The following is a 115,343-nucleotide window of genomic DNA, read 5'->3' on the forward strand; positions in this document are numbered from 1 at the left end:
AATAAGATACTAAATGGAAGAGGGATTTTCATAGTTCAAAATTACTCGGAGGAGTTGCTTGTGTCAGAGATAAATAATATACTCCAAGATTGTATTCGTCCTACATGGGATGAAGCGGCAATAGCTATTAACCGATATCTGAACTGGGAATACGACAATATTCATTACTTTACGGAGAGAGAGATATTATCGAGCCTTGGGATTTAATGCAATACAAGGAGTGACTTAATATATGGATACCGATAAGTTGAAAGAATTTGAGATGAAATATGATTGTTTCCCAAAAGCTATTGATTGTTTTTGGAAGTATGTTAACTCATGGAAAGTTGATGAACCCGATGAGTTCTATGAAGCTTTTACAACTTTCAATATTTCAAAAATAATATTAGAGAAAGAGAAAATTTCCCTTGTTATAAACTATAGGTTTGATAACCCAATTGAATATGTGAATACTACTTTAAACGTAATTTTTATGGAGAGATTTTTCGCTGAATATTATCTTCTTCAAAATTTGAATGGAGAAATTATAGACGATGGATTAAGTTTTAAATAAAAGGAAAAGAGTATCCGATATTGAGCGAGGTGACACCCATAGCCGCTAACTTCAACATAGTCCTATATTCCCGAGACATTATTGACTACGATAAGTTGCTCAGAATTCTCCAAGACCAAGGTTTCAAGCCTACAATCAATCATATCGAATCGATAAGAAACTGGGAATATGAAGATGCGAGAACCCACACGATTCAGGGAGCGCTGGCAGACCCTTTTGCCGCTCTTCTTGAGAAAGGAAGAATTATTTGGATACAAGGAGAGGCCAAGCTGAACAGGTTTGTAGTGTTTTTGAGCAAGTCGGAAGAAGTCTATGAAACAAGCATTTCAATCAATACCCAACATATAGATTACCTGGATGATAAGCTGAACGAACGTAACCAGCCCTTCTATGATGAACTATCTGCTATTTTGTTATCTTCCGAACTGGTGAATGATTTCCTTGTTGCTGCATTAGGTGTCGAAGTGATGGTAGACTACGACACCGACACAAACAAGATGATGCGCAATAGCCACAATGTGCTGAAGTGGGTATTTAGACCATAAACAAAGGAGGCTCCCAAAATGTCCCTATCCCGACAACAACTAATCGCACTCGTAACCAAGATCGTGAACGCCGAAGGAACAGAGGCGGAGCTGGATGAGTGGCTCGAGAGCGTAGCGGAGAATGTAGTTCACCCCGGCGTGAGTGACCTGATCTTCTGGCATGAGCCGGAGCTGACGCCTGAGGAGATTGTAGATGCTGCGCTAGGTTATCAGCCGATTGTGCTGCCGCCCCCAATGGAGAACTAGCGCTAGAACTGCCTTGCGATTGCTGATCGCGAGGTTTTTTTGTGTACTTCTCTATCCCCAATTTCGTCAAGTGTGAAAATGGTGCGCTAATTGCTGACAAAATTCCCGCATAATCAACCATTTTCTCTCACTGCATCGGCGAAACCTGCTCTATAATGGAAGCGTTACCAAAGTATGCTTGGGGAGGTAAGGATCATGAGTCGAAAACGTATCCGAAGACTAGGAATACTCGTCCTGCTGACAGCGATGTCAGGCTCTTTGTTTAACGTTGCTCCCGCTGTAACCCATGCCGCAGCCAGTGAAGACTACAGCTGGAACAGTGTGGCTACCGGTGCGGGCGGCGGTTTTGTGCCGGGGATTATTTTCAACCAGACGGAACCGAATCTGATCTATGCACGGACGGATATTGGCGGGGCTTACCGCTGGAACGAGGCGAACGGGAGCTGGATTCCGCTGAATGACTCGGTCGGCTGGGCGGACTGGAACAAGAATGGTGTCGATGCGCTGGCTACCGATCCGGTTGATCCGGACAAGGTGTATATGGCAACCGGGACGTACACGAATTCCTGGGATGGTAATGGTCAAATTATGCGTTCCAGCGACCGTGGGGATACCTGGCAGTCTACGGCGCTTCCGTTCAAGGTTGGCGGCAATATGCCTGGACGTTCAGCCGGGGAACGGCTGGTGATTGACCCGAATAAGAACAGTATCCTGTTCTTCGGGGCGCGGAGCGGGAACGGTCTGTGGAGAAGCGCGGATTCCGGGGTGACCTGGTCCAAGGTTACCTCCTTCACTAACGTAGGGACGTATGTCCAGAATCCGGGGAATGAGTATCAGAGTGATATCGTGGGCTTGTCCTGGATTACTTTTGATAAAAGCACGGGCGCTGCCGGACAAGCTACCCAGACGATCTATGTCGGAGTCGCGGATACCGCCAAAAGTGTGTTCCGCAGCACGGATGGAGGAGCAACCTGGTCGGCGCTGCCGGGGCAGCCGGTAGGCCTGCTTCCGCATCATGGGGAGCTGTCGGCAACCGGCGATCTGTACCTTACCTACAGTGACGGGGTCGGGCCGTATGACGGACGCAAGGGTGAGGTCTGGAAATACAACACAACCAGCGGCGTCTGGAAAAACATCAGCCCGTCGACCGGAGCTGACAACTTCTACGGCTTCGGGGGGCTTGCGCTAGATGCCCAGCATCCGAATACGCTTATGGTCGCCAGCCTCAATGCCTGGTGGCCGGACGAGGTGATCTTCCGCAGCAAGGATGGCGGGGAGACCTGGAGCCGGATCTGGGATTGGGGCAGCTACCCGGAACGTAACTACAAGTTCGAGATGGATATCACAGCGGCTCCGTGGCTTAATCTTGGGCTGACTTCGAGCTCGCTTGATCCTGCACCGAAGATGGGCTGGATGATGGGGGACCTTGAGATTGACCCGTTCAACTCGAACCGGATGATGTACGGCACAGGTGCTACGATCTACGGTACGAATAACTTGGGAGCCTGGGACACAGGCGGCAAGGTCAAGATATCCGTGATGGCCAAAGGGGTAGAAGAGACCGCAGTGCTTGGTCTGATCAGCCCGCCAGCGGGTGCCCATCTGATTACCGCGCTTGGCGATGTGTCCGGCTTCCGGTATGAGGATCTAACAGCGGCACCAGTCAAGTTCCAGACCAGCCCTTCCTGGTCCAGCACGAACAGTATCGATTATGCGGAGCTGGACCCGGCCTATGTTGTCCGTGTCGGCGGTATGGACAAAGAGAAATATCCGAACGGTAAGTCGATTGGGATCTCGAATGACAACGGAAAAAACTGGTACATGCCGAATGCAGAACCCTCCAAAGGAGGCAGTACCACGGTAGGGCAGGGGCAGGTAGCTGTATCTGCCAGTGGGAATGCGCTTCTGTGGAGCACCTCGGATATCGGGGTCTTTTACTCCAAGTCAGGCGGCAACTCCTGGACAGCGAGCAGCGGAATTCCTGCCGGAGCGAAGATAGCATCCGACCGGGTGAATCCGAATAAATTCTATGGCTTCTATGAGGGCAAGCTCTATGTCAGTACAGATAGCGGAGCCACCTTCACAGCTACGGCTGCGACCGGCTTGCCAGCCAATAACGTGAACGGCCTGCAGCCGAGCCAGGCGCAAGTGAGCCTAAAGGCCATGCCGGGCGTGGAAGGCGATATCTGGTTTGCCGGAGGACATCCGCAGGATAAGTATGGCATATGGCATTCTACCAACTCAGGTGCCAGCTTCACGAAGCTGAGCAATGTGGAAGAAGCGGACCTGATCGGGTTCGGTAAGGCCGCACCGGGTGAGAATTACATGGCACTCTATACGGTGGCCCAGATTGATGGTGTTAGAGGAGTCTTCCGTTCGGATGACGCCGGAGCCAGCTGGGTGCGGATTAATGATGATAATCATCAGTATGCCAGAATCAATATGGCGATTACAGGAGATCCGCGCATTTATGGCCGTGTCTATCTCGGGACTAATGGCCGCGGGACCTTATATGCTGATCCGGTGAACCCTCCGGCAGCTGGCTCTGTCATCACGCCGGTCACTGCCAGCTTCGATAAGAAGACGGGGAATCAGAGCGACATTGCAGTAACGATGACCTTGAATGGGAATACCCTGGATTCCATTACCAATGGGGCTGCGGCGTTAACGGCCGGAACAGATTATACAGTCAGCGGTTCAACGGTGACGATTCACAAGTCTTATCTGGCGGCACAGCCGGTCGGAGCAACAACACTAAGCTTCCATTTCAGTGCCGGAGCTGCGAAGACCTTAACGGTTACGGTGGCAGATACGACATCAACGGCCAACGATTCTACAATAACACCAGTCACGGCCAGCTTCGACAAGAAGACAGGGAACCAGAGCGACATCGAAGTGACGATGACCTTGAACGGGAATACTTTAGCTTCTATTAAAAATGGTTCGGCGGCGTTAACCGCCGGAACGGATTATACGGTGAGCGGATCAGCTGTGACGATCCACAAGGCGTATCTGGCAGCACAGGCTGTGGGAACAACCACGCTGAGCTTCCAGTTCAGTGCAGGCGCACCGCAGAGCCTGGCGGTCACGGTGACAGATACGACAGCGCCGGTGGACGGCGGTCTGAAGGTCCAGATGTTCAATAGCAGCACGGCTAATGATGTCAATGCCCTCAGCCCGCGGATCAAGCTGGTGAATACCGGCACAGCGGCAGTCTCACTATCTGATGTGAAGCTCAGATATTATTACACCAGTGATGGCGAGCAGGCCCAGAATTTCTTCTGTGACTGGTCCCAGGTAGGAAGCGCCAATGTTACAGGGACGTTCGTGAAGCTTCCGTCAGCCTTGAGCGGATCGGATCATTACCTGGAGCTGGGCTTCACAGCAGCAGCAGGCTCGCTTGCTCCGGGAGCCAGTATCGATATCCAGATGCGGGCCTCCAAGGCAGATTGGAGCAATTACTCCCAGACCGGCGATTTTTCCTTCAATCCAGCTGGCACTGCTCCTGCGGATTGGGCTAAGCTTCCGGCTTACATCTCCGGCAGTCTGGTATGGGGGAATGAGCCCTTGTAAGCTGTAAATCATCTCCGGGCAGTTTCCGGCAGCAGCAGAATCACCGGTTGCACATGACGAAACTCATGGGCAGCCGGTTTTTGATATGTCAGGATGTAATAAATTGCATATCAAGGGAACCTTCCGCCGGCAGCGGACCAATATAGAGTGTAAGCAATATAGAGAGGGGAGAGGAAGATGACAGAAGAAGAGCTTCGGGATTGTCTGCAAAGGCTGGAACAAGGAGATAAAGAAGCATTCACCTTACTACATAATACCATTAGGCAGCAGGTATACGGGACGGTCTGTCTACTGGTTAACCGTCAGGCGGATGTGGCCGATGTAGTCAATGAAATCTACATCGAACTGTTCCGCAGTCTGTCGAAGTATGATGGCAAGCGGCCATTCGGGGCATGGTTGAACGGAATGATTGTGAGACAATGCAGCAATTGGAAGCGGAGGAGCTGGCGCAGGCTGCGGCTCATGAACCGCAGCCGGGAGCATGCAGCTGAGAGTCTGTATCCGGGGGCGGACGCGCAGCTTCTGGTCCAGGAACAGCAGGGAGAGCTGATGCAGCTGGTCAGCGGACTGCCGCCTAAGCTCCGTAGCGTAATTGTCCTGCGTTACTATGGGGAATGCAGCTATGACGAGATTGCCACTGCCCTGGACATACCGCTGGGAACCGCCAAATCCAGGCACCATAAGGCGCTGCGTAAGCTGCGGCAGCAAGCGGATTTTACGGAGGAAGAGGAGATGAAGGGGGAATGGACATGTCTGCCGAAAGTCAACTGAAACAGAAGGTCAACAGGTATAAACAACATACAACGATGCCGGAGCCGCTGGAGCAGCGGTTAGCAGCGAGCTTTGAGCAATTCCATCAGCCGCAACAGAGAGGGAATACTCTAACCGGGAGGCCCGTGCGCGTGCGCGGGACAGCGAGGATCGCCCTGGTACTCTGCGGACTGATGCTATTCGGCGGCGTGGTCTATGGTGCGGAGCGGCTATGGCAGGTTACCTATGGAGCCACCAGGCTGGAAGTGAACATTCAGCAGGAAGGGAATGAATCTGCAGCCTTTGGCAACAATACCCGGCGGATGATTGCGGATATTCAGTCTCAACTTGGAGTGAATGAATCGGCTATGCTGTTAATTGCCAGGCCAAACGGAATGAAAGAGCTCCGTATGATTAACCGTCCGCAGATATTCAAGGATATCGAGAGCTGGAGGAAGGCTATAGAGCCTGTCGCTGGTAAGCTGAGCGTGCCGGGCAGATTGCCGGAAGGATATCATTTTGCCGAAGGAAGATCCGACAGTAAGGTGGGCATTACTGATGATTCCTGGGTTAAAAAATACACCAATGTTCTAACCAAACGGCTGAAGCCCGGTGAGCATTATGCCTGGATCAAGAGCTTCAATGTACCCAACCAGCTGGCCGGGACGGTAAGTCCTGAGCTGGTATATCAAGGTCCTAAGGGAGAGAATGATTTCATCTCCGTTACCTATTCCCCGCTTACTCCGTGGGCACAGCTAATGTCTGATGTTTGGGCGGATACAAAGGTTGAGCATCTGAAGGTAGGTTCTGAAGAGGCCTTGTATGTGGAGATTCACCAAGCATATGAGAATAACAGCAATGGCTATTATGCTTACATCCGCTGGATTGAGCTGCGGGAGAACGAGGAGAGAAATATAATGCATGAGGTAGGGACCGGATCGGCTGAAGTCACCAGAGAGATGCTGCTACAAGTGGCTGAAGGCCTGCGTTAACCTAGAGCGGCGCTAAGTCCCCGCAACACATATAAACCTCTATTGTTGATCAGTACATCAACAATAGAGGTTTATATGGTTACCACTATACCCATGTTAGTCTCAGACTCCTTATCCTATCCTTTGTACTCAGCCGGGTAGAAATGGTCCGAGGCGGCAGTGTATTTGCCTATCCTGCACATTCAAACTGCTCAAAACTGATCCGCTTACCACGATAGGATGGGGCCTAAGAAGCCAGTGAGCTTTAAGAAGCTCATACCGTTTCGTGCAGGGACTCACTTAAGGCGGGAATGCCAGGATCAAAGATATAGTCTCAGTCACAAGGAGGAGCGCTGCTTAAGATTAGCTGCCAGAGATTCTGCCCTGGCCTATGTTCTTCCTGCAGTGTCTGTTTCCTTGAGCTGATACCTGAATTATACCGTCCGTGTGGAGAATAGTAAAAAGCCGAAATTTTTAAATATACCCTTTCTATTTGAGGAATTGTCTTGTAAGCGCTGTTATTCTGTATTTTACGTAGAATCTGATGAATTCAAATTCCACAGCCTTTGCTGTATAATGGAAAGAATGGTTTCAATGCTTCGTACACTCCGGCAGCCTTGCCTGGAGGGAAAGGACACAGAAATGAGCTTGTATGGAATTAATCTTGAGGAACTCGGCAGCGGGCTGCTGAAGTCCTTTTTGGAGGAGAATTATATATGTGCGGGCTATCCCGGCACGGGTGATCTGGAGCAGCACAGCAGAGAAGAGATCAGCAGCAAGCTGGCTGCCACCGGCTATCACGGGCAGGAGCTGGAGGGGGCAACCCATACCCTGGATATCTTCGTCAATGCGATGCAGGATGGGGATTATGTGCTGATCGCCGATGAAGAGTGGGTGTACCTCGGGGACCTTGGCGATTACTTCTATGATACCCGGCATAGCGGCACAGAGGATAGCACAGCCCACCGGCGCGGAGTTACCTGGCTGAAGAGTCTGCCCCTCGCTGTGGTTAATCCGGCTGCAACAGAGCTGCTTGCATCTGACAGTAGAATAACAGTCTATTCAGGAGTGCTGCCCGCAGCACGAATGGATCTTTGGCTAGAGAATCAGGCCGGGGATAGCGGAAGTGCCGCCGGGGCCTGTCCGGTTCAGGTGGATGAAGCTACAGTAGCGCAGGCGCTGGCTGTCCTGAAGGCAGCCTTGAACAGCACGGATGTAGAGCGGCAGGAGCGTGCGGCTGTGGCGATTTTGCAGTATGCCCGGTGAGTGCGAAATTAACAATACGGCAGGATACAAAAAGGGTCTTTCGGCGAATTAGCCGGAAGACCCTTTTTAAAAGAGAAAGAGTTATTGTATTAGATAAATTCCACAAACTCATTAACCGGCTTGCGGTATCCGCGCGGTCTGATCTTGTGCTGGTTATCCTTGCCGATCGTAATCAGCATCACCGGAACCATATGGTCGCCGAGACCGAGGGTAGCCTTGACAGCCTCCGGATTGAAGCCGATCATCGGGCAGGTATCCCAGCCCTTATCCTTGGCAATCAGCATGAACTGCATCGCCGACAGAGAAGCATTGCGGATCGCTTCATCCCGCTGGAACGCATCGTTCCCGGTATAAGCATCGTTGATGGATTGAATGGTTTGCTCGTATGCATCCTCGCTCATCGCTCCCAGCAGCTTAAGCCCGCTATAGATTTCGGGAGCCTGCAGATAGGCATTCTTGTCACCCAGCACCGCAATAACAGCCGATGCAGTGTGGATCTTGTATTGACCATACGCATCATTGCGGATGGCTTCCTTCACGGTATTATCGCTGATTACCTTGTAATGCGTGTGCTGAAGATTATAAGCCGAGGGAGCCAGACGGGCCAGGGAGAACATCTCTTCAAGTTCGCTCTGCGGAATTGTAACACCTTCCAAGAAATTATTAGCTGATCTGCGGGACTGCACCAATTCGGAAAAAGTACTCATAAGTCATTACCTCCATCTAATTATGTATGTTGCTTAGTTATAATAAATTGCTGATATTAATTAATAAACTTACATTTAGTTACTTGCTTAAGATATCACGACTCTCTGTATACGTCAATGAGGAAAAACATAATAATTTGTAAATTTAACCTGATTAAACGGTCGAGTTCGATAAAACCGATGAGGAAGTGATAAAAATCACAAAAATAGGTTGCAAAGGCAAAAAGATTGTGACAATAATAACAAATAGAGTGTTATAATAGTCACATTGTTTTATTGGATGTAATTGTGCAAGCATACCATTTGTTAAAGGAGACTTCGATATGTCAGAAACTGTTACTCAATCCCTGCCTGAACAAGAAATACCTGAAGCAGCCCCTCCCAGAGAGGATGTGCTGAAAGAGCTTTTGAAGCCGGAGGTTCAGCAATCTCTGATTAATCTGGTCGAACAGCTGCCGCAGATCACAGAAATGGTTAGTATTTTGTCCAAATCACTAGAGTTTGTGCAGTCGGTTGCTACGGATGAAGTACTCAAAAATGATACGGTCGGTGCGATCAAGGAAATGGCGGGTCCTGTGGTGGGCACTGCCAAGAATCTGGCGGCCACAGTCATTGAAGCGAAAGACCGCGCAGATGCAAGCAGCGAAACGATCAGCCTGTTCGGCATGATGAAGATGATCAAGGACCCGCAGGTACAGAAGGCTCTCCGGTTCATGAATGCCTATCTGCAAGTCAGCGGTGAACGTCAATCGGGTAAATAGCCCGTAATACTTAATTGTACGGATGGAGGAAATATCATGTCAAAACATATAGTAATTCTAGGTGCAGGCTACGGCGGGCTGCTAAGTGCCTTAACCGTACGTAAATATATGAGCAAAGCGGAAGCCAAAATTACGGTAGTCAATCAGTATCCAACTCACCAGATTATTACAGAATTGCACAGGCTTGCAGCGGGCAGTGCATCTGAACAGGCGGTTGCCATGCCGCTTGCGAAGCTGTTCACCGGTAAGGATATTGATCTGAAAATTGCCAAGGTCAATTCGTTCTCCGCTGAGAACAAGCAGGTTATTCTCTCGGACGGCGTCATGCTGACCTATGATGCTCTCGTTGTTGGACTGGGCAGTACCACCGCGTACTTTGGTATTCCGGGACTTGAAGAGTACAGCATGGTGCTGAAATCAGCAGCAGATGCGCTCCGGATTCGCCGGCACATTGAAGACCGGATTCGTGACTACTCCAAAACACGAAACGCGGCAGATGCTACGATTCTGATCGGCGGCGGCGGACTGACCGGCGTAGAGCTGGTAGGCGAAATTGCCGACATTCTGCCTAAGCTGACGAAGCAATATGGAGTGAATCCTGCTGAGATCAAGCTTTTGCTTGTTGAAGCGGGTCCGAAGATTCTCCCTGTCCTGCCGGAACATCTGATTGAGCGTGCTACGGCCAGCCTGGAGAAGCGCGGGGTTCAGTTCCTGACTGGTCTTCCGGTTACGAAGGTAGCCGACAATACGATTGATCTGAAGGATGGGCAGCAGATTGTGGCGAACACCTTCGTCTGGACCGGCGGGGTGCAGGGCAATCCGCTGGTTGGTGAATCGGGTCTTGAAGTCAACCGCGGCCGGGCCACGGTAAATGAGTTCCTGCAGTCGACTTCACACGCAAATGTATTTGTAGCCGGGGATAGCGCCGTTGTTTTCGCGCCGGATGGCCGTCCTTATCCGCCAACGGCACAGATCGCCTGGCAGATGGGTGAGCTGATTGGCTACAATCTGTTCGCTTATCTTAATGATAAACCGCAGGAGACCTTCAGCCCGGTAAATTCCGGTACACTCGCCAGCCTGGGACGCAAAGACGGAGTAGCCATTGTTGGCGGTAACTCCACTCCGCTGAAGGGGCTGCCGGCCACGCTGATGAAGGAAGCCAGCAATATCCGTTACTTGACTCATATCCATGGCTTGTTCAGCCTGGCCTATTAATTTTTTATACTAAGATCCCCCTGGGGCTGTCATATGGCAGTCTTAGGGGGATTTCTGATTTTAGGAATAATTTTCAATGAAAACGTGTCCGCAGGAAAGTCTATTTGCTATAATGATCATGTTTACATACTACAAATGTGTTCATAGGAGGATTTCAGGCATGCCATTTCAAAAGAACGATATCATCCTGTTTCAGGGGGATAGTATCACAGATTGTGGACGCAATTACGCCGATGCCTCATCGCTGGGTGTAGGTTACGCGCTGATGGCTGGCGCCCGGCTTGGCCTTCAGTATGCGGAGAAGAATCTTACGTTCCTGAACCGCGGAATCAGCGGCAACCGGGCGGTCGATCTGCAGGAGCGCTGGGAGAGGGATTGTCTTGCGCTGAAGCCAACCTGGGTGTCTATTTATATTGGAATAAATGATACCTGGCGGTGGTATGATTCCGGGCAGGAGACTACAGCGGCGGAATTCGAGTCGTCCTACCGGGATCTGATTGAACGTACCAAGCAGCATCTGGATGCCAAGCTGGTGCTGGTGGAGCCGTTCGTATTGCCGGTGCCGGAAGACCGCAAGGGCTGGCGTCAGGATTTGGACCCGAAAATTCATGTCGTGCGTGAGCTGGCCCGTGAATACGGCGCTGTGCTCGTGCCGCTGGATGGTCTGTTCGCAGCGGCATCTGTCAAGGCTGAACCTGCCTTCTGGGCGGGGGATGGCGTGCATCCTTCGCCTGCAGGACATGCCTTAATCGCCGATGCCTGGATGAAGGCCGTAGGTGCAATAAGCTAAGATATACGTTGATTTCACTCTGCGTAACAAGGCTGTTATACTTGTAGGATACATACTCAAGGTGAAGCTTTGATAACGAGAGGAATGTGAGCAGGGATGACGAGCGAGACGCTCCAGGATATGCAAGGACTGAAGGCGGCGGGTGCAGTGGTGGGCCACACCATCGCGGAGATGAAGAAAAGTGTAGTTCCCGGAATGACGACTGCGGAGCTGGATGAAGTGGGGGCGAAGATTCTGAACCATTTTGGCGCAAAATCTGCTCCAAAGGTAACCTACAACTTCCCTGGAACGACCTGTATCAGTGTCAATGAAGAAGTGGCGCATGGAATTCCGGGGCAACGTGTGATTCAGGCCGGAGATCTGATTAATATTGATGTCTCTGCCGAGCTGAACGGTTATTTTGGCGATGCCGGGGTATCGTTTCAACTGCCTCCATATAATGAGAAGCTGATCCACCTCTGCCGGAGTACGGAAGAGACCATGATGAGCGTGATTAATCACCTCCGGGCAGGCATGAAGGTTAACGAGATCGGCCGGGTTATGGAGTCGGAAGCACGGAAGCGCGGCTATAAAGTCGTGCGTAACCTGTGCAGCCACGGCATCGGCAAAGCGTTGCATGAGAAGCCGTTTGAGATTCTGCCCTTCTATAATCCGCGTGTAACGACGGTGCTGAAAGAAGGCCAGGTCATAACCATCGAGCCGTTTCTGTCCACAGGCACTGATTTTGTAGAGCAGCAGCCGGATGGCTGGACACTCAGCGTTGCCGACAACAGCCGCGTAGCCCAGTTTGAGCATACGATTGTGGTCACCAAGGGCAAGCCGATTATTTTGACCAGTGCTTGAAGATATATAGGAATATTTAACAGTTGTAATGTATGCATTACGCAAGAAACCCTCATACTAAAGATGATGTTATGATATGGAATGCAAGAATCTTTTTCCAAAATCGGAGGGTTTATTAAAGTGGATAATGTATCGCAAGTCAGTCAAGCCTTTATGACGTTTATGAAGGAAGCGCCGGAGCAGCAAAAGGCCCTTGGCGAAATTGTGAAGAAACTGGATGCCGCAAGCAGTCTGGATGCTAAAACCGAGGAGATTGCTTATATTTCCGTACTCGCGGCGGTTAGGCTGGAGAGTGGGCTGCCCTTTCATGTCAAGCATGCCAAAGCGCTCGGCGCAACCCGAGATGAGATCATCAGCGCAGTGCTGCTGCCCCTTCCGGCAGTAGGCAATGTGGTGATTCAGGCCCTGCCGGTGGCTTTGCAGGCGTATGACAGTGAATAGCGGCTTGCTGTCAGTAAACTCCCCACGGGATTGACAATTGCTCGAAATGTAACTATTATAGTTGCATCTGGCGGAAGTTTTCCGGCCAGTGTGAAGGAGTGATTGACATGAACATCAGCACGCGGTTTGCGGTGGCTATTCATATTCTAACCTTAATTGACAGCAATAAAGACGGCAAAAGCACCTCCGAATGGATCGCCGGCAGCGTGAATACAAATCCGGTGGTAATACGCCGCCTTACGGGTATGCTGAATAAAGCCGGACTGGTGGAGGTCCGTCCCGGTGTGGCCGGAGCGAAGCTTGCCCGCAGTGCAGCTGATATTACGCTGCTGCAGATTTATAAAGCGGTGAATGCGGTGGAAGAGGACTCTCTGTTTTCTGTCCATGAGCATCCGAACCCGGAGTGTCCGGTAGGCAAGAACATTGCAGGCGCTATTGTTCCAGTGTTCTCTCTTGCGCAGAAGGCGATGGAGAATGTACTGCAGGAGGTCACCCTGGATCAGATCGTACATCAGATTCCTGTGGCTTGAGAGAGGAATCTGATGTAAGTAAATTTAAGGAAACCTTCAGCCCCGGTTTATGTTTTTTTAAGGTTCGGGGAGTATAGTGAAGTTCTCCACCCCCCAGTGGAACCATTTATGGAAGACCCCGCCGTGCCTCGGCAGGGTCTTTCTTTTTGCTACTGGATATATTCAATCATTTTCATTAAACCTTTATGTGTTTTTCATCTGGCATTAAGCTTCGCTCAGTATAGTAGACCCATGACCCCCTTACAATAGACTTTGGCCCTGCCGGTTACCGGCGGGGCCACTTTTTTGAGTCGTAGCTGTTTGACACTAACTTTACACTTCAATCTCTTTGAATTAGACTGACACATATATGATAGGGACAACAGGGATAGCGATGCCACAATGGTTGGATTTATACTAAATAATTCTAAGCATACATATAAGGAGATGCTGTCCATGAAGAATCAATACACCATCCTGGGAGCTGCCCTAATTTTGGGCTTGTGTCTGGTTGCCAGCAGCTTTGTAATCGGCGACCGGCTTAGAGCGGGTTATGAGCTACAGCAGCAGACACCTACTGGAGCACAGAGTGGAACGCATTCTGAGGACCATCCGTTAATGACACTTGCAGAGACTGCGCAGTTCCTGCGTCTGAGTGAAGATCAGGTGAAGAATATTATGAAGGCGGAGAATGCAATGTTGCGTAATGACGGACCTTTCGAGGGGGCGAAGCTCCCTTATCTCAGAATAGACAACAAGTTCCTGTTCAATAAGCAGCAGTTGACGGTCTGGATTCTGGCGGCTTCGCAGGAGCACAGGGTATATCTGGGGGAGAAGCTAGCTGGTAAATAAGGATCGAAATAGAGTGGAGGGGACGGCAGAATGAAGTTTTTTACTATACCCTGGTATGAAGAAATGCAGGTGCGCGGGTTCATGGTCTTCCCGGAGACAGAGCAGGACTGGCTGGAAGATGTGGCCTGGCATGTGGCAGAAGGGATCAGCTATGAGGAGCGGGCCAAGGATTTTCTGGAACATATGAAAAAAGATCTGCTGAAATACCTACCCGGGTACTTCCACGCTTCGATACATGACGGAACCATAAATTCCACCTATCCTGCGTCTGAGTTCAAGGAACGGGCGTTACAGTGGAGTAGGGAGTATGACGAACGGCTGCAAGCAAATTTCAGAGAATACCGCAAAGGCTATGAAGCTATTAAGGATAAACTCCCTGCCAATGCCGTACAACTAGTAGAGAATAATCTGCATGATGCCAGAGTAATCTCCTATACCATGCCTTCAGAAGGTGTATTGGAGATGATTCTGGACTGCGGCGGGGCGATGCATTACCAGTGTGAGATTAAGCTAACGTTCAGCGGTGTGAGCGGACTGTGCTTGCCGGAACCGCTGGAGAAGAAATATTGGCTGTATGACGAGATCTATGCCGTGGAGCAGGGATTCGAGCTACGGGTTCTGATGGGTTCCCCGCCGAGTGAACTAAGAATTACAGCACAGAATGTATCGGTAGAAATCCTTGGTGAACCTAAATAACAGAATGACTGCTTCGGAGTCTGGCCTGGTGGCTGGGCTTTTTTGTTGGTCATGATGTGTATTGTAAAAGTAATTGACAAACATATAGATCGCAACTATACTTAAGTAAGTTAATGTGTAACAGAAATTGAAATTACCTTTACATGGACATGACAGGAACAGTCAACACTAACCGTTATTATGTGGATTATATTCATTTCAGGAGGGATACCTATGACAGCAACAGCTATATTACCGCAACAACTGGAAATTGGACTTGTACAGATCCGTGTAAGTCATTTGGAGCGCTCGCTCAGCTTTTATCAGAATGTGATCGGACTGAAGGTTCTGCGGCAGCAAGGGCGCGTGGTAGAGCTGACGGCGGATGGCCAGCAGGTGCTGCTTGTTCTGCGGGAGATTGAGCAGGCTCAGGTGCTGCGCCGGAACTCGGTGGCCGGATTGTACCATTTTGCAATTCTGCTGCCGGACCGGCCCTCTCTGGGACTGGTGCTGCGCAATCTGATCGACTCCGGGATATCGGTGGGCCAGGGGGATCATCTGGTCAGTGAAGCTCTGTACATTGAGGACCCTGATCATAACGGAATCGAGCTGTACCGCGACCGGCCCCGTGACACCTGGAAGTACGAAGCAACAGGTAATGTGGTCATGACTACCGATCCGGTGGATGTGGACGGTCTGCTGGCTGCATCGGAAGGCCTGAGCTGGACCGGGCTGCCTGCCGGCACTGTAATGGGTCATGTTCACTTCCATGTCGGCGATCTGGCAGAGGCCAAGAAATTCTATGTGGATGCCCTTGGATTCACGGTGACCGCCCATTACGGCGATGCGGCCATGTTCATCTCGGCTGGAGGCTATCATCATCATATGGGGCTGAATACCTGGGCTGGCAAGGGTGCTCCGGCGGCTCCTGCGAATGCGGCGGGCATCGATTATTTTACACTATTGCTCCCTGACATTCAGGAAGTGCATGAAGTGGCTGAACGTGTGAAGCGTGCCGGATACCGTGTGGAAGAAGAAGGCGGGATCATCACTCTAAGGGACCCGTGGAATATAGGCATACAACTGCTAGTGAAACGCTAAAATAACAGGGCGGACAGCATCACGTTACAATATTTACTACTAGACCAGCGGCAGAAGCCGTGAATGATAAGACAACGGAAGGTACGGCGGAGAATTGTAATTTCCGCGGTGCCTTCCGTTTGTTGACGTTAGCCGGGTCAATGCAATATTATAATTGATTATCAGACGGGGAGATGATGGGCTTGGAGACTTTTCTGGCTGTGCTGTTGATGCTTGGATTAATCGCCGTATCGAATATCTTGAACCGCTTCATTCCGTTTGTCCCAGTTCCCCTGATTCAGATAGGACTTGGAATCATTGCTGCACTCATTCCGACGGGAATACATATGCACTTCGAGCCTGAGCTGTTTTTTGTATTATTCATCGCTCCGCTGCTCTTCAATGACGGGCGGCGGACACCGCGCGGGGAGCTGTGGAACCTTAGGGCACCGATTCTGCTGCTGGCGCTGGGACTTGTATTTGTCACGGTATTTGTGGCAGGCTATGCGATTAACTGGATGATTCCCTCGATTCCGCTGGCAGCGTCCTTCGCACTGGCGGCCATTTTGTCTCCTACCGATGCGGTAGCGGTAAGTGCGCTGGCTGGAAGGGTTCATCTTCCCAAAAGCATCCACCGCATTCTCGAAGGAGAATCGCTGATGAACGACGCTTCCGGCTTGGTAGCATTTAAATTTGCGATTGCAGCCATGGTTACCGGCGTGTTCTCTCTGCCTAAGGCTTCGGTCAGCTTTGTAATGATTGCCGCAGGGGGACTGCTGCTAGGTGCAGTGCTGTCGTTCCTGCTGATCCGGCTCAGCGTGTTCATCCGCAGGTTCGGCATGGAGGATGTGACCATCCATGTCCTGCTGCAGATTCTTACGCCGTTCATTATTTATCTGATCAGCGAGGAGATCGGGGTCTCGGGCATCCTGGCCGTTGTGGCAGGGGGTGTCATGTACGCCATTGAGAAGGACCGGGCAGTCTCCCCGCAATATAAGCTTCAGCTTGTATCTGCCAGTACCTGGTCAGTGCTGCTGCTGGTGCTGAACGGGCTGGTCTTTCTGATTCTCGGCGTATCCGTTCCGGATGTGGTCGAGGTTATTTTCCGGGATCAGACGCTGAATAACTTCATGGTTGCCGGCTATGTTCTGGCGATTACAGCGCTGCTGATTGTGCTGCGGTTTCTGTGGGTCTATGGTTACTCCTTATGGGAGAGCAAGCGGCTGAAGGCAGAGAAGGCCCCGCTGAAGTCACAGATTATTACGTCGATCTCAGGGGTGCGGGGAGCGGTAACCCTTGCGGGTGCCTTCTCGATTCCGCTGGTGCTTGGGGACGGAGTGACGCCATTTCCGGAGCGGGATCTCATTATTGCGCTGGCGGCAGGTGTGATTCTGATGTCGCTGGTCATCGCCAGTATCTTCCTTCCGCTGCTTGCGGACAGTGAAGAGACGGTAGTTCAGACCGCCGGAGCTGTGCACGGGAATACGGAGCTGACGGCCAGAAATGTGGTCATTGACGCCGGGATGTCGATGCTGCGCAGTCTGGTCTCAGAGAGCCCTGAGCGCTCAACTCAACCTGTGCTGCTGGAATTCACAGATAAGGTTGACAGGCTGTGTGCTGCAAAACCGGATCATGATCCGGCCCATGAGCAGTTCCTCCGTCTGGGAGTCGAGGCGCGCAAGAGCGCGCTCGAAGCCGAACGCACGGAGCTGCGGCGGATCATGGAGAACGGGGCGATACCGATGCCTGTTGCTGTGAAGATGGAGGAACTGCTGGACCATACGGAGTCTCTGCTGTGCAAACGGCTGAATACGCAGATTAAATTCTCTTTAACAGAGATTCAGCGGCTGTTCTCTGGACTGTTCTCAGGTAAGCTGAATGGGGAAGAGGGGCGGCTTGCCATGCAGAATGCCGAAAGCGCGCGGACGGCGAAGATTGCGATGTGCCAGGCGGCAGTATCCGCCGTTAGTGCGGGAATAAGTGATGAGAACCGGCTCGCCTCACAGAAGGTCATCGACAAGTACGAACGGCTGGAATCCCGGCTCGTGCAGGGGGATGGCTGGACCCATGATGGCGTGCTGGATGATGAGAAGCTGGAGCTGAAGCTGCAGGCGATCCAGGAGCAGCGGAACACCGTGCAGGAGATGTACCAGAACGGGGCGATTAATCTTAAGATTGCCGGCAGGCTGCGCCGGTTCGTCGATCAGCTCGAAACCTCCATCTGGGAGGATTAGACTGTTAGAGCGCCGGTGTTGCAATATATTTTACCTGATACAATATACAAAGCCCGCTTGCGCAGGGACCCGGTGTCCTTGCTGCAAGCGGGCTTGTCTGTGGAATGGAGCCTTACGGTTGTTTGGGCAATTTCTTGAGGCGCATAAAGACTTGGCCCAGCACCTCGCTCAAGACCAGACCGGCCGCAATGGCTCCGGACAGCAGGAGCGCCTGAACCCCATACTGGATGCCGAGGTTATTATCGTTCTCCACGAACCTCCGCATGGCATCATACGCAAGACCGCCCGGCACAAGCGGGATGATGCCGCCGACACTGAAGATAATGACCGGCATCTTGAAGGAACGCGCGAAAAACAGGCTGATCAGTCCGACCACAACGGTAGCACCAAAGGTTGCGACGACAGTATCGGAACTGTGATCCAGCAGCAGGTACAGCATCCAGCCGATCATTCCGGCGAAGCCGCATTGCAGCAGCGCGCGCACCGGTGCATTGAATAGAATGCAGAAGGTTGAGGCAGCGATGAAACTGGTGATCAATTGCAAAATCATGGCAGGACGACCTCTTTCAAATGGGTGTTAAAAAATAGACAGGACCAGCCCAATGCCAGTCCCGATGGCGAACGCAGTCAGAAAGGCGTCGGCTCCTTTGGAGATGCCGGATACCAGATGCCCGGCCATCAGGTCACGGACCGCATTGGTGATGAGCAGCCCCGGTACGAGCGGCATTACACAGCCGATGATAATCTTGTCCATCTCCCGTCCCACGCCGAGCTTGACGGAGAAGAAGGCCAGCAGGCCGATAATGAAGGAAGCAATGAATTCTGCGAAAAAACGGATCTGCACCAGACGGTGGAGATAAGTTGCAGCAGCGAAGCCTGCCCCGGAGATCAGGAGTGACGGCAGCGCGTCCCACAGGCTGCCCTTGAACATCACGGTGAAGCAGGCTCCGGTCAGAGCGGCGGCTACAATCTGCAGCCATACCGGGTAAGCATGCGCTGCATCATCGACCACGCCCAGACGCTCACGCGCTTCGGCGGCTGTCAGCTGGCGTTCGGTCAGCCGCCGTGAGATGTCATTGACCTCGGATACCTTTTGCAGGTCTGTTGTCCGTTCGGCGATACGGAAGAGCTTCGCCGGCTCGGTCCGGCTGGTGGTGAACATAATGACCGTCGGCGTGACATAGCTATGCGAACCGGGGAAGCCGAGTGCCGCCGCCATCCGGCTCATGGTATCCTCCACACGGTAGGTCTCTGCGCCGCTCTGCAGCATGATTTTGCCAGCCAGCAGGCACAGATCGATAATGTCATGTGTGGAAGTATTGCTATTCGTGCTTGTACTTTCCAACTTCGTTAATCCTCCCCGGGAATGTTGTCTATTCGATTGTCGCCTGAAAGTCTGAAAATTTCAACCTTTATTCCATAGCATCCGGCAAATCAAGGGTTTTTATCAGTAATAGCGTACAAATCCAGCTCGCAGCGGCGTCATGCTTACCAGCTATTCTTCCAGCGTACATAATCCCGTAGCCACCCCTCCTGAAACAATCGTCAGAATCGAATGGAAAAAAGTCTCCTTGGAGATCAGAATACCGCCTGCACCGATGATCAGGAAGTCCGTCAGGAAGATGATCAGTCCGACATTCAGCGGAAGGTAGCGTTGGATGAATCTGGCCAGGAGGTCTGTTCCGCCTGTACTTGCTTTGAAGCGCAGCATCAGACCAAGTCCGGTGCCCATCAGGAAGCCGCCGATAATGGCGCTTGAGATGGAGCCCAGCTCAATATAGTAGAGGAAATAATACTGAAGCGGAAAGAGCAGCTCGATCAGCAAGGAGGAGGCCAGCAGACCCAGAATGCTATTGTAGAAAATATCCCGTTGCCGGAACCAGGCCAGCAGGAAGATAGGCAGACTGCATAGCATGATGCACAGTCCGATTTTGGTGCCGGAGATATAATTAATAATGAGGGCAATGCCGATAATTCCTCCATCGAGGATTTTATAGGGGACCAGGAAGAAGTTGGTTCCTGTTGCAATTAGCAGGCTGGCCAGCAGAATAATAACATAGCTTGGGAAGGATCGCATAGTCAACATCTCCGGAATTAAGGCATGTCTTAATCCTTATGCGACCATCTGGAAAAAAATAGCTAAAAGTTCTACTCTGCCCGAATTAATTGACCATAAAGCAGGTGAAGTCTGAAATGGGTTATTTCTATAAAATACTGGAGACCGATATGGAGCTGCTGGCTGCTGCACTGTCGGAGGTGCCGGTGGCAGTGTGGCTGAAGAGCGGGGCGGAGCAGCAGCTTGAGACGGGCCCGATCAGAGCCTATACGCCGCAATCCGTGCGGATTCGCGGGTTATCCTACTGCCGGGAGCTGCATCAGTTCCGTATCTTTGCCCCGGGTTCCGCCTAAGTGCATTCATGCTCAGCGCGAATATCGCTTGCGGAAGCGCAGCGGAGAGATTCCGACCTTGCGGCTGAAGCGCCGGGAGAAGTAAGCTGTACTCTCGAAGCCGGTGCGCTCTGCGATTGCCGCGATCGGGATCTCTGTCTTAAGCAGCAGGAGCTTGGCCTGCTCCAGCCGGTAATCGGTCAGGTACTCCATGGGCGTAAGCCCGTAGACACGCTTCATGCAGCGGGCCAGGTAATTGTAGTGAAAATGCAGGGCGTCCGCCAGAGAGGTATTCGTGACTTCTTCCATATAATGATTCCGCAGATAGGCCTCCGTCTGCTCGGCAATCTCGTCTGCCTGGCTTCCGGCCGTATCTTGCCGGGCCAGATCCATCGTCCGCAGCATCTCCTCGAAGATACGCTGCTGATGCCACACGGCGCTTGAGCGCCTGCTATGGCTCAGCTGCAGCAACTGCCCGGCCTGGCCGCTCCGTGCGAAGGGGGCAGGTAGCGGTCCGAACTGGGGAATACGGATGGTATAGGGGGTGGGTAAGAAACTGCCGGAAATGCGTTTCCCGGTCCGCATATACCGGCTCACCCGCTGATTCCGTCCATTCTCCCACCGTGTGAAAATGAACCCAGGTGAAGATCGTCTCTGCTTCACACGGCTGCACTGAATAATGGTAGCGGTCAGGCAGCAGCAGCAGGGTATGCCCGGCGCCCACTGCCCATTCTGTATGCTCCTCTCCAATGTGCAGGCATCCCTGCTCCACGATGATCAGATCGAATTTGCCCATACGGCTGCGGTTCGGATGCTGGTCTCCGGGCAAATAGACGGTACGGCCGCATTCCAGGAAATAGGGAAAGGGCGGTGCGGCCAGATGAATATAGGAAGAATTAAGTGTCATTAGCAGCTCCTTGGAAAGGCATATGTCCTGAATTAACTTCGCTAAGCCTTATATAAAAGTTGTGTGAAATAGTACAAAAACGGGGTTGTTTATGCTTCTGTTTTTGTTATATTGTACCGTCTATAATGGCAATTAGCGAGGACGAAATGCTGAAGAGGAGATGCTACAATGAGTCAATTTGAAGGTACAAAGGTTCGGACAACCGTTCAACCAGATCATTCCGGTCATTCGGATCAGGGAGGCCACAGAGTGTCCGTTCAGGATGAATTCTGGGGCCGTTATATCCGGTTGGTGCAGGAGACAGTGATTCCTTATCAATATGAGGCGCTTCATGACCGCGTGGCCGAGGCTGAACCGAGCCATGCCATTGCCAATTTTGAAATCGCTGCCGGAAGAAGACAGGGTAAGTTCGGGGGGATGGTCTTCCAGGACAGCGATGTAGCCAAGTGGCTGGAGGCAACGGGTTATTCCCTCAGCATCCGGAGGGACCCGGAGCTGGAACGCCAGGCGGACGATTTGATCGATCTGGTGGAAGAAGCACAGCAGGCCGACGGATACCTGAACACATACTTCACTGTCAAGGAGCCGGGCAAGCGCTGGACGAATCTCCAGGATTGCCATGAACTGTATTGCGCCGGACATTTCATCGAAGCGGCAGTGGCTTATTATGAAGCGACCGGTAAGGACAAGCTGCTGAGTATTATGCGCCGCATGGCCGATCATATTGACTCTGTCTTCGGACCGGAGGAAGGCAAGCTGAAGGGCTACGACGGTCATCAGGAGATTGAGCTGGCACTGGTGAAGCTGTACCGGCTGACAGGGGAGGAGAAGTATCTGAAGCTCAGCCTCTTCTTCATTGACCAGCGCGGGCAGGAGCCGAACTTCCTGCGCCAGGAATGGGAGAGCCGGGGCAGGGTTACACATTGGGGCGGGCAGACGGATCATATCGATATGGCCTACAATCAGTCCCATATACCGGTCCGTGAGCAGACGGTAGCCGTAGGCCACTCTGTCCGCGCCGTCTATATGTATACCGCCATGGCCGACTTGGCCCGCCTGACCGGAGATGAAGCACTTCGCGAGGCGTGCCTGCGCCTGTGGAACAATATGACAGAGAGACAGATGTATATCACTGGCGGAATCGGCTCCACCCATCACGGCGAAGCTTTCACCTTTGATTACGATCTGCCTAACGATACGGTCTATGCGGAGACTTGTGCTTCGATCGGGCTGATCTTTTTTGCCAGACGAATGCTGGAGTTGACTCCCAATGCCCATTATGCCGATGTGATGGAGCGTGCGCTCTATAATAATGTACTCGGCTCGATGGCGCAGGACGGCAAGCATTATTTCTACGTCAATCCGCTGGAGGTCTGGCCGCAGGCCTGCACCTGTAATCCCGGCAAACAGCATGTGAAGGCGCAGCGCCAGGGCTGGTTCGGCTGTGCCTGCTGCCCGCCGAATGTGGCGCGTCTGCTGACCTCATTGAATCAGTATATCTACACTGAACACAGCGATATGCTCTATACGAATCTGTATATCGGAAGTGAGCTTAGAACTACACTGGGAGGAAAAGAGGTGAAGGTCACTCAGTCCAGCAAGCTTCCATGGGAGGGCATAGTCACACTGAAGGTTGATCCTGCGGAAGCCGGGATGTTCGGTATCGCCCTGCGTATTCCATCGTGGAGCGGAAAGGTCCGGATCAGCGTCAATGGCGAGCTCCTTCCAGCGCTTGATGCTTTGGAGCAGGGCTATGCGGTAATCCGCAGGGAGTGGCAGCCCGGTGACATAGTGGAGCTGATGCTTCCAATGGAAGCGAACCGTGTATACGCCCACCCGGAACTGCGGGCTAATGCCGGGAAGACGGCTATTCAGTACGGGCCGCTGGTCTATTGTCTGGAATCCGCAGATAACCGCGAGCCGTTAAGCTCGGTATCTCTAAGCAAGGAGGGAACGTTCACGGAATTTTACGATGAAGATCTGCTTGGCGGAGCGGTAGTGATCAGAGCAGCGGGTTGCCGGGTGAAGGAGCAGAGCTGGAGCGGTGGACTCTACAGCATCACCAGGGCGGCTGTACAGCCGGTGGAAGTGACGGCGATTCCGTATTATCTGTGGGGCAACCGCGGCAGCGGAGAGATGAAGGTATGGATACCGGAGTAATTCCGGCGGCCGCCTGTCCATAAACAAACACCCCGGCTGGACCGCCTTGGCGGACAACCGGGGTGTTATGCTTTTATAGGAGTGATAGATAATTAGCCGAGAGTGACTACAACCTGGTGAACCGCACCGTCGCCCGCAGGAGCGATAATGTTGCCTTCCACGGCAGCACCGTCGAGGGTCAGGCTGGCTACGCCTTTGGAGACATGTTTCGGGTTCTGGATCGAGATCACATAAGTGTCGCCACGGAAGACGCGGGTAATCTCGAAGCTATCCCATTCTGCAGGGATACAAGGGTCAACCTTGAGCCCGGCGAAGTCTGCCTGAATCCCCAGGATAGACTGCGTGATTGCTACATAGTTCCAAGCCGCTGTACCTGTCAGCCAGGAGTTTTTCGCTTCCCCGTGACGTACGGCATCTTTACCGGCGATCATCTGGGAGTACACGTAAGGCTCCATCCGGTGCACTTCGCTGATGTCCTCCAGGTAGGCTGGGGCGATTTTACGGTAGATGTCAAAAGCTCTGTCGCCATGTCCAAGGACCGTCTCGGCAATCATGATCCACGGGTTATTATGGCAGAAGATCCCGGCGTTCTCTTTGTAACCCGGAGGGTACGTGGAGATTTCGCCTAAGTTCACATAATACTTGGAATACGGAGGCTGCTGCAAAACAATACCATAGTCCGTATCCAGACGTTCCTGCACGGAAGTCAGGGCGCGGGCCGCTTCACCGTTCTCTACACCGATACCGGCCATTACGCACATTCCCTGCGGCTCGATGAAGATCTGGCCTTCTTCGTTCTCCTTGCTGCCGATCTTGTCGCCATAGTGGTCATAAGCGCGCAGGAACCAGTCGCCGTCGAAGCCGTGGGACAACGTGATGGCACTCATGTTCTCGATCTTGGCAACAGCGTCAGCGGCTACATCATCCAGTCCGCGCATCCGGCAGATCTCGGCATAGTCCGGTCCAACGAAGACGAACAGGCCTGCGATGAACACAGATTCGGCTACGCCGCCTGCGATATTCTCCGTGGTCTGGAACGATTCGCCCGGCTCGGTGGAGAAGCAGTTCAGGTTCAGACAGTCATTCCAGTCCGCGCGTCCGATCAGCGGCAGGCCGTGAGGCCCGAGGTTGTTCGTGACATGCTCGAAGCTCAGCTTCAGATGCTCGAACAGGGTTGCAGTGTGATCCGGATTGCTGTCAAAAGGAACCTGCTCATCAAGAATCGAATAGTCGCCGGTCTCCTTAATATAGGCGGCTGTACCCGAGATCAGCCAGAGCGGATCATCGTTGAAGCCGGAGCCGACTTCGTTGTTGCCCTTCTTGGTCAGCGGCTGGTACTGGTGATACGCGCTGCCGTCAGGGAACTGGGTAGCGGCGATATCGAGAATCCGTTCTCTGGCACGCTCAGGAATCTGGTGGACGAAGCCGAGCAAGTCCTGGTTGGAGTCACGGAAGCCCATACCGCGGCCAATCCCGGATTCGAAGTACGATGCGGAACGGGACATGTTGAAGGTCACCATACACTGGTACGGATTCCAGATGTTCACCATCCGGTTCAGCTTGTCGTCCCCGCTCTTAATCTGGTATTTGGACAGCAGGTTATCCCAATGCGCAGCCAGTACCGCGAGGGCGGCATCCACCTGGGCATCCGTAGCGAATTGATCGATGACAGCCTGGGCTGGCTTTTTGTTGATGACGTTCAGGGCTTCCCACTTCTCATCCTCAGGGTTCTCAATGTAGCCGAGCACGAAGATGAAGCTCTGGGCTTCGCCTGGCTCCAGCGTGATGTCAAGTGCGTGGGAGCCGATAGGTGACCAGCCGCTGGCTACGGAATTCGTAGCTTCACCGGCAGCAACTGCCTGCGGAGCGTCTAGTCCATTGTACATGCCCACGAAGGATTCGCGGTCGGTATCGAAGCCGGCGATTTCTTTATTTACCGAATAGAAGGCGTAATGGTTTCTGCGCTCGCGGTATTCGGTTTTGTGATAGATAACAGAATCCTTCACTTCAACTTCGCCGGTGCTGAGGTTACGCTGGAAGTTGGTCATATCATCATTGGCATTCCACAGACAGAACTCGGCAAAAGAGAACAGCTTAACAGTCTTCTTCGCGTCGCCGGTGTTCTTAACGACAAGGCGGTGTACTTCAGCGTTATGGCCCATCGGTACAAAAGCAAGCTGATTCACGGAAATGCCGTTACGCTCGCCTGTAATGGAAGTGTAGCCCAGGCCGTGGCGGCATTCGTAGAAGTCCAGATCGCGCTTCACCGGCATCCAGCCCGGGGTCCAGAAATCACCGTCATCGTACAGGTAGTAGTAGCGGCCGCCTGTATCCAGCGGAATATTGTTATACCGGTAACGGGTAAGTCTTCTCATCCGCGCATCGCGGTAGAAGGTGTAGCCCCCGGCAGTATTAGAGATCAGGCCGAAAAACTGCTCGTTGCCGAGGTAGTTAATCCAAGGATAAGGTGTTTTGGGGGTGTTGATTACATACTCTTTGCGGGTGTCGTCAAAAGTTCCGAATTTCATGAGAGACAAGTCTCCTTTCGATTGTGAACGCGCGTTTACAAGACGGAGAAAAAATTCCCTCGGGGCAAGGGATTTTTCCGTAGCTATAGCTATACTCTACTTCTTAGGCGGCTGACAGGAATCTCTGGTGATCAGACGCGCCGGGAAACTGATGGTGCTGAAGGTAGGCTGCTGTGAATCACATAGCTCAATGACCTTCTCGACAGCGGCTTTGGACATTTCATAAATCGGCAGACGGACGGAGGTCAGCTTAGGATGAATCCGCGCAGCAAGCTGCACATCGTCGAACCCCGCAATGGAGATATCCTCCGGCACGGAAAGGCCATGCTCCGAGAACGCTTCCATCGCCGATATAGCCATATCGTCATTGGAAGAGAAGAAGGCAGTCGGCAGCGGGCCGCCGGAATCCAGCAGCTTCTTCACTTCCTGGTAGGCAGTCTCCTTGAGAAAATCACCCTGAAGGACAAAGTCCTGCTGCAGGGCAAGTCCATGGCGCTTCAGCGTATTCTCGTAAGCCATGTAGCGCTCCCGTCCGGAATAAGTATTCATCCGTCCGCAGATCATACCGATCTCCTTATGGCCGAGACCGATTAGGTACTCAATGGCTTCTACCGTACCTTCGTAATCCTTGGAATTCACAATAGCGAGATGGTTGCGGTCCAGATGCTCTGACATAATCTCCGAAATGTCATAATCGATCAGTACAAGCGGAGCGCCCAGACCCACCATCTCCCGTACAATCTCGATATCCTTCTGGGTGCCGACAATGATGCCTCCGTCAATCCGTTTCTGGAGGAAGGCCTGCTTGACCTTCAGGAAGTCGTCGGGCGAATAGACGGTGTGAATCAGAACATAACAGCCGCGGGCATTCGACGTATCTACCACAGCATCGACGAACGGGGCGAAGTAATTATTCTGATAGATCCGCGTCGCATTCTCCTTCTCGTTCATACTGATGGCAAACAGCCCGATCGTGTCGGTCTTCTTGCCGGCCAGAGCCCGGGCGAAGCTGTTCGGCTCGTACTGATGCTGCTCAATCACCTTCAGCACCTTGGCCCGGGTCTCTTCAGGGACATTGGAATAATTGTTGATCACACGGGATACGGTGCTTCGCGAAACCCCGGCTAGCTTGGCAATATCTTCGCTTCGCATAAGGTACCCCCTCTAATTGTAAACGCGCGTTTATGAGTTTATTGTAAAATAAACCGGCCTGGAGGTCAATCGTTTGCCGGAAGATTTTAGTTTGAAATAGGCTCTTTACTTTGCATTGCTTACACAAATGTGCCAAACTTGTTATGATAAGGATATAGACTTATATCATGTTGAATTAGGGGGTTGTAAGCTGTGTATATGACAGGTTTTGGGTCCTTGCTCGCTGGAGGATTCAGTATTTTTGCTCTTTTGCTCTGGTTCACTTGTCTGGGTATGGGGATTTATTTATTTGTTCTGGTGGTGAAGCTTGCACGCAGGGGAATCATCGCGCTGGACTTGTACAACCACTCCAAAAATCTGGAGATCCGCGAACGTTACGAATCCGTTGGGCGGAGAGATGATTTCTGAATGATTGCATCTGATTGCAGGATTGATTATACTCCGAATATGAAATATTCAAATTTGTCATATCTGGAGAGGAGTTTGAGCGAATGAAGAAGAAGATGACTGCTGCGCTGACTGCATTTGCTGTACTGGGAGGAATGGGCACAGGTGTGTATGCCGGAGCCAATCTGCAGGAGATCAAGGCATTTCTGAATCCAAGCATCAAATTTAAGATGAACGGCCAGCCCGTACAGCTTAAGAATGGCAGCGGTGCAGTAATTGCCCCAATTTCCTATAAGGACACAACGTATCTGCCAGTCCGTTCCGTATCTGATCTGCTCGGGGTTACCGTCAAGTTCGATGCGGCAACGAATACGATCTCTCTGGGAGAACAGACATCGGGCGTACCGATCGCAACAGGTTTTGATGATATGTATCACACCAAAGATCCGGGCAAAACGGTCTTCAAGGACAAGGATTACAAGGATGTCTTCTTCGACAACGCCAGCGGTGACCGCGGCACTTCATTCATGCTCCACCCGGACAAAAAATATCAGAAGCTTTATCTCCAGGTAGCCGCAATCGGCGGGGAGATTAAAGACTTTGCGGTACAAGACAGCGACACCAACACTGTGCTGAAGAAGCAGACCATTGACCCGGCAAACGGGCTTACTACCATCGAAGTAGATATTGCCGGAGTAAGTAGCCTATATGTCAACGGAGATGTAAAGAATGGAACAACGGTCTTCGTTCCGCTTACGACATCGTATTATAAATAAATTTCCGAACTTATATATCATTCATGCATGCCCCGGAAGCCTTGGTTTCCGGGGCATCTTTTTGTCTATTCGTTGTTTTGAGGAAGAAAATAATGGGTATTATCCGGTAAGCCGGTGAATCTAACTGGCCATGTAACTGTTGAATGAATTAATGAGGAGTGAGAAGATGTACACCAAAAAACTAATAATGACCTTATCCTTGACGTTGTTCCTATTGGCCCTCAGCGCCTGCGGTAATGCCGAGGATAAGCCATCCACCGAATCGATGCAGACCACTGCACCGACAGCAGAGAATGTGCAGACTCCAGCGCCGACAACAGAGGCCGAACAGACTGCAGCACCAACGGCGGAGCCGGAGCAGACGCCTGAGCCGTCAACCGGAGGTAACGATACAGCCGCAGGTTCCACGGAGCTTCCGAAATATCTGCCGGAGGACTTCCCGATGCCGGAGAATGTAACAGAGACTGTCCTGTCCACTACGGCGGAGGACGAGGGCAAGAAGTCAGCCATGCTGATCTTTAGAACAACCGACAGTATGGAATCGGTAACGAAGCTGTATGATGATTATCTGGCCTCTAAGCTGGGCGATCAGTCCGTGAAGACCATTGACCCTAAGAACCTGATTATCCAAGGCACGACCAAGGACAACAAGCAGAGCTGGTCGATTATTGGCGGTCCGCTGGCATCCCAGGAGGGGGTCGTGGAACTGACTGTAAGCTGGTCTGAAATTTAATACGGACAGCCAAGCTGCTGTACCCAGAGGAAATCCGTTGAGACTCGATTCAGAGCAGTCAACGGATGTTTTTTTGTAATTGGGCAAAAAGTGTCGAATTTTGTATTTAAGTAGTATACGTCAGGCATGGTGGAGTTATATAATTATTCTTGTGAATGAAATTAGTCAGGCGGTGTAAATGGTGTGTCGTGGGAACCTGTAGGCTTTATGTTTTTCTCAACAATAGAGACGTTTGCGCTCTATTATCTGATTATGTCTCTCTATAGATTCAAATGGAGATGGTACATATGGCAGGCTTTATTCGTGATCTTGCTGAACAATCTGCAAAGCTATCTCTTACGCAATGAACTAGGTATGTCGAATGTCGCACCACTTGTTTTAATCTTAATTTTTATCTTCTTCTTCGCTGCGGTGGTGAGGATGCCGCTGATTTTATCCATCATCGCAACGATATCGGGATTTGCTATTTTCGCTGGGATTCAGACGCTGCTCATCCTGCTTATTTTCGGCTCCATTTCGAATGTGGGTAGTACGGCCAACGGATATTTTCTGCAGGTGGCGACTGCGGCAGTTGTGTTTGGTATCTTTGGGTTTCTGTACCGCAGAGGCAAGGGCTTCACATTCGATTTGGATAAACTCCGCTTTAAGATAGAGGATATCCTGCTGTCCGTGCTGATATTTGCATTCGTCATCGGAGTATCTGGCCTACTCTACTTTAATGATATTCTGCTAAATGCCGTGATTTTCCTGGTGATGTCTGTATTCCTTCTATATTATTCCACCCGGAGGGAGCGGGAAGATGCTTGAATTCATGTCCGGCAAACTGGCATTTACGATTAAAAATATCGTTCCAGAGCACCCGGCATCCTACGCTGTCCTGAAGTTTGCTATTAGTGTAGTGCTTAATGTGGTGTTTATTATTGGGCTGACACTGGTAGTGTCCCTTTTAACGGGCAGGACAAGTGAAGCTCTGCAGATTCTGATCTCCTTTGCCTTATTACGTCAGGTGTCCGGCGGGGCCCATCTCAGGTCAGGTATAGCCTGTGTCTTGTTTACGGTAAGCATGTTCACGGTCCTGTCCTTTGTGGAGCTTAGCTCCTTCTACGTTATGTTATTGAATGCAGCTAGTCTGCTAGTGGTTCTATGGCTGGCGCCCATTGGGATTGAACGACAAACGCGGATTTCCAAGCGGCACTGGCCTAAGCTGAGAATCGTGGCGTTACTGCTAGTAGCTTCCAATATCGTCGTAGGATCACCTGTCATCGCGGCCAGCTTTTTGGCTCAATCCATCAGTCTGATTATAGCTAGAAGGGAGGTGGAAATCTGACAATGAGAGCTTTGCAGCGCAAAGTAGTGTATAAGCTTGCTTCTGGTTTGTCCGCCTTGGCTGCCCTTATCGTGTTGGTTACAGCGAGTGTATTCTACATTAACCAACCGGAGGTACCTGAAGAGTTACTTAAATAACATTGGAGTTGATCCCTTTGAGCACGATATCTGTTACTAGAGACACAGAGGGAAACACTGGTGTATTCTCACTCGATATTGCAAAAATAACTTTTATGGAATTTGAACGGACTATCTATCGGATCATTGTCCATACGTACGATCAAACCTTTTATACAGTAGGTACGCTGAAATATTGGCTCAATACCCTGGCCAGTTCAGGATATAATTTCGTTCTAGCAGATAGAAACACGTTAATTCAGGTTTCTAACATTATCCAATTGGATAAGACGTTTCATATTGCTTATTTTGGGGAAGATCACAGAGGAGTCGAGCAAAAGTGTTTTCTGTCAGAGAAGGGCTATAGAGAAATTTTAAAATACGTAAAGACATCCGAATCGGATATTATATTAGTGGAGCTGCCCCAGTGGTAGCTTTATTTTTTTGGAGGTTTGTATATAAAATAAGGCTGACCCTGCGCAGTGCATTCTGTAGCGCCTGGGTCCAGCCTTTATTCGGTTAGCTTAGTCTGTAGCTAATTTGGAATACATACACAGATCAATGAAGCTTCCTTTGGAACGCTCACTCTGCCTCAATATTCCTTCCAGCGAAAAGTTTAATTTCTGCAGTACCTTAATAGAATTGATATTAGCAGGCTGGGCCTTTGCTTCTATTCTATTGAAGCCCAGTGTATCAAACGCATAATCTATTAGTGCGCGAAGGGCTTCAGGCACATATCCTTTTCCCCAGCATTCGCGGCTAAGGTCATAACCAATCTCTGTCTTGGCATTGTCATAGTCCAGCGTATTGAAACCACAGGAGCCGATAATCCGGCCGGATTCTGCTTCTGTAATGGAATAGCGGATCGCCTGATTCTCGGTGGCTAACTTACCCAGCAGCTCAATCATTTCCACGGCCTGACTCTCATCCGTGAAGCTGCTGATATTCATGAACCGGGTGACTTCAGGATCGGACCAGATCGGGAACAGGCTGGCTGAATCGGCGGTGCGCATTTGTCTTAATACTAATCTCTCGGTTTGTAATTCTGTAATCATCAATAAGTTACCTCCATTAAATATATATGGTATTGGTGAGGTACAACTATTGATATCTGCGCATAGTTCAGTCCTTTCCGTGTGTAAGCTGCCTCTATTATATCAGGACCGCTTCAACAAATCTTCATAATGAAGGGTACTTTGCTTGGTGGCCACTTCTAATCTATCAACATATCTTATGTATTGTGAGAGCGAAGTCAACCTAGGGATTTCGTTCCTCTCAAATATATTTTAGGAGGTATAGTTTATGCCACATAAACTATCGTCTACCCATCTGATTAACCAGGGAGATACTTCGATTTACTATCCAGGTACCTCTACCTCAGCTTTTACAGACTCTAATTTTTACAAAAAATGCGGGAAAACTGCAGCCGGTGGAGATATTAAGAAATATGGTTGTGCAATTTGCGCTCTTGGGATGTTTATTCTATATAAAGGCAGGTTGTCTAATGCAACCAAATCGAATGTGTATTATGCCGTTGTAGAAGCAACAACGAAAGGGACCAATAATGCTGCTGATTTCACGGCAAGTGGATTCACTGCAAAAATCGGAAGTCAGAGCATAGGTGTAACTATTACTCCGATTGCTGACGTTTCAGTGGAAGCAGAAAAAGGGAACATCTGCATGATGAGACTTGAACAAAACGGAAACTCCCACTATGTCATTGTGGACGGGCATAACTCCTCGGCTTCAAATTTTGATAAATATCTGGTGTGCGATCCTGACGGCGGTGTTCAAAAGACTCTGACAGCAACGATGCAGAAAAGAGGATTTTCGGTTAGTGCCTCTGTAATCACTGAGAGATATAAGCTTAGTTAAGAGCGTCATGATCGCCATTAATAGAGGCTGTGTGGGCATGTGCTCATGCAGTCTTTTTTTATAACTCTTACAATGGTAACCAAAGGTTTAATTTGGTGCGTGGATGCGGCCTGTTTCTTGTCGCGCCTACGATGGTAAACTTTAGATAAAAACATCTGGGAGGGCATTATGCGAAAAACAGTACTGGTATTATTGTTCTTGTTTGTATTGACCGCTTGTGCAAATTCAAAGGACGGGGTGACCACCAAACACTTAGCCATCCAAAAGGTGAATGATCATAAAGCCATTGTTGAGTATGGAATGAGCCGTGCGGAAGCGGAAGAGGTACTGGGCAAGGGGGAGGAGAAGGATATCGCCAATTCAGTCATGTATAGCTCTGGCGTAAGAATTATGTACCGTGAGGATACAGTGGCAGGCATTTCTCTGGGCGAGGAGTCGAAAGATGCGTATGAAACTGTTGGCGGTTTTAAAGTTGGCATGTCCAAGGATGACTTCAAACAAATCTATGGCGAGCAATATCTGAAGGATATGGAGAGAAACCTGGATTATGCTTACGATTCGATTAACAAGCGCTATTTGCAGGAGAAAGAATGGGTAGCGAAAGCTGAAGATGACACGAAAATATATGTAATTTCAGCCATGTTCAACGGTAAGGGTGAAGCAGACGCCGTTGTATTGGTGGATAAGCGAATGGCGATCACGCTTAGGTAAAAGGGGGGGGCTGAAGATCAAGCATGTGCTAGTATGTTTCTTTGAGCATTGGGGACAGAATAGCAATATAGGGACCTTAAAGGCTGGCTTTGTCTACAACGAGTAGTTCTGCCATGATATAATCAATGTATATGATTGGAGTGATAAACGGCTGAGGGCAAACGGATTAACATCGAAATGCAATTGTTCAATCCATACAATATGGAGAAGCGGACACTTTTCTACTGGAGCGAGATGTATTACCACCAGATTCAAAAAGGCGACGATTATAGTCAATTGAAGAAGTGTGTGACGATCAATATATTGAACTACTCCTGCCTGCCGAATGACCGCCATCATAATGTCTTTCGCCTGCGGGAAGATCATACCGGGATATCTCTTAACAATGATCTTGAGATACATGTGATGGAATTAACGAAGCTTGAGGAGCAGGCCGTTCCATTGACTGGTGGTCTGATTAACTGGTTATTATTCCTGAAGGGTGTCGAACAACCAAACTGGGAGGTGCTGACCATGAATGAGCCTATGCTAAAAAAAGCAATGGATACGCTGGAGTTCCTGAGTCAGGATGCCGCTACACGTATGGAATATGATGCCCGGATGAAGTATTTGCGGGATGAGGCGTCGCGGATGAACGGAGCGAAAGCAGAAGGACGAGCAGAGGGTGAACGAAAAAAGGCAGAGGCAATGGTGCGTGAACTTCTTGCTCTTGGAGTGGAAATTTCCATTATTGTTAGAGCCTCAGGCCTCTCAGAGCAAGAAGTTTTAAAGTTAAAGTCAGTTTGATAAGGCCATTGATAACAACGAAAAACGAAGCCGATCTTATGATCGGCTTCGTTTCTTTAAGGCTTTCCATATATAGGACGGATGGGGTTCGAACCCATGACCCCTACCCTGTCAAGATAGTGCTCTCCCGCTGAGCTACCGTCCTGCAACGAGATTTATAATAACACAGGACGTGAGGGAATGGCAAGAGATTTTTTAATACGCGATAGATGATACCGTTAAGCACGACCCTGTCACACCACCGCAGTGACAAAAACCCACGACACCCCATCCATATTAGTTTACAATAATGGTACTTTTTATGAAGCAAGGAGAGGACTGGGTGCTGGTTCGGCACCGTGAGCGGTCCACATGGGAATTTGCCGGCGGGCATATTGAGGCGGGTGAGGGTCCCGGGGAAGCTGCGGTAAGAGAGCTCTACGAAGAGACAGGTGCTGAAGAATATGAACTGCATCCGTTATGCATCTATTCGGTCAGTAGTGAAGACCTGGCAGAGAGCTACGGGATGTTGTATTATGCAGATGTCAAAAAGTTCGGGACTTTGCCCCCGTACGAAATGGCAGAGCTTCGAAGCTTCAGCGAGCTGCCGCAGGCGGTGACATACCCGGGGATTTACCCCACGCTATATGCAAGACTATGTGAATATCTGAAGCATCTGTGAATCAATTGTAATGCTGAAAGGAGGCCCAGCTCATGAGTTATGCGATTACGAGGTTTAAGTGTCTTGGCGACTACCTGAGATCACGCCGGGACCGTCTGCAGCCTGAAGCTGTGAGCTATGGAATCCGGGCCTGCCGGATACTCTTGCTTCTATAGCGAGTGAAGTGCTTAGTGATTTCGGAGGTCTGCCTGATTCTGAGCGCATAATGCTGCGTCTTCTGTTCCTGGATCTGGAGCTGCGCCGCCGGATGCTGAACTGGGAGGAGTTCTCTCTCTATTCAGTAGGAGTGTACAGAACTTATTATGATATGAACCTCAGGGACCCAAGGGAGACCCGGCCTATATCAAAAAATCCGTAGATGCCAGCCTCTATCATCTCGGCGCAGATTATATCGATCTGTACTATCAGCACGGTCCTGATCCGAACACCCCTATTGAGGAAACCGCCGGTACACTGACTGACCTCTTCAAGGCAGGGAAGATCCGCTATATCGGCTTATCCGAGGCTGCGCCCCGGCACAGCTGGCCCTAGCTTGGCTTCTTGCACAAGGAGAGCGGATTGTGCCGATTCCAGGCACGAAGCGGCTGGAGCGGTTACAAGAGAACCTCGGAGCGCTTCAGGTTACTTTGACGGCAGAGGACCTCGCCCGGATTGAGCAGATATCCCCGCAAGGGATTGCAGCCGGAGCGCGTTATCCCGGCCAGAACTAAAAGTCATCACACAGAGCGGACAGCCGCTGTGTATTCATCTATATTAATTTCCTGTAGCGTTCTTCTCTGTGCCGCTTGCTTTGGTGAGCGGTATGAGAGGCAGGACGCTTTTGTCTTTCATCCGCTCTATTTCCTCCTCTATGCGCTGCACCTCTATCCGCTCAAACAGTAATTCAAGCTCCAATATAGGCTGCTCTACCAGGACGGATACCGGGTGCCATACAGGCTGTTCTATGGACAGGAAGCCTCTAATCTTCTCGCAGGAGAAGGGGATGAACGGGTTCAGCAGGTTAGACAGATTGGCAATAATCTGAACACAAGTGTACAGAGTGTTGCCCCCGGCCGCAGGATCATGCTTGATCTGGAGCCACGGCTGCTGCTGATCGAAATACTTGTTGGCCTGGCGGATATGCGAGAAGATGAACTCCAGGGCTTCCTTGAAATGTCCGGCTTCAATTAACCTTCCTGCTTCCTTATACAGATGCTCCAGACTGCTAACCCATGCTTCGTCCAAGACTCCGTCTGGAACTCTGCCATTCCAGGACTTATTCACAAATGCGAGGCTGCGGTTGACGAAATTGCCGAACGCGCCCAGCAGCTCGCTGTTATGGCTGTAGATGAACTCTCTCCAGGAGAAGTCGGCATCCCGCTTCTCAGGGCCGTTCGCAGTCAGGAAATAACGGACCGAGTCGGGGCCATACCGGCTGAGAATATCCGGCACCCAGACCGCCCAATTGCGGCTGGTGGAGAATTTCTGCCCTTCCAGGGTCAGGTATTCAGAAGAGAAGATGCGGTCCGGCAGATGCAGCTCTTCAACTCCGAGCAGGATAGCAGGCCAGATCAGGCTGTGAAAAGGAATATTGTCCTTTCCGTGCACATAATAAGCAGTTGTAGGCGGCTGTCCCTCATTATCTTGGCCGGATGGTACGGACCAGAAATCCTCCCAGCGGCCCCCGGTTTCCGCCGCCCACTGCTTGCTGGCGGACAGATAGCCGCTGACGGCTTCGATCCAGACATAGATTTTCTTGTCTGTGAAGCCTTCGATGGGGACGTCCACGCCCCAGTCCAGATCGCGTGTTGCTGCGCGGTCCTGCAGGCCTTCCTGCAGATATCTGCGGGTTAGCCGGACGGCGTTGTCTCTCCAGCCCTGCGCGGAATTAGCATATTCTGTGAGTGCTTGCTGGAAGCTGGACAGCGACAGGTAGTAATGCTGAGTAGAGCGCAGCACAGGCGTAGAGCCGCAGACGGCACAGGTGCGCTCCAACAGATCCACCGGATCGAGAATCGTTGAACAGTAATCGCATTGGTCCCCCCGGGCCTGCTGTCCGCAGACCGGGCAGAGGCCATTGACATAACGGTCCGGCAAGAAGCGCTGGTCCTGCTCACAATAGCACTGGAGAGTGGATTTCTGGTACAGATACCCGTGATCCAGCAGCTTAAGGAACAGCTCCTGCACCGTCCTGTGGTGATGTGCCTGATCGGTCCGGGTATACAAGTCATAGGTGAAGCCTAAGGCACGGAAGCAATTGGCGAACTCCTTATGATACCTGCTGGCGAATTCACCCGGCGATACACCCTCCTGCGCCGCCTGTACAGCAACGGGGGTACCGTGGCAGTCACTGCCGGATACATAGAGTACAGCATCGCCTTTGGCACGGTGGTAGCGGGCCAGAATATCTCCCGGAAGAATGCTGGCGAGTCTGCCCAGATGCAGGGAGCCGTTGGCATAAGGCCAAGCCCCTCCGATAAAAATGTTAGTCATATTTCTCTCCTCCTCAAATTTTGTGGACGCAAAAAAGGCACTCATCCCCTAAAGGGACGAGAGCCTGTGCTCACGTGTTACCACCCAAATTCATCAATGCCTCGCGGCACCCACCTCTTCAGGTACGTCCGCAGAAAAAAGCGGGTATACCCTAGCATGGTAACGGATGCAGGTTCCGGCGCAGCCTACGACCCGTTCATGCCGGGGTTCGGTGCGCAGCTCTGAGACCATATTCCCGAGGGTTTTCTTTGCTCCTTTTCACCGGCCGGAGCTCTCTGTGGAAGAATTGCCAGGGTACTCTTTCTCTTCGCAGCTATTGTGGTTATCCTAATTACTGGATATCATATATGCAAGCCGGGAGATTTGTCAACATCATAAGGATATTTGCAATCCACCGTACTCCTGTGCGACAGTAGAGAGTAAGGGCAAACGGGAAGCAGAGGAATGCCTGATCCGTAGCCTGGAAGTGAAGCGACACAGAGATCAAAAGGAGATTGAGACTATTGCAGGAAAACAAACAGGAGAAAAAAAGCTCGGGCGCATGGGGATGGCTGGGCAGCGGGGCGGTATTGCTTCTGCTCAAGGGAAAAGCCATTATCTCTCTGCTTAAGCTGGGTAAAATCGCAGGTCCGCTGATCTCCATGATGGTATCGATCTGGGCTTATGCACTAATTTCGCCATGGCAATTCGCTGTGGGCTTCGTTGCGTTATTATTCGTTCATGAGATCGGCCATGTTATCGCTGCCAAGCGGATCGGACTGCCGGTAAGCGCACCGCTGTTCATTCCTTTTATGGGCGCACTGATTACGATGAAGAAGCAGCCGCTGGATGCCAGAGAGGAAGCTTATGTCGCTTTTGGCGGCCCTATATTGGGGAGTGTCGGCGCGCTGATCGTGTTCGGAGCAGCCTATTATTATCATAGCCCCTTGTTATATTCACTGGCTTACATCGGCTTCTTTCTTAACCTGATTAACCTGCTGCCGATCCATCCGCTGGACGGGGGGAGAATTGCCACGGCCGTTACACGCTGGTTATGGCTGGTAGGGCTCATTGGAGGATTAGCTGTAATCATCTATCTGAAATCTATCCTGTTCGGCATCATCTGGGTAATGTTCGCTTATGATATGTATAAGAAGTACATCAGCCGGCGTACGAAGAATCAGATGCATACTGTGCTCAAAAGCTTCCTGATCCCCATCGAGGATCTGCAGAATCAAGGGTATCTGATCCCCGGGCCCGAGCATAAGCGGGAGCTGCCGTTCACCACCTACAGTGATTTGAACCGCCAGCAATTCGTCGGGGTACGCTGGGATAACCTGGATTACTATGGAACGACAACCATGCCGGTGCAGTCTCTGATCGGAAAAGTCAAAGTCGTGCAGCTCGACCAGCTGTATGTGGATGCCAGCCTTCATATGAAGATGACCTGTGAGATCAGCTTCACGGTATATGACAATGATAAATATTATGAGGTGCCGGCGGCCACCCGCTGGAGATATGGTGCTGCGTATTTTGTGCTTGCCGGAGTTCTCGGGGGCATGATGTATCTTGTCCATGTGGTCGGCAATGTAAATCTGTAAGGATCGTTTATGAACCTCCCGATTCGTCAAAGCTGTAAAGAGCCAAGAAGGAAGAGGGGGTTCACTATGCGTATGGCAAGAATAGGCTTCATAGGGATTGGAGCATGTCTCCTTCTGGGGATCGCCGGATGTACGGCAGGCAAGCAGGTTCCTGAATATACGGATGTTCACAGCATGACCGGACTGGACGGGAGCCTGAATTCACGGGATAGCCTGACCTCGCCGGTTCTGCGGGATGTGTATGATAACTCGATTCCCGAGGAGGTCTATGACACGCCCTGAGTACAGTGTTCAGCGGTTCCTTGCCCGGAAGCTCTCAGGCTCTATACAGGATATTAATAATTCTGTATAATGCTCCATATTGATTGGACCTACAGAGAGGAGCCAGGGAGATGGCAGTGGAGATCGTACATGTTACAACAGAGGAACAGCTGCAATTGGCGCTGGAGATCCGCAAGAAGGTATTTGTGGAAGAACAGAAGGTGCCGGTAGAAGAGGAAATCGACGAATATGATGCCATCAGTGAGCATGTGCATCATTTCCTGCTCATGGAGGGCGGGCAGCCGGCGGCAACCGGACGGCTGATCTATTATAAAGCGGACACCGCCAAGATGCAGCGGATTGCCGTTCAGGAGGCCTTCCGCGCCAAGGGATACGGACGTATCCTGCTGCTGGCTATGGAAGAACGGGCCCGTGAGCTGGGTCTGCAGGCGTCGATTCTGGATGCCCAGTGTCAAGCAGAAACCTTTTACAGCAAGCTCGGCTATGAAGTGATCTCCAAGGAGCCCTTCTATGATGCAGGGATTCTGCATGTAAGAATGAATAAGGCCCTGTAATCTGCCGGGTACATACTCTTTCGCTGCTATGGACAAGCTAGAGTCGAGCCAGGATAGATGGCTAATTCTAGTGCGAAGGAGACGATCCTAAGTGATGAATCAGGAACGGGAACGCTTTATTGCCGCCAAACGTAATGGTGACGGGGATCTGACCGGGTTCCAGACTTCGTCCGGGCGTGTGCTGGATTATCAGCAGGCACTCCAGGAAGTACAGTCCGGCAGCATCGAAGGGGTCAATGTATTTAAGGGCAAAGATGGCGAAATGTATATCCGCGGCGATGCAGACGGAGATCCTACGAACAATCTGGATCAGCTTCCGCAATTTTAGCCGGGCATAGATAACTGGGAGAACGGCCGGACAGGCGTCTTAATGGCGCTGAAGTCCGGCCGTTTCTATGTGCCCAGGAAGACGCGGGTTTCTCCAAAAATGCTTTGTTAAAGCCTGCTGTACAGGCCGAAACCGGTTGCAAGAGGGCTTGATTTTCTTTTCTTCTGCAAAAAGAAATAAATCCCTGAATTCTGCGCAACTTGTCAAAGGCTGAGCAGTATACATTAACAGCATGAATTATTTGGAGGGGCTTTACAATGAGATGGAGAAAAATTGCTCTGTGCACGGTTGTGTTTTTCATGATGGGAAGCTCCTATTTGTTCGCGGACGCTGTGAACCAGAAGATCAAAGTATGGAGCAATGGAAAGGAAATAGCCGATGGCGGCTATTTGATTGACGGCAAGACCTATATTCCTGCCAGGGAGGCCGGGGGGGTCGTCAGCTGGGACGGCTCGGGCAGAGTGACAATCCTCAAGCCGAATGTTCATATCGTACTGTTCAAAGGCGACACGGTATTCGGCAATGTCAACACAGGCAAGCTGAAGATGAAGATTCTAACGCAGGTGGACAGCCTGAAGGACAGCATCGCTGCCGTGAAGGTGGCAATCACTGACCCTTCCGGGAATGTGAAGGATATTCTCGAGGATGCCGGCGGCTCCAAGAATGAGGATTTCTGGTTCTCCACACCGGAGTTCACCTATGATTTCAAAGAACCGGGCAAATATAGCGTAGGCTTCTTCATGAAGGCATCGAGGAGCGGAGATTACATTCTTGTGTCCGAGAAGGTAGTTACGGCCTCATCCAAGAATTAAGTCCCTCCTGCAAATTGACCTGTACTTATCTTACGTGTTACGATACCAAATGTAGGATAATTCAATTAAAGTGAGGTATTACAATGAGCGATCACAAACATGAGCATGGCCATGAACATGGTGAAGCATGCGGTTGCGGACATGATCACGACCATGAGCACGAGGAGTTTGTGCTGACCTTGACGAACGAGCAGGGCGAAGATGTAGAAATGGTACTGGTGGAAACGTTCGATGTAGGCGAGAAGTTGTACGCCCTGCTGCTTGAGCGCGAGAATCCGGAAGCAGACGGAATCATCCTTCGTATGGAAGAAGAGGACGAGGAAATGGTTCTGTACAACATTGAAGATGAAGCTGAATGGAAAGCTGTTGAAGAAGCTTATAACGAGCTGCTTGCCCAGCAAGAATAGATTTCAGGCATTCATGCAAAACCCCGATACTCAATACGTATCGGGGTTTTGCATGTCGTATGCTATGGGACAAACCTTAGGAGATAGGCTCTGCTTCGACAATCACCTTTACATTGGTAATGCTGCGGTCCTCGGGTCCTTTGACAGGCAGTCCGATTTCTACATGGTCGATGATATAGTCGATATTATCCTGGGTAATAACTTCTCCAGGGAGAAGAATAGGAATTCCCGGCGGATAGACGTAGATGAATTCTGCAATAATGTAGCCTGCGGACTCCCGGAAAGGAACCAGCTGCGTATCTGCGTAGAAGGCATCTCTCGGGATCAGGGCCAGCTGCGGGATATTCGGCACCTGTACCTTAAGCTCATAGATTTCACCCTTGCTGTAATGGATCGCTGAGAGCACCTGCAAGGCCGCAAGCAGCTTATCTACCGATTCCTGTGTATCACCAGGGGTAATCAGGCAAAGAATATTATACATGTCGCTGAGTTCAACTTCGATGTTATACTTTTGCCGGAGCCAGTTCTCAGTCTCGTAACCGGTAATGCCCAGATGCCGGACATGGATGTTCAGCTTGGTCGGATCATGATTGAAGGTAGCTTCTGTTCCGAGAATTTCTTTGCCGAAGCTGTACAGCCCCTCGATCTCATTAATCGAATTACGGGCATAATTGGACAGGGCAATGGTTCTCGCCGCCATCTCATGACCGTTCAGGGCAAGGTTGCGTCTGGAGGTATCCAGAGAGGCAAGCAGAATATATGAAGTTGAAGTGGTGGTCAGCATGCTGAGAATGGTCTGTACCCGCTGTGGGTTGACAAGACCCGTCTTGGCATTGAGGTTCAGTACCGAGCTCTGCGTCATGGAGCCGCCCAGCTTATGCACGCTGGTTGCTGCCATATCAGCACCGGCCTGCATAGCCGATACCGGTAAATCCTCATGAAAATGAATCAGTACTCCATGTGCCTCGTCCACAAGTACGGGAACCCCGTAACTGTGGGCCAGGTCGACAATCGAACGCAGGTCGGCGCATACGCCAAAATACGTTGGATTGATAACGAGGACACCTTTGGCATCCGGATGGCGCCTCAAAGCCCGTTCGAGCGAGCTTGTGGTTATGCCGTGGTCTATCCCAAGATTCTCATCCTGTACAGGAGAGACGAAAATAGGCTTGGCTCCGGAGAAAATAATGGCCGACATCACCGATTTGTGAATATTGCGCGGCACAATAATTTTATCTCCTTCTGAGCAGACAGAGAGGATCATAGTCATGATGGCATTGCTCGTGCCTTGTACACTGAAATACGTGTAATCGGCGCCGAAAGCCTCTGCAGCCAGCTTCTGAGCTTCAAGAATAACCCCGGTGGGCTGATGAAGATCATCAAGCGGTGCAATATTGATCAAATCTATGGATAGAGCGTTATCGCCGATAAACTCACGGAATTCGGCATCGGTTCCTAGCCCCTTCTTATGTCCCGGAATATGGAATTGAACTGGATTTCCGGCGGCATGCTTTTTGAGAGCAGTGAAGAGGGGAGTAGCTTGTTGATTCATTTAATGCTGTCACAACCTTTCGCGAAGATTAGTTTTTGATTTCTTGCTGAAGCGGAAGTACCGTCCATTGGGACGGATTGGTCTTTTCTACTTAAGCAAGCAAGCATCAGTATAACAAATCAATCAACATAATACTAGGATGTGATGAAATGTCTGGCAAAGTAGCGCAACGTATGCATATCAGTTTAGCCTCACCGTTCATATTAGAAATGTGGATCATTATTTTCCTGGTCGAATTCGTCAAAGGATCGTTGCTGGTAGCCCTGCTGCCGGTCTATATGGAGAATATTCTCGGCCTCTCCGTAACGGTGGTCGGGTTCGCCTTCGCGCTGCAGTATCTCGGGGATAACCTCTTCCGCAGCCCGTTCGGCTGGGTGATGGAGCGGATCGGCTACCGCTGGACGATGACCGGGGCGCTGCTGCTGCTTGTCGTAGCTGTCGGGCTGATTATGTATGCCAAAGATGCCGTTAGCTTGTCCATCGCCTGTCTGATTCTGGGGATTGGCACCTCGCCGCTGTGGCCTTGCACGATGACAGGCATCACCGAGCTGGCGGGCTCTACCCAAAGCGGCAGCAGCGGCGCAGCTATGGGGGCGGTGGAGATGGCTTCGCTGGCCGGAACCGGAGTCGGTCCGATAATTGTCAACTTCATGATGGATCATGGCGGACAGGGCTACCGGACGGTCTTCCTCGTGCTGATGGGCTTCGCTGCTGCTGTTGTAGCCGTGGCGCTGTTCCTGCCCTCGAAGATCGGCGGCCATGCGCCGCGCGCTGTCCGCGAGATATCGGCGGAGGGGCCGCCGGTGCCGCGTAAGCCGGTAAAGCCCTTGCAGAGTCTGAAGCGGACCTGGCAGCAGGTCACTTCCTCCCTGAAGGTAAGCCGCCTGCTGTTCCCGGCATTGTTCCTGCAGGCTTTTGCGATCGGGCTTATGACGCCGGTGGTTACCTTGTTCGCACGCTCGGAGCTGCATGTCACCCCTAACCAGTTCAGCCTGCTGCTGATTGCCGGTGGAGGAATTACCGTGCTGACGCTTATTCCGGCAGGGAAGCTGGTCGATAAGGTCGGCACCTCCATCTTCCTCAATATCGGCTTCCTGCTGGCAGCCTGCTCCATGGCTTTCTTCTCACAGGTCCGCTGGCTGCCGCTGGCCTTCGTGGCGGTGGCGCTGGTCGGCATCAGCTATGCGTTGATTCTCCCGGCCTGGAACGCCTTCCTGGCCAAGCAGGTGCCTGAGGGCGAGCGCGGAACCGTCTGGGGGCTCTTCCTGACGCTGCAGGGCTCAGGCATGGTTGCTGGTCCGGTCGTGTCAGGCAAGCTGTGGGATACGGTCAGCCACGGTGCCCCTTTTCTGGCCAGTGCGGGAGTAATGGTTGTATTATTCGGCCTGCATCTGCTGATCGTCCACCGGACGAAGCTGAAGCACGCCAGGGCGCACTGAGTCCAGCAAGCACAGGGTAGTGAACCCTTTATGGAAATGCAAGAAGCCGCAGACCCCCTGAAAAGGAGGAGAAACGCGGCTTTATTGCTGTTTTTGCGCATAATAAGACTGGCCAATACCTCCTAATGCGGGTCCCGGCGTTTGGAAAAGGCCTAAAACGGGTAAAAATAGTCAATAAACCAAGTTACCGCTACATAATATGAAGTATAAAATAAGTGTAAGCCACACAAAGAATCAAGGTGCAAGCGGAGGTCCGGCAGTCTGTTCTACTCTTAGGTTAGGCCATGAAGCTGACTATGCTTAAATCAAGCAGTTAGGGGGGAGTGCCGTGAACAAAAACGATGAAGTGGAGTACTGTAATCTGGAGCTGCGGTTCGACAGACAGCATATCCAGGATCTAATCAAGGACCTGATCAAGGAAGGTTATTCCCTGTACTGGAGTGAGAACGAGAGTGTTTTTCTTATTTCGGTGCGCACCGGCCGCAAGCTTGTGAAGCTGCGCTTCCAGCGGATTAAGGACGGCTTCAAGCTGGTGGGAGACTACATGATCCGTGATGCGCGCCTGTCAGAATGGATGGAGAAGCTGATTGGGGATATGAGAGGTCATGCCGTTGTCAAGCGCTTCCGCGACCGTCAGATCATTATAGAGAATATTTTATTCGGTGAAGTCATCCGCCTGGTGGAGATTTCCGGTTATCAGCAGCGGGTGCTGTACCAGAAGGGGCCGCTGCTGTCGGATCAGGAGCTGACGAAGCTGTTCTACTCCATAGAGGGCGAAGAGCGAATCCGCGACCGCAGGCTTGCCGTGGATGAACAGCTCGATTTGCTAAATGAAGCTATGCGTGAGCGCGATACGGAAGCGGTCGCTGTTAGCACAGCGAAGCTTGAACAATTGACCAGGGAGCTGGCTGCGCTGGAGTGGTAGTGCGCTGAGTGAATAAATGCGATTAAGGGCATCCCATAGCGGGTGTCCTTTTATTGTGCCTTTCTGGAGGAGGGGGTTCACTTCTGCGCACAAAACCGTTAAAATAGTCATTGTGAGCAATTTCCCTGATGGATCGAAGTTTGTCAATGAAATTGATCTCTCTTTCGCAGGCAGAACTTTGCTGTCTCTGACAAAGGGTGGTATTCTAATACTGCGAGAAATGGATTTCACAAAAATACAGGGTGCAAAGGGTGGAGAACCAGATGTCAAAACAACAAATCGGCGTTATTGGCTTGGCGGTAATGGGCAAAAATTTGGCTCTTAACATCGAGAGCAAAGGCTTCAGCGTATCCGTGTTTAACCGTTCCCCGGAGAAGACACATGATCTGGTCGCAGAAGCAGCAGGCAAGAACCTGGTGGGCACGTTCTCCGTTGAAGAGTTCGTACAATCACTGGAAGTACCGCGCAAGATTCTAATCATGGTACAGGCAGGCCAGGCAACCGATGCTACAATCGAGCAGCTTCTGCCGTTCCTGGATCAAGGCGATATTATCATCGATGGCGGTAACGCTTATTTCCCTGACACGGTACGCCGCAGCAAATATCTTGAAGACAAAGGCTTCCGCTTCGTCGGCACCGGCGTGTCCGGCGGTGAAGAAGGCGCACTCAAGGGCCCTTCTATTATGCCAGGCGGTCAAGAAAGCGCGTATAAGCTGGTTGAACCTATTCTTACGGCGATTTCAGCCCACGTGGGCGGAGAGCCTTGCTGTACATATATCGGGCCGGACGGTGCAGGACACTATGTGAAAATGGTGCATAACGGCATCGAGTACGGTGACATGCAGCTGATTGGCGAAGCCTACCACCTGCTCAAGGACGTTCTGGGTCTGGATGCCAAGGAGCTGCATGGCACCTTCGCAGAATGGAACAACGGCGAGCTGGACAGCTATCTGATCGAGATTACGAAGGATATCTTCGCCCAGTATGACGAAGAGACCGGCAAGCCGATGGTAGACGTCATCCTTGATGCTGCCGGACAAAAGGGTACCGGCAAGTGGACAAGCCAAAGCTCGCTGGATCTCGGCGTGCCGCTGTCCATGATTACCGAATCCGTCTTCTCCCGCTTCCTGTCTGCTATGAAGGAAGAACGAGTTGAAGCCAGCAAGGTACTGAGCGGACCTCCTGTAGCTCCTTTCGACGGCGACAAAGCTGAATTCATCGAGAACGTGCGCAAAGCATTGTTCGCCAGTAAGATCGTATCGTATGCTCAGGGCTTCGCCCAGCTGCGTGTGGCTTCTGACGAATACGGCTGGAATCTGAAATACGGCGAGCTGGCCAAGATCTGGCGCGGCGGCTGCATCATCCGTTCCCGGTTCCTGCAGAACATCACAGATGCTTATGAGAGCAATGCAGAGCTGAAGAACCTCCTGCTTGATCCGTTCTTCAAGGATGTTATGGACAACTACCAGTCGGCATGGCGCAAGGTTATCGCTTCGGCTGTAACTCTGGGTATTCCGGTTCCGGGATTCTCCAGCGCCCTGGCGTACTACGACAGCTACCGTACAGAACGTCTTCCGGCGAACCTGCTACAAGCACAGCGCGATTATTTCGGCGCTCACACCTTCAAGCGTGTAGACAAAGAAGGCGTGTTCCACCACAACTGGCTGGCAGAGTAACAGGCAGCGTTCAGCTTATTGCTTAGGAACCCGAGATGCTTTCCGCTTTATGCGGAGGGCTTTCGGGTTTTTTTGCAAATTTGCCGCCATTGTGCAAACTTTTCACCCTGTGTTATGATATGACAAATGTCGCGGCTTGGAGGTAGTTATGGACGATCGAAATATCATTCTCGTCGGGATGATGGCTACGGGGAAATCCACAGTAGGCGCCATTCTGGCCGAGGAGCTTGACTATGAACTGATTGATCTGGATGCAGTGATTACCGGAAGAGAGGGCCGCAGTATTGCGGATATCTTTGCAGACGGCGGAGAGCAGGCATTCCGGAGCATTGAATCAGCGGTACTCCAGGAAATGCTACAGGGAGATCGTAGAGTGATCTCTACTGGCGGAGGGGCGGTGCTTGCGCCCGGAAATGCCGAAGTCATGCTGGAGCATGGATTCGTTGTGGCCCTTACAGCCTCGGAAGATACCATTATTGAACGGGTCAGCGGGGATGAGAACCGGCCGCTGCTCGCCGGCAATGCGGCAAACCGGGTCCGTTCCATTCTGGAACAGCGCAGGGAAGCTTACCGTTTCGCGCATTGCACGGTCGATACAACGGAGCTGAATGTGGCTGAGGTCTCGCAATACATTTTACTGCGTTACCGCGATTGAGCTTTTATGTGTGTTGGCGCTATGCATCAGGATGAAGCTTATTCCGCGCTGGTATCGTCCCACTCAATCATGCCGCCGCTCAGGTTAGAGCCTTGAATGCCGAATTGCTGCAGATATTCACATACCCGCTGGCTGCGGCTGCCGGAGCGGCAGATGAAGATGATCTCGGTATCAGCCCGAAGCTGCTCCGTCTGCTGCGGGATCTGGCCCATCGGGATGTGCTGCGCACCGGGAATCATGCCGAAGGCAACCTCATCGTCTTCACGGACGTCGATCAGTAGAAGTTCTTCGCCGGCAGCGAGTCGATTACGCAGCTCCTGCGGTGTAATTTGCGGAATTTCATTCATGTTAGTACCCTCTTTTCTGCCCGAATGGGAATGGACTTTCTTCACGCAATAATAACACAACTGCGGATTACCCTGTCAAACAGGACCGTACATACAGACTATATATTATGAAGGAGCGCTTATACTATGGACGTTATTGTTAGGCCTACGCCGACGCTGCAAGGAGAATTCGGAGCCCTGTCCTCCAAAAACTACACCACGCGCTACCTGCTGGTAGCCGCTCTATCTGAAGGAGTCAGCACGATCTACCATCCTGCCCACAGCGAGGACAGCGACGCGATCCGCAGATGTATCGCCGATCTCGGCGCAGTCCTGACCGAAGATGAGGAGAAAATCGTAGTGCAGGGGTTCGGACGCCATCCCCGTGACGTTAAGGAGTTGAATGTTGGGAATGCCGGCGCCGTGCTTCGTTTCCTGATGGCAGTGGCTGCGCTCAGCCCTGAGGTTACGTTCGTGAATACCTACCCGGATTCCCTTGGCAAGCGGCCGCATGATGACCTCATTCAAGCGCTCGGGCAGCTTGGCGTTGAAGTGGAGCATAATCAAGGAAGGCTGCCGATCACCATCCGCGGGGGCAAGCCGCAGGGGGGGCGGATTACCGTCTCTGGTGCCGTAAGCTCACAGTATCTCAGCGCGCTCTTATTCCTGACCCCGCTGCTTGAAGAAGACAGTGAGATTATCGTGCTGGATGATCTGAAATCCAAGGTGGTCATCGGCCAGACGCTGGAGGTTCTGGAGCAGGCCGGGATCATCATACATGCGGCGGATGATTATATGTCCTTCAAGGTACCTGGACGCCAGAACTATGCTGCCAAGACCTATACGGTACAAGGCGATTATCCGGGATCAGCCGCAGTACTTGCGGCCGCAGCGGTGACTAAGTCGGATGTGACTATTCACCGGCTGGCTGAACAGAGCAAGCAGGGGGAGCGGGCCATTGTCGATGTGCTGCGGATGATGGAGGTGCCGCTCACCCATGAGAACGGAACAGTGCATGTGCAGGGGAACGGCATTCTGAAGGCGGTGGAATTCGACGGCGATGCGGCAACCGATGCGGTGCTGGCTATGGTGGCCGCAGCTGTTTTTGCCGAAGGGACCTCGCGCTTCTATAATGTGGAGAATCTGCGCTACAAGGAATGCGACCGCATCACGGATTACCTGGCCGAGCTGACTCGTGCCGGTGCGAAGGTCGAAGAACGGCGTGACGAGATTATTGTTCATGGTACACCGGAGGGGGTTGAAGGCGGCGTGACGATCAATGCCCACTATGACCACCGTGTGATTATGGCACTTACTGTAGTGGGACTGCGTGCCCGCCAGCCGCTGCTGATTAAGGATGCGCATCATGTAGCGAAGTCTTATCCCCAGTATTTCGATCACTTGCGCTCATTAGGCGCTAATGTGGAATGGGTAGAGTGACGGAGACAGGCCAGTTAAGCATAGCTCCGCTTACCCGGGAGGATGTTACCTCAGTAACGGATCTTTACAGGCATTCGATTACGGATGCTTTTGAAGGTGAAGGACTGGGTCACTTGGACAGTGACATTCAGCAGGAGATCGAGTCCAAGATACGGATGGTTAACAATTCCCTGAATCCGCAGAACTCAGATACGTATTTCTGGGTGGCTCAGATGGACGGTAAGGTCGTCGGCACCATATCGTATGCCCCTTGCGGAGAGGATATCCGGGTCTGTACAGGAAATAAGCTTGATGCTGTAGGTGAGCTGGGCAGTCTATATGTTTTGCCGGATTATCAGGGACAAGGGATTGCTTCGGCCCTGATTGCGGAACTGATGATATTTCTCAGACAACAGGGGATTACTGAGTTCTGCCTGGACAGCGGCTACAGACGCGCGCAAACCAGGTGGCTGCAGAAGTTCGGAACGCCCTATGCGGTAGTTAGGGATTATTGGGGACCGGATTCTGTTCATATGGTGTGGCTGTGTCCGGTGAACGGAACAATATAGCGGGATCAAGCGGACGGTTCGGATTTGGAACTTTTTCTGATGCGCGGTATGATGTAGGTATAGCTGAATCTGGTATGTGCCCAGATGCGCAATTAACGGAAGGGGTAATACACATGAGCTTTGAGAATCCTAGCAGGGATCAAATTGGAGACATTCTGGCTGCTGCAGGCAATATTGCCGTAGTGGGCCTGTCCGACAAAACAGACCGCACCTCTTATATGGTAGCCGGAGCTATGCAGAGCCGGGGCTACCGGATTATTCCGGTGAATCCGTCGGTAGACGGGGAGATCCTGGGCGAGAAATGCTACCATACCCTCGCGGAAATTCCTGAGCCGGTGGATATTGTGAATGTATTCCGCCGCAGCGAATATTGTGCAGCTGTAGCGCAGGAGGCCGCTGATATCGGCGCGCGTGTTCTCTGGCTGCAGCAGGGTATTATTAGTCAGGAGGCTGCGGATATCGCCGCTGCCCATGACATGATCGCGATCATGGACCGCTGCATCAAGGTGGAGGAAGCCATTACGATGAAGGGCCGTAGCCGGGGGTAATTGCTTCGAGGACAGCCGGAGGCGGAGTTCCGATTCCGGGTGTGATGCACGTGCTCCGGGCTATCATGCGGACCCCGCTGTCTCAACTGGAGGAGTTCCGTATTCGCAGAATAATAAGTTTTATTGAGTGTGATTTGCTATACTTTACTTAGACGAAGAACGTCCTTTATCCCATTTTCAGATGGGTAGGACGTTCTTTTTTTATTTTGCGGGAGCGGGAGGAGATTTCTCTGGAATTTGAACAGGCACATGGCAACTTTCTGGAGATGCATACTAATGATAGGGGCGGTGAGCGGCGGGGAAGGCTGCTGCGCGGACATAACTATGCGGAGAAGCTGTTTGTGCAAAATGTATGGTGGCCGTTGTTCGAGTCACTGGAGCATTTGCACCCGGAGTATGAAGTGTATGACTGGAACCGGAAGTCACAATTTTTGGACTTTGCTTTTTTACCGCTGAATGGTGCGCGCTTCGGTATCGAATGTGACGGTTATCAGAGCCATATCAAGGACATGGACCGGGAGAAATTCAGCTATGCGCTTAACCGGGATACCTTCTTGACTGGAATGGGCTGGAGACTGCTGCATTTCTCCTTCGACGATATCCAGCAGCGTCCCGAAGTATGCCGGATGCTGCTGCAACTGGCGCTCGCGCCTTATCTGGCCCGGAACAGGGCAGGCGGGGAGCACCTGTTGTCAAAAGAGAAAGAAGTCCTGCGTCTGGCGTGGCAGCTTGGCAGGCCACTTCGGCCTAAGGATGTCACGGACATTTTTCAGATGAACTATAGAACTGCCCGCAAGCTGTTAAGCTCATTGAGCGCTAAAGGGATGTTACAACCTGTTACTGGTGGAAGAGGGATAAGATCCTATGAACTCCGGCCCATGCATCAGGATCAAACCTGGTGAGTATACTCTGCTGCCCGCTCCTTAATGGCTGGAAAGTATAATTGATCGTATTAAAGGAGTACTTGTGCGTTCTATGACACCTGTGGTCTATAGGGTTGTATGGGCAAGCGGGATATTACTGCGAATGTAAGGACATGATGATTGCACTTTGTGCAATAGATTCCGCTGGAGAACCACTTTTATAAGGTTCTGTTGCACTTTGTGCAGTAGAAATTTGTATTTAGGTTGATATTGGCCGGATTCTGAGAATTCTAATGTACGAAGTGCAATAGATCGTTAATTTGAGTAGGATTACAGGTGATCTGATGTACAAAATACAATTGCGGCGTATTGCAGCGTAGTTCTCAGGTTACTTGCCCCGACCTTTCGCAACGGAGAGTGGACCGCACGAATCACACGGATTCTTTTGACAAAAACTGCTGTAACGCTTACCATTCAATATAGAAAGAAAGGAGAGGGTCGCCTTGAATTGGCTCGGATCTTTGCAGCAGTTGGGCAGAGCCATTATGCTTCCTACCATGGTGCTTCCGGCGGCAGCTATCCTGCTGAGTCTGGGCAGCTTACCGTGGTCTGCATGGGGACTTTCTTCGGTATCCGAAGTGACGACGTACGCGGGGCAAGGAATATTCTATTTCATGCCTTATTTGTTTGCTGTCGGTGTGGCGTGGGGGTTGTCCAATCAGGCCGGACCGGCCGGACTGGCTGCACTCGCAGGGATGTTCACTTATGACCGGATTGTGTCCAACATGGGAGACGGGGCTGTACAGCCTGCAACATTAATTGGTATTATCCTTGGAATCGTAGCCGGTGTGGCGCATAACCGGTTTAAGAATATCAAGCTGCCGGAGGCGATCCAGTTTTTTGGAGGGTCGCGTTTTGTTTTGCTGTTCATGGGCTTATTCTCGGCGCTGTTCGCCTGGGTCATGCTCGGAGTATCCCCGCTCCTGCAAGAGCTGCTGAATCAGCTGTTCAGGGTAGTGCAGATGACCGGCGGCTATGGAGTGTTTGTCTACGGGGTGCTATACAGGGTGCTGACGGCCTTTGGCCTGCACCATATTCTGAATAATGTGTTTTGGTTCCAATTGGGCTCCTTTACGACGCCTGACGGCAGTGCAGTCGTACAGGGGGATTTGCCGCGCTTTTTTGCCGGAGATCCTACAGCGGGTGTGTTCATGGCCGGACTGTTCCCGATTATGATGTTCGCGCTGCCCGCCATTGCCTTTGCGATCATCCAGGAAGCGCGCGAAGACCTTAAGCCTAAGATTAAGAAGACTTTTTTGCGTGCAGCCCTGGTGTGCTTTCTGACTGGCGTATCGGAGCAGATTGAGTTTGCCTTCCTGTTCGCTTCGCCATATTTATTCGCACTGCATGTGGTTATGTCAGGTCTTGCTATGGTGCTGACGTACTCGCTCGGGATTCATCATGGCTTCTCCTATTCGGCAGGGACCATTGATTTCTTCCTTAACATGCATCTGTCCCAGCGGGCCTGGCTGCTGATTCCGATCGGGATCGGCTATGGCATTGTCTATTATAACGTGTTCCGCTGGGCGATCCGCCGGTTCCAGATTCCTACGCCGGGCCGTGAAGAAGGCTCTGAGCTTGGGGACTGGGCGGGGAATATTCCGTATCAGGCTCCGCTGATTCTGGAGGCACTGGGCGGCAAGGAAAATATCGTGCAGGTCCAGGCCTGCATCACCCGGCTGAGATTAACGGTGCATAATGACCGCTTCATAGATACAGGGGCGCTTAAGGGGCTGGGCTCCGCAGGCATTATCAAGCTGGGCGGGGGCAACGTGCAGGTTGTCTTCGGTACCTATTCAGAGCTGATCCGCGAGGAGATTGATAAGCTGATGCTGCGCGATCTGCCGCAGGTGCTGTTCAGCTCGCCGATCCAGGGACGGATGATGCCGATTGAAGAGGTGCCGGACCATATTTTTGCCGCGAAGCTGGTGGGAGATGGAGTGGCCTTTGTCCCGGACAAAGGAGAGCTGGTCTCGCCCGTATTCGGCAAGGTGATGCACGTATACCCTACGATGCACGCAGTGGGCATTGCTACGCCCGAAGGCCTGGAGGTGCTGATGCATATCGGGATCGATACTTCGCAGCTTAAAGGGCCGTTCGAGGCGCTTGTACAGGAAGGTGACAGTGTGGAGCCGGGGCAGCTGCTGGTCCGGTTTGATCTGGCCTACTTGAAGGAGCATGCCGCTTCGCTGGCGACACCGATGGTGATTACCAATCCTGACCGGGTCAAATCCTGGAGCTATGCTCCATTCAAAAACGTGAAAAAGGGGCAGTCTTCCGTCATGTCCGTGGTATTACATGAAAGCAATGTTGGAGGGATCGAAGCATGATACAAGGCATAGGCGCTGCAGCAGGTGTTGCCATCGGGAAGGCCTTTGTTTTGCCGAACTGGGAATGGAGTCTGCCGGACACTCAGGTGAACCCGGTGGATCTGGCCAAGGAGTTTGAACGTCTGTACGAAGGAATTCGTACCTCCAAGGACGAAATCGAGTTTATCAAAAAAGAATTCCGGGAGGTTGTCGGACCGGAGGAATCGAGTATTTTCGATGCTCATCTGGCGATCCTGGATGATCCGGTGTTCATGAGCGAAATCCGCGGCATTATCGAACGCCAATATAAAGCGGCCGAGGTGGCCGTGAAGGAAGCGATAGACCACTTTGTAGCGATGTTCGATCTGCTGGACGATGAATATATGAAGGAACGGGCCGTGGACATCAAGGATGTCGGCAACCGTCTGCTGAAGCATCTCCTGGGTGCGCCGGAGGTAACCCTGCCGTCTGACACCCAGCCCTATATCCTTGTGGCTAAGGAACTGTCCCCCTCACAGCTGGCCCATTTGAATCCGGCTTATGTGCTGGGCATCGTTACGATGATGGGCGGCAAAACCTCGCATTCCTCCATTATGGCCCGTGCGCTCGGCATTCCGCTGGTGGCAGGCCTGGAGAACAAGATCCTGACCCCGATCCAGACCGGGGACATGCTGGTGCTGGACGGAGAGACCGGAGCGGTGATGCTCCATCCCGATGAATCTACATTAAGAGACTTCACCTCCAGGCGCGCGAAGCAGCAGAGGAAGCGGGAGCAGCTTGAACTGCTTGCTACAGTCGAGGCAGTTACCAAGGACGGTGTATCGCTGCGGCTGGCCGGTAATATCAGTTCGGTGAAGGAGCTGAACATGGCGCTGAAATATGGGGCCGAGGGAGTGGGGCTGTTCCGCACGGAGTTCCTCTATATGGACCGCAGCTCCTTCCCGACAGAAGATGAGCAATTCGAGGTGTACAAGCTGGTCGCGGAAAAAGTCGGCAAGGAGACCGTTGTCATCCGTACGCTTGATATCGGGGGGGACAAGCACCTGGATTACTTCCAGCTGCCGGAGGAGCAGAATCCGTTCCTCGGCTACCGGGCAATCCGGATCAGTCTGGACCGCAAGGATATGTTCAAAACACAGATAGCGGCGATTCTGCGGGCCAGCCATTACGGTAATGTCCGAATGATGTTCCCGATGATCTCCTCTGTCGAAGAGGTACAGGCTGCCAAAGCGGTGCTGAACGAAGTCAAGAGTGAGCTGGACAGCCGGGGTGTACCGTATAACCGCGAGATGAAGGTAGGCATAATGATCGAGGTTCCGGCCGCAGTGATGATTGCCGACCTGCTGGCGGAGGAAGTGGATTTCTTCAGTATCGGCACGAACGATTTGGTACAATATGTACTGGCTGTGGACCGGATGAATGAGCAGATTGCCCATATGTATCATCCGTACCATCCGGGAGTGCTGCGCATGATCCGCATGACGGTGGATGCAGCGCACAGCGTGGGTATCGATGTCAGTGTATGCGGCGAGATGGCCGCAGACGAGCGCTCGTTACCGCTCTGGCTGGAGCTGGGGATTAGTGTGCTGAGCATGTCGCCGCAAGCTTTGCTGAAGGTGAAGCACCGCACGCTGAACACACTGGCTTCCGAAGCCAGAGAGATTGCGAAGCTTTGCTTCCGCAACCGCACCAGCTCGGAGACAGAGGAGCAGCTCAGTGCTTATGTTGGGCGCAGCGGATTCCCGCTCGGCGCTACTGGAGATTCCAAAGAGAAGACGTCATAGCCTTCTAGCGGCTTAGCGATATCAGCGGAACAATGACAAGTTGAACAAGAATATAGATATTAAGTCCGGGGTGAAGGTCAAGGGGGCCATACACACCGGGCTTTTTGCTTTGAAATTACGGGGGAACAGGTTAGCTGTCAAAAAAGTAAAACCGTTTGGGCTGCGAGACAGTCAGTATATACAGAAGTCAAAAAAAGAAAGGGGAGACTAAGCCTGGATGGAACATACGTGGGAAGGCGAGCAGGTACGCCACTTGAATGAACAGGAGCAACTGTTTATCGGCCGGGTACTGGAGCAAAAGAAAATACTCTACAGTATTGCGTACAGCTACTTGCGCAGTGAGGCAGAGTCACTTGAAATGGTTCAGGAAACTACATACCGGGCTTGGGTCAAGCGCAGGAGCCTGAAGGACGATGCCCGGTTCGCACCCTGGCTGACCCGGATTCTGATCAACTGCTGCAAGGACGAACTGAAGCGGAGGAAACGGCTGACTGCTCCCGTGCCGGAACAGGCAAGCGCTGGACTGCAGGAGATGACCAGTGACCGTAAGCTGGATATGGAGCAGGCCCTGGAAGCAGTGAAGCCCAAATACCGTCAGGTGCTTGTGCTGAAGTATTACCGGGATATGACGCTGACAGAAATTTCCGAGGTGCTGGGGAAGCCGGAAGGAACGGTCAAGACCTGGCTGAACAAGGGACTTAAGCAGTTACGTGACAAAATGAGAATCAAAGGGGGACTATAGTATGGTCAAGACCGAAGAAGAGCTGCTGAAGGAGTATTACCACAGTCTGTCGGCAGAAGCGGATGAGGTTGCAGAGATGAAACTGAACACGGCGGTGCGCAGCGGCATTACGCGTTCCCGCAGAACCTCTATGTCACTTAGGAGCCGCTATGCTCTGGCTACAGCGGCGGCAGTACTTGGGATTGTGCTGTTGTTCTCCTTTCCCCGGATAGGTGAGGTGTTGAAGACACAGGGGGCTGCTCCGGATCAGGCAGCAATACTTCCAAGCAATGGGCCGTTTGAAAAGTATATTCCATCAGTAAGACACTCCACAGTATCTTCGGCAATCGAGGCTGGCCTTGTACAGCGCATTACGGGTGTTACTGCAGAGCAGAACGGATTTGTCCTAACCGTAGATGGAATTGCTGCAGATCAGAAGGGGATTATCATTTTGTATTCATTGCAGAACAAGACAAATGAGAATGCCCAAGTTGAACTTATGCAGCTTACATCAGCAGCTTTAAACCCTTTGAATACTTCCAGGGGACCGGGTATTTCAATTTCCGCAAATCGTATAACCTACGGTTATGAAGTAAGGCAGTGGGAGAGTGGCACAGGCGCTCTTCCGGATCAAATTACGTTTGAGCTGGAGCTTGGTGAGTACAAACAGTTCGCCTCTGCTTCAGCAGACGGCCTTCAGGCTAAATTGTCTGCAACCCTTCCGCTGGACCGGGAGCAGATGGCCAAGGCTGGAGAAACCATACGTGTAGATAAAACACTGGAAATAGAGGGTCAGAAAATTGGAATTAATGAGATCTATCTGGCCGCATCCGGCATTTATCTGGACTATACCTGCGACCCGCTGAACTCCAAACAGATCTTCTCCATGTACAAACCGGGTTTCTTAGCGGGCGGCAGCGAAGATTACACGTATCTGGAATTACGCGCCGCCAGCTTTACAGACAATAAGGGCAGATTGATATTTGCGAACGACAGCAGCTTGACACAATCGCTCCAGCTGCAAATCAATGGAATTCTGGCGCTGGATAAGAAGGCAACCCAATTAATTATTGATACGGACAAGCAACAAATTATCAAGGCTCCGGATCAAAATTTGCAAATGTCCGTTCATAACACGGAGAGGGGCTCCACGATGGTACTGGAATATTATTCTCAGGCACAGACTAACAGTATCTACAATGACTTAATGCTGGGGCAAAAATTCACCGATGGAGCAGGTACAGTCCATTCAGCAGACAAGTTTGATATTGATATTCCGCGGCGTACTGAGCCGGAGAATGCGAAGTCAATCCCTCACATGTACTACAAGGGTCTGGGCAGCAATAAATATCCGCAGCCGCTGACGTTCACCATTGAGGCGTATCCTGCCCTGATCAAAGAGAAGCTGTCTCTCCCTATCCGCTAATCCTCCTTTAAAAGCGGCAACAAGCCCTGAACCCTGTCAGACGACAGGGCAGGGCTTTGTTTATATCAGATATCATGCTGCCTGTTATTCCCCGGCCAGTGCATCACAGAACGCTTTGCCGTAAGGCGGCAGGTCCGGCGGTCGGCGGGCGGAGATGATGTGGCCGTCCTGGACGACCGGCTCGTCCTTCCAGATGGCTCCGGCGTTCTCCATATCGTCACGGATGCCCGGTGTGGAGGTGACTGTTACGCCTTCAAGAATTTTGGCGGAGATTAAGACCCAGCCTGCATGGCAGATCTGGCCAATCGGCTTCTTCGCGGTGTTGAAATCCTGCACCAGCTTCAGCACTGCGCTGTACCGGCGGATTTTGTCGGGTGCCCAGCCTCCGGGAACGAGGATGCCGTCATAATCGGCAGCCTTCAGCTCGTCCCAGCTGTATTCAGCAGTGGCAGGTACGCCATATTTGCCGACATACGTCTTCCCCTTCTCAAGGCCTGCTAGATGAACCTCGGCCCCTTCCTCGCGCACGCGGTATACGGGATACCACAGCTCAAGGTCTTCAAATTCATCGTCCACCAGCGCAATGACTTTTTTACCTGACAGTCTCATTCTGTACAACTCCCTTCGGCTTAACTTCCTGATATCTATGTCATTCTATCAAAACAGACACTTGAAGTCACTTTTCGATATGGAAATTTCTAAGAATATTGCCAATTAAAACATGATATGCAAACTAGCAGGGATTCAGGGGGATGAAGTCGAATACTAGAGAGGGAAAAGGCAAAACTATGCGTTTTTAAAAGATCATTCTGAGGTGTGGGAGATGTATAAGGAACAATTAATGAAGAAGTCTTGTGGCTGCGGCGGGATCATGACCATACATATGCATACGCTGATTTATAGTGCGAAGATCAAAATTACTCATGTCCCTGTATATACCTGCGGGCAATGCGCCCGTTATGAGCCCCTGCCGGTTATTAAGCGTGACCTGGGTCTGCTGATCCGGGAGCTTGGAGAACGCCCTGCGGGCAAGCTGCATCTGTCCTTTGCGGACCGTAATGAGTGGGCCAGTGTGCTGAAGGATACCTTTGCATCGGGCTTGTTTGCCGGCGGCTTGCCGGAATTGGAGGAGGCTATCCGCAAGGCAATGCAGAGCCGGATTGATCTGCTGCTGGATGTATACCGCACGGCGGCGGATCTGTCCGACAAGAAGTGGATGGAAGAGATCGGCCTGCGGCTCTCCCAGTTGACGGCTCATTCGGCAGAAAGTGCCAAATAAAGAGCATTTTTTGACATTTTGAAAAAAAGTCTGCAAAAACAATGAAAAACTTTCAACGAATGTTGGATTTTTCACGCGCTTTTTGATACGATAGAGAAAGCATACAGAATTCTTGAAATTTTAAGGGCTTCCACTGGAAGCTATTGGAGGATCAGGAATTGGCGGAAGGCGTCAAAGCCGCGCCAGGACTGGCGTTTCAACCTTTGAAAGAAATTTTGAAAGGAAAATGAAGCGTTATCATTGCACAATTGTACAAAGTGTCGTATCATAATTTTAATTAGTCGAACGATAAAATTTATCGCAATGGAGAGAGTAATTTGACGGTAACCATTTACGATGTAGCTCGAGAAGCAGGCGTATCTATGGCTACGGTATCACGGGTTGTGAATAATAACCCCAACGTGAAGCCGCAGACCCGGAAGAAGGTTTTTGAAGCGATTGAGCGTTTGGGCTATCGTCCGAATGCGGTGGCGAGAGGTCTCGCCAGCAAGAAAACGACAACCGTAGGGGTTGTTATCCCTGATATCTCAAACTCGATTTTTGCGGAAATTGCACGCGGGATTGAAGATATTGCCAATATGTATCACTACAACATCATTCTCTGTAACGCAGACAAGCGCAAAGAGAAAGAGATTCGTGTCATTAACACACTGCTCGAGAAGCAGGTGGACGGGCTGCTGTTCATGGGCGGAACCGTTACGGAAGAGCATATTCAGGCGTTCCAGACCTCTGCTGTGCCTATCGTGCTCTGTGCGACCCGCGATGAGAAGGGAACATATCCTTCCGTGGATATCGACCATGAGACGGCTGCCTTTGATGCAGTGAATACGCTTATCCGCCACGGACACCGGGAGATCGCAATGATCAGCGGTACGCTGCAGGACCCTGCGAACGGATATGCCCGGTTCCACGGCTACAAGAAGGCGCTGGAAGCGGCAGGTATCGAGTATCAGGAAGATCTGGTACGCATCGGTAACTATCGTTACGAATCCGGTGTCGAAGCCATGAAGTACTTCCTGGGTCTGAAGAAGAAGCCGACAGCTATCTTTGCTGCTACCGATGAGATGGCGATTGGTGCCATTCACAGCATTCAGGATGAAGGCCTCAAGGTGCCGGATGACTTCTCAATTATCAGTGTAGACAACATCCGGATGGCTTCAATGGTTCGTCCACTCCTCACTACTGTAGCACAGCCGATGTATGATCTCGGTGCTGTAGCGATGAGATTGCTGACGAAGCTAATGAAGAAGGAGACGGTTGAGAATCCGCGTGTTATTTTGCCGCATGAGACCATTCTTCGTCTGTCTGTCAACCATGTCAACAAATAAGATCAGTACGTTTAGCAAGTGAATATAGGTTTCTTAAGAAGCTCCTTCGGGAGCTTTTTATGTTTGCGGGCAGAAAGTTCAAGGGGGATATGAAATGAGCGGAGTGCTGGGTCTGATTGGCGCAATGGATGAAGAAATCAAGCTGCTGCTGGAAGAGATGGAGAATCGGCAGACCACGGTGAAGGCCGGAATTACCTTTTATGCAGGGACAGTATTCGGGAAGGCAGCTGTAGTCAGCAAATCTGGGGTCGGGAAGGTGAATGCCGCAGTAACCACACAGATTCTGTTGGACAGCTTCGGAGTGGAAAAGGTGCTGTTCACTGGTGTGGCGGGGGCGCTGCACCCTGAGCTGAACATCGGGGATATTGTTATTTCGTCCTCCTGCATTCAGCATGACATGGATGTTACAGCGCTCGGTTATGCCAGAGGGGTGATCCCATATCAGGAGATCTCCGCCTTCCAGGCAGATCCGCTGCTGGTGAAGCTAGCAGAAGAGGCCTGTCAAGAGCTTAGACAGAAGTCTGTGACGGGCATTGTGCTGTCCGGGGATCAATTCATTGCCAGCAGGGCGTCAGTAGCTATGCTGCGTGAGCAGCTGGACGGGGCCTGTGCAGAGATGGAGGGTGCGGCGGTCGCCCAAGTCTGCCATATGAACGGGATACCTTTTGTAATCGTACGTTCAATGTCAGACAAAGCAGACGGCTCAGCACATGTGAATTACAGTGAGTTCACCGTAACGGCCTCACAGCATTCGCATGCCATTCTGGAGCATATGCTTAAGGCTATGTAACCTGCAGGCAGGCCGCCTGAATTAATACATAAACCGCTGTCTGAAGCGAACCCGGTCGAAGGTCTCACGGGAGGACAGCGGTACTTCCTGGCCCATGCGGACCATTAGGCAATTGGCCGGATGCGAGCAGATCTCCGGATCATCGGTGGCATACCACACCATATCTACCGTCTTCATCAGCTTCTCCATCATCTGGCGGTACTCCCATACACTAAGGCCGCTTCCCTTGAGGTCCCAGTGCCAATAATATTCGGTTGTGAATACGATGCAGTTCTCCAGCTGTCCCTCTTCAAAAGCGCTTGAAACCAGCAGCTTCGCAAGGCCGCACCCGCGATACTCGTCAGCCACTTCGATAGCTCCCAGCTCAACCAGATCCTCCATCCCGCCCTGAGACCATAACTCCAGTTCATCCGGATAATGAAAAGTGACATAGCCCACGATAACGTCTGAGACCACTGCTGCCAGGATGCGTCCTTCAGGTAAGCCAGATATCTCTATCAAGGCTTCAAGCTGCTCCTGCGGCTTACGGAAGGCGTCCAGATCGCGGTGCATGCTTAAGGTCTGAAGCGTTTCGGCTGATAAGGGGCCACCGATAGATATAAGCCGGCCTTGATGCTCTATGGTATGGGATACTGGGATTTTATGATGCTCCATTCTTGGGCTCCCTCCGGTTCACTATAATATGGAATGTAACCGCTTCCTGTGATATACTGATTCCGACACGGAATATTCACATTTAGAGTGTTGACGAAATTAAGAGAATTAGAGGGTACCCTTAAAGCTTAAAGCAAACCAGTAGGGGAGGCAAGAGTAATGGGGCAAGTTCAAGGCGAAATTTTGCCGGGCCGGGTGCAGCACTCGAATATGGAGGACTATTCCCGGGCAGTTGACGAATTCCGGTGGGAGGATGTCGAGCGCAGCTTCTCCTGGCATGGGACCGGCAAGGTGAATATGGCACATGAAGCTATAGACCGTCATGTCGAGGAGGGGCGAGGGGCTGCTACGGCGCTGATCTACAGCGATGCGGTGCGTGAGGAGCGGTACACCTTCGCCGACTTACGGGAACGGTCGAATAAGTTCGGTAATGTACTACGCAAATATGGAATCGGCAAAGGCGACCGGGTGTTCATCTTCATGCCGCGTACCCCGGAGCTGTATTTCAGCCTGCTTGGCATTCTGAAGACGGGAGCAGTGGCAGGTCCGCTGTTCGAGGCATTCATGGAGACGGCGGTCAAGGACCGTCTGGAGGATAGCGGAGCGGTAGCGCTGGTGACTACCCCGGAGCTGCTGCACCGGGTGAAGCGGGAGCAGCTCCCAGGACTGCGCCACATCTTTGTAGTCGGAGCCTCTGCTGCTGAGGATTCCGGGCTGCTGAGCTATGAAACGGAAATGGCTGAAGCCTCCGCTGAGCTGGAACCGGAATGGCTGAGCCTGGAGGATGGTCTGATCATGCATTATACCTCCGGCTCCACCGGGAAGCCCAAAGGCATCTACCATGTGCAGAGAGCCATGATCCAGCACTATTATACAGGCAAGGTAGTCCTGGACCTGCGACCGGACGATGTGTACTGGTGCACGGCCGATCCGGGTTGGGTGACCGGAACCTCTTATGGGATCTTTGCCCCCTGGCTGAATGGAGTAGCCAATGTGGTCCGGGGAGGCCGCTTCAGTCCACTGGACTGGTATAAGACGATCGAACGCTTCGGGGTGACGGTATGGTACAGTGCGCCTACGGCTTTCCGGATGCTGATGGGGGCTGGCAAGGAGACGCTGGAGGGGATCGATCTCAGCAGTCTGCGCCATGTGTTGTCTGTCGGCGAGCCGCTGAACCCGGAGGTCGTACGCTGGGGCGACAAAATCTATCAGCAGCGGATTCATGATACGTGGTGGATGACCGAGACGGGGGCGCAGCTCATCTGCAACTACCCGGGAATGGACATCAAGCCCGGCTCCATGGGCCGGCCGCTGCCGGGGATTGAAGCGGCTATCCTGGATGACCACGGCAACATGCTGCCGCCGTATTCCATGGGCAATCTGGCCATCCGCACCCCCTGGCCGTCCATGATGGGCCAGGTGTGGAATAACCAGGCTAAATACGATGAATACTTCCGAATTCCCGGATGGTATATCTCGGGGGATTCGGCGTACATGGATGAAGACGGCTATTTCTGGTTTCAGGGCCGGATTGATGATGTAATCAATTCCTCCGGGGAGCGGATTGGACCCTTCGAGGTCGAGAGCAAGCTGGTGGAGCACCCGGCTGTCGCGGAGGCTGGGGTAATCGGCAAGCCGGATGTCATGCGTGGTGAGATTATCAAGGCCTTCATCTCACTGCGTGACGGATATAGTCCGACCGCTGAGCTGAAGGAAGAGATCGCGGCATTTGTCAAAGCGGGCCTGTCTGCCCATGCTGCACCGCGTGAAATCGAGTTCAAGGATAAGCTGCCCAAGACCCGGTCCGGCAAAATTATGCGCCGTGTACTGAAGGCCTGGGAGCTGCATCTTCCGGCAGGCGATTTGTCTACCATCGAAGACTAGGCAGATCTGGAGTGCAATCCATTAAAAAAGCCCGTTCCCCTTATCCCGGGGAACGGGCTTTTGAAGCTTATACTGAAGTCTGCCTGGTGAGCTTAACGTCCTGTATTGCCTGCTGCGTTAGTAGAGGTAGTACCACCGGCATTCCCGCTGGTACTGCCTGAAGGCTTCCCAGTGGTATTCCTGCTACCATTGCCTGCGGGCTTCCCACCGGTATTACCTGTAGCATTCCCTCCGCTGTTTCCGCCGGCTGCATTGGTACCGCCTGACGGAGTAGAATCATCAACGGCAGGCGGCTGAATAATGATCATGCCAGGATCTTCCGTACTGTCCGGGATGATTCCGGCGTCCGGTGTCGGCTCTGCCTCCGGCGTCTGTTCCGGAGTTGGTGTAGGCTCCGGTGTAGGCTTAATTCCGCCACCCACACTGCCGGAAGCAGTCTCATGTCCGGCTACGTCCACGGCAGCCACATAGAAGGTAGCGTTGGCGCCAGCCGGAGTTCCCGGCTTGAAGACGGTGCTCTCTCCAGCAGAGAGGACGGCCTGCTTCTGGAAAGATCCGCCGTTCAGGGAACGGTAGAGGCGGTAACCGACAACATCCGGAGAACCGCTTGGAGTGAAGGTAACTACAGCCTTGCCAGTACTGTAGGAGACTATAACTTCTCCGGGAGCACTTGGCCCGTTGCCGTCATCCACGCGCGGATCGACCTCGGACGGGTAGTCTGTTTTGGCATCCTGCGGCATGTAGTACGATAGTGACTCATGTGACTTCATCGCCGGGAAGGCGGCAAGCAGCTCTTTGACCAGCTCCTGAATCGGCTTCTCGCGCTTGACTACGATCTTCTCCTTCAAGAAATCTTCAGGAGTTCCTTCCAGAGGGATGTAGTTCACCCCGTTATAAGTGATGTATCTGGCATTGGAAATGCCGTCGTCGCTCTCCTTAGGAACAAATTTCGCGTTGAACAGATCCGTTGTGAATCTGTCCGTCAGCTTGGAAGGCTTCTTGCCGCTGTATGCCGAGACGGTCGCCTTGACGATACCCTCCGGCTGGGCGAATTCTTTCGTGGTGAACAGCTCGGGACGTTTGTCAATCACTGTATTCATTACCTTGGCCCACAGAGTCTGCGCCTGACGCTTCTGCGTATCCCCCTGAAGGGTATTGACCTGCTCTTTGTAGCCCACCCAAATTCCAAGGGTGACATCCGGAGAATAGCCCATGAACCAGACATCTCCGTAGTTCTGGGTAGAGCCGGTTTTACCGACAATCGGCACTTCCTTGAAATGCTTGTAGTTCCTCTTCACTGTAGTTGCTGTTCCGTCCGTTATTACGGTACGCAGCATATCCGTCATCAGATAAGCGGTCTGCTTGGAGAAGACCTGCTCCGGATTCACTTTATGCTGATAGACGATTTTGCCTTGATAGTCAACGATCTTATCGATCATGTATGCATCATTGAAGGCACCCTGGTTGCCGATAGAGGAGTAGGCATTGGTCAGTTCCTCCACCGACACCCCGTATCGCAGACCTCCGATAACCCCGGTCTGTGCGTTGTAGTCGTTATCCTGAATGGTGGTAATCCCCAGCTTCTTGGAGAAGGTCCAGGCCTTCTCGATGCCTACCTTATCATTGAAGAGCTTCAAGGCGGGCAGGTTCAGGGACTTGTTCAGGGCATAACGTGCAGTAACCAGACCCTGATAGCGGTTGTTGGCATTCTTCGGAATATGGTAGCCCTTGCCCCCGTCCTTCATGACAATCGGCGCATCATCGAGAATGCCGGCAGGCTGAATGAGCCCTGCATCCAGTGCAGGCAGGTACGCTGCTATCGGCTTCATGGTAGAGCCGGGCTGGCGGATCATTTGGGTAGCGTAGTTCATTTGCTCGATGTTGAAGTCGCGTCCTTCGATCATGCCGAGGATCGCTCCGGTCTTATTGTTAATCATAATGCCGGCCGTCTGTTCCTTGCCTCTGGCCTTACTGTCCTTCGTGAAGTTACTGCTGTCTTCGGAGATGGTGTGCATGGCACTGTACACTTTCTTATCAATGGTAGTGTACACCCGGTAGCCGCCGGTCATTAGCTGCTGGCGGGCTTCCTCCAGAAGCTGAGCAGAATTGGATGTGCTGGCAGTATTGCTGGCGGCGTTCTCTTCCTTCAGCTTGAGCAGGATTTCAGACGCCTTGCGTTCAGTCTCCATCATAAGATAAGGGAAGGTGGCATAAGCCTTCTTCGTATGTGGAGCAAGGGAGCCCTTGATGTCGAAGAGCAGGGCTTCGTCGTACTGGGAGGTGGTAATCTTGTTCTCCTCCAGCATCCGCCGCAGCACGAGCCGCTGACGGTCCATCGCCCGTCCGAAGGCCGTCTCGTTGAATTCGCCCACACCATTGAACGCGGAGTACTTAGAAGGGAGCTGAGGCAGGCCCGCGAGGTATGCCGCTTGGGCCACGTTCAGCTTCTCCAGATCATTAATGCCGAAGATGCCCTTGGCGGCAGCCTTGATGCCGAATACATTATAGCCGTTGGAACCGTTCCCGAAAGGAACCTTGTTTAAATAAGCCGTTAATATCTCCTGCTTGGACAAGAAACGCTCCAGCCGCAGTGACAGCAGGATTTCCTTCACCTTACGGTCTTCCGTACGATCCAGGTTCAGGAACACGCGCCGTGCAAGCTGCTGGGTAAGAGTGCTTCCCCCGGTCTGAGTGGATTCATTCAGCACCTTTTGCTTGACGGCCCGCAGGGTGCCACTGAAATCCACCCCTTTATGATTGTAGAAATTATTGTCCTCTATAGCGAGAACGGCATCAATCACTAGCTGTGGAATATCGTTGAATTCAATAAGTCTGCGGTCTTCTTCCGTGCGGAGCTGGCCGATCGGCTGTCCGTCACTGAAATAGGCAAAGCCAGTAATGGCGTTCAGCCCAACCTGCTGCTGGATTAGTTCTTCGGGCCGGACCGGGTCGTCCTTCACTATGGAAGTGACGTAGCCTGCTACGGCGCCGCCGGCAAACAGGCAGCCGAGTATACCGAGTATGAACATCCACTTCACAACTGAACCGAACCTGCGGAGCCAGGATCTGCGCGGTGGACGCTGTTTTGCGGTCTTCTTTTTCTTCTCCTCAACCATCGACGATAATCCTCCTTTTAACGGAACTATTATAGCACAATTTGGCGATTTTGAATGCGCTTCTGCCGGAGAGGATTTATAAAATAACCCCACAAAGTGGGGACTTCAGCTTCGATGATGACTCAGATACATTGCGGGGGCCCCAAAACATATAAAATCTTACCATAAAAAAAGCTCCCGGATAGAAATCCGGGAGCTTTGATCAGATTCCGCTGTAAGCGAATCTTAACGGTTGTAGAATTCGACGATTTGCTTCTCATCGATATCCTGGGACAGCTCGGCACGTTCTGGTAAACGAAGGAATTTACCTTCGAATGATCCGTCAGCATATTCCAGGTAGCCTGGAAGGTGGGAGCGGTTGTCGAGAGCTTCTTTGATAGAAGTCATAGTGCGGCTTCTTTCGCGGAGTCCGATAACGTCGCCAATGCTTACACGGTAAGAAGCGATGTCGACTTTTTTACCGTTAACGGTTACGTGGCCGTGGGATACCAGCTGGCGTGAACCTGCACGGGAGTTAGCGAATCCAAGACGGTAAACCAGGTTGTCCAGGCGGCTTTCGAGCAGGAACATGAAGTTTTCGCCCGCAATACCCTGAAGCTTTTGTGCCTTAGTGAAAAGAGTTTTAAACTGCTTTTCGCCTAGGCCGTACATGTGACGCAGCTTTTGCTTTTCCATAAGCTGCATGCCGTAGTTACTAATTTTTCTGCGTTGGTTAGCGCCGTGCTGTCCTGGTGGGAAAGGGCGTTTCAGGTCTTTGCCTGTACCGCTAAGGGAAATGCCCAGACGGCGGCTGAGTTTGAATTTAGGTCCGGTGTAACGTGCCATATTATAGTAGACTCCTTTTAATTAAAAAAATGTAGTGTAGGGCCTATTTGCGCCGCAATTCGTATCCGTGAAAGCGTTAAATGGTTCCACACTGCCGAGGGAAGTTCAGCCGCTGCCCTGACAGTAACGAAATGCGTAGAGGGTGACACAACGTTACGCCCAATAAGACTTGTTACAGTCTTGTTCATCAATAAATATTATATGAAAATGACAGTCAAAGTCAAGCGCAACTTAAAAGAGTTTTTGTCTATCTTTGTCGTTAGTTCTTTGGTCCTAAAAAAAATCCCGGTTTTGCGGAAAATATAATGCAATACCTAAAGAAAGGGAGTAAAATATAACTAATTGGATGTTATCGGAAAACTGTAATTTCAAATATCCTTACTATACTTATGCTGGATTGGTAATGTCTCTACTATAGAATTAGGGGGCGTGTTCCGGTCTGGCCTGATTGAAGATGCAAAGGAGGTCCTCTTTATGTCAGAGCAGGGGGCATACGGCCATAAGGATCGGGACAGCCGTATGCTGTTACAGGACAAGAGGCAATCAGGCGGAGAACATGAAGATCCCGCCGCCTGGCTGAGGGAGACGGATATCGTATCTCACGATTTCCCCTACGCCGCCAGCTTAATTGCCGAGAGCTTCAGGGAATGGCTGGGACAGGGAGTCCCCTCCTTCGCGAAGACCTGGAACTGGTGTGTACTGAATTATGAAGGTGATTGGATTGAGCCTGGCTCTGAATTCCGGCAGGGGCGCTGGAGAGCAGAGTGGGCAGAAGCGGCGGGAATCTGCCTGCAGACAGGTGGCATACATGCCGCCGAGGTTCTGGAGGAAGGACAAGCCTATACACTGCTGGCTTTGCCGGTATTTACGCGCGGGCACCGGGAGATATTTGCTGTGCTTGGCTGCAGGATGCCGGCGGATCAGTACGAAATGGGCGGAAGGCATACGGCCGAAGCGATGTCGATGCATTTCCAGACCTGTTTTTATCACCGGTTTGAACATGTGTTTGTCTCGGATCTTGCGGGTATTCATCTGCATACCGAGCGTGAGGGCAGCCGCCGTTCGCTGCTTTTTCAGATTGTTCAGCGCATGCATGACAACATCGATGTAGATGCCGTGCTGACTGAGGTTATTGACAGTATCGCGGCGATGTACCCCGGGGCGCGCCTTGATCTCTTCATGTCCCAGGATCACCGCAGCACGCATCCTCAGGTCAAGCCGCTTCCGCTGAAATGGGCGAGCAATGATGTCTGTGCCCGGGCCTTCAAGGATGGGCGGGTTATGCTTCATACCGGGCGTGAAGAGAATGGGATCATAGAGGTAGGGCTTCCGCTCGGCGGCAAGCAGGGGGTATACGGTGTGTTTCATATGATAATGGACAAGGCCTCCTTCCATGAGCTGGATCTCAGCTTCCTGACAATGGTCGCGGATACCGCCGGTACGGCCTTTGAGAACGCGAAGCTGTATGAACGCTCCAACCAGCTGATCAGGGAGCTGCGGATGAGCAATGAACTTACCCAGCGGCTGAATCAGAGCCTTAGGCTTGGTGATATTTTTCAGTTTGCCTTTGAAGAGCTGCTGGCCATGTTCGAGGCGGATTATTGCTGTATCCTCCATAAGAATGAAGAACGCGGCGGCCTTGAGGTTATAGCCTGCAACCATCTGCCGCTGCTGGGTGAAATGGTGGAGTCCGGTCATGGACTCGGCAGTCAGGTCTATGTTACCGGAGAGCCGCTTCTGCTCTCCGATTACAAGTATGCTGCGGGGCAGACTTCAGCGTTGATGGATGCTACCGGCTCACAGTCGCTGATCGCTACTCCGCTTAATGTGGGCGGGGAGGTGCGGGGGGCCATTATGCTGGCGCATAAGCAGGCCCACTTCTTCTCTTATGACAGCTACAGGCTGCTGCAGGCGATGGCTGGTCATATCGGGCTGGCTGTCGGAAATGCGAGACTGCATGCCGAGGTGCGCCGCCTGGCGAACCGTGATACGCTGACCGGTCTCTTCGCCCGCCACTATCTGGATGAAGAGATTAAGCAGCGGCAGTCCAGTGATTTTTGCGGAACCCTGATTGTGGTGGACATTGACCAGTTCAAGATGGTGAACGACACCTATGGACATCAGAAGGGGGACAAAATCCTGAAGCAGGTCAGCGACATCGTGAAGACCTCGATCCGTCAGGGAGATGTCGCCGCCAGATGGGGCGGGGAAGAGCTTGCGGTCTATCTGCCGCAGCTTGGAGTGCAGCAGGCCAAATTTGTAGGGGAGCGTATCCGCAAGCGTGTGATGGGAGAGACGGAGCCGCGAGTGACCGTCTCCTGCGGGATCGCCGAGTGGAGCTGGACCGATGACCGGGTCAGCGTTGAGTCTCTCTTTTACCGGGCGGACATGGCGCTCTACGAAGCCAAGAACAACGGGCGCAACCAGGTAGTAATCGATAACAAAACCGTAGAGAACAATTCGAAGAATCCTTGGGCCTAGGTCTTAAGGATTCTTTTTTGTGCAAATAATAAGGCCGCAAGTCGTTTCCGCTTGTCCCGGCGTATAAGCCCTGCATTCAGGGAGAACCTAGGTAGAATGCAGGTACACCCTAGTTTTTGCGGAAAGGGCTTGATGGCCATGATGAAATTGCTGTGCGCCCGCACGGGAATCCTTGTACTGCTGATGCTCGGCAGCCTTCCGTTCAGCGGGTGCGTGATGATGAAGGACAAACCGGCTGCGGAGGACTTGAATCTGGTTATGGCGGGGATGGATGGCAGTGACGGGGTGTCCTTTGAAGGGGCGGCTGCTCTGCTGATCGACGGGAAGACGGTCCCAGAGTCCTCGCTCTACTATGGAGGGAAGGTCGCGGATCATAACCAGATTAGCCTGTATTCGCTCCTGCCGGACGGGGGGCATCCCGCTTCTGCGGCGGAATCGGGTCCGCATCCTCTGAAGCAAAGCTCGGGAGATGCGCCCGTCTATTATACCCGGATGGTGAAGGAGGACGGGAAATGGACGATGAAGCAGGCCTCTCCGGCCTTGGATGGCAGCAATCCGCTGGAGGCGTTGAACCCGCTGCGTCAGCTGGAAGAACTGGAGAAGCTGGACAAGAAGGTGACGGAGGAAGCAGGCAGCGCCAGAGGAACCCGGGTCCTGCGGATTGAATTAACGGCACAGGAGGCGCGCAAACAGCTCTCGGCAGAGCTGGAACAGAAGATGCTGGTGATCAAGCCGGCTGCACGAAGAGGCGCTGCGGCTGCTGACACTCACGCTAAGGCACTTGAGGCAAAGAGTGCACTGTGGGAACAGAAGCAGGCGGAGCTGCAGCAGAGGCTGAACCAGGCGGATATCCGCACGGTGTATTATCTTAAGGTGGACCCGAAGCGGAATCTGCCTACCCGGCTGACCCGGAACCGCACCCTAACTTATCCCGGCAAGGCCGGAACGACTACGGAAGAAGCCTATATTACACAGGTGGATTTTTACGGTTATAAGTGAGTCCTTCCCTTCCCGCACATGGCTTGCGCTCTATGACAGGCGTGCTACAATATAACGGTATGTTTATTTTCAGCAAGAGGAAGGAAGAGAGAGACCAATGAATGATCCACGGATTCAAAAGCTTGCGGCGAACCTTGTAGGTTACTCCGTAAACGTACAGCCCGGCGAGAACGTGCTCGTCGAAATGATCGGCAGTGAACGAGATTTGATCAAAGCCGTTGTGGAGGAAGTAGGGAAGGCCGGAGGCCGTGCATTTGTGCAGCTGACCGACCGCACCGTTCTGCGCAGTATGCTCAAATATGCAACACCTGAAGGAATTAAGACCTGGGCGGAGATCGATTTGAACCGGATGAAACAGATGGACTGCTATATCGGCATCCGTGCCGGTGAGAATGTAAATGATTTGTCCGATGTGCCGGAAGAGAACATGAAGCTCTACAACTCCCTGTATTCCCACCCGGTACATAGCGAACAGCGCGTTAAGCACACCAAATGGGTGGTGCTGCGCTATCCTAACGCCAGTATGGCCCAGCTTGCCAACACGAGCACTGAGGCTTTCGAGGACTTTTACTTTGAAGTCTGCAATTTGGATTATGCCAAAATGGACAAGGCCCAGGATTCGCTGGCTGAGCTTATGCGCAGAACCGACAAGGTGCGTATCGCAGGTCCCGGAACAGACCTTACGTTCTCTATCAAGGGAATCGGAGCGGAGAAATGCTCCGGCCAGAAAAATATTCCGGACGGAGAAGTGTACAGCGCGCCTGTCCGCGATTCCGTGAATGGAACGATCAGTTATAATGCCGCATCGATCTATAACGGGGTAACCTTCGAGAATGTGAAGTTCACGTTCGAGAACGGCCGGATCGTAGAGGCTTCCAGCAATGATACCGCGCGGCTGAATGAAATTCTGGATTCCGACGACGGCGCACGCCATATCGGCGAGTTCGCCATCGGCTTCAATCCGTACATTCTGCATCCAATGAAGGATATTCTGTTCGATGAGAAAATTGCCGGCAGTCTGCACTTCACACCCGGCCAGGCTTATGATGTAACGGACAACGGCAACCGTTCGTCTATTCACTGGGACCTCGTTCTCATTCAGCGTCCCGATTACGGCGGCGGCGAAATTTACTTCGACGATGTGCTGATCCGCAAGGATGGAATTTTTGTGGTGCCGGAGCTGGAAGGTCTGAATCCGGAGAACTTGAAATAAAATGGTATCAAAGCGGTGATTTCAAAACACACAAAGGCTTGTTTCCAAGAAACACCTTGCGTGAGTAAGCGGATTCAATGTATCATGGAATGGGTAACAAGTGAACATTAGTTTATAATCAAGTTGCGGAGGGATTCCTATGTCCAACAATGCGGCAATCGTGGATATTGCACAGACAGCAAGCCAATTTAATTCATCTATCGTTCTTCAAGCGGACAACAAGTACATTGATGTTAAGAGCATCCTGGGCTTGTTCACTACCCTGGTATCCAGCCAAAGCTACGAGCTGCATGTACATGGCACAGATGCCGAGGAAGCCAAGAAAGCCATGAGCGAAGTTTTCGCCAAACACAATTTGAATTTCACAGTAGTAGCAGAGTAATTCAAGATTTTCCTCAGACGTCCGGCCTTGCGGCTGGGCGTCTTTGCTATGGAACCAGGTGATTTTGCAGGAACTTCGGCAATAACCCAAACTGAAATCTTGTATTAGGTCCTAATTTCGACTAATATTAAGAATAATAAGCATTAGCAGCTGTAACTTTTGGACATGGGGGGGAAAATGCATGACTTCATCGGATTTGCAGGAACAGCTCAATATCAAAGCAATCAATCTTCTTCAAGAAGATGCCGATAAAATTCAGAAGCTCATTGAAGTACAGATGGAGAATTTGGCAACCCGTTACTGCCCTCTCTATGAGGAAGTGCTGGATACCCAGATGTACGGCTTCTCCAGAGAGGTCGATTTTGCGGTCAGAGCAGGGCTGGTGCCGGAGCTTACCGGCAAGCAGGTGCTGAGCAAGCTGGAACGTAATTTAGCTGTATTGTACGAGGCACTGAACAAGAAGGCTGAGGAGCGGGAGATGTAAGTCCCGGTCATCAAGTGGAAACGGCATTGCCGTCCTTGTAAAGGACGGTACCGTTAATTCTTATATTTTCAACAAAACGCACACGAAAGACCCGGGGGTCGATCATGTGCGTTTTTTTAAATGGAGCTATAGGGCCTCAGAAGGGCCTCAGACCAGATAAAACGATACACCGAGAATCAAGTAGACCGCCAGCAGCAGGAGGCCTTCGTACCAGTTGGTAGAACCATCCTGGATAATCGATTTGGCGATGAACACCGATACGGCAATCGCTACGATCTCAATTGTGGTGAAGACAATCGACATGGTGTTGCCCATGAAGTAACTGGCGAAGATCAGCACCGGAGCCACGAATAGGGCAATCTGCAGACTGCTTCCTACGGCGATCTCCACGGCGGCTCCGATCTTGTTCTTCATGGCGAGCATAATGGCGGCGCTGTGTTCCGCGGCGTTACCGATAATCGCTACGAGGAATGCGCCGACGAACAGCTCGCTGAAGCCGAAGCGTTCGGTGAGAGTCTCCAGCGTCCCGACCAGCCATTCACTGACGAAGGCGACCATCACTGTGGCAAGGACCAGATAGAGGATCGAACGGTTCCGGGACCAGACGGGAGCATGCTCATTCGGCAGCTCTTCCGCAGTGTCGTCTGTAACATCCGCCAGGTATTTCTTGTGTGTAATCATGGAGAAGACCAGCCAGGCGAGGTAGGCGGCAATCAGCAGGCCGGCGACGACCAGGCTTAGGACATCGGTGTCTTTCTCCGTGATGGAGTGGGTGTTGAAGAACATAGCCGGGACGAACAAGGCGATGACCGCAACAATCATCAGCGAGCCGTTCAGACCGGCGAGGGTGACATTGAAGTTCTGAACCTTGAACTTCATGCCCCCGGCAAAAATACTCAGTCCGAGGACGAGCAGCAGGTTGCCGATGATGGAGCCGGTCAGACTCGCTTTAACCATGTCAAACAGTCCTTCCTTGACCAGGAAGAAGGCGATGATCAGCTCGGCTGCATTGCCGAAGGTAGCGTTAAGGAACCCGCCAAGCCGCTGTCCGGCATAGTGGGCTACGCTCTCTGTTGCCCGGCCGAGGAAACCGGCCACGAAGATGACTGAAACGGCGGACAATACGAACTGAAGGGTATGATCCCAATTCGCATAATGCCCTATGGCGCTAAGGATGAAGCTGATGACCAGCAGCGCCGGTGAGATCCATTTTTTCAAGGGTAAGCACTCTCCAGTCTCTATATGTAGGTTGATTTCATAATCAATATACCCAAATTGTTCCTGACTGTAAACGGGGGTGCGAGAAAGTGATTTGCTTTTTAGCCCGCTTTGGAATTACAATAATTGATAATGAGAGTAGGGGGGATATGGCATGGCAGAACAGCTTCAACTTGAATTGGGAAATATACGGATATCGAATGACGTTGTCTCAAAAATTGCCGGCCTGGCTGCGCTTGAGACTCCCGGAATTGCAGCCATGTCGGGCGGTTTGTCAGAGGGCTGGGCGAAGCGCCTGAGCGGCAAGAACGTGCAAAAGGGAGTAACTGTCGAAGTTGGCCAATTGGAAGCTGCAGTAGATCTGCGCATCATCGTACTGTACGAAACGCCGATTCATGAAGTGTGCCGCATGCTTCAGCAGAATGTCCGCGAGGCTGTGGAGAGTATGACCGGGCTTCACATCGTAGAGGTTAACGTTAAGGTCGAAGGCGTAGCCTTCAAGAACGACGAGATTTCTTAAGCACAATTATATTAGGCATCCATGCAAAAGGCAGTCCGGATATCTTCCGGACTGCCTTTAAATTATCTCGACCCTCGACTGTATGTAGCCTCTTAGCGTGCACGGGTGCCGACACTTCTGTTGTTGCGCACCTGTCTGACTGTAGTCACAGACTTCACGACTTCTTCCTTGGCAGGACGATTGGTCTCCCGTGAGATGCTGAGCATGATCCCCATGCAGAGCATGGTGACGAGCAGGGAGGAGCCGCCGTAGCTGATGAAGGGCAAGGTGACCCCGGTCATCGGGATCGTATTAGTGACACCGCCGATGTTGATGAAGGCCTGAATGGCGATGAGCCCCATGATTCCGATACCGACCAGGGTGCCGAAGGGATCGGTACACCGCAGTGAAATCAGAATGCCTCTCCAGATAAAATAGAGATAGAGCAGGAGAAACAGGGCGGTCCCCACAAAACCCAGCTCCTCGCCGATTACGGAGAAGATAAAGTCGGTATACGGATAAGGCAGATAATGCAGCTTCTGGATGCTCTGGCCGAACCCGGAGCCTTGTGTGCCTCCTTCGCCAATGGCGATCAGGGATTGCATGATATGATAGCCGTTGCCCGAGGCATCTTTCTCCGGATCAAGGAAGGCTTCAATACGGCCCTGACGGTAATCCTGCCTAATCTCAGCCTTCTCGGTGTGCGGCGACAGGGAGTCAATGGCGGTCTTGGCTCCCCAGACGAGAGCCACGCCCAGAATCAGTAGGCCAATCGAGCCCATAATGTGTTTCATACTGGCGCCGCCGGCATAGATGATCAGTCCGCTGGTTGCGACAAGAATCATACAGGAGCCGAAGTCCGGCTGGAGCATAATCAGTCCGGCTACGATGCCGACGATAATCATGACCGGGATATACCCTGTCCGCAAATCGCGCAGGCGCTCGCCTTTTTTGGTGATCAGGGCAGCCAGATACAGGATGATGGAGAGCTTGGCCAGCTCGGTAGGCTGAATCCCAAGGGTTCCGATGCTCATCCAGCTCTTGGCGCCGTTAATCCCCTCGGTGGTTGCTACGAACAGCAGCAGGATGAGTGTAATCACGAAGATCGGGGCATACCATTTCTTGAATTTGCTGTAGTGGATATTCATTACCACGAACATGATGAAGCTGCCCAGCACAGCCCAGATCAGTTGTTTTTTTACGAAGAAAAAGGCATTATTGCTGTATTTCTCGCTGGCAAGGGTTAAGCTGGAGCTGGAGCTGAACACCATAAGCAGGCCGAAGCCCACGAACAGCAGGGTGAGAATAAGTAACTGGAAATCGGGCGTTCCTCTTTTGGGCGGGCGGGCTTTGGCGGCCGTTTTTCCCTTCGCGGTACTCAAGCTCCCAGCAGCGCTTTCAATTCATCAATATGCTTCCGGGCGGTATCTAGCACCGGCTGAGGCACTGGAGATTCATATTCCAGTCCATGGGGAAACGTTGTTTTGCCCAGATAGACGGCTTCAATCGCCAGCACCGCATCTGACTTCTCCAGCTTCCCTTCCACAGCACGGGTATTAATGCGCAGGAAGTATTCGCCGCCATCCTTGTGGTCTTCTATCTTGCAGTCATAAGTCGCGCGGTAGTATTCCCATTGCCATCTGATGAATCCTGCCTTGGTTGCACTCTCGTCGAGATAAAGAAGGTCGCTCTTCAATCCTTCGAGGCCAGTGTTCTCAAATATCATAGCGCACAACTCCCCTTAATGAAGTATAATGATTCATTTGTAATTAAAATTTGCTATTGTTCTTCCTCATGATAGTCTGTTTCCCGGGGTTGTGCAAGGTAGAACGGGCTGATTAATACCTACTTTTTTGCGTTTCTGCTACAATAAAAGAAAGTTGGCAGGCTGCGGAGTGAGCAGAGGTGAAGCGCTCGCTCCGCAGGCTTATCCGCAGGATGCTGCCTGAGAAGGGAATGGAGAATAATGGAGAGGTTAGAAGTCGAGGAGCTGCTCCCGGAAATGGTCAAATGGCGCCGCCATCTGCACCGTCATCCGGAGCTGTCCTATCAGGAGAAGGAGACCTCTGCCTATGTTAGGGCAAGGCTCACTGAGCTGGGGATTGAGATCAAGTCGAGCGCAGCGGGCTATGGACTGACAGGTATACTTAAAGGCCGGGAGACTGGAAGAACGGTAGTCCTGCGTGCAGATATGGATGCGCTGAATATTACGGAGGAGAGCGGCCGGGAATATGCTTCACAGCAGCCCGGGGTGATGCATGCCTGTGGTCATGACGGGCATACAGCCATGCTGCTGGCTGCGGCAGCGTATTACAGCTCCCGCCGGGAAGATCTAAAGGGGGAGATCCGCTTTCTGTTCCAGCCGGCGGAAGAGGTCTGTCCCGGCGGTGCAGTGGGCATGATTGCGGAAGGCGTGCTTGCGGGTGCAGACGCCGTCTACGGATTGCATCTGTGGACGCCGTTCCCGCTCGGGACGGTAGGCAGTGCGCCGGGGCCGCTAATGGCTTCCGCCGATGAGTTCTTCATTGATCTGATCGGCCGTGGCGGACACGGCGGCATGCCCCACCGCACAGCAGACAGCATTGTGGCCGGTGCTGCACTGGTCACTGGACTGCAGACGATTGTCAGCCGCAATGTTGATCCGCTGCGTCCTGCTGTGGTCAGCGTGGGAACAATTCAAGGCGGTTCTGCCCAGAATATCATTGCCGAGCGCTGCCGGATTACGGGAACGGTGCGGGCATTCGATGAAGAGACGCGGCATCTGATCCGCCGCAGAATCGAAGAGATGGCGGCCTCCGTGGCCGCAGCCTATGGTACAGAGGCGAAGGTGGATTATCTGATGGGGTATCCGCCGCTGGTGAATGACATTGCTGAATATGAACGCTTCGCCCGTGTGGCCCCTGAAGCGCTGGGTACTGATGCCCATGTGATGCTGATGGAGAAAATTATGCCGGCGGAGGACTTCTCTTATTATGTTCAGGAGATTCCTGGCTGCTTCATCTTCGTGGGCGCGGGCAATGCGGCCAAGGATGCCGTCTATCCGCATCATCACAGCAAATTTGATTTCGATGAGGATGCCATGCTCTATGGCGTGAAGCTGCTGGTCGGTATGGCCGACTCCTGTCTGAATGACTCATTATCCGTATAAATGTTACCGCTCCAGGAAAAACTACTCTCAAATGCCATGGTAACGTGGACAGGAGGGTTCATTCTTGAAGACAGTCAAAGAAGTGATGACCGCGCATCCGGTGTCGGTTACTCTGCTGGACAATATCTATGAGGTTGCCGTCGCTATGAGAGATAGCGGGACAGGCTTCATTCCTGTGGTAGATTCGGCTGACGGGGCAACGCTAATTGGTGTGATTACGGACCGCGATCTGGTCATCCGGGGGTATGCGGCCAAGCATCCCGGATCCACAGCCGTGGAGACAGTCATGAGCCGGGAGGTCGTCTCCGTTCAGGAGTCCGCCTCCGTGGAGGAAGCAGCAGAGCTGATGGCTTCTACACAGATCCGGCGCCTTCCCGTGACGCAGGGTAAGAAGCTGATCGGAGTAGTCTCGTTAGGCGATTTGGCAGCAAAGCGAATGTTCGCAGATGAGGCTGCGGAGGCGCTCCACGAAATCTCACAGCGGCAGCAGCTGCATTAATAGAATGACGAATGGCTCATATCCGTTAGGCGGAGGTGGGCTTTTTCGTTTCACACACAAGGAGGGAAATGGATGAACGGAGCAGGGGAGGGTCCATGTATTACACGGAACGACCGGACGATTCTGCTGGAATGCGGACATCCGGGATTTGAGGAGGCGCGGGCGGTTCTAAGCGGATTCGCCGAGCTTGTCAAAAGTCCTCCAGCCTACCACACTTACCGGATCACGCCGTTGTCTCTATGGAACGCCGCTGCCGGGGGACAGACTGCAGCAGAGGTCATTGAAGGACTGCGCAGGCTGTCCAGGTGGGGTATTCCTTCCGAAGTGGAGGGGGAGATGGAGCTGCTGATGTCCCGTTATGGAAGCTTGCACCTGCATGCGGATGAAAGTGATCCGCAGGTTGTTTCGTTAACCGCTGACCGGGCGAGTCTGCTGGATGAACTGGATGACTCTCAGGAGTTGAAGGAGCTGGGCCTGCGCCGGGCCGGGGAGCTGCATAGCCACTGTCCGAAGATGAACCGGGGTCTGCTGAAGCAGGAGCTGACCAGACTGGGCTATCCTGTTCTTGATTATGCCGGGTACCGGGACGGGCAGAAGCTGAAGTTAGCCTGGCGGGAGTCTATGGGGGAAAATGGCGAAGAGAGCAGCGCCGAATTCAGGCTCCGGGATTATCAACGGGAAGCGGTCCGCCAATTTCAGGGGACCAGCGGACACGGCGGCAGCGGTGTAGCCGTGCTGCCCTGTGGGGCAGGCAAAACAGTTGTCGGTCTTGCAGTATTAGAGCAGCTGCAGTGCGAGACACTGATCCTGACTTCGAGCACGACTTCTGTAGAACAGTGGCGCGGGGAGCTCCTGCAGCGGACCACACTGAGTGCAGATGAGGTCGGGGAATACACAGGAGAACACCGGGAAGTGCGGCCTGTAACCGTTGCGACCTATCAGATGCTGACCCACAGGCGCTCCAAGGGAGGGCCGTTTATCCATATGAATCTGTTCCATGAACGGAATTGGGGGCTGATTATCTATGACGAGGTCCATCTGCTTCCGGCGCCTGTCTTCCGGGCGACTGCAGATATTCAGGCTACGCGGCGGCTGGGGCTGACAGCAACGCTGGTCCGGGAGGACGGGCGGGAGGGGGATGTGTTCTCTCTGATCGGCCCGAGATGCTACGACCTGCCCTGGAAGGTGCTGGAGCGGCAGGGATGGATTGCAGCTGTCGATTGCATCGAGGTCATCGTTCCGATGAACCAGAAGCTGCGGCAGCAGTATATGTATGCCGGAGCGAAGGAGCAGTTCCGGCTGGCGGCAGGCAATCAGGCCAAGGCGCAGGCCGCAGCGCAGATTGCTGCGGCGCATCCCGCAGCGTCGATTCTAGTGATCGGCCAGTACCTCGACCAGCTGGAGCAGATGGCGGTGGAGCTTGCGGCCCCGCTGATCACGGGCAAGACTCCGCAAAAGGAACGGAACGCGCTCTACGCTGCGTTCAATGAAGGCAAGCTGCCGGTGCTAATCGTCTCCAAGGTGGCGAACTTTGCTGTGAATTTGCCGGATGCCTCGGTGGCAATTGAGGTATCCGGCGCCTTTGGCTCCCGGCAGGAAGAAGCTCAGCGGCTGGGCCGTATCCTTCGCCCGAAACCCGGGGATAACCGGGCGTATTTCTACACTCTGGTCACGGGAGACAGCCGGGAGCAGGATTTCGCCCTGCACCGCCGGATGTTCCTTACGGAGCAAGGCTATGAATACGGGGTACGAATGCTCGACCCGGCGGAAGGAGCTGTTCTGTGATGAGACTGGAACTTGCAGATGATATTTGCAAGCTGTCTGCGGATGCCTGTGAAGTGCTGCTGCGGATAGCGGCAGAGCATGCGGCTTCACCATGTTCAGCGGATTCTGTAGAGCGGCTGCGGCCTGACTTCCTGTGCCGGGCCGAGCAGGTGCTGGCCCTGGAGGAGCTACTTCACACAGGGATGCTGGAACTGCGGCAGAAGGTGTGGGGCGAGCGGTTGTATCAGATTCCGCAGCAGCAGTATCCCTTGATCCTGCGGAGCTTCTGGGCAGGCTGCCCCCAGGTGCAGGTGGAGGGAGCAGTCCGGGTTGAGCATGCGGCTTGTTCAGAACTGGCAGGGGAGATATTTCAAGGGCTGCTGTTCATAGCACAGGAAGGCCTGCCCTTGACGTCTAAGGGAGTGATACATAAGAAGCAGCTCAGCCGGTTAGCCGGACTACTGTCCATGCCGGAGGATCATCTGAGCCTGATTCAGTCCTCTGCCGGTCACCAGAGCTATCCGCTGCCGGTTACATTAATGATTGATCTGCTGAGCGTGCTGGGGCTGATTACCTGCAACAGCAGCGGGTATGGTATAGACACACCGGTGCTGCAACGCTGGCTGGCTCTCACCGCACAGGAGATGACGGATACACTTTACACCTTGGTAATCAGCCGTTACGGTGCCCTGCTGCCTGAAGAGCAGCATTTCAGACAGTTGCTCTCGGCAGCGGAGTTTAGGCCGGACGAGTGGTTTGCAGTAGCGCCTGTTCTAAGCTGGATGAGACAGAGTGGTCTTGCCGTGGAGCAGCTTGTGCCGGGGGCGGCAGAGACAGACTCAGCCCCAGCCCTTAATCAGGCTGCACTTGCCTGGATTCGCCTTCTGGCCGCTTTTGGCTGGTGTGAGCTGGGGTCTTCAGCGGAAGGGGGGGCGTGCTTCCGCTGGAAGACATTGAAGCCGCAGTTGACCAGGTATAGCCTAGGAATAACCCCGCAGAATCAAGCGGGGGCAGAGGAAGCAGACAGTGACCCAGAAACTACCAGCAGCAACCCAAGCACATCCGCCAGCAATCAAGGAATCCTAGACAGCACCGCCGAAACTGAGGCCGGCCGCCGCCTGCTGCCGCAAGCCCCGGCTTCAGCAGCCCCCGGCTTCATTATTCAGCCGGATTTCGAGGTGCTGGTACCGCCGGAGGTCCCGTATACAGTCCGCTGGACCTTGGCCGGGTGTGCGGAGCTGCTGCATCACGAGGATCTCTGGAGCTTCCGGCTGACGCGGGAGCGGCTCGAAGCCGCAGCGGACCAGGGCCGCGCTCCGGGTGAAGTGATCTCCTGGCTGAACGCCCATGCCGCCGGAGGATTGCCGGAACAGGTCGAGCTGGCGCTCCGCCAGTGGGCCAGAGCGATTGGACGGACCGAGCTGGCGGAGGTTCTTCTGCTGTCCTGTGCCGGAGAGCAGGAGGGCGAGGATATTGCCGCCCATCCCCGGCTGCAGGACATCGTTACCCGGATCGGCCCGCTCCACTTCATCGTCCGGCCGGAGGCTGCCGTACAGCTGCGCAAGGAGCTTGCAGCCGCCGGTCTGACGCCGTCCGTAAAGGATGGGGATCTGAACGGGCCTGTTCCCCATCCTCAGCTGTTCGAACCGTCCGGGTCAGCGCAGCGTTACGAGCTTCCTGCCACAGCCGGGGAACGGGGCCTGCTGGGAACGGGACCGTCCCCGAAGCTCCTGCCGCTGGATAGAGGCGGCCCCCCGATGCTGGAGCTGCCGGGTGAGGAGGCCGTGCCGCAGATGTGGTTCAATCAGTGGAGGCAGTATCATATCACCACAGCTCAAAAGGTAATGGAGCAGGCCCTAAGCTGGGGAATCAAGGTCCGGCTCTCCTACGGGGGCAAGGCGGCAGACTTCATTCCTGAGCGGATCAGCGGACGTCCATGGAAGGTAAGGGGCATTCTGCTGCTTCCGGGAACGGAGACGGCAGAGGAGATTGAGCTTGCAGCGGAGGACTGGCAGGAAATTCAGCTGCTGCATCCGCTAAAAGCCAGAAATTCTTCTTCTGCTGGGGCGGGCGGATATGTTATGATAAGGTAGTCTATCGCTGCGGTAGAACATTAAATGCAGAAAAGAGTTGAAGTTCATGAGCGTAGCGGAATTAAATACGGTTGATATGGCCGAAGTGCTGACATACGCCTATGAATTAGGCGATATGATTAATCAATCCGCAGAAGTGTCGGATTACCTATACTGGAAGGGACAGGTGGATACCCATCCCGAAATCCAGGCCATGATCAAGCGGCTGCAAGGCAAGAAGGAGCTGTTTGACGAGACACAGCGGTTTGGTCATTTTCACCCGAACTATCACTCGGCCAAGGATGAGGTGGATGCCGTAGAGCGGGAGCTGGAGCAATTCGAAGCGGTGGTCCGGTTCAAGAATGCGGAGAAGACGCTGGATGATATTCTTCATTCCATGTCTGAGGCGATCGCGTTCTCGGTCTCGGACAGCATCAAGGTTCCCAGCAATGATCCGTCTCCCAAGGGCGGATGCGGCAGCGGCGGCAAATGCTCCTGCGGATAAGCTGACCCATGAGGAGATAGAGAAAGAGAGGCGGATGAGCTTATGTTTGCGGAACGGACAGGTTATATCGTATGGGTTAGCGACGTTAAGGCGGCGCGCAACCTGGAGAAGTACGGCACACTGCACTACGTTTCCCGTAAAATGCACTATGCGGTAATGTACGTCAATGCGGAGCGCGCTGAGGAAGTCATGAAGAATGTCCGCAGACTTTCTTATGTGCGCAAGATTGAGCGTTCGTACCGCAATGAACTGAAGACGGAATATACCAGCAACGGACCGGACAAGTCCAAGTATTACGGTCTGTAGTTCAGGGATAAGGGTTATTTAGACAGGCGCCGCTGGCGTCTGTTTTTTTAGAAATATAAGAGCGTATAGGTTTCACGCTATACATTATCCTTCTATTTCTCGCCGAAACGGTACCGTCCTTTACAAGGACGGCACAGCCGTTTCCACTTGAGGGGGACCAGCAATGAACAAAGAGGAACAGGTTTTAACCGCTTTCCGGGAATTATTTAATAAGATGAGCTGGCTGAACAAGTCGAAGATGGAGACCAGTCTTAAGGGCAATAAACCCTCTGAGGTGCACTGTATTGAATACATCGGACGGCACGAAGACACCAACGTGACCAAGCTTGCAGAGGCCTTGTACATGACCAGAGGGGCTATAAGCAAGATTACACGGAAGCTCCTGCACAAGGGGCTTATCGAGAGCTACCAGAAGCCGGAGAATCAGAAGGAAATCTATTTCAGGCTTACCCGTCAAGGGAAGGCTGTATATCAGATCCATGACGAATTGCACCAGGAGTTCCGGGAGCGGGATAGAGCTGTGTTTGAGCAGGTGACCGACAGTCAGTATGCCGGTATGCTCAGCTTCATGGAGAATTACAATAGGCATTTGGATGAAGAGATTAAGAAGCAGGAGCTGGAGAACAGCTCGGAAGAAGATTAATTTCCCCTATATACTTCAGGCAAAATATTTCAGGCAGAGCTACCTTCACCCGGCAGGGTGTTTTTTTATGCTTATTATTTTGTTTCCTTGGAATCAAAATTGTGTTAGAGTGATATTGTTTCTTAGGAAACAAATCATAAACTCTAAGGAGAGAAGATACATGTCCACATCCAGAACCGCGCACAATCAAGATCAACCTTCAGAACCTAAAGTAGATAAGCACGCGCTCATATTCGGACTAATCTCAGTATTTTTATGTGGAATAGGCTTCAGTATCATAGCTCCCGTAGTCCCGTTCCTGGTCCAGCCTTACATCAGCGATCCGGGAAAACAAGCGGTAATGGTTACCCTGCTGACTTCAGCATATGCGGCCTGCCTGTTCTGTGCGGCTCCTGTACTTGGTGCACTAAGCGATAAATACGGCCGCCGTCCTCTGCTTCTGCTATGCTTGCTGGGTTCTGCTGCCGGGTACTTCATATTTGGCCTTGGAGGGGCTTTATGGGTGCTGTTCGCCGGGCGGATCATCGAAGGAATTACAGGCGGGAGCATCGGTACAATCTTCGCTTATTTTGCAGACATTCTTCCGCCGGAGCAGCGGACCAAGTACTTTGGCTGGGTGAGTGCGGTGGTAGGGGCCGGGACTATTATCGGTCCGTCGATGGGCGGGCTGCTGGCCAAGTTCGGGTATTCGGTGCCCATGTATGTTGGCGCAGCCGTAACCTTACTGAACGTGGGTTATGGCTTCCTGTTCATGCCGGAGAGTCTGGAGAAAAGTAAGAGACTGAAGGTAATCCCCTTAGTCAGGCTGAATCCCTTCTCGCAGCTTGCGAACCTGCTGTCCATGAAGAACCTCAACAGGCTGTTTATCTCCGCTTTCCTGCTGTGGATACCGAATGGATCCTTCCAGGCTATTTTTTCACAGTTCACGTTGGATAATTTCAGCTGGAAGCCGGTTATCATCGGGCTGATGTTCTCCATCATGGGCTTGCAGGATATCCTGTCCCAAGGATTCATTATGCCTAAGCTTTTAAAAAGATACACTGATAGACAAATAGCCCTCCTCGGAATGTTCTCGGAAATTGCGGGCTACGCGCTGTTTGCACTTTCTGCCTTGTTCGCCTTCTATCCTCTTTTTATCGCGGGGATGTTTATCTTCGGCTTCGGCGATTCGGTCTTCGGGCCTTCGTTCAACGGAATGCTGTCCAAATCTGCCGCAGCGGGCGAGCAGGGACGGGTTCAAGGGGGCAGCCAATCGATTCAGGCGCTGGCGAGAATGATCGGGCCGCTGATTGGAGGACAGCTCTATGTATCATTAGGACCTGCGGCACCGGCATTTATGGGGATGATCCTCATTGGGGCGGCAATCCCTGTGCTGTATACGATTAACCGGGCCGGAGCATTGTCGAAATAAGTCGTTAATGTGAAAAAAATGCGCAGAAGGCATTGCCCCGTCCCCGGTGCTTCAGAATCCAGTCAAGGGAGGGTGTCCACCGGCTTGATTATGAGGATCAGCGAGGCGGCCTGCTTCAAAAAAAGCTGCAAAATGATCAGAGGCAGCAGCTACGTCGATGACAGCGATATCAGTGTTCACCGGACGGGCAGCTGAGGTTTCGCCCTGCCTGACTTCCGGGGATGGCGGTATGCTTGAACAACGGTCGTCAATGCGGTAAGATTGACAACAATAAGAGCATGCCAAGACCCTTTTTACGTGGAGTGTGATGACTATGCAGGGCAAGGGGATGGACTGGTGGGGGGTGTACGAGCCCTTCCACATCATGCTGAATAACTACGGGATTGCTGACATCGTCCTGACCCGGCATGCGAAGAGCCGTTATGCGGACCGGGTAGCTGCTGAGGATAGCGGGAAAGTGGAGGTGACCGCCTGGATCTGGCAGGCCCTGAAGCAGAACCGGCTGAAGCCTTACTCGAACAGTGATTATAATGCCTATCTGATCGACAATGATACGGTGATTGTGGTTGATTTCAGGCAGCTTGAGGGCGTAACGACCCTCTCCGGAGAGCCGCTGTATGTCATGGTAATTGTGTCTTTTCTGGGCAAAATATCGGTGACTCCGCAGCTCCGGGATCTCAAAAGGTACTATTCCTGGCTGCGCCATACCCGGCGCATGAAGCTGTCCAAGAAACGCCGCAGGCGCAAGTAAGGTACTTTGAACGAGGGAGGCATGCGGCTTAGGGCTGCGTGCCTTTTTGCTTGAAATCCGGATTAGTGAAGGAGTCAGTAACGTATGAATTTTCATCAGCTTCATATTTTCTATACCGTGTCCGAACGGGGCAGCTTCTCGGCGGCGGCGCAGACTCTGCATATGACCCAGCCTGCGGTGACGATGCAGATTCAGGCGCTTGAGGACTATTTTGGAACCAAGCTGTTCGACCGTTCCACCAAAAAAATCATACTCACCGAGGCCGGCCTCACGCTGATGCCGTTCGCGGTGCGCAGCATGCAGCTGATGCGCGAGACGGATCAGGCGATGTCAGCCTTCACCCACATGCTGGAGGGCCGCCTGATGCTTGGAGCCAGCCTGACCATCGGCGAATATGTGCTTCCCCGCCTGCTGGGGCCTTTCGGCAAGGAATATCCGAATATCTCGATTATGATGAAGGTGATGAACACTTCACAGATTATGGATGAGATTCACAAGCATCAGCTGAATTTCGGGCTGATTGAAGCGCCGGTCTCCCACCCGGACATGGTGATTGAACCGGTCATGGGCGATGAACTGAAGCTGATCGTTCCCGGGGAGCATCCGCTGGCCGTTCAGTCGGAAGTGACGCTGGCGCAGGCGCTCGCCTATCCATTCGTGCTGCGTGAACGCGGCTCGGGCACACGGCGGGTGATGGAGGAGCAGCTTGAAGCTAATGGACTTGACCCTGCGGTGATGCAGATTGTGATGGAGCTGGGCAGTACCGGGGCGGTGAAGTCGGCGGTTGAGGCGGGGCTGGGGATTACGATCATCTCGACCTCCTCGGTCAAGCATGAAGTGGCACTCGGCCTGCTGAAAATCGTTAATCTGACGGATGCCTCCTTCAAACGGCAATTCTACGCCATTCATCTGAAATCGACCTTGCTGCCGATCTCGGCGGTAACCTTCCTGAGCTTTCTGCGCCAGCATGCAGGGGGACAGTAGCGGGTAGGAACAACTGCGTATAGGTATAGGAAAGCGTGTAAACCTAATTGAAAGAATGGAGGAATTCCATGACAGACCATAAAAACCATAGCGGGTTATCTGAGGCTGCGTTAGGTACGGCGGGTCTTGCCGATACAGCCGGCAGATGTGATCTGCACACCCATACTCAAGCCTCGGACGGCATGCAGCCGCCGGCTGAGAATGTACGGCTTGGCTATGAGGCTGGATTGACCGCAGTAGCCATTACTGACCATGATACAGTCAGCGGAGTAGCGGAAGCGCTGGAAGCAGGCAAGCGGTACGGGATTACTGTGGTTCCCGGTGTTGAGATCAGTACACGGCAGGGCGGCAAAGAGATCCATGTCCTCGGTTACTACATCGACACGGAGCAGGAGCTGCTGCTGTCCCGCCTGGAAGAGCAGCGAAATACCCGGCTCGGGCGGAATGAAGCGATTCTGGAGAAGCTGCGCGGACTGGGTATTGCGATCACCCTGGAGCAGGTAGTGTCAGGGCTTGGCCGGGAGCTGAAGCCGGATGAGAGCATCGGCCGCCCGCACATCGCGGATGAGCTGGTCCGGCTGGGCACAGCCGTGGATATGCGGGATGCCTTCGACAAGTATCTGGGCGAAGGTGCAGCGGCCTATGTCTCGCCTCCGCGCATTACACCGGGGACCGCCTGCGAGTGGATTCGTGAAGCAGGAGGTGCGGCGGTGCTTGCCCATCCGGGAATTTACGGGGATGACGAATTGGTGCGCAGCATCGTGGAGCAATGTGATCTGGACGGTATCGAGGTGTATCATTCCGACCATGGCCCGGCAGAGCATGAGCGCTACCATGCACTTGCAGCGGAATTCGGCCTGCGGGTTACCGGCGGCTCGGATTTTCATGGTGCGCGGCAGGGCGTTGTTTTCCACGGGGATGTTGGTAGTGTGAGTGTGCCTGCCGCTGTGCTGGAGCAGCTGAAGGCTGGCAGAGGCTGACTGACCACAAGACACAAGACACTAAAAACCTCCGACCCTTAGCGCAGGCGCTACAGGACGGAGGTTTTTTGGTAGGAGCAATCCTTACTGTTAGTAAAGCGCATGATCAGTAAGAGGAAACCAGCCAAATGTGTTCGGTTTTCCGCACATATTTGACCCAAGTGGCCTCATCATGCCCACTCCACTAATTCGCTCGGGTAATGTGATTGCACATCTAACTTGAGCTTAACTCCGCAGCACATTTGGCAGCTGCTTGATCCGCTCTTCATCCGGTGTGACGAACAATGTCTGCTGATGATCGTAGATGACGAAGCCCGGCTTGGCACCGCTCGGTTTGCGCACGTAACGGATCAGGGTGCAGTCCACCGGCACGCTGCTGGACTGCTTGGCCTGGCTGTAATAGGCGGCGAGCTGAGCGGCTTCCTCCAGGGTGGCATCGCCGAATTCCTCACTGCGGATTACCACGTGCGAGCCAGGGATATCCTTGGTATGCAGCCAGGTATCGTTCGGCGCGGCGAGCCGATTGGTGACATATTCGTTTTGCAGATTGTTTTTGCCGACATAGATATCCACCCCTTCAGAGGAAGTGAAGACCTGCAGCGTGGGTCTGGTTACTTTCTTTTTCTTTTTGCCTTTTTTGCTGCGGTCGCGCAGATAGCCTTGGCTGACCAACTCCTCGCGGATCTCCTCAATGTCATTCAGTGAGGCGTGGGCCAATTGCTGGAGCAGCAGCTCCATATAGGCGATCTCTTCGTGCGTCTTCTTGACCTGCTCACCGATCACCCGCAGGCTGTTCTTGTACTTGTTATATTTCTTAAAATACCGCTGGGCATTGTCCGTAGGACTTAGCAGCGGGTCAAGCGGAACGGTAATCTCCGCTTGATTCTCATCGTAGTAGTTTACTAGTTTTGCTTCCTTGTCGCCTTTGTTCACGGTGTGCAGGGAAGCGAACAACAGCTCGCCCCAAATCCGAAACTGGTCTGCATCCTCGGCTTCGTTCAGATCCTTTTGCAGGTTGGCCAGCTTCTTGATGTTCTTGCTGCGCTCATTGCTGAGGAAGCGGATCAGGTCGCTAACCCGCTGCTTGACGGTGTCCTTCTCCGCCTTGTCCCCGTAATAATCCTCCAGGCACAGGCTAATGGAGCTGTAATGCTTCATATTGCCGCTCATCAGCCTCAGTGGAATGGCGGAGAAGACCGGCTTGCCCTTGGCATTCCAGCCGGTGACCGGAGCGAATTCCTGCTTCGTGACTGGCTCCATGACGGAATGGAAGGCATCCCATAGCTGTTCAGGCTTATCCAGCACGCTGCTGTAATCCTCAGCTTCGCCGCCTATCTCCTTATACCGGTAGAGAATCTCTCCGGCGATCAGCGGACTCAGGCCGCTGAAGGCATGGACCAGCCAGCCGGACGGATCGGCTGAAGGGGCAGGGCCGCCGGAGCCGTCAGCCTGCGGTGCCTCAAGTGAGGCCAGCAGTCCGGCGATCTCGCCCTCGATCATATCCTCCTCCGGCTCCTGCGGATGCTCGGCGGCGTAGCGGGCCGCTTCCTCTGCCGAGGTCATCAGGTTGAGGAAATCGGGTTGGCTGATCTGCAGGGGATTTAGCTTATGCTGCTGCGGCGGCTGGGTATAGGCCGTTCCCGGCATGACCACCCGGTAGCTGCTGATCGATGGGGTGACATGATGAATGCCGTCGATAATCGTCCCCGTGGCTAACTCTGTAAGAATGATGTTGCTGTGGCGTCCCATCAGCTCAATGATGATTTTTTTGGCGGAGACATCGCCGAGCTCATCCCGGGTTCTGATGGTGATATGAATAATCCGTTCAAGGCCCACCTGGGTAATACTCTCGATGGTGCCGCCTTCACAATGCTTGCGCATCAGCATGCAGAACATCGGCGCTTCCGCCGGGTTAATGCTGCTTCGCTCGGTCAGGTGCAGCCGGGGGTATGTCGGATTTGCCGAGAGCAGCAGCTTGCCGCCTCCGCCCGCACCGCGCAGGGTGAAGATGAGGTCATGTGTGCTGGGTTGATATATTTTGCCGATACGTGCACCGATGAAGGGCTGAAGCTCATGCACGATCGCTTGGGTAACAATGCCGTCTAATGCCATGATAAAGTTCTCCTGTCGCCTAATAATAAAGTACTCCCTCTATGATGCCACACTTTCACCGGTTCGCGCAAAAGGAAGCCGCCGGCGGTGATATTTTGGGACGACCATGAATACACTTGGACATGAACAGGTGGAAAAGCTGTGCGCCGCCGGAAGTCAAGAAACGACCGGGAGGGGAAAGATTAGTCATGGAACAAAAAAGCTGGCACCGGCTCGGTGCTGAGGAGCTGCAGGAGATGTTCGGCGTTCATCCGGGAACGGGCCTGAACGCCGAGGATGCCGCCGCAAGACGCAAAGAGAGCGGGTACAATGAGCTGTCTGAGGGCAAAAGGGTATCACCTTTTACGCTGCTGCTCAATCAGTTCAAGGATTTCATGGTACTGGTGCTGATGGGTGCGACACTGGTATCCGGCCTACTTGGCGAATATCTTGACGCGATTACGATTGTTGCCATTATTCTGCTTAACGGGGTGCTCGGGTTCGTGCAGGAGTTCCGCGCCGAGCGTTCACTGAGGGCGCTGAAGCAGCTCTCTGCACCTACCGCCAAGGTGCTGCGCGGCGGGAAGCAGGAGGTGCTCCCGGCCAAAATGCTGGTTCCCGGAGATATTGTCCTGCTGGAGAGCGGGGACCGGATTCCGGCGGATATCCGCTGGCTGCAGTGCAGCGGCATCTATGCCGAAGAGTCGGCGCTGACGGGGGAATCCCTTCCTGTCTCCAAGCATGCCACCGCCATTCATGCCGAAGACATTCCGCTGGGCGACCAGAAGAACATCGGCTTCATGGGTACCATGGTGAACCGGGGGACCGGCCGGGGAGTCGTCATCCGCACGGGTATGGCTACCGAGATGGGCAAGATTGCCGATCTGATCCAGAATACCGAATCACAGGAGACTCCGCTGCAGCACCGTCTGGAGCAGCTCGGCAAGATTCTGATCTACGTCTCGCTGGGGCTTACCATTGTCGTGGTTCTGGCAGGAATTCTACATGGACAGCCCGCGACAGCGATGTTCCTGGCAGGCGTAAGTCTGGCAGTGGCGGCGATCCCCGAAGGCCTTCCCGCGATTGTGACGATTGCGCTCGCTCTGGGGGTCCAGCGGATGATCAAGCGCAAGGCAATTGTCCGCAAGCTGCCATCGGTAGAGACCCTGGGCTGCGCCTCCGTAATCTGCTCGGATAAGACGGGAACGCTCACCCAGAACAAAATGACAGTCACACAGGTGTGGAATGCGGGGCGGACGTTCGAGGTATCGGGAGAGGGATATGCTCCGGTGGGGAATGTAATGCAGAAGGGCAGGGCCGTTGATCTGAAAAACGACCAGAGCCTCCGGCGCATGCTCCAGGTGGGGGCACTTTGCAGCAACGCAGAGATTTATGAAAGCATCCCCGAGACACGCGGCAAAAAGAAAGGCAAAGGGGCCGATGCGGATAAAGGGGCGAAAGCAGAGCCTGTCTGGGAACTGAAGGGCGATCCGACCGAAGGCGCGCTGGTGGCCTTGTCCGCCAAAATGGGGCTGACCGCCCAATCCCTTGCTGTAACCTATACCCGGGAAACGGAGTTTCCATTCGATTCTGAGCGTAAGCTGATGTCGGTCATTGTGAATCATCCCGGCGGGCGGATGATCTGCACCAAAGGCGCACCCGATGTGCTGCTGAATTGCTGCACTTATATGCTGTGGGATGGCGGTGTTGTTCCCTGCACGCCGACCTTGCGGCAGAAGGTGCTGGAAGCCAATGAAAAGATGGCTTCAGGTGCGCTGCGCGTGCTCGGAATGGCTTACCGTGACATGCGGAGCGGAGAGGTCGCGGGGAGCGAGAAGGAAGCAGAGAGCCAGCTTGTCTTCGTAGGGCTGGCCGGAATGATTGATCCCCCGCGCAAAGAAGTGCGCGATGCGATCAGCGTCACCCGCCGGGCCGGAATCAAGACAGTAATGATTACCGGCGACCATGGAACCACCGCAGAGGCCATCGCCCATCAGCTCGGCATTCTGCAGCGCGGCGGCACGGTCCTGACCGGCAGCCAGCTTACCCGGATGGACGATGATGCGCTGGATAAGGTGTCCGATAGCGTCTTCGTCTACGCCCGGGTATCACCGGAGCATAAGCTGCGGATCGTCAAGTCGCTGCAGCGCCACGGCCATGTCGTAGCGATGACCGGCGATGGGGTGAACGATGCGCCCGCGATCAAGGCCGCCGATATCGGGATCTCGATGGGGATCACCGGCACGGATGTCACGAAGGAGGCTTCGGCCCTGATCCTTGGAGACGATAACTTCTCGACGATTGTGGCGGCGATTGAGGAAGGGCGGAATATCTATGAGAATATCCGCAAGTTCATCCGTTACCTGCTAGCCTCCAATGTCGGCGAGATTCTGACCATGTTCTTCGCCATGATGCTGGGGCTGCCGCTGCCGCTGGTTCCGATCCAGATTCTGTGGGTCAATCTGGTTACCGACGGCTTGCCTGCTATGGCACTGGGGGTAGACCAGCCGGAGAAGGATCTGATGGAGCACAAGCCACGCGGGGCGAAGGAGAACATTTTTGCCCGGCGGCTGGGCTGGAAGATTGTCAGCCGTGGACTGCTGATCGGCCTTTGCACCCTGGCGGCCTTCTGGCTGACGCTGCGGATTGATCCAGGCAACGCGCAGCAATTAATTCGCGCGCAGTCGGTTGCTTTTGCCACCCTTGTTATGGCCCAGCTCATCCATGTGTTCGATTGCCGCAGCTCCCGCTCGGTCTTCTACCGGAATCCGTTCCAGAACAGATATCTGGTGCTGGCCGTCCTGTCTTCTGTCATCTTAATGCTGGCTGTAATGTACCTCCCTGTGCTTCAGCCGGTGTTCAAGACCGTTCCGCTCAGCTTCCGTGAATGGTGCCTGGTGCTGGTGATGGCCGGAATCCCGACCTTCCTGATGGGAGCGGGCAGCGTCTGGGGCGGCAAGAAGAACCGCAGCCGCAGCGGTGGACGCCAGATGATAAAAAGTACAAAGTTTTCAGCATAAAATCAATAGCCTCCATCCACGCCTATAAGGTATGCTGGTTTCACTGAGAAGCTTGGTTTATGATGAACCAAGAATGTGAAAATAGCTGATTTTACTTATAGGAGTGGACCTGACAATGGAATTTACCAAAATGCACGGTTTAGGCAATGATTTTATTATCGTATTTGGTGAGGATGAGCTGCCGGGCAATGCCCCTGAGCTGGCAGTTACGCTGTGCAACCGGTTCTTCGGCATCGGCGCAGATGGACTGGTGTACATTCTCCCTTCGCAGCGCGGCGATTACATGATGCGTATCATGAATTCGGACGGCTCCGAGGCTGAGCAATGCGGCAATGCGATCCGCTGCGTCTCCAAATATGTATATGAGCAGGGTCTGGTGGAATCGGAGCAGATTGTCATTGAGACGATTGGCGCCGGAGAACAGAAGGTCTCCCTGAAGGTGAAGGACGGCATCGTGGAGAGCGTAACGGTGGATATGGGCGAGCCGGTTCTGTCCGGACTGCAGATTCCTGTAGCGATCGACGCGGAGCCTGTGCTGGACCAGCCGATTGAAGCGGACGGTAAGGCGTTCAGATTCACCGCAGTCTCCATGGGGAATCCCCATGCGGTCATTTATGTGGATGATGCCGTATCGTTCGATCTCGCTACCTGGGGGCCGAGGCTGGAAGTTCACCCGCTCTTCCCGCGCAAAGTAAACGTAGAGTTCGCTACCGCCCGGAACCGCAGCCACGTGGATATGCGCGTCTGGGAACGCGGAGCCGGTCCTACCCTGGCTTGCGGCACAGGTGCCTGCGCGACTCTGGTCTCCTCCGTGCTGAACGGGGTGACGGACCGCTCGGCGGTCATCAGCCTGAAGGGCGGCGATCTGTTCATCGAATGGAACGAGGAAGACAACCATGTCTATATGACGGGTCCGGCACAGGTGGTATACACCGGCTCAGTGGATATCTGATTTCTGATTCGCATATAACCATTTGCAATCCCCTGCATGCCAGATGCAGGGGATTTCTTTTGTTGTTCAAGAGGAACAGGCCGGCATGGAAAGGCAGCCGAATAATGGCAGACATATCCGCGAATAATAGAACTCTGCATAGCAGGGAGGGGGAGCGGAGATGAAGTCTGGGTCAAACCGAAAGTCGCAAAATGCGGGAGCAGACACTACCCCGGGACCGGGACAGCCGCAAGGCGGTGTTCCTTTGGGTCTTGCGGATACGGTTGCCCAAAGTCTGCTCCACATTCAGAAGGAGCTTGGAGACAGCCCGGATCTCCTTATCCGCAGAATCGAGATTGGGGGAGAACGCCGGCTGGAAGCGGCCGCTGTTCATCTGAGCGGGCTGGCGGACTCAGCTGCTGTGAATGAATTTGTGCTGGGCTCACTGCTGAATCATACAGAGGAGCTGTTCCTCGACAGCCCCCCTGGCATTGCTGACAGCCCGCGGGAACAAGCTTCGCTCCCGCAGCAGATCCTTAGCCGTGCTATGGAGATCGGTGACGCGGAGCTCCAGCAGGATTGGAAGGAGATTATGCTCGCCATTCTGTCCGGGGACACTGCGATTCTGCTGGAGGGTTGCCGGGTAGCGATTCTATGCGGAACCAGGGGCGGGGAGCAGCGGGCGGTCAGTGAGCCTTCCTCCCAGCTTGTAGTCCGGGGACCGAAGGACGGGTTCGTGGAGTCGGTGGCTACGAACATCTCGCTAATCCGCCGCAGAATCAAATCCACCAAGCTGCATCTGGAAGTCTTGAGGATCGGCTCGGAGACCCACACTCATGTGGCGCTGATGTACATGAAGGGGATTGCGGGGGAGGAGCTGATCCGCGAAGCCAGAGACCGTCTGAATAAGATTGCTATGGATGAGATCCTGGAATCCGGCTATATTGAGGAGTTAATTCAGGACAAGACTTTCACTCCGTTTCCGACCATATATAACTCAGAACGGCCGGATGTGGCTGCGGGCAATCTGCTCGAAGGCCGGGTAGTCATTATTGTGGACGGCACGCCGTTTGTGCTGATTCTTCCGGCGGTGTTTACGCAGTTTTTTCAGTCTGCCGAGGATTATTCCCAGCGGTTCGATATTGCCATATTGATGCGGCTGGTCCGTTATTTGAGCTTCCTTGTTCTGATTCTGGGTCCTTCAGTCTATCTCGCTCTGACCACCTACCATTATGAGATGATTCCGACCACGCTGCTGATTAATCTGCTCTCCCAGCGGGAGAATGTACCCTTCCCGGCCTTTGTAGAGTTGCTCTTGATGGAGACAGCCTTTGAAATTCTGCGTGAAGCCGGGGTGCGAATGCCGCGCGCCATCGGGCAGACGGTCTCTGTGGTGGGTGCGCTTATCCTGGGAACGGCGGTGGTTGAGGCCGGAATTATTACGCCCATCATGGTTATCGTAGTGGCGTTGACCGGGATTGCCAGCTTTGCCCTTCCAGCGTACAACCTGGCGATTGCCGGAAGAATTATCCGGTTTGCTTTCCTGATCCTGGCCAGTATATTCGGCTTCTATGGAATTACACTGGGCTTGATCCTGCTTGTAGCACATATGAACAGCCTCAGATCCTTCGGTGTGCCTTATCTCTCCCCCTTCGTGCCGCTCTCGGTTAAAGGTCATAAGGATTCTCTGCTCAGACTGCCGCTCTGGCTCGTTGGGCCGGACAAACCGCCAGAGCAGATGCGTGCAGAGCTGCCGGAGTATATGCGGCTGAATACGGGTCATGAGGAGCAGCTCGCCCCGTTAATTCACAAGAACAATAAAGCTGCCGGACAGCGGGCTGAGGAGGAGAGCCATGAAAAATAGAATCTTCTGCCTGGGCCTTCTGTCAGTCTTTGTATTACTGCTGCTTACCGGCTGCTGGGATAGCGTTGAACTCAACCGGCGGGCGATTGTCTCGGGGGTAGCGATCGACAGGGGTGACTCTGAGGCGGAGAGATACAAGCTGTCCTTTCAGGTGATTGTGGCAGAGGAAATCTCCGGGGAGAAGAGCAGAGGCATATCGCCGGTTGCGCTGTATACAGGAACAGGCCGCACGATGTTCGAGGCGCTGGCGGACGCTTCCCGCCAGACCGCCCGCTTCCTTTCCCTGGGACATGTGCGGGTACTGGTGATCTCGGAGAAGTTCGCCCGTGAGGGCATCAAGGACCTTCTGGATGTGCTGGAGCGGGAGAGTGATACCCGGCTGAACAGCCTGGTTTTCATCTCCAAGGGTCAGCCTGCGCGTGAAATCATGTCCACGATGACCGTGTTCAGCAAAATCCCGGCCAATGATCTGGTAGAGAAGCTGGAGACGACCTCCAAGCAGTTCGGCTATAACTTCCGCATGGCCGTGGATGATGTCATCCGGGGCATTCAGATCAGGGGAGGCGGTCCGATTATCAACGGGGTATTCACCAAAGGAGAGTGGACTCCGTCAGCAGGCACCAATGACAGCCTGATGAATATTGAACCCCGGTCGATCCTGAGCGTCTCCTCCCTTGCGGCATTCAAGGATGACAAGCTGAAGGGCTGGCTTACGGGTGACGCTGCGCTCGGCACCGTTCTTTTGCATAATCGGATCAAAGAGTTCCCGGTTCTGCTCAAGCATCAGGGCAGTTATCTCTCCTTCAATATCTATCAGTCTCAGGTGTCGCTTGCGGTCGAGTCGTCTGACCCCGAGCATCCCGTCTTTACGGTCAAAATCAGGCAGCAGGCCGCGCTCAAGGAAGCTCCGAATCCGCTGGATCTTACCTCTCCTGAAGTGCTGGAAGAGCTGTCAGACCAGCTTACAGAAGAAACCGTTAAGCATATCAAGACAGCCGTAAGCTCCGCCAAAAAAATGGGTAGCGATTATATCGGCTTTGGACGGGCCTTGCAGCGGAAGGACCCGCACGGCTGGAAGAAGGTCAGGGACCACTGGGAGGAGGTATTTGCAGGCTGTGAAATCCGGTTCGACGCGGATGTGGTCATTCGGCATACGGACATGCGCAGCAACTCTTTTCAGATTAATTAAGTCTGGCGGTAAGGTAACCGGTGAGGAGGTTCAGGGATGGGTAAGGTCAAAATCGGACTCGGCGAATTTTTCAGCCTGACGCTTTTATTCGAGCTGGGCACGGCGCTGGTTGTTAATCTGGGTATGGGGTCAGGCCGGGATGCCTGGCTCTCGATCCTGCTCGGCTGCGCGGCGGGGCTGATGATGTTCACAGGATACGCCTATCTGTACCGCAAGCACCCGGACCAGCCTTTTACAGCCTATACACGGCAAATCCTCGGAAAATATATCGGGGTACCGGTAGGTCTGGTGTACATTGTTCTCTACATAAATCTGGCCGCCCGGGATCTGCGCGATGGCAGCACTATGCTCGCTATGGCAACTATGCATAACACTCCGCTGTTCATCCTAAGTGCCCTGATGCTGCTCTCTGGAGCTTATGTGCTGCATAAGGGATTGGAGGTACTGGCTAGAACTTCCATGGTCTTTGCACTGGTCGTTCTGGGGATCGGCCTGTTCGGGACAGTGATGCTGATACTCTCCGGTACGATCAATCTGAACAGACTGTTGCCTGTACTGGAGAATGGCTTCCCGCCAGTGCTCAGCTCGGTGCTTCATCAGAATTATATGTTTCCGTTCGGGGAGATGGTGTGCTTCACTATGCTGATGCCTTATCTGTCCAGTGTCAAAAAAGGGCCCTGGGTTATCGCCGCCGCCATGCTGTTCTCCGCACTCCTGCTCAGCTTCACTATGGCGCTGAATATCTCTGTCCTGGGTGCCGATATTGTGGCGCGCTCGCCGCTCCCGCTGATGCCGACAATCAGCAAGATTTCCATTTCGGATATCATCCAGCGGGTGGATATTTTCGTGGTGATGGTGCTGATCATCGGGGTGTTTTTCAAAATGGCCGTGTTCTTCGCTGCCGCGCTGATCGGAATTTCGGACCTGTTCAAGCTGCCGTACCGGAGAATGCTCTATCCCTGTGCGCTAATCATTCTGTTCACCTCCATGCTGGATGCGCGCAGCTTCATTGAACATCTGGATGAGGGCGGGACGCTGCTGTACAGGGTATACCCTTATTTAATGATAGTCATTCCGGTGCTGCTCGTTATTGTAACGGCGGTCCGTGATCATTTCTCCGCTCCCCGGCCGGGCTGACGGCCGCTTACCCAGTAGATGACATCCGGCACGATCAGAAGCAGCACCAGAACAGCCGCAGTCAGCTTTTCGGAAGTGGTATACAGCAGATAATTCAGAATGTAGCCGATATTCTCCGCGCCGTAGCCCAGCATCCAGTCCAGCAGGTACAGGTACAGCAGGGAGAGGGCCGACAGCAGGAGGATTACGGCATATTTACGCAGCAGCAGCTTTCTTATTTTCTTCTTCATTTCTACAATCTCCTTCTGCCAAGTTTATGCGTAGTATGAATCAATTGCCGGACTGGCATACAAGAATAACGGACGCACGCCTCATTTGCCTGTGAAAGCTTATCATCCATCCCGATTTATGTTACATTAGTATGAAACTAATGTCAGTCAAGGGGAGGTTCTTGCGGTGAAGCCGGATTTGCGCTCTGCATGGGAGAATAACGTGTTGGTCGGAGACGGAGCGATGGGAACCTTTTTGTATCAAAAGGGTTTCCCGGTCGGCATCTCTTACGAGGAATTGAATCTGACCTCTCCGGAGGTCATTGAGGATGTGCACCGGAGCTATATCAATGCAGGTGCTGTACTGCTGGAGAGTAACACCTACTCGGCAAACTACGACAAGCTGTCCAAGTTCGGACTGGAAGCCAAGGTCGCGGATATCAACCGTGCGGGGGTCCGCATTGCCCGCCGGGCTGCCGGCGAGAACGGTTATGTAGTCGGTGCCATCGGCTCGATCCGCGCCGGCAAACGGGCGAACCTGTCCTCATCCGAGCTGAAGAAATTCTTCTCGCAGCAGATTGCTGCCCTTCTGGAGGAAGCGCCTGACGGGATCATGCTGGAGACCTTCTATGATGTCGAGGAGCTTCATCTGGCGCTGAAGGCTGTGCGCAAGCTCAGCGCTCTGCCGGTGATCTGCCAGCTGGCTGTGGATGATTCGGCGCGGACGCTGGACGGGTTAACCCTGCCGGAAGCCTTCCATATCCTGCAGCAGGACGGAGCGGATGTGATCGGCTTCAACTGCAACACCGGACCGAACGGGATCAAGCGTGCGCTTGCAACGCTGCAGGGCAAGCTGGTGCTGCCGGTGTCGATCTATCCGAATGCAGGGGTAGCCGATTATGTAGACGGCCAGTACCGCTATGGAGCTTCGCCGGAATATTTCGGCCAGATGGCTCCGGTATTCGCGGATATGGGCAGCCGGATTATCGGGGGCTGCTGCGGGACCACTCCCCGGCATATCGCTGAAATCTCCGCTGCACTGAAGGGCTATGTGGTTGAACCGCTGCCTGAACCCGCTGCAGTCAGTGCGGTTGAACGGATCGCGGTGCAGGAGCATCTGGCGGATGACGGGGGGCAGGAAGGCGGCGAACCGACGCTTGTCGATCTGATCAAGGAACGTCACACCGTTATCGTAGAGCTTGACCCTCCGCGGGACCTGGACATCGCTAAGTTTATGAAGGGGGCAGAGGCGCTGCGCCGGGCCGGAGCCGATGCGCTGACACTAGCCGATAATTCGCTTGCTGTAACCCGGATGAGCAATATGGCGCTTGGGCATCTGGTGCAGGCCCGCACAGGGCTGCGGCCGCTGGTGCATGTTGCCTGCCGCGACCGCAATCTCATCGGTACACAGTCCCATCTGATGGGCTTCGACGCTCTGGGCATTGACCATGTATTGGCCGTGACCGGAGATCCTGCAAGGTTCGGGGATCTGCCCGGCTCAAGCTCGATCTATGACCTGACATCATTTGAAATTATACGTATGATCAAGCAGCTTAATGACGGTGTGGCCTTCTCCGGCAAGCCGCTCAAGCAGAAGGCGAAGTTCGTTATCGGCGCGGCGTTCAATCCCAATGTCAAGCATCTGGACAAAGCGGTTGAGCGGCTGGAGAAGAAGATTGCCTCGGGTGCGGATTATATTATGACCCAGCCCGTGTATGATCCTGAATTGATTGCCCGTATTGCCAAGGCAACAGAGCATCTGGATATCCCGATCTTCATCGGGATTATGCCGCTGGCCAGCGGACGCAATGCGGAGTATCTTCATAATGAGGTTCCGGGCATTCAGCTCTCCGCCGAGGTCCGCAGCCGGATGGCCGGACTGGAAGGCGAAGCAGGCCGGGCCGAAGGGGTTAAGATCGCCAAGGAGCTGCTGGATGCGGCCACCACGCATTTTAACGGCATTTATCTGATTACGCCGTTTATGTTCTATGATATGAGCGTACAGCTGCTGGAGTATATTTGGGAGAAGCAAGGACGTAAGTTATCCCCCTTGTTTCGCTAGTAATAATCAATTACAATAGTGTAATGGATGTGATTCCGTTGTCATTTAGTATGACCGGATACGGTCAGTCAGCCCTGCAACTCGGCGGACACAAGATTACGTTCGAGGTCAAATCGGTGAATAACCGGTACTGCGAAGTTGTGCTGCGCTTGCCCAGGGAATGGGCGGTGTATGAGGATAAGCTGCGTAGAATGGTTCAGGCCCATATCAAACGGGGACGGGTAGATGTCATTATTAATAGAGAAGTCACCGATGGGGCGGCTGGCGCTCATATGCTGGACCACCGCATGGTGAAGTCCTATCTTGAGGCAGCGGAGGTTCTGAACCGGGATTACGGCTTTCAGGGAGAATTGTCCCTTCAGGATATCCTTGCTCTGCCCGGTGCTATGGAATCGAAGGAAGAGTCTGCTGCGGCTGACTCCTCCGGAGAACTTGCGGGTCTTCTGGAGCAGGGGCTTCATCTTAGTCTGGAGGCCCTGCTGGAGATGCGCGGGCGTGAAGGCTCCTATTTGACAGCTGAGCTGACGCGGCGGCTTGACCGTCTCGAAGAGCTGCATGCCGGTATTAGCGGGTTTGCTCCTCTGGTTGTAGAGGAACAGCGCGAGAAGCTGCGGCAACGGCTCAGCCTGCTGAATGACGGGAGCTTCCCATGGGATGAGCATAAATTCGGCATGGAGATTGCCATTTTCGCCGACCGCTGCAATATAGATGAGGAGCTAACCCGGCTTCACAGCCATTTCGGCCAGTGCAGTGCCTTGCTGCTGGGCAGCGAACCTGCTGGACGCAAGCTCGATTTTCTCATTCAGGAGATGAACAGGGAGACCAACACGATTGGGTCGAAGTGCAGTCATCTGTCGGTGGTGAACCTCACGCTTGATATGAAGGCGGAGCTCGAGAAGATACGTGAGCAGGCGGCGAATCTCGAATGACAGGGAGCAAGCTATGATGTAACTTATGGGGGGAACAACCGGAACATGGCAATCAAATTAATCAACATCGGCTTTGGGAATATCGTGTCAGCGAACCGCATTATTTCCATTGTCAGCCCGGAATCGGCACCGATTAAGAGAATTATCCAGGAGGCCAGAGACAGGCATATGCTGATCGATGCCACCTACGGAAGGCGGACGCGGGCTGTGATTATTACGGACAGCGACCATGTGATTCTCTCGGCTGTACAGCCTGAGACGGTAGCTCACCGCCTATCCAGCAAAGACGACGATAACGACGAATAACAACAATTGGAGTGTATTATGTCAAAAGGATTGCTGATTATATTATCCGGCCCCTCCGGTGTCGGTAAAGGTACGGTATGCACAGCGTTGCGGCCGAAGATGCCTGAACTCGTCTATTCTGTTTCTGCCACCACACGCTCACCGCGTGCGGGTGAAGAGAACGGAGTCAATTATTTTTTCAAATCCAGAGAGCAGTTCGCTGATATGATTGAAGGCGACAGGCTGCTGGAATATGCGGAGTACGTAGGCAATTATTACGGTACTCCGCGTGACTTTGTAGAGAGAACCCTTGAGAGCGGAAGAGATATTATTCTGGAGATCGAGGTTCAGGGAGCTCTCAAAGTCAAAGAGAAATTCCCCGAAGGGATCTTTGTATTCCTTCTTCCCCCGTCCATGGACGAGTTGAAGGACCGTATTCGCGGACGCGGAACAGAGCATCCTGATGTGATCAGCCACCGCATGTCTGTGGCAGAGGACGAGATCGGTTTGATCCGGCATTATGATTATGCCGTGGTGAATGATGAGATTGATCTGGCCTGCAAGCGAATAGAAAGCATTATTATCGCCGAACATTGTAAGGTGCGATGAACAAGTTCTACAGGATTGGTCCATATTTACAGTAAAAGATGAAGAGGTGCCTTACATGCTATATCCATCCATTGACGAACTGGTGACTAAGGTCGACAGCAAGTATTCCCTGGTAGTCGCTTCAGCCCGCCGGGCCAGAGCACTTCGTGAAGGCGGCAAGACCGATATCGTTGCGCCTAAATCGCATAAGTATGTCGGGGTTGCGCTAGAAGAGATCTATGAAGACCGTATTATTGTAACGCGCGGCGAGGAATAGGACGGTTCTAACGGCACAGGGCACTAAATGCCTGGTGCAATAGAGAATCCGTATATTTCCCGCTGAAATGGTGCCGTCTGAACAAGGGCGGCAGTGCCATTTCTGCCGGGTAAGTAATTTTATATTTTGACAATAGCCCGTACCGGGCTGTTCCTGACAACCGGAAGGTTGTTATTTTTTTCTCTATTGATAAGGATATGTGCAGGTCTATATAGATGGGTACAGATTTCAGAAGCGGGGGGAGAGCATAGTGAAGAGCTTACAAGGGAAGTCCATTATACTTGGAATTACAGGCGGAATTGCTGCGTACAAGGCGGCTGCATTGACCAGCAAGCTTACCCAGAAGGGCGCCAAGGTGCATGTCATCATGACAGCATCGGCCAAGCAGTTCATTACGGAGCTGACGCTCCAGTCCTTGTCGAAGCAGCGGGTGTTCAGTGATACTTTTCAGGAACGCGACCCGTCTTCGATCTCGCATATTGATCTGGCGGATTCCGCCGACCTGGTCCTGATCGCTCCGGCTACCGCCAATATTATCGCCAAAATGGCCCATGGGCTGGCAGATGATATGCTGTCAACTACGCTCCTTGCCGTTACAGCGCCTATTATGGTAGCTCCGGCAATGAATGTCCATATGTATCAGCATCCGGCGGTTATCAGCAATATGGATACACTCTATAAGCGGGGTGTACAGTTTATTGAGCCCGGAGAAGGCCAATTGGCCTGCGGTTATGTGGGCAAGGGACGGCTGGAAGAGCCGGAGACGATTGTGAAGGTGGTGGAGAACTTTTTTGTTAGGCAACAGGAGAAGGAATCTGGACCGCTTACCGGCAAAAAAATAGTGATTACCGCAGGCGGCACCGTGGAGCGTATTGATCCGGTCCGTTATATCTCCAATGATTCCTCGGGCAAAATGGGCTTCGCCCTGGCGCGTGCTGCACGTGCTATGGGGGCCGAAGTGACGCTGATCGCCGCACGTACCGACGAAGCGCCGCCTCTTGACCCGGCTATTCATCTGGTCCGCGTCGAATCGGCACAGGATATGTATGAGGCGGTTATGGACCGCTGGACGAATTGCGATATTATGGTCAAAGCGGCCGCGGTTGCGGATTACCGCCCTAGACAGAGCAGCGAATCCAAGATTAAAAAAAGCGGCGACACCATGACGCTTGAGCTGGTGAAGACGACCGATATTCTGGAGAGTCTGGGGAAAAATAAGGATAAGCAGTTCCTGATCGGCTTCGCCGCCGAAACCGGAAACGCCGAATTCTTCGCCAGGGACAAGCTGATCCGCAAGAATCTTGATCTGGTTGTAGCCAATGATGTGGCAATGGAAGGTGCGGGATTTGGCACGGATACCAACATCGTCAAGGTGTATGATGCCGAAGGCCTGGTGCTGGATCTTCCCCTGGCTTCCAAGGATGAGGTGGCGCGCCGGATTCTGCGGCTGGCCGCAGATCGTGTTGCCGGAGCTTTGATATAATGGATATTGCCAAGGTCATTGTCGATGTTCCTGTACGCAGCACCGACCGGCCGTTTGACTATATTATTCCGGATTCACTGAAATTATGGATTGAAGTTGGCAGCCGGGTAGCGGTGCCATTTGGCCCCCGGACGGTTCAGGGATTCGTGGTGTCACTGGAATCGGGGGAGACCGGCAGTGTCTCCCGGATGAAGCCGATTGTGGAAGTACTGGATCTGTTGCCGCCACTGTCGCCGGAGCTGGTAGAGCTGGCCGACTGGATGAGCCAAAGATACGCCTGCAGACGGATCTCCGCACTGCAGGCGATGCTTCCGACTGCCCTGAAGGGCAAGGCCGAGCGGTTGATCTCGCTCGGGGATACAGAGGAGGCGGCCAGCGCCCCCACAGATGAGCTGTTTCCGCTCTTCCTGGAGGCGGACAACGAAGAACAGCAGATCATCGACTTCGTAAGACGCCACAGTGAGGTATCCATGAAGCTGCTGACCCGTACCTTCCCCGAGGCTGCAGAGACGATTAAGTTCATGGTGCGGCGCGGTGTGCTTGCGGAGAGCCAGTCCATCAAGGATAAGATGGGCAAAAAGAAGCTCAAGGCCGTTGATCTGGCTATTGGCTTGTCGGCCGCCCGGGAGTCGCTCTCCAGCTTCCCGGCGCGTTCAGCGCGCCAGAAGGAAGTGCTCTCCTACCTGATTGATATGGAAGCCCTGCTGCCGATGCCGCTCAAGGATATTCTGGCGATCCTTCAGGTGACAGCGGGCACAGTCAAGACACTTGCGGACAAAGGTTATATTGAGATTAGTGAAATTGAAGTCTACCGTGATCCCTACCGGGGACGCGACTTCAAGCCGAGTACCCCGCTTCCGCTGACAGCGGAGCAGGAGGTTGTGTACAAGCGGATTGTGGCGACTGTGGAGCAGCAGGCACATGAGGTCTTCCTGCTGCACGGGGTGACCGGCAGCGGGAAGACGGAAATCTATCTGCAGAGTATCCAGCGCTGCATCGAACAGGGACGGCAGGCGGTGGTGCTGGTGCCGGAGATTGCACTGACTCCGCAGATGGTGGAACGGTTCAAGGGCCGGTTCGGCAGCGGAGTGGCGGTGATGCACAGCCGGCTGTCTGTCGGCGAACGTTATGACGAGTGGCGCAAGATTCGTGAAGGCAAGGCGATGGTTGCAGTCGGAGCGCGTTCTGCGATCTTTGCTCCGTTTGCCAATCTGGGTCTGATTATCATGGATGAAGAGCATGAAGGCTCTTATAAGCAGGAGGAGAATCCGAAATACCATGCCCGTGATGTGGCTGTCCGCAGGGCAGAGCAGGGCGGGGCTGTTGTGATTCTCGGTTCGGCTACACCTTCACTCGAGAGTTATCATGCCTCAAGATCGCAGAGTGATATCCACTTCTCGCCGATTCTGCTGGAGATGCCGAGCCGCGCACTGGGCAACGAGCTGCCGAAGGTGGCTGTCGTTGACATGCGTGAGGAGCTGAAGGAAGGCAACCGCTCCATGTTCAGCCGCAGTTTGCATGCTGCCCTGGTAAGCAGGCTGGAACGCGGCGAACAGACGGTGCTGCTGCTCAACCGCAGAGGCTTCTCGACCTTCGTCATGTGCCGGAGCTGCGGCTACGTTGCAGGCTGCCCGGAATGTGACATCTCGCTGACCTATCACAGCCGCAGCGACAATCTGCGCTGCCACTACTGCGGTCATGCCGAATCTGCGCCCAAGCTGTGCCCGGAATGCGGGAGTGAGCATATCCGCTTCTTCGGAACTGGCACGCAGCGGGTAGAGGAGGAGCTGGGCAAGCTGTTCCCCGGCATCCGGGTCATACGCATGGATGTGGACACGACCACTGAGAAAGGCTCGCATGAGAAGCTCCTGAACCAATTCAGGGACAAGAAGGCTGATGTGCTGCTGGGCACACAGATGGTTGCCAAAGGACTAGACTTCCCCGATGTCACACTGGTTGGGGTCATTACTGCGGATTCTGCGCTCAATCTGCCTGATTTCCGGGCGGCGGAGAAGACCTTCCAGCTCTTGACGCAGGTTGCCGGCCGCGCTGGGCGGCATCAGCTCCCCGGTGAGGTGGTGGTACAGTCGTATACACCGGAGCATTATTCGATTATTCATGCCAGCGGGCATGATTACCGTTCATTCGTCCGGGACGAGCTGAAGCACCGTAAAGAGCTGCATTATCCGCCCTATTGCCGGCTTATTCTGGTCACCCTGTCCCATGAGCAGCTTCCGCTGCTGCTGAAGCTTGCGGAGAACTATGCGCTGAGCATTCAGGGCAAGGCCAGACAGCTGCGCTGGTATGGGAGCCTTGATAAGCTCTCCTCGGATGCGCTGGATCTGCTGGGGCCTGTGGCTTCGCCGCTCCCGCGGCTGAAGGGCCGTTACCGGTTCCAGTGTATTCTGAAATGGCGCGGTGCGATTGATGCCATTGGTCTGGCCCGCCAGGTGGCAGAAGAGCTGGAGGACTCTGTCCGCGATAAGGGACTTCAGATCAGCATTGATGTCGATCCGCAGATGTTGATGTAATTCTCCGGCGTGTTACAATGGTAAGGCAGTTTTTATGATCTCCCCCTCATATACTATAGAAATTAGATATGTTCAGAACAAGGATGGTGTTAGTGTAAATGGCAATCAGGCTGATTGTGAAAGAACCGGATGAAGTGTTGCATAAGAAAGCGAAGATGGTGACCAAAGTTACCCCCAATGTACAAAAATTGCTCGATGATATGGCAGATACGATGTATGACGCGGAAGGCGTTGGCCTCGCAGCCCCGCAGGTAGGAATTCTGAAACGGCTGATTGTAATTGATGCCGATGAAGAGAATGGATTGATCAAGCTGATCAATCCCGAGATCGTCAGCATGGAGGGGGAGCAGTTCGGACCCGAAGGCTGCCTGAGTATTCCCGGCCTGAACGGGGATGTCCGCCGTGCGGAGACAGTGACCGTAGTCGGCCTGAACCGCGAAGGCGAGGAAGTGACGATTACTGGAAGCGGCCTGCTGGCCCGGGCTTTTCAGCATGAGATCGATCACCTGAATGGCGTGCTGTTCACGGACATTGCTGAGAAGGTCTATGAGTACACAGCAGAACGCAGTGAAACTGAGGAGTGAATGAAATGAGAATAGTGTTCATGGGAACGCCGGCTTTTGCAGTCCCATCCCTGCGGATGCTGCTGGAAGAGGGCTATGACGTAGTGGCTGTGGTCACTCAGCCGGACCGGCCGCAAGGCCGCAAGAAGACGCTGGCGCCGACCCCGGTGAAGGTGGCTGCGCTGGAGCTGGGACTGCCGGTTCTTCAGCCTGAACGGCTGCGCCGCCCGGAGTCGGTGGCTGAGCTGGCTGCCTATGAGCCGGATCTGATTGTCACCGCCGCATACGGACAGATTCTTCCGGGGAGTGTCCTGGAGCTGCCAAAGAACGGATGTGTGAACGTCCATGGCTCGCTGCTGCCCAAATACCGTGGCGGCGCCCCGATACAGCACTGTATCATGAATGGCGAGAAGGTGACCGGTGTAACGCTGATGTACATGGCGGAAGGGTTGGACACCGGAGATATGATCTCACGGGTTGAAGTGGCGATCGAGGATGAAGATACCTCAGGTACTGTGTTTGAGAAGCTAAGCGTTGCGGGCGCGGACCTGCTCAAGGCAGAGATGCCTCGCCTGGCAGCCGGCCGCGTAGAAGCTGTCGTGCAGGATGACAGTGAAGCGACCTATGCGCCGAATCTAAGCCGTGAAGATGAGCGGATCGACTGGAGCAGAGGCTCGCTTGAGCTATACAACCAGATTCGCGGTCTGGTGCCGTTCTCGGGTGCGTTCACCCTGTGGAACGGCGAGACCTTCAAGGCGTGGGCTGCGGTGAAGCCGCAGGCGGAGGAACAGCCGGGCGGCAGCGCGGCTCCGGGCACAGTGCTGTCCGTGAGTGAACGCGGCGTTGAGGTGAAGACTGGCGACGGGACACTCCGGCTTACGACCGTTCAGCCTGCCGGCAAAAAAGCCATGAGCGCAGCCGACTTCAGCCGAGGGGCGACCCTTGCGCCCGGAACGGTGCTCGGTTGAGCGCGGGCGGCAAGGGAGGGGGCGGACCGCGTCCGCGTACTCCCGGCAATCAGCCTGCGGCTTCAGGCAGAACGGCTGCCGGTGGCAGACCCGGCGGAGCGGGTAGGAATCAGCCCGGCGGCAAACCCTCTGCGCCAGCTTCTGCGCGTGAGGTTGCCCTCGATATTCTCGTCCGCGTAGAGCAGCAGGGCGCCTACAGCAACCTGCTGCTGGGAAGCAGCCTCCAGAAAGCGGAGCTCAGCCGGGAGGATACGGGACTGGCTACAGAGCTGGTGTACGGAACCCTCTCGCGTATGATTACACTGGATTATGTACTCGGCAGCTTCGTGAGCAAAGGTCTTGCCAAGCTGGAGCCTTGGGTGCGGAGTCTGCTGCGTCTAAGCCTGTACCAGATTATGTACCTGGACCGGGTGCCTTCGCATGCAGCCGTTAACGAAGCTGTGAATATCTCCAAGAGACGCGGCCATCAAGGCATCTCGGGTATGGTCAACGGTGTGCTGCGCAGTGTGCTGCGCGCCGGAGATCTGCCGGTATTGCCAGAGGGGCTGAGCCGTGAAGAGCGGATCTCCATCGAGCACTCCCATCCCCTATGGATGGTGCAGCGCTGGTCAGCGGAGTATGGCCCGGATACGGCGGAAGCCATGTGTGCGGCGAATAATGAGCCGCCCGCAGTCAGTGTCCGTGTCAATACAACGATGATTAGCCGGGAAGTCATGCTGGCTGAGCTGCTGGAAGCCGGTCTGGATGCCGCCGAATCGAAGGTGAGCCCTGCCGGTCTGGTCATCAGGGGCGGCGGCAATCTGGCGCTGACCTCCTGGTACCGGGACGGCTATCTGTCCGTTCAGGATGAGAGCTCCATGCTGGTAGCCGAAGTTGTCGCTCCTGAAGCCGGGATGAAGGTGCTGGACTGCTGCGCTGCTCCCGGCGGCAAAAGCGCCCATATGGGCGAGCTGATGAGGGACGAAGGCTCCATACTGGCCAATGATCTGCATGAGCATAAGGCCAAGCTGATTGCCGAGCAGGCCGCCCGCTTGGGCCTGGAGTGCATCACCACCGCAAGTGGGGATGCCCTGGAGCTGGGCGCAGCCCTCCAGCCGGAATCCTATGACCGGATTCTGCTGGATGCTCCTTGCTCGGGACTTGGGGTCATCCGCCGCAAGCCCGATTTGAAATGGCGCAAGCAGCCGGAGGATATCGCAAGCGTGGCTGCGCTGCAGCTTGAGCTGCTGCAATCGGTCTCGGGGCTGTTGAAGCCGGGAGGCGTACTGGTCTATAGCACCTGTACTACCGAGCAGGCGGAGAACAGCCGGGTTGTCGCCGACTTCCTGGAGCACAACCCCGGCTTTGTCCCGGTCAGCTTCAAGTCAGCAGTCTGGGACCGGCTGGAAGGAACTGCACTTGCTGCAGGTGATGGCATACAACTGCTTCCCCATCATTATGGCAGCGACGGCTTCTATATTGCCCGGCTGGAACGACTCTTGTAATATAGCGATTGTGCTCCTGAATTACAGCTACCCGCCCGCAGATTCCTCCGCGCGGCGGGCTTTTCTTTTACCGGCTCAGAGTTTTGTGTTAAAATAGGAAGAATGAGAAATAACACGCATATAATTTATGAAAGCACAGGTGCAAAAATACAATGAAACCTTTAATATATGATTTTTCGTTAGAAGAGTTGCAGCAATGGGCCAAGGACAACGGAGAGCCTGCTTTTCGCGGCGGGCAGATCTTTGATTGGCTGTATGTGAAGCGGATCAGTGACTTCGAATCCATGAGCAACCTGTCCAAGGCACTCAGAGCCAAACTCGTAGACCAGTTCAGTATTTCGGCGCTTACCGAGATTACGAAGCTGGAGTCCAAGGACGGCACGGTGAAATTCCTGTTCGGTCTGCATGATGATCATGCGATTGAGACAGTTATTATGAAGCATAATTACGGCAACAGTGTATGTGTGACGACTCAGGTAGGCTGCCGGATCGGATGTACCTTCTGTGCATCTACCCTTGGTGGTCTCAAGCGGGATCTGACTGCAGGGGAGATTGTTGCCCAGGTTGTCCGTTCCCAGCAGATTCTTGATGCGCGCGGCGAACGTGTCAGCAGCATTGTCATTATGGGGACAGGCGAGCCCTTCGAGAATTATGATGCAACCATGAGATTCCTCCGTCTGATGATCCACGAGAAGGGCCTGAATATTGGCCAGCGCCACATCACCGTGTCCACCAGCGGAATTGTGCCGAACATCTATAAATTCGCTGATGAAGATACACAGATTAATCTGGCGATCTCGATTCACGCTCCTAACGATACGCTCCGTTCCAAGCTGATGCCGGTGAACCGCCGTTATCCGTTCGACGATGTAATCGAGTCCCTGCGCTACTATCAGGCCAAGACAGGCCGCCGGATCAGCTTCGAGTACGCCTTGATCGGCGGCGTGAACGATCAGCCGGAGCATGCAGAAGAGCTGGCCGGGGTGCTGAAGACGATGCTGTGCCATGTGAATCTGATTCCGGTCAATCATGTGCCTGAGCGCAAGTATGTCCGGACTTCCCGCAATGATATCTTTGAATTTCAGCGTATACTGGCCGATCATGGCGTGAATGTTACCATTCGCCGTGAGCAAGGCCATGATATTGCGGCCGCATGCGGACAGCTGCGTGCCAAACATATGGAGTTGGGGTGAGGATATTTGATCAGAACAGTTCAAGCCAGCGACATTGGCCGGGTACGTACCGTCAATGAGGATTCAGTCTGGATCGGCGCTACGCGCCACGGTTATACCCTCGGCATTATTGCCGACGGAATGGGGGGACATCTGGCTGGCGATACCGCGAGCAGGCTGGCACTCGAGACGGTCAGGGGTATTCTGGACCAGCTGGAACCTGATCTGCCTGAGGCAGAGCTGAAGGAGGCGCTGACTGCCGCCATTATGGAAGCCAATAACACGGTTCACAGTGAGGCTCAGAGCGATGAGAAGCTCCACAATATGGGGACTACCATCGTTGCTGCGCTGCTGAAAGGGTCGGCAGGCTATATCGGCCATATCGGGGACAGCAGGGCTTATCTGATTCAGAACGGTGAAGCCAGGCAGCTAACCGAGGATCATACGCTGGTGAATGAGCTGTTCAGGAACGGCCAGATCAGCCTGGAGGAGCTGGATAATCATCCGCGCCGCAATGTGCTCACCAGGGCACTGGGCACGGATACAGTGGTGTCTGCGGATCTGGCTTATGTTACGCTTGCAATCGGTGAGCTCTTGCTGCTGTGCAGCGACGGACTCAGTAATTATGTCAGCCAGGAGCATCTGGGCAAGGTAGCCGGAATTAACGAAATATCTCTGGAAGAAAGAGCAGAGCGATTACTTCAACTGGCATTGCTTGCTGGGGGCAGCGATAATATAAGCGTTGCTATGCTGGAACACCAAGGAGAGGCCGCAGTGCCCGAGACAAAGGAGTGGGAAAGATGATCGGTCACGAATTGGGCGGCCGTTACCAAGTCATCGAACGGATTGGCGGAGGAGGCATGGCGCTTGTCTATAGAGCCCATGATATACTGCTTAACCGGAATGTTGCTATCAAAGTACTGCGCAATCAGTTTGTGCATGATGAGGAATTCATCCGCCGGTTCCGGCGGGAGGCGCAATCTGCTGCATCGTTATCTCATCCAAACGTAGTCAGCATATACGATGTCGGCCAGGAAGATGAAGTCCATTATATTGTTATGGAGTATATTGAAGGCAAGAACCTGAATGAAATTATCAAAGAGCGGGCACCGATGCAGGTGGATGAATCCGTGCGGATTGCCTCGCAGATCTGTGATGCGCTGGATCATGCGCATATGAACCAGATTATTCACCGCGATATTAAACCGCATAATATTCTGATGGGACGTAACGGGCGGGTTAAGGTTACCGACTTCGGAATCGCCCGGGCGGTTACGTCAACTACCATTACCCAGACGGGTTCTGTGGTGGGCTCCGTGCATTATTTCTCGCCGGAGCATGCCAAAGGCGTAACAACAGGCGAGAAATCCGACCTCTACTCTCTTGGCATCGTGCTCTATCAGATGCTTACAGGCGTGCTTCCTTTCTTGGGGGAAAGCCCGATCAGTGTGGCGCTGAAGCATCTGCAGGAGGAATTCGAGGAGCCGCGACTGCTGAATCCGCTGATTCCGCAAAGCGTGGAGAATGTAATCCTGAAGTCGATGCGCAAGAACCCGGAGGAGCGTTATCAGTCCGCCAAGCAAATGCTGCAGGATCTGGAGACCTGTCTGCTGCCGGAACGGCGCAGTGAAGCCAAAATGTTATTCCAGGATGATGATGATGAAGACAGAACGCGCATCATTCCGGCGATCAAGCCACTGCAGCGCGGGCTAACCAGCCGTGGCGGCGAGGAGCGGACCCGCAGTATGGAGGAAGCTCCGCCGCCTGCTTCTTCGAAGCGTAAAAGCCGCGCCGCGCTGTGGATTAGCCTTACACTGGTCGTGCTGATCGCCATGACCGGAATTGTGTGGTATGTCAATTCCAAGTTGTCGGTCGATGAAGTCTCGGTGCCTGCGGTGACAGGCAAGACCTTCGAGGAAGCCAAGGCACAGCTTGAAGCTGTGGGGCTGTTTGCCGAGGAGCCGGCGCTGATTGCGTATAATCCTAACTTCGAAGAGAATATTGTCTGGAAGCAGAGCAAGACCAATACGATGGTCAAAGAAGGAACTCATATTATCCTAACGGTTAGCACCGCCAAGGTATTGCCTAAACTTAAGGATGTTTCTAACCTGAGTTATGATGATGCCGTCAAGGAGCTGATTGCCCTTGGTATTGCCCAGGATAGAATTACAACACCCGATGAACGCTATAGTGAGGAGTTTGCCAAGGGCAAGGTTATTAGCTCTGAGCCTGCCGCAGACACTGAATATGATCCTGATACGGTAACTATCAAGCTAATCGTGAGCAAAGGTAAAGAAAGCACCCAAATGCCGGATCTCATCGGGAAGACGGAGAAGGAAGCCAAGGCTGCGCTGGAGAGTGTAGGTCTAGTGCTGGATGCGGTCAAGGAAGAGCCGAGTTTCATTTACGAGAAGGGTAAGGTTACGAAGCAATGGGCTTACGAGGCAGGGGATCTGGTCCCTCCAGGCGAGAAGATTACGATCTACATCAGCACAGGGTATCCTCCGGAAGCTCTGGAATTCACGTTTAATGTTCCGGTAGCACCTGCTGCGGACGGCAAGAAGAGCAAGATCCGTATTGTGTTTGCAGATGCGCGCAATGGAGGCGAGAACCAGGAGTGGGGCACCCGCACGATTGGTAAAAGCCAGACCTTGTCCGTGAATATGCTGCTTGCCCCTAACAAAGACGGTATGGTATCCGTATACCGGGACGGGGAGTTCCTGGAGACCTTCCCTATAACTTATGTGGATGTCAAGAATAACACTGTGCAGCAGCCTGAACCTCCTCCGGTGGAGACACAGACGCCTGCACCGACGGTTGCTCCTACCGAGGCTGTCCAGCCTACTGAGACGCCGGTTCCCGACCCGACAGCAGAGCCTGAGATTCTTCCGCCGGACACCGGGGAAGGTGATGGGACAGGCGGGACGAACCAGACGGGTTATGTTCCGGGTAACGGACAGAATAACAGTGTGCTGGCTTCTGCCCGCAGCAAGGGCAATATCAATAGCAACAGTAATGGTAATGGTAAGGGCCTTAACAACAAGCACGGCAAGGATAAAGGCCATAAATAATATAACAGAGATAAGCTTCAGCGGAGTTGCCAGGGAATATCGGCACTGCTGAGGCAGCGAAATGACCCGGGGGTTCCACACTTGGGTCATTTGCGCAATATCAGGAGAGGAAGGCTCAGCATGTATGCCTGAAGGAATCATAATTAAAGCACTTAGCGGATACTACTATGTAAAGCCACTCAAGAATGAACAGATCGTGACAGAAGCCCAGGCGGTGCAGTGCCGTGGACGCGGGATTCTGAAGAAAAAAGGAATTGCGCCTCTGGTCGGTGACCGGGTAAACTATGTGCTGACCGAGAACGGAGAGGGCATGGTGGACGAGCTGCTTCCCCGTGAATCCGAGCTGATCCGCCCCCAGGTGGCCAACGTTAAGCTGGCGGTGCTGCTGTTCTCCGTGCGGGAACCGGATATGAATCTTAATCTGCTGGACAAGTTCCTGGTGCATATCGAGCATTCCGGCCTGGAGACGCTGATTGTGCTCACGAAGCAGGATTTGGCTGATGATGAAGGGCAGGCTACGGAAGCTGTCAAAGCTCTGTATGAGCAGATTGGCTATGAAGTGATGGTAACAAGCTCACTGAACGGATCAGGTGCTGATAAACTGCAGCAGCGCCTAGCCGGAATCATCAGCGTCTTCTCAGGACAGTCGGGCGTAGGGAAGTCCACTCTGCTCAACCGACTTGTACCGGGCCTTGCGCTGGAGACAGGGGAGATTAGCCTCCGTCTCGGGCGCGGACGCCACACCACGCGCCATGTTGAGTTGATGGATATAGGTAACGGCGGATTTGTGGCCGACACACCGGGCTTCAGTCAGCTGGATTTCCTGGAGCTGGGAGTGGATGAGCTGTCCGTGTGCTTCCGGGAGTTCGCCTCCTATGCGGAGAACTGCAAATTCCGCGGCTGCAGCCATCTGCACGAACCAGGCTGCAAGGTGATAGAGGCCTTGCAGTCCGGGGATATTGCGGATAGCCGTTACGAGCATTACAAGCTATTCTTTAATGAAATGAAAGATAAAAAGCGGAGGTACTAAACTCATGGTAAAAATTGCTCCTTCCATATTGTCAGCAGATTTCGCAGCGCTTGGCGCAGAGGTGGCCGAAGCGGAAGCCAGCGGTGCGGACTGGATTCATGTAGATGTGATGGACGGACATTTTGTGCCGAATATTACGCTGGGTCCCGCGATTGTTTCAGCGGTGAGATCCAACACTTCACTGCCCCTCGATGTACATTTAATGATTGAGAACCCGGAACGCTATATTGCTGATTTTGCAGCTGCGGGCGCTTCTATAATTACGGTTCACGCCGAAGCCTGTGTGCATCTGCACCGTGTAATTCATCAGATCAAGGAGCTCGGCCTGATGGCGGGGGTAGCCATTAATCCGGCTACACCGGCAGCAGCTGTACGGGAGGTTCTGGAGGATGTGGATATGGTGCTTGTTATGACTGTCAATCCGGGCTTCGGCGGGCAGGCGTTCATTCCGCGTACGCTGCATAAGATTACACAGCTCCGGGAGTGGGCTAAGGAGACCAATCACAAAGGCCTGCATATCGAGGTGGACGGCGGAGTAGCCGAAGCTACAGCGCCGCTGGTGGCTGCAGCAGGGGCAGATATACTTGTAGCGGGCAATGCGGTCTTCGGCCGCAGCGACCGCGCAGGGGCGATCAAGGCCATCCGTGAGGCAGCGGACAGTGCAGTCCGGCAATAGGCGATGATGCCCACTTACTAATGCACGAATAGACCCTCAATCTGCTGCATTCGCAGACGGAAGGTATAGGCCAAGTTGTCGGCGCATAAATATGGTTACATGAGCAGAAATCTCATGTAGCCTTTTTTGCGGAGGTCTGCAATCGATGGTACATTCTTCATCAAGACAGGATAGTCTCCTTCTGCACGGCATGAATTGATGGGAGGGTTAATCATGAAATTTTACACGTTCAAGCTGCCGAGATTCTTGGGAGGTTTTGTTAAAGCGATTTTGAACACGTTTCAGAAGAGTTAAGGCCGAAGCAGACATGTAAATATGAAAAAAAGCACCTTACGTATGTAAA

The 115,343-nt window shown here is 53.1% G+C and carries 110 protein-coding genes, 1 tRNA gene and 2 pseudogenes (1 of these 113 running past the window's edge); 91 read left to right on the top strand and 22 right to left on the bottom strand.

What is annotated here, in order from left to right; translation table 11 throughout:
- The 8 genes from NST43_RS11280 to NST43_RS11315 form a co-directional block, all read left to right on the top strand.
- Nucleotides 1-207, top strand: the 3' portion of a protein-coding gene (locus NST43_RS11280) for an Imm8 family immunity protein (RefSeq protein ID WP_339224485.1). The gene continues 186 nt to the left of window position 1, outside the view; the window shows 207 of its 393 coding nt (coding positions 187-393); the start codon falls outside the window, past its left edge; its stop codon occupies nt 205-207.
- A 25-nt stretch (nt 208-232) separates the two neighbouring features.
- The gene (locus NST43_RS11285; protein WP_339224487.1) at nt 233-553 is read left to right on the top strand and encodes a hypothetical protein; all 321 of its coding nucleotides are present in this window, start codon (nt 233-235) and stop codon (nt 551-553) included.
- 20 nt (nt 554-573) lie between these two features.
- Nucleotides 574-1,098 (top strand): hypothetical protein, encoded by a 525-nt coding sequence (locus NST43_RS11290; protein WP_339224489.1) that lies wholly within the window; start codon nt 574-576, stop codon nt 1,096-1,098.
- An 18-nt stretch (nt 1,099-1,116) separates the two neighbouring features.
- Nucleotides 1,117-1,344 (top strand): hypothetical protein, encoded by a 228-nt coding sequence (locus tag NST43_RS11295; protein ID WP_339224491.1) that lies wholly within the window; start codon nt 1,117-1,119, stop codon nt 1,342-1,344.
- 195 nt (nt 1,345-1,539) lie between these two features.
- A complete protein-coding gene (locus tag NST43_RS11300) occupies nt 1,540-4,917 on the top strand; it encodes a X2-like carbohydrate binding domain-containing protein (RefSeq protein WP_339224493.1) in 3,378 nt (1,125 codons plus the stop codon).
- A gap of 177 nt (nt 4,918-5,094) precedes the next feature.
- Nucleotides 5,095-5,688, top strand: coding sequence for a sigma-70 family RNA polymerase sigma factor (locus NST43_RS11305; RefSeq protein ID WP_339224494.1), 594 nt, complete (start codon nt 5,095-5,097; stop codon nt 5,686-5,688).
- Nucleotides 5,667-6,659 carry a hypothetical protein gene (locus NST43_RS11310; protein WP_209992232.1) on the top strand — a complete coding sequence of 331 codons (993 nt, stop codon included), beginning with the start codon at nt 5,667-5,669 and terminating at the stop codon, nt 6,657-6,659. The genes NST43_RS11305 and NST43_RS11310 overlap by 22 nt, the downstream gene beginning before the upstream one ends.
- A 621-nt stretch (nt 6,660-7,280) precedes the next feature.
- Entirely contained in the window at nt 7,281-7,904 is a 624-nt protein-coding gene (locus tag NST43_RS11315) for a hypothetical protein (RefSeq protein ID WP_339224496.1), read from the top strand.
- Between the two features lie 89 nt (nt 7,905-7,993).
- Here NST43_RS11315 and NST43_RS11320 read toward each other — a convergent pair whose 3' ends face one another.
- A complete protein-coding gene (locus NST43_RS11320) occupies nt 7,994-8,611 on the bottom strand; it encodes a nitroreductase family protein (RefSeq protein WP_339224498.1) in 618 nt (205 codons plus the stop codon).
- A 323-nt stretch (nt 8,612-8,934) separates the two neighbouring features.
- Between NST43_RS11320 and NST43_RS11325 the strand changes: the two genes are divergently transcribed.
- The 10 genes from NST43_RS11325 to NST43_RS11370 all read left to right on the top strand — a co-directional run bounded on the left by NST43_RS11325 (nt 8,935) and on the right by NST43_RS11370 (nt 18,011).
- Nucleotides 8,935-9,372 (top strand): DUF1641 domain-containing protein, encoded by a 438-nt coding sequence (locus NST43_RS11325; RefSeq protein ID WP_209985231.1) that lies wholly within the window; start codon nt 8,935-8,937, stop codon nt 9,370-9,372.
- 36 nt (nt 9,373-9,408) lie between these two features.
- Nucleotides 9,409-10,587 (top strand): NAD(P)/FAD-dependent oxidoreductase, encoded by a 1,179-nt coding sequence (locus NST43_RS11330; protein WP_339224500.1) that lies wholly within the window; start codon nt 9,409-9,411, stop codon nt 10,585-10,587.
- 160 nt (nt 10,588-10,747) lie between these two features.
- On the top strand, nt 10,748-11,377 hold the full coding sequence (locus tag NST43_RS11335) for an SGNH/GDSL hydrolase family protein (protein WP_339224502.1): 630 nt from the start codon (nt 10,748-10,750) through the stop codon (nt 11,375-11,377).
- A gap of 96 nt (nt 11,378-11,473) precedes the next feature.
- Complete coding sequence (gene map / locus NST43_RS11340; RefSeq protein WP_339224504.1) at nt 11,474-12,220, top strand: type I methionyl aminopeptidase; 747 nt, start codon at nt 11,474-11,476, stop codon at nt 12,218-12,220.
- 81 nt (nt 12,221-12,301) lie between these two features.
- Nucleotides 12,302-12,661: a carboxymuconolactone decarboxylase family protein gene (locus tag NST43_RS11345; protein ID WP_339224506.1), complete on the top strand. Its 360-nt coding sequence runs from the start codon at nt 12,302-12,304 to the stop codon at nt 12,659-12,661.
- Nucleotides 12,662-12,768: 107 nt separating this feature from the next.
- Complete coding sequence (locus NST43_RS11350; RefSeq protein WP_036695058.1) at nt 12,769-13,191, top strand: Rrf2 family transcriptional regulator; 423 nt, start codon at nt 12,769-12,771, stop codon at nt 13,189-13,191.
- Between the two features lie 435 nt (nt 13,192-13,626).
- Nucleotides 13,627-14,022, top strand: a complete 396-nt coding sequence (locus tag NST43_RS11355) for a hypothetical protein (RefSeq protein WP_339224508.1) — start codon at nt 13,627-13,629, stop codon at nt 14,020-14,022.
- 30 nt (nt 14,023-14,052) lie between these two features.
- On the top strand, nt 14,053-14,718 hold the full coding sequence (locus NST43_RS11360) for a DUF4085 family protein (RefSeq protein WP_339224509.1): 666 nt from the start codon (nt 14,053-14,055) through the stop codon (nt 14,716-14,718).
- 213 nt (nt 14,719-14,931) lie between these two features.
- Nucleotides 14,932-15,798 (top strand): VOC family protein, encoded by an 867-nt coding sequence (locus NST43_RS11365; protein ID WP_339224511.1) that lies wholly within the window; start codon nt 14,932-14,934, stop codon nt 15,796-15,798.
- A gap of 182 nt (nt 15,799-15,980) precedes the next feature.
- Nucleotides 15,981-18,011, top strand: a complete 2,031-nt coding sequence (locus NST43_RS11370; RefSeq protein WP_209985260.1) for a Na+/H+ antiporter — start codon at nt 15,981-15,983, stop codon at nt 18,009-18,011.
- A 112-nt stretch (nt 18,012-18,123) separates the two neighbouring features.
- Here NST43_RS11370 and NST43_RS11375 read toward each other — a convergent pair whose 3' ends face one another.
- From NST43_RS11375 to NST43_RS11385, 3 genes are all read right to left on the bottom strand, one after another.
- Entirely contained in the window at nt 18,124-18,561 is a 438-nt protein-coding gene (locus NST43_RS11375; RefSeq protein ID WP_209985263.1) for a threonine/serine exporter family protein, read from the bottom strand.
- Nucleotides 18,562-18,588: 27 nt separating this feature from the next.
- Nucleotides 18,589-19,356, bottom strand: coding sequence for a threonine/serine exporter family protein (locus NST43_RS11380; RefSeq protein ID WP_209985266.1), 768 nt, complete (start codon nt 19,354-19,356; stop codon nt 18,589-18,591).
- Nucleotides 19,357-19,506: 150 nt separating this feature from the next.
- Nucleotides 19,507-20,088, bottom strand: a complete 582-nt coding sequence (locus NST43_RS11385) for a YitT family protein (protein WP_209986349.1) — start codon at nt 20,086-20,088, stop codon at nt 19,507-19,509.
- 104 nt (nt 20,089-20,192) lie between these two features.
- On the opposite strand from NST43_RS11385, the gene NST43_RS11390 reads away from it, so the two are divergent.
- On the top strand, nt 20,193-20,420 hold the full coding sequence (locus NST43_RS11390; protein ID WP_339224515.1) for a hypothetical protein: 228 nt from the start codon (nt 20,193-20,195) through the stop codon (nt 20,418-20,420).
- 12 nt (nt 20,421-20,432) lie between these two features.
- On the opposite strand, the gene NST43_RS11395 is transcribed toward NST43_RS11390, so the two are convergent.
- Nucleotides 20,433-20,834 carry an AraC family transcriptional regulator gene (locus NST43_RS11395; RefSeq protein WP_339224516.1) on the bottom strand — a complete coding sequence of 134 codons (402 nt, stop codon included), beginning with the start codon at nt 20,832-20,834 and terminating at the stop codon, nt 20,433-20,435.
- A 16-nt stretch (nt 20,835-20,850) separates the two neighbouring features.
- Entirely contained in the window at nt 20,851-21,306 is a 456-nt protein-coding gene (locus tag NST43_RS11400; RefSeq protein WP_339224518.1) for a hypothetical protein, read from the bottom strand.
- A 168-nt stretch (nt 21,307-21,474) separates the two neighbouring features.
- Here NST43_RS11400 and NST43_RS11405 point away from each other — a divergent pair, with 168 nt between their 5' ends.
- Entirely contained in the window at nt 21,475-23,466 is a 1,992-nt protein-coding gene (locus NST43_RS11405) for a beta-L-arabinofuranosidase domain-containing protein (RefSeq protein WP_339224520.1), read from the top strand.
- A gap of 92 nt (nt 23,467-23,558) precedes the next feature.
- Here NST43_RS11405 and NST43_RS11410 read toward each other — a convergent pair whose 3' ends face one another.
- On the bottom strand, nt 23,559-25,994 hold the full coding sequence (locus NST43_RS11410) for a glycosyl transferase (RefSeq protein ID WP_339224522.1): 2,436 nt from the start codon (nt 25,992-25,994) through the stop codon (nt 23,559-23,561).
- A 96-nt stretch (nt 25,995-26,090) separates the two neighbouring features.
- The gene (locus tag NST43_RS11415; RefSeq protein ID WP_209985282.1) at nt 26,091-27,146 is read right to left on the bottom strand and encodes a LacI family DNA-binding transcriptional regulator; all 1,056 of its coding nucleotides are present in this window, start codon (nt 27,144-27,146) and stop codon (nt 26,091-26,093) included.
- Nucleotides 27,147-27,344: 198 nt separating this feature from the next.
- Between NST43_RS11415 and NST43_RS11420 the strand changes: the two genes are divergently transcribed.
- The 5 genes from NST43_RS11420 to NST43_RS11440 all read left to right on the top strand — a co-directional run bounded on the left by NST43_RS11420 (nt 27,345) and on the right by NST43_RS11440 (nt 30,369).
- On the top strand, nt 27,345-27,554 hold the full coding sequence (locus NST43_RS11420) for a hypothetical protein (RefSeq protein WP_339225395.1): 210 nt from the start codon (nt 27,345-27,347) through the stop codon (nt 27,552-27,554).
- A gap of 83 nt (nt 27,555-27,637) precedes the next feature.
- A complete protein-coding gene (locus NST43_RS11425) occupies nt 27,638-28,309 on the top strand; it encodes a stalk domain-containing protein (protein ID WP_209985284.1) in 672 nt (223 codons plus the stop codon).
- A 187-nt stretch (nt 28,310-28,496) separates the two neighbouring features.
- Entirely contained in the window at nt 28,497-29,042 is a 546-nt protein-coding gene (locus NST43_RS11430) for a hypothetical protein (RefSeq protein ID WP_209985287.1), read from the top strand.
- Between the two features lie 309 nt (nt 29,043-29,351).
- The gene (locus NST43_RS11435; RefSeq protein WP_209985290.1) at nt 29,352-29,849 is read left to right on the top strand and encodes a hypothetical protein; all 498 of its coding nucleotides are present in this window, start codon (nt 29,352-29,354) and stop codon (nt 29,847-29,849) included.
- Nucleotides 29,842-30,369: an accessory gene regulator B family protein gene (locus NST43_RS11440; protein ID WP_209985292.1), complete on the top strand. Its 528-nt coding sequence runs from the start codon at nt 29,842-29,844 to the stop codon at nt 30,367-30,369. Before NST43_RS11435 ends, NST43_RS11440 begins: the two co-directional genes overlap by 8 nt.
- A 640-nt stretch (nt 30,370-31,009) precedes the next feature.
- On the opposite strand, the gene NST43_RS11445 is transcribed toward NST43_RS11440, so the two are convergent.
- Nucleotides 31,010-31,540: a GNAT family protein gene (locus NST43_RS11445; protein ID WP_339224526.1), complete on the bottom strand. Its 531-nt coding sequence runs from the start codon at nt 31,538-31,540 to the stop codon at nt 31,010-31,012.
- Nucleotides 31,541-31,787: 247 nt separating this feature from the next.
- Between NST43_RS11445 and NST43_RS11450 the strand changes: the two genes are divergently transcribed.
- The 3 genes and pseudogenes from NST43_RS11450 to NST43_RS11460 form a co-directional block, all read left to right on the top strand.
- Nucleotides 31,788-32,360, top strand: a complete 573-nt coding sequence (locus tag NST43_RS11450) for a hypothetical protein (RefSeq protein WP_209985303.1) — start codon at nt 31,788-31,790, stop codon at nt 32,358-32,360.
- 267 nt (nt 32,361-32,627) lie between these two features.
- The gene (locus NST43_RS11455) at nt 32,628-33,071 is read left to right on the top strand and encodes a hypothetical protein (RefSeq protein WP_339224528.1); all 444 of its coding nucleotides are present in this window, start codon (nt 32,628-32,630) and stop codon (nt 33,069-33,071) included.
- Between the two features lie 147 nt (nt 33,072-33,218).
- Nucleotides 33,219-33,857 (top strand): annotated as a pseudogene (locus tag NST43_RS11460) (Rpn family recombination-promoting nuclease/putative transposase); the annotation flags it as partial.
- A gap of 73 nt (nt 33,858-33,930) precedes the next feature.
- On the opposite strand, the gene NST43_RS11465 reads toward NST43_RS11460, so the two are convergent.
- Nucleotides 33,931-34,002, bottom strand: a tRNA-Val gene (locus tag NST43_RS11465).
- A gap of 156 nt (nt 34,003-34,158) precedes the next feature.
- On the opposite strand from NST43_RS11465, the gene NST43_RS11470 reads away from it, so the two are divergent.
- The 3 genes and pseudogenes from NST43_RS11470 to NST43_RS11480 all read left to right on the top strand — a co-directional run.
- A complete protein-coding gene (locus NST43_RS11470) occupies nt 34,159-34,518 on the top strand; it encodes an NUDIX domain-containing protein (RefSeq protein ID WP_339224530.1) in 360 nt (119 codons plus the stop codon).
- Nucleotides 34,519-34,550: 32 nt separating this feature from the next.
- The gene (locus tag NST43_RS11475; RefSeq protein WP_339224532.1) at nt 34,551-34,673 is read left to right on the top strand and encodes a hypothetical protein; all 123 of its coding nucleotides are present in this window, start codon (nt 34,551-34,553) and stop codon (nt 34,671-34,673) included.
- Nucleotides 34,674-34,845: 172 nt separating this feature from the next.
- Nucleotides 34,846-35,228: pseudogene (locus tag NST43_RS11480) on the top strand (aldo/keto reductase); the annotation flags it as partial.
- 43 nt (nt 35,229-35,271) lie between these two features.
- Here NST43_RS11480 and metG read toward each other — a convergent pair.
- Nucleotides 35,272-36,990, bottom strand: coding sequence for a methionine--tRNA ligase (gene metG, locus NST43_RS11485; protein ID WP_339224534.1), 1,719 nt, complete (start codon nt 36,988-36,990; stop codon nt 35,272-35,274).
- A gap of 503 nt (nt 36,991-37,493) precedes the next feature.
- Here metG and NST43_RS11490 point away from each other — a divergent pair.
- From NST43_RS11490 to NST43_RS11515, 6 genes are all read left to right on the top strand, one after another.
- On the top strand, nt 37,494-38,570 hold the full coding sequence (locus tag NST43_RS11490; RefSeq protein WP_339224535.1) for a site-2 protease family protein: 1,077 nt from the start codon (nt 37,494-37,496) through the stop codon (nt 38,568-38,570).
- A gap of 66 nt (nt 38,571-38,636) precedes the next feature.
- The gene (locus tag NST43_RS11495; RefSeq protein ID WP_209985325.1) at nt 38,637-38,852 is read left to right on the top strand and encodes a hypothetical protein; all 216 of its coding nucleotides are present in this window, start codon (nt 38,637-38,639) and stop codon (nt 38,850-38,852) included.
- Between the two features lie 110 nt (nt 38,853-38,962).
- On the top strand, nt 38,963-39,406 hold the full coding sequence (locus NST43_RS11500) for a GNAT family N-acetyltransferase (RefSeq protein WP_209985328.1): 444 nt from the start codon (nt 38,963-38,965) through the stop codon (nt 39,404-39,406).
- 91 nt (nt 39,407-39,497) lie between these two features.
- Nucleotides 39,498-39,734: a DUF3892 domain-containing protein gene (locus NST43_RS11505; protein ID WP_209985331.1), complete on the top strand. Its 237-nt coding sequence runs from the start codon at nt 39,498-39,500 to the stop codon at nt 39,732-39,734.
- Nucleotides 39,735-39,991: 257 nt separating this feature from the next.
- Nucleotides 39,992-40,546, top strand: a complete 555-nt coding sequence (locus NST43_RS11510; RefSeq protein WP_209985334.1) for a copper amine oxidase — start codon at nt 39,992-39,994, stop codon at nt 40,544-40,546.
- Between the two features lie 83 nt (nt 40,547-40,629).
- Nucleotides 40,630-40,953, top strand: coding sequence for a DUF1292 domain-containing protein (locus NST43_RS11515; protein ID WP_019911532.1), 324 nt, complete (start codon nt 40,630-40,632; stop codon nt 40,951-40,953).
- A gap of 76 nt (nt 40,954-41,029) precedes the next feature.
- Here the strand turns inward: NST43_RS11515 and NST43_RS11520 are convergent, their stop codons facing one another.
- Nucleotides 41,030-42,505, bottom strand: coding sequence for an aminotransferase class I/II-fold pyridoxal phosphate-dependent enzyme (locus tag NST43_RS11520; RefSeq protein WP_209985337.1), 1,476 nt, complete (start codon nt 42,503-42,505; stop codon nt 41,030-41,032).
- 173 nt (nt 42,506-42,678) lie between these two features.
- Here NST43_RS11520 and NST43_RS11525 point away from each other — a divergent pair, with 173 nt between their 5' ends.
- The 4 genes from NST43_RS11525 (at nt 42,679) to NST43_RS11540 (ending at nt 47,200) form a co-directional block, all read left to right on the top strand.
- The gene (locus NST43_RS11525) at nt 42,679-43,944 is read left to right on the top strand and encodes an MFS transporter (protein WP_339224538.1); all 1,266 of its coding nucleotides are present in this window, start codon (nt 42,679-42,681) and stop codon (nt 43,942-43,944) included.
- 328 nt (nt 43,945-44,272) lie between these two features.
- Nucleotides 44,273-44,869, top strand: a complete 597-nt coding sequence (locus NST43_RS11530; protein ID WP_339224539.1) for a hypothetical protein — start codon at nt 44,273-44,275, stop codon at nt 44,867-44,869.
- Between the two features lie 263 nt (nt 44,870-45,132).
- Complete coding sequence (gndA, locus tag NST43_RS11535; protein WP_209985344.1) at nt 45,133-46,545, top strand: NADP-dependent phosphogluconate dehydrogenase; 1,413 nt, start codon at nt 45,133-45,135, stop codon at nt 46,543-46,545.
- A 148-nt stretch (nt 46,546-46,693) separates the two neighbouring features.
- A complete protein-coding gene (locus tag NST43_RS11540; protein ID WP_339224540.1) occupies nt 46,694-47,200 on the top strand; it encodes a shikimate kinase in 507 nt (168 codons plus the stop codon).
- A gap of 38 nt (nt 47,201-47,238) precedes the next feature.
- Here the strand turns inward: NST43_RS11540 and NST43_RS11545 are convergent, their stop codons facing one another.
- Complete coding sequence (locus tag NST43_RS11545) at nt 47,239-47,547, bottom strand: rhodanese-like domain-containing protein (RefSeq protein WP_339224541.1); 309 nt, start codon at nt 47,545-47,547, stop codon at nt 47,239-47,241.
- A gap of 126 nt (nt 47,548-47,673) precedes the next feature.
- Between NST43_RS11545 and aroA the strand changes: the two genes are divergently transcribed.
- From aroA to NST43_RS11585, 8 genes are all read left to right on the top strand, one after another.
- Nucleotides 47,674-48,966, top strand: coding sequence for a 3-phosphoshikimate 1-carboxyvinyltransferase (gene aroA, locus NST43_RS11550; RefSeq protein ID WP_339224542.1), 1,293 nt, complete (start codon nt 47,674-47,676; stop codon nt 48,964-48,966).
- The gene (locus tag NST43_RS11555) at nt 48,954-49,514 is read left to right on the top strand and encodes a GNAT family N-acetyltransferase (RefSeq protein WP_339224543.1); all 561 of its coding nucleotides are present in this window, start codon (nt 48,954-48,956) and stop codon (nt 49,512-49,514) included. The genes aroA and NST43_RS11555 overlap by 13 nt, the downstream gene beginning before the upstream one ends.
- A 113-nt stretch (nt 49,515-49,627) precedes the next feature.
- Nucleotides 49,628-50,062 carry a CoA-binding protein gene (locus NST43_RS11560; protein ID WP_173126154.1) on the top strand — a complete coding sequence of 145 codons (435 nt, stop codon included), beginning with the start codon at nt 49,628-49,630 and terminating at the stop codon, nt 50,060-50,062.
- Between the two features lie 266 nt (nt 50,063-50,328).
- Nucleotides 50,329-50,964, top strand: a complete 636-nt coding sequence (locus NST43_RS11565) for a hypothetical protein (protein ID WP_339224546.1) — start codon at nt 50,329-50,331, stop codon at nt 50,962-50,964.
- A 464-nt stretch (nt 50,965-51,428) separates the two neighbouring features.
- On the top strand, nt 51,429-53,315 hold the full coding sequence (locus NST43_RS11570; protein WP_339224548.1) for a glucose PTS transporter subunit IIA: 1,887 nt from the start codon (nt 51,429-51,431) through the stop codon (nt 53,313-53,315).
- Entirely contained in the window at nt 53,312-55,078 is a 1,767-nt protein-coding gene (ptsP, locus tag NST43_RS11575; protein ID WP_209985362.1) for a phosphoenolpyruvate--protein phosphotransferase, read from the top strand. Before NST43_RS11570 ends, ptsP begins: the two co-directional genes overlap by 4 nt.
- 217 nt (nt 55,079-55,295) lie before the next feature.
- Nucleotides 55,296-55,820: a sigma-70 family RNA polymerase sigma factor gene (locus NST43_RS11580; RefSeq protein WP_339224549.1), complete on the top strand. Its 525-nt coding sequence runs from the start codon at nt 55,296-55,298 to the stop codon at nt 55,818-55,820.
- Nucleotide 55,821: 1 nt separating this feature from the next.
- Nucleotides 55,822-57,225, top strand: a complete 1,404-nt coding sequence (locus tag NST43_RS11585; RefSeq protein ID WP_339224551.1) for a DUF4179 domain-containing protein — start codon at nt 55,822-55,824, stop codon at nt 57,223-57,225.
- An 84-nt stretch (nt 57,226-57,309) separates the two neighbouring features.
- Here the strand turns inward: NST43_RS11585 and NST43_RS11590 are convergent, their stop codons facing one another.
- On the bottom strand, nt 57,310-57,834 hold the full coding sequence (locus tag NST43_RS11590) for a type 1 glutamine amidotransferase domain-containing protein (protein ID WP_339224553.1): 525 nt from the start codon (nt 57,832-57,834) through the stop codon (nt 57,310-57,312).
- Nucleotides 57,835-58,066: 232 nt separating this feature from the next.
- On the opposite strand from NST43_RS11590, the gene NST43_RS11595 reads away from it, so the two are divergent.
- From NST43_RS11595 to NST43_RS11605, 3 genes are all read left to right on the top strand, one after another.
- Nucleotides 58,067-58,504, top strand: coding sequence for a hypothetical protein (locus NST43_RS11595; RefSeq protein ID WP_209985373.1), 438 nt, complete (start codon nt 58,067-58,069; stop codon nt 58,502-58,504).
- A 317-nt stretch (nt 58,505-58,821) separates the two neighbouring features.
- Entirely contained in the window at nt 58,822-59,832 is a 1,011-nt protein-coding gene (gene ccpA, locus NST43_RS11600) for a catabolite control protein A (RefSeq protein ID WP_036695017.1), read from the top strand.
- A 94-nt stretch (nt 59,833-59,926) separates the two neighbouring features.
- A complete protein-coding gene (locus NST43_RS11605; RefSeq protein WP_339224556.1) occupies nt 59,927-60,622 on the top strand; it encodes a 5'-methylthioadenosine/adenosylhomocysteine nucleosidase in 696 nt (231 codons plus the stop codon).
- Nucleotides 60,623-60,643: 21 nt separating this feature from the next.
- Here NST43_RS11605 and NST43_RS11610 read toward each other — a convergent pair whose 3' ends face one another.
- Entirely contained in the window at nt 60,644-61,276 is a 633-nt protein-coding gene (locus NST43_RS11610) for a GNAT family N-acetyltransferase (RefSeq protein WP_339224559.1), read from the bottom strand.
- A gap of 159 nt (nt 61,277-61,435) precedes the next feature.
- On the opposite strand from NST43_RS11610, the gene acsA reads away from it, so the two are divergent.
- Entirely contained in the window at nt 61,436-63,160 is a 1,725-nt protein-coding gene (acsA, locus tag NST43_RS11615; protein ID WP_339224561.1) for an acetate--CoA ligase, read from the top strand.
- A gap of 92 nt (nt 63,161-63,252) precedes the next feature.
- Here the strand turns inward: acsA and NST43_RS11620 are convergent, their stop codons facing one another.
- Together NST43_RS11620 and rpsD are read right to left on the bottom strand one after the other, a co-directional pair.
- Nucleotides 63,253-66,276, bottom strand: coding sequence for a transglycosylase domain-containing protein (locus tag NST43_RS11620; protein ID WP_339224562.1), 3,024 nt, complete (start codon nt 66,274-66,276; stop codon nt 63,253-63,255).
- A gap of 225 nt (nt 66,277-66,501) precedes the next feature.
- Nucleotides 66,502-67,101, bottom strand: a complete 600-nt coding sequence (gene rpsD / locus NST43_RS11625) for a 30S ribosomal protein S4 (protein ID WP_209985390.1) — start codon at nt 67,099-67,101, stop codon at nt 66,502-66,504.
- Nucleotides 67,102-67,575: 474 nt separating this feature from the next.
- Here rpsD and NST43_RS11630 point away from each other — a divergent pair, with 474 nt between their 5' ends.
- The 5 genes from NST43_RS11630 (at nt 67,576) to NST43_RS11650 (ending at nt 72,660) form a co-directional block, all read left to right on the top strand.
- On the top strand, nt 67,576-69,582 hold the full coding sequence (locus tag NST43_RS11630; RefSeq protein WP_339224564.1) for a sensor domain-containing diguanylate cyclase: 2,007 nt from the start codon (nt 67,576-67,578) through the stop codon (nt 69,580-69,582).
- A 132-nt stretch (nt 69,583-69,714) separates the two neighbouring features.
- Nucleotides 69,715-70,581 carry a hypothetical protein gene (locus tag NST43_RS11635; RefSeq protein ID WP_339224566.1) on the top strand — a complete coding sequence of 289 codons (867 nt, stop codon included), beginning with the start codon at nt 69,715-69,717 and terminating at the stop codon, nt 70,579-70,581.
- A 97-nt stretch (nt 70,582-70,678) separates the two neighbouring features.
- Nucleotides 70,679-71,794 carry an aminopeptidase gene (locus tag NST43_RS11640; protein WP_209985397.1) on the top strand — a complete coding sequence of 372 codons (1,116 nt, stop codon included), beginning with the start codon at nt 70,679-70,681 and terminating at the stop codon, nt 71,792-71,794.
- Nucleotides 71,795-71,933: 139 nt separating this feature from the next.
- Nucleotides 71,934-72,176 (top strand): HPr family phosphocarrier protein, encoded by a 243-nt coding sequence (locus tag NST43_RS11645; RefSeq protein WP_036695008.1) that lies wholly within the window; start codon nt 71,934-71,936, stop codon nt 72,174-72,176.
- Nucleotides 72,177-72,357: 181 nt separating this feature from the next.
- Complete coding sequence (locus tag NST43_RS11650) at nt 72,358-72,660, top strand: YlaN family protein (protein WP_036695007.1); 303 nt, start codon at nt 72,358-72,360, stop codon at nt 72,658-72,660.
- 147 nt (nt 72,661-72,807) lie between these two features.
- Here the strand turns inward: NST43_RS11650 and cax are convergent, their stop codons facing one another.
- Nucleotides 72,808-73,878, bottom strand: coding sequence for a calcium/proton exchanger (gene cax / locus NST43_RS11655; RefSeq protein ID WP_209985400.1), 1,071 nt, complete (start codon nt 73,876-73,878; stop codon nt 72,808-72,810).
- Between the two features lie 154 nt (nt 73,879-74,032).
- On the opposite strand from cax, the gene NST43_RS11660 reads away from it, so the two are divergent.
- Complete coding sequence (locus tag NST43_RS11660; protein ID WP_036695005.1) at nt 74,033-74,398, top strand: Asp23/Gls24 family envelope stress response protein; 366 nt, start codon at nt 74,033-74,035, stop codon at nt 74,396-74,398.
- A gap of 92 nt (nt 74,399-74,490) precedes the next feature.
- On the opposite strand, the gene ftsW is transcribed toward NST43_RS11660, so the two are convergent.
- Together ftsW and NST43_RS11670 are read right to left on the bottom strand one after the other, a co-directional pair.
- Nucleotides 74,491-75,759, bottom strand: a complete 1,269-nt coding sequence (gene ftsW, locus NST43_RS11665) for a putative lipid II flippase FtsW (protein ID WP_339224570.1) — start codon at nt 75,757-75,759, stop codon at nt 74,491-74,493.
- On the bottom strand, nt 75,756-76,103 hold the full coding sequence (locus NST43_RS11670) for a YugN family protein (protein WP_209985406.1): 348 nt from the start codon (nt 76,101-76,103) through the stop codon (nt 75,756-75,758). The genes ftsW and NST43_RS11670 overlap by 4 nt, the downstream gene beginning before the upstream one ends.
- A gap of 240 nt (nt 76,104-76,343) precedes the next feature.
- Between NST43_RS11670 and NST43_RS11675 the strand changes: the two genes are divergently transcribed.
- The 11 genes from NST43_RS11675 to NST43_RS11725 all read left to right on the top strand — a co-directional run bounded on the left by NST43_RS11675 (nt 76,344) and on the right by NST43_RS11725 (nt 87,440).
- Complete coding sequence (locus NST43_RS11675) at nt 76,344-77,525, top strand: amidohydrolase (RefSeq protein ID WP_339224572.1); 1,182 nt, start codon at nt 76,344-76,346, stop codon at nt 77,523-77,525.
- A gap of 64 nt (nt 77,526-77,589) precedes the next feature.
- Entirely contained in the window at nt 77,590-78,024 is a 435-nt protein-coding gene (locus NST43_RS11680) for a CBS domain-containing protein (protein ID WP_339224573.1), read from the top strand.
- Between the two features lie 72 nt (nt 78,025-78,096).
- Entirely contained in the window at nt 78,097-79,809 is a 1,713-nt protein-coding gene (locus NST43_RS11685) for a DNA repair helicase XPB (protein ID WP_339224575.1), read from the top strand.
- A complete protein-coding gene (locus tag NST43_RS11690; protein WP_339224576.1) occupies nt 79,809-81,881 on the top strand; it encodes a helicase-associated domain-containing protein in 2,073 nt (690 codons plus the stop codon). Before NST43_RS11685 ends, NST43_RS11690 begins: the two co-directional genes overlap by 1 nt.
- Before the next feature lie 46 nt (nt 81,882-81,927).
- Entirely contained in the window at nt 81,928-82,365 is a 438-nt protein-coding gene (locus NST43_RS11695) for a YlbF family regulator (protein WP_209985421.1), read from the top strand.
- Nucleotides 82,366-82,407: 42 nt separating this feature from the next.
- Nucleotides 82,408-82,671, top strand: a complete 264-nt coding sequence (locus NST43_RS11700; RefSeq protein WP_036694997.1) for a YlbG family protein — start codon at nt 82,408-82,410, stop codon at nt 82,669-82,671.
- A gap of 163 nt (nt 82,672-82,834) precedes the next feature.
- Nucleotides 82,835-83,314, top strand: a complete 480-nt coding sequence (locus tag NST43_RS11705) for a MarR family transcriptional regulator (RefSeq protein ID WP_339224578.1) — start codon at nt 82,835-82,837, stop codon at nt 83,312-83,314.
- A gap of 160 nt (nt 83,315-83,474) precedes the next feature.
- A complete protein-coding gene (locus tag NST43_RS11710; RefSeq protein WP_339224579.1) occupies nt 83,475-84,725 on the top strand; it encodes an MFS transporter in 1,251 nt (416 codons plus the stop codon).
- Nucleotides 84,726-85,032: 307 nt separating this feature from the next.
- On the top strand, nt 85,033-85,476 hold the full coding sequence (locus tag NST43_RS11715; protein ID WP_339225396.1) for a hypothetical protein: 444 nt from the start codon (nt 85,033-85,035) through the stop codon (nt 85,474-85,476).
- A gap of 84 nt (nt 85,477-85,560) precedes the next feature.
- On the top strand, nt 85,561-86,460 hold the full coding sequence (locus NST43_RS11720; RefSeq protein ID WP_339224580.1) for a selenium metabolism-associated LysR family transcriptional regulator: 900 nt from the start codon (nt 85,561-85,563) through the stop codon (nt 86,458-86,460).
- A 68-nt stretch (nt 86,461-86,528) separates the two neighbouring features.
- A complete protein-coding gene (locus tag NST43_RS11725) occupies nt 86,529-87,440 on the top strand; it encodes a PHP domain-containing protein (protein ID WP_339224582.1) in 912 nt (303 codons plus the stop codon).
- Between the two features lie 225 nt (nt 87,441-87,665).
- On the opposite strand, the gene NST43_RS11730 is transcribed toward NST43_RS11725, so the two are convergent.
- On the bottom strand, nt 87,666-89,552 hold the full coding sequence (locus tag NST43_RS11730) for an NFACT RNA binding domain-containing protein (RefSeq protein ID WP_339224584.1): 1,887 nt from the start codon (nt 89,550-89,552) through the stop codon (nt 87,666-87,668).
- Between the two features lie 188 nt (nt 89,553-89,740).
- Between NST43_RS11730 and NST43_RS11735 the strand changes: the two genes are divergently transcribed.
- The 5 genes from NST43_RS11735 (at nt 89,741) to NST43_RS11755 (ending at nt 97,672) form a co-directional block, all read left to right on the top strand.
- Nucleotides 89,741-92,551, top strand: a complete 2,811-nt coding sequence (locus tag NST43_RS11735) for a calcium-translocating P-type ATPase, SERCA-type (protein ID WP_209985445.1) — start codon at nt 89,741-89,743, stop codon at nt 92,549-92,551.
- 115 nt (nt 92,552-92,666) lie between these two features.
- Nucleotides 92,667-93,503, top strand: coding sequence for a diaminopimelate epimerase (gene dapF / locus NST43_RS11740; protein ID WP_339224586.1), 837 nt, complete (start codon nt 92,667-92,669; stop codon nt 93,501-93,503).
- A gap of 160 nt (nt 93,504-93,663) precedes the next feature.
- Entirely contained in the window at nt 93,664-95,346 is a 1,683-nt protein-coding gene (locus NST43_RS11745) for a spore germination protein (RefSeq protein ID WP_339224588.1), read from the top strand.
- A complete protein-coding gene (locus tag NST43_RS11750) occupies nt 95,336-96,535 on the top strand; it encodes a Ger(x)C family spore germination protein (RefSeq protein WP_339224589.1) in 1,200 nt (399 codons plus the stop codon). The genes NST43_RS11745 and NST43_RS11750 overlap by 11 nt, the downstream gene beginning before the upstream one ends.
- 36 nt (nt 96,536-96,571) lie before the next feature.
- Nucleotides 96,572-97,672, top strand: a complete 1,101-nt coding sequence (locus tag NST43_RS11755; RefSeq protein WP_339224591.1) for a GerAB/ArcD/ProY family transporter — start codon at nt 96,572-96,574, stop codon at nt 97,670-97,672.
- Here the strand turns inward: NST43_RS11755 and NST43_RS11760 are convergent.
- A complete protein-coding gene (locus NST43_RS11760; RefSeq protein ID WP_339224593.1) occupies nt 97,645-97,902 on the bottom strand; it encodes a hypothetical protein in 258 nt (85 codons plus the stop codon). The genes NST43_RS11755 and NST43_RS11760 overlap by 28 nt on opposite strands.
- Before the next feature lie 166 nt (nt 97,903-98,068).
- Here NST43_RS11760 and NST43_RS11765 point away from each other — a divergent pair, with 166 nt between their 5' ends.
- The 16 genes from NST43_RS11765 (at nt 98,069) to spoVM (ending at nt 115,294) form a co-directional block, all read left to right on the top strand.
- Nucleotides 98,069-99,943 (top strand): bifunctional homocysteine S-methyltransferase/methylenetetrahydrofolate reductase, encoded by a 1,875-nt coding sequence (locus NST43_RS11765; protein WP_339224595.1) that lies wholly within the window; start codon nt 98,069-98,071, stop codon nt 99,941-99,943.
- Nucleotides 99,944-99,981: 38 nt separating this feature from the next.
- Nucleotides 99,982-100,872 (top strand): YicC/YloC family endoribonuclease, encoded by an 891-nt coding sequence (locus NST43_RS11770; RefSeq protein WP_339224597.1) that lies wholly within the window; start codon nt 99,982-99,984, stop codon nt 100,870-100,872.
- A gap of 45 nt (nt 100,873-100,917) precedes the next feature.
- Nucleotides 100,918-101,178, top strand: coding sequence for a DUF370 domain-containing protein (locus NST43_RS11775; protein ID WP_006209218.1), 261 nt, complete (start codon nt 100,918-100,920; stop codon nt 101,176-101,178).
- 18 nt (nt 101,179-101,196) lie between these two features.
- The gene (gmk, locus tag NST43_RS11780) at nt 101,197-101,766 is read left to right on the top strand and encodes a guanylate kinase (protein WP_209985465.1); all 570 of its coding nucleotides are present in this window, start codon (nt 101,197-101,199) and stop codon (nt 101,764-101,766) included.
- A 55-nt stretch (nt 101,767-101,821) separates the two neighbouring features.
- Entirely contained in the window at nt 101,822-102,022 is a 201-nt protein-coding gene (rpoZ, locus tag NST43_RS11785) for a DNA-directed RNA polymerase subunit omega (RefSeq protein WP_036694519.1), read from the top strand.
- A gap of 247 nt (nt 102,023-102,269) precedes the next feature.
- Nucleotides 102,270-103,505 (top strand): bifunctional phosphopantothenoylcysteine decarboxylase/phosphopantothenate--cysteine ligase CoaBC, encoded by a 1,236-nt coding sequence (coaBC, locus tag NST43_RS11790; protein WP_339225397.1) that lies wholly within the window; start codon nt 102,270-102,272, stop codon nt 103,503-103,505.
- Complete coding sequence (gene priA / locus NST43_RS11795; RefSeq protein ID WP_339224600.1) at nt 103,505-106,036, top strand: primosomal protein N'; 2,532 nt, start codon at nt 103,505-103,507, stop codon at nt 106,034-106,036. The genes coaBC and priA overlap by 1 nt, the downstream gene beginning before the upstream one ends.
- 98 nt (nt 106,037-106,134) lie before the next feature.
- Nucleotides 106,135-106,620: a peptide deformylase gene (gene def / locus NST43_RS11800; protein WP_339224602.1), complete on the top strand. Its 486-nt coding sequence runs from the start codon at nt 106,135-106,137 to the stop codon at nt 106,618-106,620.
- A 5-nt stretch (nt 106,621-106,625) separates the two neighbouring features.
- A complete protein-coding gene (gene fmt / locus NST43_RS11805; protein ID WP_209985474.1) occupies nt 106,626-107,567 on the top strand; it encodes a methionyl-tRNA formyltransferase in 942 nt (313 codons plus the stop codon).
- Complete coding sequence (rsmB, locus tag NST43_RS11810) at nt 107,564-109,051, top strand: 16S rRNA (cytosine(967)-C(5))-methyltransferase RsmB (protein WP_339224604.1); 1,488 nt, start codon at nt 107,564-107,566, stop codon at nt 109,049-109,051. Before fmt ends, rsmB begins: the two co-directional genes overlap by 4 nt.
- Before the next feature lie 152 nt (nt 109,052-109,203).
- Nucleotides 109,204-110,244, top strand: coding sequence for a 23S rRNA (adenine(2503)-C(2))-methyltransferase RlmN (gene rlmN, locus NST43_RS11815; RefSeq protein ID WP_339224606.1), 1,041 nt, complete (start codon nt 109,204-109,206; stop codon nt 110,242-110,244).
- A gap of 6 nt (nt 110,245-110,250) precedes the next feature.
- Entirely contained in the window at nt 110,251-111,027 is a 777-nt protein-coding gene (locus tag NST43_RS11820) for a Stp1/IreP family PP2C-type Ser/Thr phosphatase (RefSeq protein WP_339224608.1), read from the top strand.
- Nucleotides 111,024-113,294, top strand: a complete 2,271-nt coding sequence (gene pknB / locus NST43_RS11825; protein ID WP_339224609.1) for a Stk1 family PASTA domain-containing Ser/Thr kinase — start codon at nt 111,024-111,026, stop codon at nt 113,292-113,294. Before NST43_RS11820 ends, pknB begins: the two co-directional genes overlap by 4 nt.
- Before the next feature lie 124 nt (nt 113,295-113,418).
- Nucleotides 113,419-114,324, top strand: a complete 906-nt coding sequence (gene rsgA / locus NST43_RS11830; RefSeq protein WP_339224611.1) for a ribosome small subunit-dependent GTPase A — start codon at nt 113,419-113,421, stop codon at nt 114,322-114,324.
- A gap of 4 nt (nt 114,325-114,328) precedes the next feature.
- Nucleotides 114,329-115,000: a ribulose-phosphate 3-epimerase gene (gene rpe, locus NST43_RS11835; RefSeq protein ID WP_339224613.1), complete on the top strand. Its 672-nt coding sequence runs from the start codon at nt 114,329-114,331 to the stop codon at nt 114,998-115,000.
- A gap of 213 nt (nt 115,001-115,213) precedes the next feature.
- The gene (gene spoVM / locus NST43_RS11840) at nt 115,214-115,294 is read left to right on the top strand and encodes a stage V sporulation protein SpoVM (RefSeq protein ID WP_020431362.1); all 81 of its coding nucleotides are present in this window, start codon (nt 115,214-115,216) and stop codon (nt 115,292-115,294) included.
- Nucleotides 115,295-115,343: the final 49 nt, after the last annotated feature.

The sequence above is a fragment of the Paenibacillus sp. FSL H8-0332 genome (assembly GCF_037963835.1).
GTDB classification, from domain to species: Bacteria; Bacillota; Bacilli; order Paenibacillales; family Paenibacillaceae; genus Paenibacillus_AQ; species Paenibacillus_AQ rhizoplanae.

Coding starts and splice junctions, on each gene's coding strand:
- gmk (WP_209985465.1), top strand. CDS start 101,197: ATGTCAAAAGGATTGCTGATTATATTATCCGGCCCCTCCGGTGTCGGT.
- rsgA (WP_339224611.1), top strand. CDS start 113,419: ATGCCTGAAGGAATCATAATTAAAGCACTTAGCGGATACTACTATGTA.
- NST43_RS11500 (WP_209985328.1), top strand. CDS start 38,963: ATGGCAGTGGAGATCGTACATGTTACAACAGAGGAACAGCTGCAATTG.
- NST43_RS11405 (WP_339224520.1), top strand. CDS start 21,475: ATGAGTCAATTTGAAGGTACAAAGGTTCGGACAACCGTTCAACCAGAT.
- NST43_RS11670 (WP_209985406.1), bottom strand. CDS start 76,103: ATGATATTTGAGAACACTGGCCTCGAAGGATTGAAGAGCGACCTTCTT.
- NST43_RS11755 (WP_339224591.1), top strand. CDS start 96,572: ATGGGTAAGGTCAAAATCGGACTCGGCGAATTTTTCAGCCTGACGCTT.
- NST43_RS11715 (WP_339225396.1), top strand. CDS start 85,033: ATGACTATGCAGGGCAAGGGGATGGACTGGTGGGGGGTGTACGAGCCC.
- NST43_RS11620 (WP_339224562.1), bottom strand. CDS start 66,276: ATGGTTGAGGAGAAGAAAAAGAAGACCGCAAAACAGCGTCCACCGCGC.
- NST43_RS11335 (WP_339224502.1), top strand. CDS start 10,748: ATGCCATTTCAAAAGAACGATATCATCCTGTTTCAGGGGGATAGTATC.
- rlmN (WP_339224606.1), top strand. CDS start 109,204: ATGAAACCTTTAATATATGATTTTTCGTTAGAAGAGTTGCAGCAATGG.
- NST43_RS11645 (WP_036695008.1), top strand. CDS start 71,934: ATGTCCAACAATGCGGCAATCGTGGATATTGCACAGACAGCAAGCCAA.
- NST43_RS11285 (WP_339224487.1), top strand. CDS start 233: ATGGATACCGATAAGTTGAAAGAATTTGAGATGAAATATGATTGTTTC.
- NST43_RS11580 (WP_339224549.1), top strand. CDS start 55,296: ATGGAACATACGTGGGAAGGCGAGCAGGTACGCCACTTGAATGAACAG.
- NST43_RS11775 (WP_006209218.1), top strand. CDS start 100,918: ATGGCAATCAAATTAATCAACATCGGCTTTGGGAATATCGTGTCAGCG.
- NST43_RS11430 (WP_209985287.1), top strand. CDS start 28,497: ATGACCTTATCCTTGACGTTGTTCCTATTGGCCCTCAGCGCCTGCGGT.
- NST43_RS11360 (WP_339224509.1), top strand. CDS start 14,053: ATGAAGTTTTTTACTATACCCTGGTATGAAGAAATGCAGGTGCGCGGG.
- NST43_RS11445 (WP_339224526.1), bottom strand. CDS start 31,540: ATGATTACAGAATTACAAACCGAGAGATTAGTATTAAGACAAATGCGC.
- NST43_RS11635 (WP_339224566.1), top strand. CDS start 69,715: ATGGCCATGATGAAATTGCTGTGCGCCCGCACGGGAATCCTTGTACTG.
- gndA (WP_209985344.1), top strand. CDS start 45,133: ATGTCAAAACAACAAATCGGCGTTATTGGCTTGGCGGTAATGGGCAAA.
- NST43_RS11345 (WP_339224506.1), top strand. CDS start 12,302: ATGCAAGAATCTTTTTCCAAAATCGGAGGGTTTATTAAAGTGGATAAT.
- NST43_RS11700 (WP_036694997.1), top strand. CDS start 82,408: ATGTTTGCGGAACGGACAGGTTATATCGTATGGGTTAGCGACGTTAAG.
- NST43_RS11760 (WP_339224593.1), bottom strand. CDS start 97,902: ATGAAGAAGAAAATAAGAAAGCTGCTGCTGCGTAAATATGCCGTAATC.
- ptsP (WP_209985362.1), top strand. CDS start 53,312: ATGATACAAGGCATAGGCGCTGCAGCAGGTGTTGCCATCGGGAAGGCC.
- NST43_RS11385 (WP_209986349.1), bottom strand. CDS start 20,088: ATGCGATCCTTCCCAAGCTATGTTATTATTCTGCTGGCCAGCCTGCTA.
- NST43_RS11470 (WP_339224530.1), top strand. CDS start 34,159: ATGAAGCAAGGAGAGGACTGGGTGCTGGTTCGGCACCGTGAGCGGTCC.
- NST43_RS11735 (WP_209985445.1), top strand. CDS start 89,741: ATGGAACAAAAAAGCTGGCACCGGCTCGGTGCTGAGGAGCTGCAGGAG.
- NST43_RS11355 (WP_339224508.1), top strand. CDS start 13,627: ATGAAGAATCAATACACCATCCTGGGAGCTGCCCTAATTTTGGGCTTG.
- NST43_RS11565 (WP_339224546.1), top strand. CDS start 50,329: ATGCATACTAATGATAGGGGCGGTGAGCGGCGGGGAAGGCTGCTGCGC.
- priA (WP_339224600.1), top strand. CDS start 103,505: ATGGATATTGCCAAGGTCATTGTCGATGTTCCTGTACGCAGCACCGAC.
- NST43_RS11650 (WP_036695007.1), top strand. CDS start 72,358: ATGACTTCATCGGATTTGCAGGAACAGCTCAATATCAAAGCAATCAAT.
- NST43_RS11475 (WP_339224532.1), top strand. CDS start 34,551: ATGAGTTATGCGATTACGAGGTTTAAGTGTCTTGGCGACTACCTGAGA.
- pknB (WP_339224609.1), top strand. CDS start 111,024: ATGATCGGTCACGAATTGGGCGGCCGTTACCAAGTCATCGAACGGATT.
- NST43_RS11315 (WP_339224496.1), top strand. CDS start 7,281: ATGAGCTTGTATGGAATTAATCTTGAGGAACTCGGCAGCGGGCTGCTG.
- metG (WP_339224534.1), bottom strand. CDS start 36,990: ATGACTAACATTTTTATCGGAGGGGCTTGGCCTTATGCCAACGGCTCC.
- NST43_RS11325 (WP_209985231.1), top strand. CDS start 8,935: ATGTCAGAAACTGTTACTCAATCCCTGCCTGAACAAGAAATACCTGAA.
- NST43_RS11520 (WP_209985337.1), bottom strand. CDS start 42,505: ATGAATCAACAAGCTACTCCCCTCTTCACTGCTCTCAAAAAGCATGCC.
- NST43_RS11630 (WP_339224564.1), top strand. CDS start 67,576: ATGTCAGAGCAGGGGGCATACGGCCATAAGGATCGGGACAGCCGTATG.
- NST43_RS11420 (WP_339225395.1), top strand. CDS start 27,345: ATGACAGGTTTTGGGTCCTTGCTCGCTGGAGGATTCAGTATTTTTGCT.
- NST43_RS11710 (WP_339224579.1), top strand. CDS start 83,475: ATGTCCACATCCAGAACCGCGCACAATCAAGATCAACCTTCAGAACCT.
- NST43_RS11300 (WP_339224493.1), top strand. CDS start 1,540: ATGAGTCGAAAACGTATCCGAAGACTAGGAATACTCGTCCTGCTGACA.
- NST43_RS11640 (WP_209985397.1), top strand. CDS start 70,679: ATGAATGATCCACGGATTCAAAAGCTTGCGGCGAACCTTGTAGGTTAC.
- NST43_RS11705 (WP_339224578.1), top strand. CDS start 82,835: ATGAACAAAGAGGAACAGGTTTTAACCGCTTTCCGGGAATTATTTAAT.
- NST43_RS11595 (WP_209985373.1), top strand. CDS start 58,067: ATGAAGAAGTCTTGTGGCTGCGGCGGGATCATGACCATACATATGCAT.
- rpoZ (WP_036694519.1), top strand. CDS start 101,822: ATGCTATATCCATCCATTGACGAACTGGTGACTAAGGTCGACAGCAAG.
- NST43_RS11730 (WP_339224584.1), bottom strand. CDS start 89,552: ATGGCATTAGACGGCATTGTTACCCAAGCGATCGTGCATGAGCTTCAG.
- def (WP_339224602.1), top strand. CDS start 106,135: ATGGCAATCAGGCTGATTGTGAAAGAACCGGATGAAGTGTTGCATAAG.
- NST43_RS11365 (WP_339224511.1), top strand. CDS start 14,932: ATGACAGCAACAGCTATATTACCGCAACAACTGGAAATTGGACTTGTA.
- NST43_RS11585 (WP_339224551.1), top strand. CDS start 55,822: ATGGTCAAGACCGAAGAAGAGCTGCTGAAGGAGTATTACCACAGTCTG.
- NST43_RS11330 (WP_339224500.1), top strand. CDS start 9,409: ATGTCAAAACATATAGTAATTCTAGGTGCAGGCTACGGCGGGCTGCTA.
- aroA (WP_339224542.1), top strand. CDS start 47,674: ATGGACGTTATTGTTAGGCCTACGCCGACGCTGCAAGGAGAATTCGGA.
- NST43_RS11525 (WP_339224538.1), top strand. CDS start 42,679: ATGCATATCAGTTTAGCCTCACCGTTCATATTAGAAATGTGGATCATT.
- NST43_RS11310 (WP_209992232.1), top strand. CDS start 5,667: ATGTCTGCCGAAAGTCAACTGAAACAGAAGGTCAACAGGTATAAACAA.
- NST43_RS11745 (WP_339224588.1), top strand. CDS start 93,664: ATGAAGTCTGGGTCAAACCGAAAGTCGCAAAATGCGGGAGCAGACACT.
- rpsD (WP_209985390.1), bottom strand. CDS start 67,101: ATGGCACGTTACACCGGACCTAAATTCAAACTCAGCCGCCGTCTGGGC.
- NST43_RS11560 (WP_173126154.1), top strand. CDS start 49,628: ATGAGCTTTGAGAATCCTAGCAGGGATCAAATTGGAGACATTCTGGCT.
- map (WP_339224504.1), top strand. CDS start 11,474: ATGACGAGCGAGACGCTCCAGGATATGCAAGGACTGAAGGCGGCGGGT.
- rpe (WP_339224613.1), top strand. CDS start 114,329: ATGGTAAAAATTGCTCCTTCCATATTGTCAGCAGATTTCGCAGCGCTT.
- NST43_RS11605 (WP_339224556.1), top strand. CDS start 59,927: ATGAGCGGAGTGCTGGGTCTGATTGGCGCAATGGATGAAGAAATCAAG.
- NST43_RS11545 (WP_339224541.1), bottom strand. CDS start 47,547: ATGAATGAAATTCCGCAAATTACACCGCAGGAGCTGCGTAATCGACTC.
- NST43_RS11685 (WP_339224575.1), top strand. CDS start 78,097: ATGAACGGAGCAGGGGAGGGTCCATGTATTACACGGAACGACCGGACG.
- spoVM (WP_020431362.1), top strand. CDS start 115,214: ATGAAATTTTACACGTTCAAGCTGCCGAGATTCTTGGGAGGTTTTGTT.
- NST43_RS11720 (WP_339224580.1), top strand. CDS start 85,561: ATGAATTTTCATCAGCTTCATATTTTCTATACCGTGTCCGAACGGGGC.
- NST43_RS11305 (WP_339224494.1), top strand. CDS start 5,095: ATGACAGAAGAAGAGCTTCGGGATTGTCTGCAAAGGCTGGAACAAGGA.
- NST43_RS11400 (WP_339224518.1), bottom strand. CDS start 21,306: ATGACACTTAATTCTTCCTATATTCATCTGGCCGCACCGCCCTTTCCC.
- acsA (WP_339224561.1), top strand. CDS start 61,436: ATGGGGCAAGTTCAAGGCGAAATTTTGCCGGGCCGGGTGCAGCACTCG.
- NST43_RS11690 (WP_339224576.1), top strand. CDS start 79,809: ATGAGACTGGAACTTGCAGATGATATTTGCAAGCTGTCTGCGGATGCC.
- NST43_RS11415 (WP_209985282.1), bottom strand. CDS start 27,146: ATGCGAAGCGAAGATATTGCCAAGCTAGCCGGGGTTTCGCGAAGCACC.
- NST43_RS11375 (WP_209985263.1), bottom strand. CDS start 18,561: ATGATTTTGCAATTGATCACCAGTTTCATCGCTGCCTCAACCTTCTGC.
- NST43_RS11725 (WP_339224582.1), top strand. CDS start 86,529: ATGACAGACCATAAAAACCATAGCGGGTTATCTGAGGCTGCGTTAGGT.
- NST43_RS11410 (WP_339224522.1), bottom strand. CDS start 25,994: ATGAAATTCGGAACTTTTGACGACACCCGCAAAGAGTATGTAATCAAC.
- NST43_RS11350 (WP_036695058.1), top strand. CDS start 12,769: ATGAACATCAGCACGCGGTTTGCGGTGGCTATTCATATTCTAACCTTA.
- NST43_RS11695 (WP_209985421.1), top strand. CDS start 81,928: ATGAGCGTAGCGGAATTAAATACGGTTGATATGGCCGAAGTGCTGACA.
- fmt (WP_209985474.1), top strand. CDS start 106,626: ATGAGAATAGTGTTCATGGGAACGCCGGCTTTTGCAGTCCCATCCCTG.
- NST43_RS11510 (WP_209985334.1), top strand. CDS start 39,992: ATGAGATGGAGAAAAATTGCTCTGTGCACGGTTGTGTTTTTCATGATG.
- dapF (WP_339224586.1), top strand. CDS start 92,667: ATGGAATTTACCAAAATGCACGGTTTAGGCAATGATTTTATTATCGTA.
- NST43_RS11440 (WP_209985292.1), top strand. CDS start 29,842: ATGCTTGAATTCATGTCCGGCAAACTGGCATTTACGATTAAAAATATC.
- NST43_RS11450 (WP_209985303.1), top strand. CDS start 31,788: ATGCCACATAAACTATCGTCTACCCATCTGATTAACCAGGGAGATACT.
- NST43_RS11295 (WP_339224491.1), top strand. CDS start 1,117: ATGTCCCTATCCCGACAACAACTAATCGCACTCGTAACCAAGATCGTG.
- NST43_RS11515 (WP_019911532.1), top strand. CDS start 40,630: ATGAGCGATCACAAACATGAGCATGGCCATGAACATGGTGAAGCATGC.
- NST43_RS11320 (WP_339224498.1), bottom strand. CDS start 8,611: ATGAGTACTTTTTCCGAATTGGTGCAGTCCCGCAGATCAGCTAATAAT.
- NST43_RS11495 (WP_209985325.1), top strand. CDS start 38,637: ATGCGTATGGCAAGAATAGGCTTCATAGGGATTGGAGCATGTCTCCTT.
- NST43_RS11590 (WP_339224553.1), bottom strand. CDS start 57,834: ATGAGACTGTCAGGTAAAAAAGTCATTGCGCTGGTGGACGATGAATTT.
- NST43_RS11660 (WP_036695005.1), top strand. CDS start 74,033: ATGGCAGAACAGCTTCAACTTGAATTGGGAAATATACGGATATCGAAT.
- NST43_RS11750 (WP_339224589.1), top strand. CDS start 95,336: ATGAAAAATAGAATCTTCTGCCTGGGCCTTCTGTCAGTCTTTGTATTA.
- NST43_RS11425 (WP_209985284.1), top strand. CDS start 27,638: ATGAAGAAGAAGATGACTGCTGCGCTGACTGCATTTGCTGTACTGGGA.
- NST43_RS11610 (WP_339224559.1), bottom strand. CDS start 61,276: ATGGAGCATCATAAAATCCCAGTATCCCATACCATAGAGCATCAAGGC.
- NST43_RS11555 (WP_339224543.1), top strand. CDS start 48,954: ATGGGTAGAGTGACGGAGACAGGCCAGTTAAGCATAGCTCCGCTTACC.
- NST43_RS11540 (WP_339224540.1), top strand. CDS start 46,694: ATGGACGATCGAAATATCATTCTCGTCGGGATGATGGCTACGGGGAAA.
- NST43_RS11675 (WP_339224572.1), top strand. CDS start 76,344: ATGGAGAGGTTAGAAGTCGAGGAGCTGCTCCCGGAAATGGTCAAATGG.